General features: G+C 72.1%; 106 protein-coding genes and 1 pseudogene (2 of these 107 cut by a window edge). 56 read left to right on the forward strand and 51 right to left on the reverse strand.

Annotation, left to right across the window (positions count from 1 at the left end):
* The 4 genes from HUT12_RS32565 to HUT12_RS05435 form a co-directional block, all read right to left on the reverse strand.
* Positions 1–156, reverse strand: partial view of a dipeptide/oligopeptide/nickel ABC transporter permease/ATP-binding protein gene (locus HUT12_RS32565; protein WP_217705955.1) — the 5' portion only. The gene continues 1,971 nt to the left of window position 1, outside the view; 156 of the gene's 2,127 nt are visible here — the first part of the coding sequence; the start codon lies at positions 154–156; the stop codon falls past the left edge of the window.
* Positions 153–1,163 carry an ABC transporter permease gene (locus HUT12_RS05425; protein WP_176092690.1) on the reverse strand — a complete coding sequence of 337 codons (1,011 nt, stop codon included), beginning with the start codon at positions 1,161–1,163 and terminating at the stop codon, positions 153–155. The genes HUT12_RS32565 and HUT12_RS05425 overlap by 4 nt, the downstream gene beginning before the upstream one ends.
* Positions 1,160–2,716, reverse strand: a complete 1,557-nt coding sequence (locus HUT12_RS05430; protein ID WP_176092691.1) for an ABC transporter substrate-binding protein — start codon at positions 2,714–2,716, stop codon at positions 1,160–1,162. The genes HUT12_RS05425 and HUT12_RS05430 overlap by 4 nt, the downstream gene beginning before the upstream one ends.
* A gap of 89 nt (positions 2,717–2,805) precedes the next feature.
* A complete protein-coding gene (locus HUT12_RS05435) occupies positions 2,806–4,014 on the reverse strand; it encodes an MFS transporter (protein ID WP_176092692.1) in 1,209 nt (402 codons plus the stop codon).
* Between the two features lie 154 nt (positions 4,015–4,168).
* On the opposite strand from HUT12_RS05435, the gene HUT12_RS05440 reads away from it, so the two are divergent.
* Complete coding sequence (locus HUT12_RS05440; RefSeq protein WP_176092693.1) at positions 4,169–4,987, forward strand: MOSC domain-containing protein; 819 nt, start codon at positions 4,169–4,171, stop codon at positions 4,985–4,987.
* Between the two features lie 65 nt (positions 4,988–5,052).
* Here HUT12_RS05440 and HUT12_RS05445 read toward each other — a convergent pair whose 3' ends face one another.
* The 10 genes from HUT12_RS05445 to HUT12_RS05490 all read right to left on the reverse strand — a co-directional run bounded on the left by HUT12_RS05445 (position 5,053) and on the right by HUT12_RS05490 (position 15,844).
* Entirely contained in the window at positions 5,053–5,388 is a 336-nt protein-coding gene (locus tag HUT12_RS05445; RefSeq protein WP_131051574.1) for a VOC family protein, read from the reverse strand.
* On the reverse strand, positions 5,385–6,368 hold the full coding sequence (locus tag HUT12_RS05450) for an LLM class flavin-dependent oxidoreductase (RefSeq protein ID WP_131051573.1): 984 nt from the start codon (positions 6,366–6,368) through the stop codon (positions 5,385–5,387). The genes HUT12_RS05445 and HUT12_RS05450 overlap by 4 nt, the downstream gene beginning before the upstream one ends.
* A gap of 7 nt (positions 6,369–6,375) precedes the next feature.
* Positions 6,376–7,347, reverse strand: a complete 972-nt coding sequence (locus HUT12_RS05455) for an enoyl-CoA hydratase/isomerase family protein (protein WP_131051572.1) — start codon at positions 7,345–7,347, stop codon at positions 6,376–6,378.
* 9 nt (positions 7,348–7,356) lie between these two features.
* Positions 7,357–8,355 carry an LLM class flavin-dependent oxidoreductase gene (locus tag HUT12_RS05460; protein ID WP_131051571.1) on the reverse strand — a complete coding sequence of 333 codons (999 nt, stop codon included), beginning with the start codon at positions 8,353–8,355 and terminating at the stop codon, positions 7,357–7,359.
* Positions 8,355–9,902, reverse strand: a complete 1,548-nt coding sequence (locus tag HUT12_RS05465; RefSeq protein WP_131051570.1) for a class I adenylate-forming enzyme family protein — start codon at positions 9,900–9,902, stop codon at positions 8,355–8,357. The genes HUT12_RS05460 and HUT12_RS05465 overlap by 1 nt, the downstream gene beginning before the upstream one ends.
* Positions 9,899–10,903, reverse strand: a complete 1,005-nt coding sequence (locus tag HUT12_RS05470) for an LLM class flavin-dependent oxidoreductase (RefSeq protein ID WP_176092694.1) — start codon at positions 10,901–10,903, stop codon at positions 9,899–9,901. Before HUT12_RS05470 ends, HUT12_RS05465 begins: the two co-directional genes overlap by 4 nt.
* Positions 10,900–12,000: an LLM class flavin-dependent oxidoreductase gene (locus HUT12_RS05475; RefSeq protein WP_131051568.1), complete on the reverse strand. Its 1,101-nt coding sequence runs from the start codon at positions 11,998–12,000 to the stop codon at positions 10,900–10,902. The genes HUT12_RS05470 and HUT12_RS05475 overlap by 4 nt, the downstream gene beginning before the upstream one ends.
* Before the next feature lie 81 nt (positions 12,001–12,081).
* Complete coding sequence (locus tag HUT12_RS05480; protein WP_131051567.1) at positions 12,082–13,101, reverse strand: acyl-CoA dehydrogenase family protein; 1,020 nt, start codon at positions 13,099–13,101, stop codon at positions 12,082–12,084.
* A 13-nt stretch (positions 13,102–13,114) separates the two neighbouring features.
* Complete coding sequence (locus HUT12_RS05485) at positions 13,115–14,266, reverse strand: acyl-CoA dehydrogenase family protein (RefSeq protein WP_176092695.1); 1,152 nt, start codon at positions 14,264–14,266, stop codon at positions 13,115–13,117.
* A gap of 30 nt (positions 14,267–14,296) precedes the next feature.
* Positions 14,297–15,844: an AMP-binding protein gene (locus HUT12_RS05490; protein WP_176092696.1), complete on the reverse strand. Its 1,548-nt coding sequence runs from the start codon at positions 15,842–15,844 to the stop codon at positions 14,297–14,299.
* 70 nt (positions 15,845–15,914) lie between these two features.
* Here HUT12_RS05490 and HUT12_RS05495 point away from each other — a divergent pair, with 70 nt between their 5' ends.
* Positions 15,915–16,898 carry an MBL fold metallo-hydrolase gene (locus HUT12_RS05495; protein ID WP_176092697.1) on the forward strand — a complete coding sequence of 328 codons (984 nt, stop codon included), beginning with the start codon at positions 15,915–15,917 and terminating at the stop codon, positions 16,896–16,898.
* A gap of 3 nt (positions 16,899–16,901) precedes the next feature.
* On the opposite strand, the gene HUT12_RS05500 is transcribed toward HUT12_RS05495, so the two are convergent.
* From HUT12_RS05500 to HUT12_RS05550, 11 genes are read right to left on the reverse strand one after another with little or no spacing between them, the layout of a single operon-like run.
* Complete coding sequence (locus tag HUT12_RS05500) at positions 16,902–18,458, reverse strand: AMP-binding protein (RefSeq protein WP_217705956.1); 1,557 nt, start codon at positions 18,456–18,458, stop codon at positions 16,902–16,904.
* A complete protein-coding gene (locus HUT12_RS05505; RefSeq protein WP_176092698.1) occupies positions 18,455–19,978 on the reverse strand; it encodes a class I adenylate-forming enzyme family protein in 1,524 nt (507 codons plus the stop codon). Before HUT12_RS05505 ends, HUT12_RS05500 begins: the two co-directional genes overlap by 4 nt.
* Entirely contained in the window at positions 19,978–20,472 is a 495-nt protein-coding gene (locus HUT12_RS05510; RefSeq protein ID WP_131051562.1) for a VOC family protein, read from the reverse strand. Before HUT12_RS05510 ends, HUT12_RS05505 begins: the two co-directional genes overlap by 1 nt.
* A gap of 1 nt (position 20,473) precedes the next feature.
* Entirely contained in the window at positions 20,474–21,397 is a 924-nt protein-coding gene (locus tag HUT12_RS05515; RefSeq protein WP_131051561.1) for an SDR family NAD(P)-dependent oxidoreductase, read from the reverse strand.
* Positions 21,394–22,578, reverse strand: coding sequence for an acetyl-CoA acetyltransferase (locus HUT12_RS05520; protein WP_131051560.1), 1,185 nt, complete (start codon positions 22,576–22,578; stop codon positions 21,394–21,396). The genes HUT12_RS05515 and HUT12_RS05520 overlap by 4 nt, the downstream gene beginning before the upstream one ends.
* Positions 22,568–23,998 carry a zinc ribbon domain-containing protein gene (locus HUT12_RS05525; RefSeq protein ID WP_176092699.1) on the reverse strand — a complete coding sequence of 477 codons (1,431 nt, stop codon included), beginning with the start codon at positions 23,996–23,998 and terminating at the stop codon, positions 22,568–22,570. Before HUT12_RS05525 ends, HUT12_RS05520 begins: the two co-directional genes overlap by 11 nt.
* Positions 23,989–24,780 carry an ABC transporter ATP-binding protein gene (locus HUT12_RS05530; protein ID WP_131051558.1) on the reverse strand — a complete coding sequence of 264 codons (792 nt, stop codon included), beginning with the start codon at positions 24,778–24,780 and terminating at the stop codon, positions 23,989–23,991. The genes HUT12_RS05525 and HUT12_RS05530 overlap by 10 nt, the downstream gene beginning before the upstream one ends.
* Positions 24,777–25,664 (reverse strand): ABC transporter permease, encoded by an 888-nt coding sequence (locus tag HUT12_RS05535; protein WP_131051557.1) that lies wholly within the window; start codon positions 25,662–25,664, stop codon positions 24,777–24,779. Before HUT12_RS05535 ends, HUT12_RS05530 begins: the two co-directional genes overlap by 4 nt.
* 5 nt (positions 25,665–25,669) lie before the next feature.
* Positions 25,670–26,593 (reverse strand): ABC transporter permease, encoded by a 924-nt coding sequence (locus HUT12_RS05540; protein WP_176092700.1) that lies wholly within the window; start codon positions 26,591–26,593, stop codon positions 25,670–25,672.
* Positions 26,590–27,432, reverse strand: a complete 843-nt coding sequence (locus HUT12_RS05545; RefSeq protein WP_131051555.1) for an ABC transporter ATP-binding protein — start codon at positions 27,430–27,432, stop codon at positions 26,590–26,592. Before HUT12_RS05545 ends, HUT12_RS05540 begins: the two co-directional genes overlap by 4 nt.
* Before the next feature lie 2 nt (positions 27,433–27,434).
* Complete coding sequence (locus tag HUT12_RS05550) at positions 27,435–28,961, reverse strand: ABC transporter substrate-binding protein (RefSeq protein ID WP_131051554.1); 1,527 nt, start codon at positions 28,959–28,961, stop codon at positions 27,435–27,437.
* 190 nt (positions 28,962–29,151) lie between these two features.
* On the opposite strand from HUT12_RS05550, the gene HUT12_RS05555 reads away from it, so the two are divergent.
* Genes HUT12_RS05555 through HUT12_RS05565 form a run of 3 tightly spaced genes read left to right on the forward strand, consistent with a single transcriptional unit; the run spans position 29,152 to position 31,216 of the window.
* Entirely contained in the window at positions 29,152–29,889 is a 738-nt protein-coding gene (locus tag HUT12_RS05555) for an enoyl-CoA hydratase/isomerase family protein (protein WP_161594897.1), read from the forward strand.
* Entirely contained in the window at positions 29,886–30,704 is an 819-nt protein-coding gene (locus HUT12_RS05560; RefSeq protein WP_161594896.1) for a VOC family protein, read from the forward strand. Before HUT12_RS05555 ends, HUT12_RS05560 begins: the two co-directional genes overlap by 4 nt.
* Positions 30,701–31,216 (forward strand): flavin reductase family protein, encoded by a 516-nt coding sequence (locus HUT12_RS05565; RefSeq protein ID WP_161594895.1) that lies wholly within the window; start codon positions 30,701–30,703, stop codon positions 31,214–31,216. Before HUT12_RS05560 ends, HUT12_RS05565 begins: the two co-directional genes overlap by 4 nt.
* A 52-nt stretch (positions 31,217–31,268) precedes the next feature.
* On the opposite strand, the gene HUT12_RS05570 is transcribed toward HUT12_RS05565, so the two are convergent.
* A complete protein-coding gene (locus tag HUT12_RS05570; RefSeq protein ID WP_131051551.1) occupies positions 31,269–31,745 on the reverse strand; it encodes a MaoC family dehydratase in 477 nt (158 codons plus the stop codon).
* 53 nt (positions 31,746–31,798) lie between these two features.
* On the opposite strand from HUT12_RS05570, the pseudogene HUT12_RS05575 reads away from it, so the two are divergent.
* Positions 31,799–32,980, forward strand: a pseudogene (locus tag HUT12_RS05575) (acyl-CoA dehydrogenase family protein); the annotation flags it as partial.
* Between the two features lie 89 nt (positions 32,981–33,069).
* Positions 33,070–33,612 carry an acyl-CoA dehydrogenase family protein gene (locus tag HUT12_RS05580; protein ID WP_217705957.1) on the forward strand — a complete coding sequence of 181 codons (543 nt, stop codon included), beginning with the start codon at positions 33,070–33,072 and terminating at the stop codon, positions 33,610–33,612.
* A 60-nt stretch (positions 33,613–33,672) separates the two neighbouring features.
* Here HUT12_RS05580 and HUT12_RS05585 read toward each other — a convergent pair whose 3' ends face one another.
* Positions 33,673–34,323 (reverse strand): hypothetical protein, encoded by a 651-nt coding sequence (locus tag HUT12_RS05585; protein ID WP_176092701.1) that lies wholly within the window; start codon positions 34,321–34,323, stop codon positions 33,673–33,675.
* Positions 34,324–34,346: 23 nt separating this feature from the next.
* Here HUT12_RS05585 and HUT12_RS05590 point away from each other — a divergent pair, with 23 nt between their 5' ends.
* Positions 34,347–34,871: an acyl-CoA thioesterase gene (locus HUT12_RS05590; RefSeq protein WP_176092702.1), complete on the forward strand. Its 525-nt coding sequence runs from the start codon at positions 34,347–34,349 to the stop codon at positions 34,869–34,871.
* 177 nt (positions 34,872–35,048) lie between these two features.
* On the forward strand, positions 35,049–37,019 hold the full coding sequence (locus tag HUT12_RS05595; protein ID WP_176092703.1) for an acetoacetate--CoA ligase: 1,971 nt from the start codon (positions 35,049–35,051) through the stop codon (positions 37,017–37,019).
* Between the two features lie 418 nt (positions 37,020–37,437).
* Here HUT12_RS05595 and HUT12_RS05600 read toward each other — a convergent pair whose 3' ends face one another.
* The gene (locus HUT12_RS05600) at positions 37,438–38,127 is read right to left on the reverse strand and encodes a TIGR03089 family protein (protein WP_176092704.1); all 690 of its coding nucleotides are present in this window, start codon (positions 38,125–38,127) and stop codon (positions 37,438–37,440) included.
* 151 nt (positions 38,128–38,278) lie between these two features.
* Here HUT12_RS05600 and HUT12_RS05605 point away from each other — a divergent pair, with 151 nt between their 5' ends.
* Positions 38,279–39,424: a glycosyltransferase family 1 protein gene (locus HUT12_RS05605; RefSeq protein WP_131055950.1), complete on the forward strand. Its 1,146-nt coding sequence runs from the start codon at positions 38,279–38,281 to the stop codon at positions 39,422–39,424.
* 48 nt (positions 39,425–39,472) lie between these two features.
* A complete protein-coding gene (locus HUT12_RS05610; RefSeq protein WP_131055952.1) occupies positions 39,473–40,564 on the forward strand; it encodes a mannose-1-phosphate guanylyltransferase in 1,092 nt (363 codons plus the stop codon).
* Here HUT12_RS05610 and HUT12_RS05615 read toward each other — a convergent pair.
* Entirely contained in the window at positions 40,533–41,147 is a 615-nt protein-coding gene (locus tag HUT12_RS05615; protein ID WP_176092705.1) for an NUDIX hydrolase, read from the reverse strand. The genes HUT12_RS05610 and HUT12_RS05615 overlap by 32 nt on opposite strands.
* A gap of 325 nt (positions 41,148–41,472) precedes the next feature.
* Here HUT12_RS05615 and HUT12_RS05620 point away from each other — a divergent pair, with 325 nt between their 5' ends.
* Entirely contained in the window at positions 41,473–42,462 is a 990-nt protein-coding gene (locus HUT12_RS05620) for a helix-turn-helix transcriptional regulator (protein ID WP_176092706.1), read from the forward strand.
* 52 nt (positions 42,463–42,514) lie between these two features.
* Here HUT12_RS05620 and HUT12_RS05625 read toward each other — a convergent pair whose 3' ends face one another.
* Both HUT12_RS05625 and cofD read right to left on the reverse strand, forming a co-directional pair.
* A complete protein-coding gene (locus HUT12_RS05625) occupies positions 42,515–43,603 on the reverse strand; it encodes a coenzyme F420-0:L-glutamate ligase (RefSeq protein ID WP_176092707.1) in 1,089 nt (362 codons plus the stop codon).
* Positions 43,600–44,568: a 2-phospho-L-lactate transferase gene (gene cofD, locus HUT12_RS05630; protein ID WP_176092708.1), complete on the reverse strand. Its 969-nt coding sequence runs from the start codon at positions 44,566–44,568 to the stop codon at positions 43,600–43,602. Before cofD ends, HUT12_RS05625 begins: the two co-directional genes overlap by 4 nt.
* Positions 44,569–44,666: 98 nt before the next feature.
* Here cofD and HUT12_RS05635 point away from each other — a divergent pair, with 98 nt between their 5' ends.
* The 6 genes from HUT12_RS05635 (at position 44,667) to HUT12_RS05660 (ending at position 51,503) form a co-directional block, all read left to right on the forward strand.
* On the forward strand, positions 44,667–45,686 hold the full coding sequence (locus HUT12_RS05635; protein ID WP_176092709.1) for a hypothetical protein: 1,020 nt from the start codon (positions 44,667–44,669) through the stop codon (positions 45,684–45,686).
* A gap of 83 nt (positions 45,687–45,769) precedes the next feature.
* Positions 45,770–48,304, forward strand: a complete 2,535-nt coding sequence (locus tag HUT12_RS05640) for a bifunctional FO biosynthesis protein CofGH (RefSeq protein ID WP_176092710.1) — start codon at positions 45,770–45,772, stop codon at positions 48,302–48,304.
* Between the two features lie 157 nt (positions 48,305–48,461).
* On the forward strand, positions 48,462–48,749 hold the full coding sequence (locus HUT12_RS05645; RefSeq protein WP_131055616.1) for a hypothetical protein: 288 nt from the start codon (positions 48,462–48,464) through the stop codon (positions 48,747–48,749).
* 179 nt (positions 48,750–48,928) lie between these two features.
* Complete coding sequence (locus HUT12_RS05650) at positions 48,929–50,323, forward strand: DUF4331 domain-containing protein (RefSeq protein ID WP_131055614.1); 1,395 nt, start codon at positions 48,929–48,931, stop codon at positions 50,321–50,323.
* A 129-nt stretch (positions 50,324–50,452) separates the two neighbouring features.
* Entirely contained in the window at positions 50,453–50,797 is a 345-nt protein-coding gene (locus tag HUT12_RS05655; RefSeq protein ID WP_131055612.1) for a phospholipase, read from the forward strand.
* 448 nt (positions 50,798–51,245) lie between these two features.
* Entirely contained in the window at positions 51,246–51,503 is a 258-nt protein-coding gene (locus tag HUT12_RS05660; RefSeq protein WP_013731688.1) for a WhiB family transcriptional regulator, read from the forward strand.
* 76 nt (positions 51,504–51,579) lie between these two features.
* On the opposite strand, the gene HUT12_RS05665 is transcribed toward HUT12_RS05660, so the two are convergent.
* On the reverse strand, positions 51,580–52,029 hold the full coding sequence (locus tag HUT12_RS05665) for a metallopeptidase family protein (RefSeq protein ID WP_117229420.1): 450 nt from the start codon (positions 52,027–52,029) through the stop codon (positions 51,580–51,582).
* A 149-nt stretch (positions 52,030–52,178) separates the two neighbouring features.
* Between HUT12_RS05665 and HUT12_RS05670 the strand changes: the two genes are divergently transcribed.
* The gene (locus HUT12_RS05670) at positions 52,179–52,550 is read left to right on the forward strand and encodes a DUF3499 domain-containing protein (protein WP_176092711.1); all 372 of its coding nucleotides are present in this window, start codon (positions 52,179–52,181) and stop codon (positions 52,548–52,550) included.
* Between the two features lie 257 nt (positions 52,551–52,807).
* Here the strand turns inward: HUT12_RS05670 and HUT12_RS05675 are convergent, their stop codons facing one another.
* Positions 52,808–54,187, reverse strand: coding sequence for an FAD-binding oxidoreductase (locus HUT12_RS05675; protein WP_176092712.1), 1,380 nt, complete (start codon positions 54,185–54,187; stop codon positions 52,808–52,810).
* A gap of 6 nt (positions 54,188–54,193) precedes the next feature.
* Positions 54,194–55,540: an aspartate aminotransferase family protein gene (locus tag HUT12_RS05680; RefSeq protein ID WP_131056637.1), complete on the reverse strand. Its 1,347-nt coding sequence runs from the start codon at positions 55,538–55,540 to the stop codon at positions 54,194–54,196.
* Between the two features lie 603 nt (positions 55,541–56,143).
* Here HUT12_RS05680 and HUT12_RS05685 point away from each other — a divergent pair.
* Positions 56,144–56,914: a helix-turn-helix transcriptional regulator gene (locus HUT12_RS05685; protein ID WP_176092713.1), complete on the forward strand. Its 771-nt coding sequence runs from the start codon at positions 56,144–56,146 to the stop codon at positions 56,912–56,914.
* Positions 56,905–57,090: a DUF397 domain-containing protein gene (locus tag HUT12_RS05690; RefSeq protein ID WP_176092714.1), complete on the forward strand. Its 186-nt coding sequence runs from the start codon at positions 56,905–56,907 to the stop codon at positions 57,088–57,090. The genes HUT12_RS05685 and HUT12_RS05690 overlap by 10 nt, the downstream gene beginning before the upstream one ends.
* 327 nt (positions 57,091–57,417) lie before the next feature.
* Here HUT12_RS05690 and HUT12_RS05695 read toward each other — a convergent pair whose 3' ends face one another.
* The gene (locus HUT12_RS05695; RefSeq protein WP_131055490.1) at positions 57,418–57,930 is read right to left on the reverse strand and encodes an Lrp/AsnC family transcriptional regulator; all 513 of its coding nucleotides are present in this window, start codon (positions 57,928–57,930) and stop codon (positions 57,418–57,420) included.
* A 205-nt stretch (positions 57,931–58,135) separates the two neighbouring features.
* Here HUT12_RS05695 and HUT12_RS05700 point away from each other — a divergent pair, with 205 nt between their 5' ends.
* Genes HUT12_RS05700 through speB form a run of 7 tightly spaced genes read left to right on the forward strand, consistent with a single transcriptional unit; the run spans position 58,136 to position 65,871 of the window.
* On the forward strand, positions 58,136–59,320 hold the full coding sequence (locus HUT12_RS05700) for a spermidine/putrescine ABC transporter substrate-binding protein (RefSeq protein WP_176092715.1): 1,185 nt from the start codon (positions 58,136–58,138) through the stop codon (positions 59,318–59,320).
* A gap of 2 nt (positions 59,321–59,322) precedes the next feature.
* Complete coding sequence (locus HUT12_RS05705; protein ID WP_176092716.1) at positions 59,323–60,474, forward strand: ABC transporter ATP-binding protein; 1,152 nt, start codon at positions 59,323–59,325, stop codon at positions 60,472–60,474.
* Positions 60,475–60,496: 22 nt separating this feature from the next.
* Entirely contained in the window at positions 60,497–61,411 is a 915-nt protein-coding gene (locus tag HUT12_RS05710) for an ABC transporter permease (protein WP_131055486.1), read from the forward strand.
* Entirely contained in the window at positions 61,408–62,244 is an 837-nt protein-coding gene (locus HUT12_RS05715) for an ABC transporter permease (RefSeq protein WP_131055484.1), read from the forward strand. The genes HUT12_RS05710 and HUT12_RS05715 overlap by 4 nt, the downstream gene beginning before the upstream one ends.
* Complete coding sequence (locus HUT12_RS05720; RefSeq protein ID WP_131055482.1) at positions 62,241–63,659, forward strand: FAD-binding oxidoreductase; 1,419 nt, start codon at positions 62,241–62,243, stop codon at positions 63,657–63,659. The genes HUT12_RS05715 and HUT12_RS05720 overlap by 4 nt, the downstream gene beginning before the upstream one ends.
* Positions 63,659–64,861 (forward strand): saccharopine dehydrogenase family protein, encoded by a 1,203-nt coding sequence (locus tag HUT12_RS05725; protein WP_176095660.1) that lies wholly within the window; start codon positions 63,659–63,661, stop codon positions 64,859–64,861. Before HUT12_RS05720 ends, HUT12_RS05725 begins: the two co-directional genes overlap by 1 nt.
* A complete protein-coding gene (gene speB, locus HUT12_RS05730) occupies positions 64,858–65,871 on the forward strand; it encodes an agmatinase (RefSeq protein WP_131057183.1) in 1,014 nt (337 codons plus the stop codon). Before HUT12_RS05725 ends, speB begins: the two co-directional genes overlap by 4 nt.
* 207 nt (positions 65,872–66,078) lie before the next feature.
* On the opposite strand, the gene HUT12_RS32675 is transcribed toward speB, so the two are convergent.
* Complete coding sequence (locus tag HUT12_RS32675; protein ID WP_236146019.1) at positions 66,079–66,369, reverse strand: endonuclease domain-containing protein; 291 nt, start codon at positions 66,367–66,369, stop codon at positions 66,079–66,081.
* Between the two features lie 1,000 nt (positions 66,370–67,369).
* On the opposite strand from HUT12_RS32675, the gene HUT12_RS05740 reads away from it, so the two are divergent.
* The 7 genes from HUT12_RS05740 to HUT12_RS05765 all read left to right on the forward strand — a co-directional run bounded on the left by HUT12_RS05740 (position 67,370) and on the right by HUT12_RS05765 (position 73,931).
* Complete coding sequence (locus HUT12_RS05740; RefSeq protein ID WP_176092717.1) at positions 67,370–68,035, forward strand: response regulator transcription factor; 666 nt, start codon at positions 67,370–67,372, stop codon at positions 68,033–68,035.
* Positions 68,032–69,090, forward strand: a complete 1,059-nt coding sequence (locus HUT12_RS05745; RefSeq protein WP_131056883.1) for a HAMP domain-containing sensor histidine kinase — start codon at positions 68,032–68,034, stop codon at positions 69,088–69,090. Before HUT12_RS05740 ends, HUT12_RS05745 begins: the two co-directional genes overlap by 4 nt.
* Before the next feature lie 106 nt (positions 69,091–69,196).
* Positions 69,197–70,345, forward strand: coding sequence for an acyltransferase (locus tag HUT12_RS32680; protein WP_254876725.1), 1,149 nt, complete (start codon positions 69,197–69,199; stop codon positions 70,343–70,345).
* Entirely contained in the window at positions 70,288–71,352 is a 1,065-nt protein-coding gene (locus tag HUT12_RS32685; RefSeq protein WP_254876726.1) for a threonine/serine dehydratase, read from the forward strand. Before HUT12_RS32680 ends, HUT12_RS32685 begins: the two co-directional genes overlap by 58 nt.
* Positions 71,349–72,497 (forward strand): D-alanine--D-alanine ligase family protein, encoded by a 1,149-nt coding sequence (locus HUT12_RS05755; protein ID WP_254876727.1) that lies wholly within the window; start codon positions 71,349–71,351, stop codon positions 72,495–72,497. Before HUT12_RS32685 ends, HUT12_RS05755 begins: the two co-directional genes overlap by 4 nt.
* Positions 72,494–73,129 (forward strand): M15 family metallopeptidase, encoded by a 636-nt coding sequence (locus tag HUT12_RS05760; protein WP_176092718.1) that lies wholly within the window; start codon positions 72,494–72,496, stop codon positions 73,127–73,129. Before HUT12_RS05755 ends, HUT12_RS05760 begins: the two co-directional genes overlap by 4 nt.
* A gap of 121 nt (positions 73,130–73,250) precedes the next feature.
* Positions 73,251–73,931 carry a hypothetical protein gene (locus HUT12_RS05765; protein WP_176092719.1) on the forward strand — a complete coding sequence of 227 codons (681 nt, stop codon included), beginning with the start codon at positions 73,251–73,253 and terminating at the stop codon, positions 73,929–73,931.
* 58 nt (positions 73,932–73,989) lie between these two features.
* On the opposite strand, the gene gabT is transcribed toward HUT12_RS05765, so the two are convergent.
* A complete protein-coding gene (gene gabT, locus HUT12_RS05770; protein WP_236145940.1) occupies positions 73,990–75,291 on the reverse strand; it encodes a 4-aminobutyrate--2-oxoglutarate transaminase in 1,302 nt (433 codons plus the stop codon).
* Positions 75,292–75,295: 4 nt separating this feature from the next.
* Complete coding sequence (locus HUT12_RS05775) at positions 75,296–76,732, reverse strand: gamma-aminobutyraldehyde dehydrogenase (RefSeq protein WP_131055769.1); 1,437 nt, start codon at positions 76,730–76,732, stop codon at positions 75,296–75,298.
* A 140-nt stretch (positions 76,733–76,872) separates the two neighbouring features.
* On the opposite strand from HUT12_RS05775, the gene HUT12_RS05780 reads away from it, so the two are divergent.
* Positions 76,873–78,312, forward strand: a complete 1,440-nt coding sequence (locus HUT12_RS05780; protein WP_176092720.1) for an aldehyde dehydrogenase family protein — start codon at positions 76,873–76,875, stop codon at positions 78,310–78,312.
* Positions 78,313–78,318: 6 nt separating this feature from the next.
* On the opposite strand, the gene HUT12_RS05785 is transcribed toward HUT12_RS05780, so the two are convergent.
* Positions 78,319–79,428 (reverse strand): YwqJ-related putative deaminase, encoded by a 1,110-nt coding sequence (locus tag HUT12_RS05785; protein ID WP_254876728.1) that lies wholly within the window; start codon positions 79,426–79,428, stop codon positions 78,319–78,321.
* 211 nt (positions 79,429–79,639) lie between these two features.
* Here HUT12_RS05785 and HUT12_RS05790 point away from each other — a divergent pair, with 211 nt between their 5' ends.
* The 7 genes from HUT12_RS05790 (at position 79,640) to ahcY (ending at position 87,471) form a co-directional block, all read left to right on the forward strand.
* Entirely contained in the window at positions 79,640–80,593 is a 954-nt protein-coding gene (locus tag HUT12_RS05790) for a hypothetical protein (RefSeq protein WP_176092721.1), read from the forward strand.
* Positions 80,594–80,663: 70 nt separating this feature from the next.
* The gene (locus HUT12_RS05795) at positions 80,664–82,043 is read left to right on the forward strand and encodes a phosphomannomutase/phosphoglucomutase (protein WP_176092722.1); all 1,380 of its coding nucleotides are present in this window, start codon (positions 80,664–80,666) and stop codon (positions 82,041–82,043) included.
* A gap of 62 nt (positions 82,044–82,105) precedes the next feature.
* Complete coding sequence (locus tag HUT12_RS05800; protein ID WP_013731721.1) at positions 82,106–82,288, forward strand: Trm112 family protein; 183 nt, start codon at positions 82,106–82,108, stop codon at positions 82,286–82,288.
* The gene (locus HUT12_RS05805) at positions 82,285–83,481 is read left to right on the forward strand and encodes an SIS domain-containing protein (protein WP_131053897.1); all 1,197 of its coding nucleotides are present in this window, start codon (positions 82,285–82,287) and stop codon (positions 83,479–83,481) included. The genes HUT12_RS05800 and HUT12_RS05805 overlap by 4 nt, the downstream gene beginning before the upstream one ends.
* 79 nt (positions 83,482–83,560) lie before the next feature.
* A complete protein-coding gene (locus tag HUT12_RS05810; protein WP_131053896.1) occupies positions 83,561–84,514 on the forward strand; it encodes a cation diffusion facilitator family transporter in 954 nt (317 codons plus the stop codon).
* A gap of 3 nt (positions 84,515–84,517) precedes the next feature.
* Positions 84,518–85,681, forward strand: coding sequence for a mannose-6-phosphate isomerase, class I (gene manA, locus HUT12_RS05815; protein ID WP_176092723.1), 1,164 nt, complete (start codon positions 84,518–84,520; stop codon positions 85,679–85,681).
* Between the two features lie 290 nt (positions 85,682–85,971).
* Positions 85,972–87,471: an adenosylhomocysteinase gene (gene ahcY / locus HUT12_RS05820; RefSeq protein WP_176092724.1), complete on the forward strand. Its 1,500-nt coding sequence runs from the start codon at positions 85,972–85,974 to the stop codon at positions 87,469–87,471.
* Positions 87,472–87,586: 115 nt separating this feature from the next.
* Here the strand turns inward: ahcY and HUT12_RS05825 are convergent, their stop codons facing one another.
* Positions 87,587–87,745: a hypothetical protein gene (locus HUT12_RS05825; RefSeq protein WP_162854366.1), complete on the reverse strand. Its 159-nt coding sequence runs from the start codon at positions 87,743–87,745 to the stop codon at positions 87,587–87,589.
* Positions 87,745–88,821: an RDD family protein gene (locus tag HUT12_RS05830; protein WP_254876729.1), complete on the reverse strand. Its 1,077-nt coding sequence runs from the start codon at positions 88,819–88,821 to the stop codon at positions 87,745–87,747. The genes HUT12_RS05825 and HUT12_RS05830 overlap by 1 nt, the downstream gene beginning before the upstream one ends.
* A gap of 41 nt (positions 88,822–88,862) precedes the next feature.
* Here HUT12_RS05830 and HUT12_RS05835 point away from each other — a divergent pair, with 41 nt between their 5' ends.
* A complete protein-coding gene (locus HUT12_RS05835; protein ID WP_176092725.1) occupies positions 88,863–89,831 on the forward strand; it encodes a stage II sporulation protein M in 969 nt (322 codons plus the stop codon).
* Positions 89,832–89,848: 17 nt separating this feature from the next.
* Here the strand turns inward: HUT12_RS05835 and HUT12_RS05840 are convergent, their stop codons facing one another.
* Genes HUT12_RS05840 through HUT12_RS05860 form a run of 5 tightly spaced genes read right to left on the reverse strand, consistent with a single transcriptional unit; the run spans position 89,849 to position 94,935 of the window.
* Positions 89,849–91,159, reverse strand: coding sequence for a DUF58 domain-containing protein (locus tag HUT12_RS05840; RefSeq protein WP_176092726.1), 1,311 nt, complete (start codon positions 91,157–91,159; stop codon positions 89,849–89,851).
* Positions 91,156–92,142: a MoxR family ATPase gene (locus tag HUT12_RS05845; protein ID WP_176092727.1), complete on the reverse strand. Its 987-nt coding sequence runs from the start codon at positions 92,140–92,142 to the stop codon at positions 91,156–91,158. The genes HUT12_RS05840 and HUT12_RS05845 overlap by 4 nt, the downstream gene beginning before the upstream one ends.
* Positions 92,139–93,518 carry a DUF4350 domain-containing protein gene (locus tag HUT12_RS05850; RefSeq protein ID WP_176092728.1) on the reverse strand — a complete coding sequence of 460 codons (1,380 nt, stop codon included), beginning with the start codon at positions 93,516–93,518 and terminating at the stop codon, positions 92,139–92,141. Before HUT12_RS05850 ends, HUT12_RS05845 begins: the two co-directional genes overlap by 4 nt.
* Positions 93,512–94,093, reverse strand: a complete 582-nt coding sequence (locus HUT12_RS05855; protein ID WP_176092729.1) for a DUF4129 domain-containing protein — start codon at positions 94,091–94,093, stop codon at positions 93,512–93,514. The genes HUT12_RS05850 and HUT12_RS05855 overlap by 7 nt, the downstream gene beginning before the upstream one ends.
* Entirely contained in the window at positions 94,090–94,935 is an 846-nt protein-coding gene (locus tag HUT12_RS05860) for a hypothetical protein (protein ID WP_131055356.1), read from the reverse strand. The genes HUT12_RS05855 and HUT12_RS05860 overlap by 4 nt, the downstream gene beginning before the upstream one ends.
* A 208-nt stretch (positions 94,936–95,143) precedes the next feature.
* On the opposite strand from HUT12_RS05860, the gene mtrA reads away from it, so the two are divergent.
* From mtrA to raiA, 5 genes are all read left to right on the forward strand, one after another.
* Positions 95,144–95,833: an MtrAB system response regulator MtrA gene (mtrA, locus tag HUT12_RS05865; protein WP_131055354.1), complete on the forward strand. Its 690-nt coding sequence runs from the start codon at positions 95,144–95,146 to the stop codon at positions 95,831–95,833.
* Between the two features lie 12 nt (positions 95,834–95,845).
* Positions 95,846–97,621: an MtrAB system histidine kinase MtrB gene (gene mtrB / locus HUT12_RS05870; RefSeq protein WP_131055352.1), complete on the forward strand. Its 1,776-nt coding sequence runs from the start codon at positions 95,846–95,848 to the stop codon at positions 97,619–97,621.
* A complete protein-coding gene (locus HUT12_RS05875; protein ID WP_176092730.1) occupies positions 97,618–99,414 on the forward strand; it encodes an LpqB family beta-propeller domain-containing protein in 1,797 nt (598 codons plus the stop codon). The genes mtrB and HUT12_RS05875 overlap by 4 nt, the downstream gene beginning before the upstream one ends.
* 10 nt (positions 99,415–99,424) lie before the next feature.
* Positions 99,425–100,123 carry a ComF family protein gene (locus HUT12_RS05880; RefSeq protein WP_176092731.1) on the forward strand — a complete coding sequence of 233 codons (699 nt, stop codon included), beginning with the start codon at positions 99,425–99,427 and terminating at the stop codon, positions 100,121–100,123.
* A 250-nt stretch (positions 100,124–100,373) separates the two neighbouring features.
* Entirely contained in the window at positions 100,374–101,003 is a 630-nt protein-coding gene (gene raiA, locus HUT12_RS05885) for a ribosome-associated translation inhibitor RaiA (RefSeq protein ID WP_131057878.1), read from the forward strand.
* Positions 101,004–101,069: 66 nt separating this feature from the next.
* On the opposite strand, the gene HUT12_RS05890 is transcribed toward raiA, so the two are convergent.
* Positions 101,070–102,179: a GNAT family N-acetyltransferase gene (locus HUT12_RS05890; protein ID WP_176092732.1), complete on the reverse strand. Its 1,110-nt coding sequence runs from the start codon at positions 102,177–102,179 to the stop codon at positions 101,070–101,072.
* Positions 102,176–103,324, reverse strand: a complete 1,149-nt coding sequence (locus HUT12_RS05895) for a GNAT family N-acetyltransferase (protein ID WP_176092733.1) — start codon at positions 103,322–103,324, stop codon at positions 102,176–102,178. The genes HUT12_RS05890 and HUT12_RS05895 overlap by 4 nt, the downstream gene beginning before the upstream one ends.
* A 170-nt stretch (positions 103,325–103,494) precedes the next feature.
* Here HUT12_RS05895 and secA point away from each other — a divergent pair, with 170 nt between their 5' ends.
* Positions 103,495–106,413 carry a preprotein translocase subunit SecA gene (secA, locus tag HUT12_RS05900; protein ID WP_131056918.1) on the forward strand — a complete coding sequence of 973 codons (2,919 nt, stop codon included), beginning with the start codon at positions 103,495–103,497 and terminating at the stop codon, positions 106,411–106,413.
* Positions 106,414–106,549: 136 nt separating this feature from the next.
* Here secA and HUT12_RS05905 read toward each other — a convergent pair whose 3' ends face one another.
* Positions 106,550–107,212, reverse strand: coding sequence for an Rv3235 family protein (locus HUT12_RS05905; RefSeq protein WP_176092734.1), 663 nt, complete (start codon positions 107,210–107,212; stop codon positions 106,550–106,552).
* A 135-nt stretch (positions 107,213–107,347) separates the two neighbouring features.
* Positions 107,348–107,575 (reverse strand): helix-turn-helix domain-containing protein, encoded by a 228-nt coding sequence (locus HUT12_RS05910; protein ID WP_131057891.1) that lies wholly within the window; start codon positions 107,573–107,575, stop codon positions 107,348–107,350.
* Between the two features lie 202 nt (positions 107,576–107,777).
* On the opposite strand from HUT12_RS05910, the gene HUT12_RS05915 reads away from it, so the two are divergent.
* Positions 107,778–108,296, forward strand: a complete 519-nt coding sequence (locus tag HUT12_RS05915) for a hypothetical protein (RefSeq protein ID WP_176092735.1) — start codon at positions 107,778–107,780, stop codon at positions 108,294–108,296.
* Position 108,297: 1 nt separating this feature from the next.
* Here the strand turns inward: HUT12_RS05915 and HUT12_RS05920 are convergent, their stop codons facing one another.
* Complete coding sequence (locus tag HUT12_RS05920; RefSeq protein WP_176092736.1) at positions 108,298–109,344, reverse strand: hypothetical protein; 1,047 nt, start codon at positions 109,342–109,344, stop codon at positions 108,298–108,300.
* 331 nt (positions 109,345–109,675) lie between these two features.
* On the opposite strand from HUT12_RS05920, the gene pruA reads away from it, so the two are divergent.
* The 5 genes from pruA to ftsX form a co-directional block, all read left to right on the forward strand.
* A complete protein-coding gene (gene pruA, locus HUT12_RS05925; protein WP_176092737.1) occupies positions 109,676–111,304 on the forward strand; it encodes an L-glutamate gamma-semialdehyde dehydrogenase in 1,629 nt (542 codons plus the stop codon).
* 248 nt (positions 111,305–111,552) lie between these two features.
* Positions 111,553–112,068: a PadR family transcriptional regulator gene (locus HUT12_RS05930; RefSeq protein WP_131054690.1), complete on the forward strand. Its 516-nt coding sequence runs from the start codon at positions 111,553–111,555 to the stop codon at positions 112,066–112,068.
* A gap of 84 nt (positions 112,069–112,152) precedes the next feature.
* On the forward strand, positions 112,153–113,274 hold the full coding sequence (prfB, locus tag HUT12_RS05935) for a peptide chain release factor 2 (RefSeq protein WP_131054689.1): 1,122 nt from the start codon (positions 112,153–112,155) through the stop codon (positions 113,272–113,274).
* Positions 113,275–113,392: 118 nt separating this feature from the next.
* Positions 113,393–114,073, forward strand: coding sequence for a cell division ATP-binding protein FtsE (gene ftsE / locus HUT12_RS05940; RefSeq protein ID WP_117229384.1), 681 nt, complete (start codon positions 113,393–113,395; stop codon positions 114,071–114,073).
* Positions 114,074–114,141: 68 nt separating this feature from the next.
* A protein-coding gene (ftsX, locus tag HUT12_RS05945; RefSeq protein ID WP_131054688.1) for a permease-like cell division protein FtsX crosses the window boundary here: on the forward strand, positions 114,142–114,761 show its 5' portion. The gene runs 256 nt beyond the window's last position; 620 of the gene's 876 nt are visible here — the first part of the coding sequence; its start codon is at positions 114,142–114,144; its stop codon lies off the right edge, out of view.

The following is a 114,761-nucleotide window of genomic DNA, read 5'->3' on the forward strand; positions in this document are numbered from 1 at the left end:
GGTCGACGGGGGCAGCAGGCTCGCGGCCAGGTCGTTGGCGGTCGGGTCGGCCGGAGCGAGCAGCGGCGCCAGCAGTCCGACGACCGCGAACACCAGCAGCGGCAGCGCCACCATCGCGGTCCGCAGGTGTCCGGTGATCCTCGGGAGGCGGCTCATGTCGGCTCTCCCCGGACGGCCGGGACGCGACGGGTCCCGGGTGGGCCGACGGTGCGGCGCGATCGCGGGTCGACGAGCCCCTGCACCACGTCGGCGAGCCGGTTGGCCAGGATGAACCCGCCGCCGAGCAGGAGCGCGCTGGCCTGGAGTGCCGGTACGTCGCGGGCGGCGGCGGCCCGGACGAAGTAGGCGCCGAGGCCGGGCCAGCCGAAGATCTGTTCCACCACGACCGTGCCCACCAGCAGGGTGCCGATGGTGAAGCCGGCGACCGACAGGATCGGCCCGGCGGCGTTGGGCAGGCCGTCCCGGAACACGATGGACAGCGGTGAGCTTCCCCGGGCCTGTGCGGCCAGCACGTACGGCCGGTCGAGCGCCTCGCGCAGCGTCACGGCCACCACCCGGCTGAGGACACCGGCCGCCGGCAGTCCGAGCACCGCCATCGGCATCACCCAGGTCGCCGGACCCGCCATGCCCGAGGTGGGCACCAGGCCCAGGCGGAGCGCCAGCAGCAGCACGAGCAGGTAGCTGAGCCAGAACGCCGGTACGGAGGTGGCCAGCAGCGCCCCGACGCGCAGAGTGCCGCGCAGTGGGCCGCGACGCAGCACCGCCCCGGCGACACCGACCACCACCCCCACCGTCAGGGCGACCACCGTGGAGCCGGCCACCAGGCCGAGGGTCACGCCGATCCGGTCGGCGATCTCGGGTCCGATCGGTGTGTCGGTGCGCAGCGACACACCGAAGTCCCCGGTGACGGCGTCGCGCAGCCACCGCGCGTACCGCACCGGCGCCGGGGCGTCCATGCCCAGTTCGACGCGGACGGCCTCGACCTGTTCGGGGGTGGCCGGGCGGCCGGCCCGGGTCGCCGCGAGCATCGCCGCCGCGTCGCCCCGGGCCAGCAGGACGAGGGCGAAGGTGCCGGCGGAGAGCGCGAGGAGTACGCCGACGGTGTCGACGGTCCACCGTGCGACCCGACCGCCGACGCGGCGCAGCCACCCGGCCCCGGTCACCCGAGGCTGACCCCGGTCAGTTCGAGGTCCACGTCGCTGGGCGGCACGGCGAAGCCCCGCACCCGGTCGCGGACCGCCCACAGGCGCGGCCGGTACGCCAGCGGCACGAACCCGACGTCGGCGGCGACCGCGTCGTACAGGTTCTGGTGGGCCGCCGCGCGGGACGCGGGGTCGCGGGCGTACAGCGCCTTGTCCACCAGGTCCTCGGTCTGCGGGGTGACCCACAGCGGGGCCCTCGCACCGCTGGTGAACAGCGACACGATCGAGCTGGACGGGTCGTACGGTGCGCCGAGGGTCTCGAAGAACGTCAGGTCGTAGCGGCCCTCGGCCCGCTCGTCGTAGTAGGTGGCGGCGTCGACCGGGGCGATCTCCACGGTGATGCCCACCTCGGTGAGGGCGGCGGCGATCGCCGAGGCCATGGTGCGGGGGTCGAGTTGGCCCTCGGCGGGGGTGGCGGGGACGAGCAGCCGCAGGGCGAGCGGCGTGCCGTTCTTGGCGCGGGTGTCGCCGTCGCGGGCGTATCCGGCGGCGTCCAGGACCCGGTTCGCCGCCGCCTGGTCGAATCCGATCGGCAGGTCGGTGCCGGAGTCCGGCACGTCGGGCGGGAACACCCGCCGGGCCGGCTCGGCGTAGTCCAGCAGCAGTGTCCTCGCCAGGGAGGTGGTGTCGACGGCCCGGCTCACGGCCTCCCGGACGGCCCGGTCGCCGGCCGGACCGTCCGGGTTGAACCCGAGCATGATGGAGACGTCCGGCGCGCCGGTGAGCAGCGTGACGTCGTCGCGTTCACCGAGGGCCCTGGCCTCGATCGGGGTGATCGGCGCGAGGTAGGCGCCGCCGATCAGGTCGATCTCGCCGTTGGTGAGGGCGTCGGCGCGCGCCTGGGAGTCCGGGATGACGCGGAACTCCAGCCGCTCCAACTCGGGTCGGCTGCCCCAGTAGTCGTCGTTGCGGGTCAGCACCGCACCGGTGGCGCTGGTCGAGTCCAGTTTCCACGCGCCGGTGCCGACCGGCTGCCCGAACGTGCCGTCGGCGGCCAGCGACGCCGGGCTGAGCAGCCGGACGGGACGGACGATCGACAGTTCCTGGAGCAGTGGCTCGTACGGTTCGGCGAGGGTGAGACGGACGGTGTCCGGGTCGGGGGCCTCGACCGTGGTGATCACCCGGGACGCGCGGAAGAAGGAGAACCGTTCGTTGCCCACCCAGCGGTCGAAGTTCCACTTGACGGCGGCGGCGTCGACCGGCGTTCCGTCGGTGAAGCGGACGCCGTCGCGCAGGTCGAACGTGACCTGCCGGCCGTCCTCGGCGACGGTCCAGGACTGCGCCAGCCCCGGTTCCAACGCTCCGTCCCGGCCGTAGGTCACCAGCGGCTCGTAGAGGGCGTCGAGCAGCAGGAAGTTGCCGGTGAACGCGTGCGGGTCCAGCGCGCCGGACTCGGCGCTCAGTGCGATGCGCAGGGTGGTCGACGAGGCGGTGTCGTCGGCACCGGCACCGCAGGCGCTGGTCAGCGCCAGCGACACGGCAAGGGCGGCAACGAGCGGACGGGGTCGCGGCACGAGTTCTCCCGGGGTGCGTCAGCCGGCGGCATTGCGGTGGCCGCTCGATAGGTCTAGTCGGCGAGGCGGCGTACCTGGTTCCCGCGACGTCACCGTGGACCGGCGGCTCGGGACCCGGCCGTCGCGTCCCGGCGACGCCGGACCAGCGCGCGTCCGCCCAGCAGGAGCGACGGAAGCAGTACGCACTGGGCCGCCACGGCCAGCCAGAACCCCGGCAGCAGCCCGGCCGCCTCGAAGGCCCCGTACGCGTTGCCGCCGACCACCCCGCTGAGGAAGGAGCCGACGCCGACGGCCAACCGCTGCTGGCCGAAGACCACCGTGGCGGACCGGCGCGACCGGGCCAGCGCCTCCAGGTCGTTCTTGAGGAACAGCACGGCGTTGCCGAGGCTGATCACGGTCACCCCGACCAGGAGGCTCGACCAGTGGCCGGCGGCGAAGGCGACCATCCCGACCGCCAGGCAGCCGAAGCCGACGGCCATCGCCGGCCGGTACGCCATCCGCCCGACCCGCTCGGCCACCAGCGGCTGGGCGAGGGCCAGGCCGAGGGAGTACCCCATCATGGCGGCCCCGAAGACCAGGGTGGCCACCCGTCCCTGCGCATAGCTGGAGAGGTACTGATAGAACTGCATGTAGAGATAAATGGAGAGCGCGGTCACGGCGAACGGCAACACCGCCACACCGGACAGCACCCGCCGGAACGGCTCCACCGGCACGACCGGCGCGCCCGACGGCTCGCGGGGCAGGAACAGGTGCCCGAGCGCCAGACCGGCGTAGAGCGCCGTGACGACGGTGAACATCGCCCCGGGGTACCGGATGAGCAGTGCTCCGACCACCGGTCCGAGGGCGATGCCGAGGTTCCCGGCGGCGTTGCCGGCGGAGACCAGGCGGGGCCGGGCCTCCGGGACGACGCCGTGCACCAGATATCCCCGGTACGCCGGTGAGTAGAGCGCGCCGCCGGCCGAGATCAGCACCAGACCGGCGACGGTGAGCCCCGGCCGCCCCTCCCCCGCCAGGAACCCGCATCCGCCCAGCGTGTACAGCACCGTCGCGCCGCGCAGGCACCGTTGCAGGCCGATCCGCTCGGCCAGTGCGGCGGTGACCGGTGCGCTGGCGAACTGCACCAGGGTCGCCACCCCGAGCAGTACGCCGATCTGCCCCATGCCCAGACCCATCCGCTCGCGCAGCAGCACCGCGAGGTACGGATAGATCGAGAACGAGCCGACGTTGACCAGCAGGCCGCTCGCCAGCACCGCCCACTGAGCGCCGCTGAAGGACCGCGCCGCCCCGCTCCCGGGCATCCCGCTCCCCCGCCTTCGCCGTCCGGCACCGCAACCGCTGTCGATCGCCTCCACGTACCGCGTCGTCCGACGGGCCGGTCGAGTTCCCGGCGTTCCGTCCGGTGACAGTTAAGCTCGGACGGTCCAGGTTGGTGGGATCGCAAGGAAGGCAGCGATGCCGAAGGTCGTCGCGCTGCGGCGCTATCCGCTCAAGAGCGCACGGGCCGAGATCCTGCCGGAGGTCGACGTCGAACCGGCCGGCCTGCGGGGTGACCGGGTGTGGGCGTGCGTCGACGGACAGGACGCGACCATCGGCAGCGCCAAACACCCGCGACGGTGGGGACGCCTGCTCGACGTCGGTGCGACGCTGCGCGACGGCGATCCCGAACCGACGCTGACACTGCACGTCGACGGCCGCGAGGTGCGGGCCGGCACCGCCGAGGCGGAGGCGGCGCTCGGTCATCATCTCGGCCGCCCGGTGCGACTGATCCGGGAGGTGCCGTCCGACCCGACACTGCACCGGACCCTGCCGCAGGACGCGGGCATGGTGCCGCAGTGGATGGACGACGTACCTCCCGGCCAGGACACCGTCACGGCGCTCGCCGGAGCACAGCCGGGTGGACGCTTCGTCGACTTCGGTGCCGTACACCTGGTGACCACCGGCGCGTTGTCCACGTTGGGCGCACGCACCGGCGGAGCCGGCGCGGTCGCGGCACGTTTCCGACCGAACCTGGTGCTCGACGCGCCCGGTGATCCCGAGCCGGGTCAGGAACTTCGCCTCGGTGACGTCCTGCTCCGGGTGGTCGTGCCCACGCCCCGGTGCGTCGTCCCCGGGCTCGCCCAGGCGGACGTACCCGCCGATCGCGGCGTCCTGAGCGCGCTGGCCCGGCACTACCGCGTCCCCGTGGCCGGGTTGGGCCAGGCGGCCTGCTTCGGTGTCTACGCCGAGGTGGTCGAGCCCGGACGGCTACGCACCGGCCAGCACGTGCACTGACCTGCGCATCGCCGCAAGGGTGGTCTGCGGCCGGTCTGTGCCGCGCGGGCTCCGGTGGACGGCGGTCAGGCGAGGCGCTGGTAGACGACGAGCGGGTTGCCGCCCGGGTCGACGACGACCGCCCGTCGCTCGTGCGGGCCCACTACGACGTCGCCCGCCGTGCCGCCTGCGGCCGTCACCTGCGCGAGGCAGGCGTCCAGGTCGTCGACCTGGATACTGAGCAGGGTCCGGCCGGCGACGGGTTGCTGTGACGCGTCGGCCAGTCCGACGGTCACCGTGCCGTCGGTGAGCGCGGCGTACCGGTCGCCGTCCCGGAAGCGGACGGTCAGCCCGAGACGGGTGTAGAAGTCGAGCTGGGCGTCCAGCTCGTCGGCGGGGACGATCACGTGTCCGATCTTCATGTGCGGAACCTCGGCATGACCTCGCGGGCGAAACGTTCGACGATCCGCATCGAGTCCTCGATGGGCTGGCCGAGCCACTGCGCGCGGAAGACGAAGTGGTTGAATCCGGCGTCGGCGAAGTCCTGCACCTTCGCGGCGATGTCGTCGGGGGACCCGAAGAAGAGTGCCCGCTCCTTGATGGCCTCCCACTGGGATTCGAAGAAGTCCATGCCGTACTGCACGTACTCGCCGTAGGAGCGACGGACCGCGTCACCGGCGAGGGCGTACGCGTCGTCGAAGGAGTCGGCGACGCAGAGGTCACGGTGGATCGGGAAGACCGCGCCCTCCTCGCTGAAGCCGGCCGCCCGGCGCTGTTCGCGGTAGTCGGCGAGGTTGCCGACGGCCCAGTTGCGCCGGACGTTGGACGGGGCCAGCCAGGGCAGTCCCTGACGGGCGATCCGGGCGATGCCGGTGGGGCCGTTGGCACCGACCCAGACCGGCGGGTGCGGCTGCTGGACGGGCAGCACGCTGCACCGTACGCCGTCGAGGGTGAAGTGCCGGCCCTCGTGGTGGACGGTCTCGCCGGTCCAGAGCCGCTGCATCACCGCGAGCGCCTCGTTCATCCGGGAGACCCGGGTGCGCCGGTCGATGCCGAACGAGTCGAACTCCACCTCGCGGTAACCGGCGCCGATGCCGAGGACGAAGCGGCCGCCGGACATCTGGTCGATGGTGGCGATCTCCTCGGCCCAGTGCACCGGGTGCCCCAACGGCAGGATGAGGATCCCGGTGCCCAGCTCCATCGTGCCGGAGTGGTCGATCAACCGGCTCAGCAGCGGCAACGGCTGGGGGGTCCGCAGCGACGACAGGTAGTGGTGGATGCCGTAGACCGAGTCGTAGCCGAGGTCACGGATGTGCTGCACGTACTCGACGGTCTCGCCGAGGCGTCGACCCAGGTCGTCGTCGTACGCGTACTGGTGGTCGAGCAGGACGCCGAACTTCATCGTGCGCCTACTTCTCGCGGGCCCGGGAGTCGCTGAGCCGGAAGTACGGCGCGACGAGCCGGTCCCGGTCGGCCAACGCCTGCGCGATGCCCTTCTCCCGCCGTTCCTTGAGGAAGTTCCAGTCGCCGTCGGCGAAGCTGACGTTGGTGGCCCAGCCGTGGCCGACCCACCCGGTCATCGCGCCCAGGCCCTTGCCCCGGGCCTCCATCACCACCTGCATCATCGACTTGCCCATCATCAGCGAGTCCAGCGGCATGACGGCGATCGCGTCGGCGTAGTCGTCCACCCACCGCGACAGTTCCTCGCGCTCGACGACCTTGGTGACCAGGCCCTTGCGTTCGCCCTCCTCGGCGCCGATGGCCCGCATGGTCAGCATGACGTCCTTCATCGTCGTCAGGCCGACCTTCTCGATCCAGTGGTACATGTCCTGCGGGGCCGGGCCGAGGTAGCGGAACGCCGGGTGGGTGAAGCGGGCGTCGGGGCTGGCGATGACGATGTCGGCGGAGAGCGCGATCTGGAAGTGCCCGCCGTAGCAGTAGCCCTGCACCTGGCAGATGGTGGCCTTCAACGACTCGATGATGGGCCGGGTGAAGCCGGAGCTGAGCACGTTGCGGTCGGGCAGGATGCGCTGCCGCTGCGCCGGGCGGCGGCGGGACGCCTTGTCGGTGCCGGTCTTGTAGCCGATGTAGTGGCCGAGTTCGGCGGCGTCGGCGCCGGTGCCGAAGTGGTCGCCCTCCCCCTTGAACACGATGACCTTCACACGGTCGTCGGTCTCCGCCTCGCGGACCAGGTCACCGACGCGTTCGAAGGCGGCGACGGGGATGGCGTTGAGCCGGTCGGGGCGGTCGAAGGTGATCGTCGCGACGGACCGCTCCTCGTCCACGTCGTACCGGACGTACGTCGCGAGGACCTCGGGGTCGACCTCCATGTTCTCGACGTCCCACTGGTCTGCCAGCAGCTCGGCTTCGGTCTTCTTCACGGCGGTTCCTTAGGGTCGGCTGGTGCGGAAGGCGGGGAACACCTCGGTGGCGAACAGTCGCAGCGAGGCGCGCAGTCGCTCGGTCGGCATGCCGAGCCATCCGGGACGGAAGATGAGATGGTCGAAGCCGAGGTCCCGCAGGGCGGAGATGCGTTCGATCAGGAACTCCGGCGAGCCCAGCAGGAGGGTGTTGCGGACCAGGTCGTCGAAGCGGTCGCGCTGCCAGCGCAGCGCCGGGTACTCGGCGTAGGTGGAGTACTCCCGCCGGGCGTGCGGCAGGGCCTCCTCGACTGCCTGTTCGGTGGTGGGCGCGCAGTACAGTTCGACGCCGACCGGGCGCTGCACGGTGGCGGGGTCGCGGCCGTACTCGGCCAGCGCCTCGTTGTAGACGGCGAGGTGCTCGGGCAGGAACCGGCGGCTCGGTGAGTTGCCCGGCGCGTACCAGGCGTCGCCGAGGCGGGCGGCGCGGCGGACGGCCTTGCGACCGCCCGCGCCGATCCAGATCGGCGGGCCGCCCGGGGTCAGCGGTCGGATGCCGATGGTGGCGTCGACCTGCGGATAGAACTCGCCGTCGTGGGTGACCGGCGTGCCGCCCCAGAGGGCCCGGATCAGCCGCAGGCTCTCGTCGAAGCGGCGGAACCGGGCCTGCGGGTCCAGGCCGAATGCGGCGAACTCGTTCTCCCGGTAGCCGGCGCCGACACCGAGGACCACCCGTCCACCGGAGAGGTGGTCCAGGGTCGCGAACTCCTCGGCGACGTGCACCGGATGGAACATCGGCAGCAGCAGGATGCCGGTGCCGAGGGTCATCTCACCGGAGCGCGGGATCAGGCTGGCCAGCATCGAGATGGGCTGCGGGGTGGCCAGGTTGGACTGGAAGTGGTTGATCGTCCAGACCGAGTCGTAGCCGAGTTCGGCGGCGAGTTCCACGGTGCCGAACAGGTCGCTCAGGTGCCGGCCGAGGTCGTCGCCGTGCGGATACTGGTGCGACGCCATGATGCCGAACTTCATCAGCTCCGACCTCCCTCGGCGGCGGGTGCCGCGACCCGACTGGTCTTCCCGGTGGTGCTGCGTTCCAGGGCGGGTACGAACTCGACGCGTCGGGGTGCCTTGAAGTGCGCCAGCCGGTCGCGGGCGAACGCGACGATGCCGTCGGCGAGGACCGCGTCGGGGATCGAGTCGTCGGTCCGGCGGACCACGAGGGCCACCGGGATCTCGCCCAGCCGGTCGTCGGGGCGGCCGAGCACCCGGACGTCGTCGACCAGCGGGTGTTCGCGGAGTTCGTCCTCGATCTCCTCGGGCCACACCTGGAAGCCGCCGCACTTGATCATGTCTCGCTTCCGGCCGACCAGGAACAGCACGCCGTCGTCGTCGACGTAGCCGATGTCGCCGGTGTGCACCCAGCCGTCGCGGACCAGTTCGAGGGAGGCGGCCGGGTCGTCGACGTACCCCTTGGTCAACGCGGAGCGGACCACCACCTCGCCCTCCGCGCCGACCGGCAGCGCGGTGCCGGTCTCGTCGCGGATCTCCAGCTCCACCCCGGGATAGACCCGGCCGGCCGAGCCGGGCTTCCACCGACCGGCCTTCATGTCCCGGCCGTTCCACCCGGCGATGTGCCCGGCCTCGGTGGACCCGTAGTTGACCAGGATGGGTACGTGGTAGCGCTGCTCGAAGGCCCGCCGGACCGGCCAGGAGATGGCCTGTCCGGCGACCAGGACCGACTTCACGCCCTCGAACGGCAGGTCCCGTTCGGTGTGCACGATGTCGAAGACCATGGTGGGCAGGAAGAAGAAGTTGTCGAAGGCGAATCGTCGCATCAGTCCGTCGAGCCGGTCGACGCCGAAGCGTTCCCAGACCACCGCGGCCCGGCCGACGAAGTACGCGAAGAGCAGCGAGTGCTGGCCTCCGCTGTGGAACAGCGGCAGGGCGATCAGGTTGGGCTTCGCGTCGGTCGCGGCGCTGCCCTCGGCGTCGGTGCCGGTGGCCACCCGCGCCATCCGCATCAGCGACTCCCGTGAGCCGCCGTGGGTCACGCTGACCGCCTTGGGCCGGCCGGTGGTGCCGCCGGTGAACAGGATGCACGCCTCCGCGTCCGGTGCGACGTCGACGGCGGGTACCCGCGTCGGGCGTCGCCACGGCAGCGCCGGCGCCCCGGCGACCGGTTCGCTGACCGAGCGCACCGGCAGGTCGGTGCCGGCCAGGAACTCGGCGACGACCTCGGGCCGGCGGTCGTCGACGAGCAGCAGGCGCGGGGTGGTCTTGGCGACCGACTCGGCGAGTTCGGCGGCGTTGTAGAGGCTGCTGACCGTCACCGGCACCGCGCCGATCTTCCAGGCGCCGAAGAGGAAGAACACGACCTCGGGGCCGTTGGTCAGATAGCAGGCGACCCGGTCACCGGCGCCGACGCCCTCGGCGCGCAGTGCGGCGGCGACGCCCCCGGCCAGCAGGTCGATCTCGTCGAAGGTCCACGAACGGCCGTCCTCGCCGTGCAGGCCCGGCACGTCGCCCCGGTCGGTGCCGCGCCCGTGCAGGATCAGGGCGAGATTCGCGCCGCTCATCGCGTCGACTCCTCGGTGCTCGGGGTGGCGACCCGGCTGACGACCTCGGCGCCGAATCGGGCGAGCTGGTCCATCGCCTCCTCCTGACTGGCGCCGACGAACTGGTGCCGCAGGGACACCTCGGTGATGCCGAGGTCGTTCTCCCAGCGGCGGAGCTTGTCGACGATCTCGTCGGCCGACCCGACCAGACAGTCCTGGGCCAGGTAGCGGTCCAGGTCCAGCGACTGGGCCTCGTCCCACGACTTGTAGCCCGCGTACTGGCGTTGCAGGTGCGGGCGGACCGCCGCGACGGCGCTGCGGTAGCTGTCGCCGATGAACGCCTCGCGGCTCATCGGGTACTCGCGGACCGGGTCGAGGCCCCGTTCGGCGAGTTCGGCGCGGTAGATGCCGAGGAGTCGGGCGAGTTCGGCGTCGTCGCCCTTGGGGCCGATGAGCCAGGGGGCGTCGAGCCGGGCCGCGCGTCGGATGGCGGGTTCGGCGAACGCGCCGATCCAGATCGGCGGGCCGCCGGGCTGCACCGGGCGCAGCGGCAGGCTGGCCTGCGGCACCTCGCCCCAACTGCCGGCGGCGTCGATCGTCTCGCCGCGCCACAGGGCGCGCAGGAGCGGGACGTACTCGCGCAGGCGGCGCAGCCGGTCCTCCCACGCCACGCCGAAGGCGGTGGTCTCCCGGCGTCGGTAGCCGGCGCCGATGCCGACGGTCAGCCGACCACGGGTCAGCACGTCGAGGGAGGCCAGGTCCTCGGCGAGGGCGATCGGGTTCAGCAGGGGCGCCAGCAGGACGCCGAAGCCGATACGGATGCGGTTGGTGGCGTGTCCCAGGTGACCGGCGAGCGGGATCGGCTGCACGAACGCCGACCGGGCCAGGTAGTGGTGTCCGAGGTAGACGCCGTGGAAGCCGGCAGCTTCGGCGGCGGCGGCCTGGGCGAGGACGCCGTCGATGCCCTCGGTGGGCGACGCCGCCGGGTCGAACTGGGCGCTGAGGAAGCAGCTGATCCTCACCCGACGACCGCCTCGGCGGCGGCCGGCGCGCTCACCGTGTCGTCCTTCGCGGCGGTGGCGCGGAAGTGCGGGATGACCTTCGCGGCGAACTCCTCCATCGACTTGAGCGCGGCCCTGCGGTCCAGCGACGGGATCCGCAGCCAGCCGATGTAGTGGTTGATGCCGAGCTGTTCGCGCAGCATCTCGATGGTCTCGATGACGCGGTCGGCGGAGCCGAAGTTGCCGCCGTGGGTCAGGGTCTGCTCCAGCGTCAGCAGCTCGATGTTCTTGGCGACCGCCGCGTAGTAGGCGCGCTCCTTGTCGATGGCCTCCTCCGAGCCGGGGATGACCTTGCCGACGGACTTGTAGTAGTTGAGGGCGGCCTGTGCGGCCGCGCGCAGTCCCTCGCTGCTGTCACCGCACCAGACCTGCTGCATGAAGGGCAGGTCGTAGGTGCTGATGTCGAATCCGTTCTCCCGCATGCTCTGCCGGTAGAGGTCGAAGTTGCGTTGCATCACGCCCAACGGGGTGAAGTTCGGCGAGGTGATGATCGACTCGCCGAGGGCGCCGCGTTCGCGGAAGCTGTCCGGGGAGACGGTGCCCTGGAGGATGGGCGGACCACCGGGGGTGTACGGCCGGGGGTAGGTCGTGACGTTGTCGTACTGGAAGATCTTGCCGTGGTAGGAGAAGTTCTCCTGCGACAACGCGAGCCGCAGCACCTCCAGCGTCTCCTGGTAGCGCTGCTTCGACTCCTCCAGCGGGATGCCGAAGCCGGCGAACTCGGCGGGCTGGTAGCCACGGCCGACGCCGATGGAGACCCGGCCTCCACTGAGTACGTCGAGGGCGGCGATGTCCTCGGCCAGCCGCAGCGGGTGGTGCAGCGGCAGCACGAGGACTGCGGTGCCGATGGTGATCTGTCGGGTCCGCTCGGCGACGGCCATGCCGAAGTTCACCGGGCTGCCGAGGATGCCGTACTTCGAGAAGTGGTGCTCGGCCAGCCAGATCGAGTCGAACCCGAGCTCGTCGGCCAGCTGGATCTCGTCGAGGGTCTCTCGCAGCACCTGGTGATCGGATGTGCCGTCACTCACCGGGAACAGGTTCATGATTCCGAACTTCACGGCTTCTCCTCGTTTATTCCGACCAGCCGGTATGTTACCGCTGTGGTCGTCGACCTGCAAGGGTTTCGCAGGTCAGCGGGGTTACGACGAACGTCGAGAGGCGATGCGCAACTCGCCGGCACGGCGGCGGTGCCAGGAGCCGCGACCGAATCGGGCGTCGAGCACCAGGGCTCGGCGCAGGAACAGGTGCGGCACCGCCTCCATCGTGATGCCCATGCCGCCGTGCACCTGGATGCACCGCTCGGCGGCGAAGACCGCCGCCGCCCCGGCCGCCGCCTTGGCCGCGTGCACCTGGATCTCCGCGTCCGGGCGTCCGTTGTCGACCGCCCAGGCGGCGTAGAGGGTCAGGTCCCAGGCGGCCTTGCGGGCCGTGGCGGCCTCGGCGAGCTGGAAGGCGACGCCCTGGAACGAGCCGATCACCCGACCGAACTGCTGACGGGTACGCGCCTGCTCGGCGGCCAGCTCGATCGCGCCCTGCGCGACACCGCAGAGTTCGGCGGCGACCACCAACGTGGCGCGGGCCGCCCCGGTGCCGGCCGGCACGATCTCCTGCGGATCGGGCAGCGTGACGTCCGACAGCGGCACCGACGGGTCGACCGACTCGCGCGCGGTCACCTCGACCGGCACGCTGGTCCACACGCCCTCGGCGGCGCCCAGGGCGACCACCGCGTCCGCCTGTGCCGCGTACGGCACCAGGGTGCGGACCGCCGAGCGGGGCGACACCTGGTCCGCCCGCGCGGTGGCCCCCGGCACGTCCACCGCCGGGGTCAGCACCCGGCTGCCGTCGAGCACCTCGTCCGGCAGCGGCGTACCGTGCCCGCTGCCGCAGAGCAGTTGCACCGCCGCCGCGTGCGCCGGGAACCGGCTCGCGACGAGCCGTTCGCCGAGCGCCTCGACGGCGACGAGCAGGTCGATCAGGCTCGACCCGATGCCGCCGACCTGCTCCGGCACACCGAGGAGCCCGAAGTCGCGCAACAGCGTCGCGTCACCGGCGGGGGCCTGCCAGTGCGTCGGCAGCCCGCCCGTGGCGCGTTCCGCGTCGGCCAGCGCGCCGACGGTCTTGGCGATGTCCTGCTGTTCCTGGGTGAATGTTGCCCGCACGCGATGACTCCGCTCAGCGTGAGCGGGGCAGGTTCAGCACCCGCTCCGCCAGGATCGATTTCTGGACCTCCTCCGTGCCGCCCTCGATGGTGTGGGCGCGGGCACGCAGGTAGCGGCGCATCCGGGCGGCGGCGCCGTCGCCGTCGAGCAACACCCCGCCCCCGTCGTCGAGGTGCACGGCGAGCCGGTTGGCGCGCTGCACCACCCCGGCCCAGAGGCTCTTGAGGGCCGAGGTCTCCGGTCCGGGCACTCCCCCGGCGCGGCTCTCGCCGAGCATCCGCATCGACCCGATCCGCACCGCCTCGGCGTCGCACTGCAACGCGCCGACCGCGTCGACGAAGGCACTGTCGTCGGCCACCCCGCGCGCGATGCCGAGGTCGACGACCCGGTCCACCGCCTGGCGGGCCCACACCCAGAGGTTCAGCGCCATGCTGCCGCGCTCGAAGGCGAGCGTGGTCAGGGCCACCCGCCAGCCGTTGCCGACCCCGCCGAGCACGTCGGCGTCGGGGACGAAGACGTCGTCGAGGAACATCTCGTTGAACTCGGTGTCCCCGTTGATCATCGTCAGCGGCCGGACGGTGAACCCGTCCATCGGGGCGAGGAAGTAGGTGATCCCCTGGTGCTTGGGCGCGTCGGCGTCGGTGCGGGCGAGCAGCAGGCACCGGGAGGCGTTGTGCGCGTTCGACGTCCAGATCTTGGCGCCGTTGATCAGCCAGCCGCCGTCCACCTTCGTGGCGGCGGTCCGCAGACCGGCCAGGTCGGATCCGGCGCCGGGCTCGCTGAAGCCCTGACACCAGTACTCCTCGCCGCGCAGGATGCCGGGCAGGTGCCGGGCCTGCTGCTCGTCGGTGCCGTGCGCGATGACGGTCGGTCCGGCGAGCATCATGCCGACCCCGTTGAGCGGGTACGGCGCCCCGCGTACCGCGGCCTCCTCGTTGAAGATGGCCTGTGCCAGCGAGTCCAGACCCCGGCCACCGTGCGCGACCGGCCACGACAGCCCGGCCCAGTTGCCGGCGCAGAGCCGGTCCTGCCAGACCCGCGACCAGTTCTCGCGCTCGTCCTGCGACAACTCCTCCTGGTCGGGGACGTCGCTCAGCGCCTCGTCCAACCAGGCGCCGACCTCACGCCGGAACGCCAGGTCGGACGCGCTGTCATCGAAGTCCATCCGCCCCTCCCCTCGTGTCGTACCGTCCGGTCACGCCGTCACCTCGCGGGTACGCCGCAGCCGGGCCTTGTAGAGCTTGCCGTTCGGATCGCGCGGCAGCGCGTCGCGCACCAGGTAGGACACCGGGCGCTTCGGCTTGGCCAGCCGGTCGGCGAGGTAGCGGCGCAGCCCGTCGACGGCGGCGTCGCCCTCGGGCGCGTCGTCGCGCAGGACGACGTGCGCCTGCGGCACCTCGCCGAACTCCGGGTCGGGTACGCCGATCACCCCGGCGTCGGCGACCCACTCGTGGGCCAGCAGCGCCGCCTCGATCTCGGCCGGGTAGACGTTCACGCCGCCGACCAGGATCAGCTCCGACGCCCGGCCGGTGATGTAGAGGAACCCGTCGGCGTCGACGTGGCCGACGTCCCAGACGGTCATCAGGCCGTCGCGGCGGGAGCCCTCGGTCTTGCCGGGATCGTTGTGGTACTCGACCCGGTCGTTGCCCTGCCGCATGTACACGATGCCGGTCTGCCCCACCGGCACCTCCTCGCCCTGCTCGTCGAGGATCCGCAGGGTGGAGATGGACGCCGGGCGGCCGACCGTGCCGGGGTGCGCGAGCCACTCGTGCGGGCGGGCGATCGTGGTGCCGACCTCGGTGGAGCCGTAGTACTCGTAGACCACCGGGCCGAACCAGTCCAGGATCCGCTGCTTCACCTCCAGCGGGCAGGGTGCCGCGCCGTGCAGCACGTAGCGCAGCGAGGAGACGTCGTAGTCGGCGCGTACCGACTCGGGCAGTTGCAGCAGCCGGTAGAAGTGCGTCGGCACCATGCTGGTGCCGGTGACCCGCTGCTCCTGGACGCGCCGCAGGAAGCCCTCCGGCGTCCAGCCGTCCATCAGCACCATCGTGCCGCCGGCGTGCAGCGCGCCCATCGCCGGGGTGATGTTGGCGGAGTGGTACATCGGCGCGGAGACCAGCCAGGACGCGAAGGCCGGGCGTTCCATGCCGAACTCGGCGAACAGCCACCGGTAGGTCAGCGCCCCGGCGTCGGCGTCGATGCCGCTCAGCGGGCGCTTGACGCCCTTGGGGCGGCCGGTGGTGCCCGAGGTGTACATCATCAGCGAACCCGCCGGGACCTGTTCCGGACTCACCGCCGGCATGTCGGCGGTGAGCGCCGACAGCGGCTGCGCCCGGTCGGTCTGCGGGGTGCCGTCGACGAAGACCTGGATGCCGGGTGCGGCCTCGGCGGCGGAGACGACGACCTGCTCGACGCGCGCCGAACCGACCACCACCTTGGCGCCGCTGTCGGCCAGGACGTACGCGATCTCCGGCTCGGTGAGGTGGTAGTTGAGCGTGACCAGGTACAGGCCGGACTGCATCGCCGCGAGGTACAACGCGATCATGCCGGCGCTGTTGGTCATGACCGCGGCCACCGTGTCGCCGACCTGGAGCCCGGCCCGGGTACGCAGACCGTGCGATATCCGGTTCACCTCGGCGAACAGTTCCCCGTAGGAGATCCGGCGGTCGTCGGGGGTGACCACCGCGCACAGGTCGGGTGCTGCGGTCGCCCACAGCCGAAAGCCGGTCCGCTCCTCGCTCATCGGACTCCTTGAGTTAGATTCCGACCATCCGGTATGTTGTGTTGTCCCACCGTAAGGGAGCCGAGCGACGATGTCCATACCCGCGATCGACGCCCACGCCGCCAGCTACCGCGCCCGTGAGGTGCCCGCACCCGCCCAGGTCGTGGACGGTGTCTGGGCCGTGCCCGTCCCCCTGCCCGGCAGCGCCCTGCGCTACGTCACCGTCTATCTCCTGGACACCGCCGACGGGCTCGTCCTCGTCGACGCCGGCTACGACCACCCGGCCTGCTGGCGCGCGTTCACGCAGTCCGTGGAGTCCCTCGGGCACCGGGTCGAGGCGATCGGCACCGTCCTGCTCACCCACAACCACCCCGACCACGTCGGCTTCGCCGCCCGGCTCCAGACGACCACCGGAGCCCGCATCGTGATCGGCCGCCCCGACGACTTCGCCACCATGCACCAAACCCGGGGCACGTTCCTCGCCCAACTGCGCGCCGCCCTCGACCTCACCGGAGCCCCCGCCGACGTGGTCGAGTCGATGTACGCCGACGCCGTCGACGTCGCCGTGCACCACGAGAGCCTGCGGCCGGACGTGACCGTCACCGACGAGACCGAGTTCCGCTTCGGCGACGTGACCGTCCGCGCCGTCCCCACCCCGGGGCACACGTACGGCCACACCGTCTATCTCGACACCCGGGGTCTGGTCTTCACCGGCGACACCATGATGGCCGAGGGCCCCACCCAGCTCGCCATCGTCAGCCGCCCCGAGGACGACCCGGCCGCCGACCTGTTCCGCAGCCTGGCCCGCATCCGCGCCCTCGACGCCGCGGTGGCCTGCCCGGCCCACCAGTTCCCGTACCGGGACGTCGCCGCCCGGGTCGACGAGCTGACCGCGTACCACCGCGACGAGGTCGACGCGGTGCGGGACCTGACCGTGGTCGACGACGACGCGTGGACGCTGGCCCGGCGGATGACCTGGCAGAAGCCGTGGGACGAGCTGGGTCGGGGCACCCGCCGCTTCCACCTCGTGCACGCCCTCGCCCTGCTGCGGACGGCGACCGGCACCGACCGGTGACGCTCAGCCGGGCTGCTGGTCGCCGTACGTCCAGTCCGGCCGTAGTGTCGGCCGCAGGTCCCGCAGGCTGCGCTTGAGCACCTTGCCGGACGGGTTGGTGGGCAGCTCGGCCACCAGGTAGACCTCCTTGGGCACCTTGAAACCGCCGAGCCGCTCCCGGGCGTACGCGATCAGCTCCTCGGCGGCCAGCCCCGGGCGGCCCACCACGAACGCCACCGGCACCTCCACCCACACCGGGTGCGGCGCCGCCACCACCGAGACGGCCAGGACCAGCGGATGGCCGGCCAGGACGTTCTCGATCTCGGCGCTGGACATGTTCTCCCCGCCGCTGCGGATCATGTCCTTGAGGCGGTCCCGGATGTAGAGGTAGCCGTCGGCGTCGAAACAGCCCACGTCACCGGTGTGGAACCAGCCGTCGCGGAAGGCGGCACGGGTCGCCTCCGGGTCGTCGAGATAGCCGGGGCTCACCTTCGGCCCGCGCGCGATCACCTCGCCGTTCTCCCCCACCGGCACGTCGTCGCCGTTCGCGTCGACCACCCGCACCTGGACCCACGGCGCGGGGATGCCGACCGAGCCCTGCTTGCTCTGCGCGTGGGCGGCGTCCAGATAGGTCAACCCGCTGCACGTCTCGGTGAGACCGTAGCCCTCGATCAGCCGCGCGTTCGGGAACAGTGTGCGCGCCACCGCGTACAGGGCCGCGCTCACCTGGGAGTAGATCACCCAGCGCACCGAGGAGGGGTCGGCGTCCACCGTGTTCTCGCTCTCGCGCCGGAGCATGTCGAGCATCGTCGCGGCCATCACCATCCCGGTGATCCGCTCGGTGCCGATCGCCTCCAGCACGGCCGCCGGGGCGAAGCGTCGCTGGAGCACCATGCAGCCGCCGACGTGCCAGATGCCGTACCCGGGCAGGTCGGTGCCGCCGACGTGGTAGAGCGGCGCGAAGTTGAGGATCCGGTCGCCCGCCCGCAGCCCGAGTTCGACGATCTGGGCGTGCATGTTCATGTTCACGTTGCCGTGGGTGAGCAGCACGCCCTTGGGCAGGCTGGTGGTGCCGGAGGTGTAGACGATCCGTTGCAGCGCGTCCGGATCGAGGTCGGCGTCGGGCACCCGGGCGCCACGGTGGGCCTCGATCAGCGCCCGCAGGTCGGTCCAGCCGTCGCCGATCGGTTCCAGCGCGTACCGGCGTACCTGCGGCAGGCGGGCGGTGGCCAGGTCGGTCAGGTCGGCGAACTCGGGGACGGTCGCGACCGCGCACACGTCGGCGTGTGCGAGCAGCCGCGCGATCTCGCCGGACGTCAGCCGGTAGTTCAGCGGCACGAAGACCGCGCCGAGCTTCGCCGCCGCCAGCGACAGGATGAGGAACTCGGGCACGTTGTTCGCCACGATCGCGATCCGGTCGTCCCGGCCCAGCCCCTCGGCGGCGAGACCGGCCGCGAGCGCGTTGACGTCCTGGTCGAGCTGTCGGTGGGTCCACCGCCGGCCCTCGAACACCAGCGCGTCGTCGTCGCCGAAGCGCCGCGCGTTGCGGGCCAGCATGGCGGCCAGGTTGGCGGTGCTCACCGGGCCGCCTCGATCTCGCGCAGCCCCTTCTTGAGCACCTTGCCGGAGTCGTTGCGCGGCAGCGTGGTGACCACCTCCACGTACTTCGGGACCTTGTACCGGGCCAGTTCGGCCCGGCAGTGCTCGCGCAGGTCCTCGCCGGTGACGGTGGCGCCGTCGCGCAGGATGACGAACGCCTTCGGCACCTCGTCCCAGGTCGGGTCCGGTACGCCGATGACGGCGACCTCGGCGACGTCCGGATGCTGCGCGAGAACCCTTTCGATCTCGGCGCTGGCGATGTTCTCCCCACCCGACTTGATCAGGTCGGCGCGCCGGTCGACGAACCACAGGTAGCCGTCGGCGTCGATCCGGCCCACGTCGCCGGTGAGGAACCAGCCGTCGCGGCGGGTCCGCCGGTTGGCCTCGTCGTCGTTCCAGTAGCCGGGCGACACCTTCTCGCCACGGACCACGATCTCCCCCTCCACCCCCGGTGGCACCGGCTGGAACCGCTCGTCGACGATCTCGATCCGGACGCCCGGGAACGGTGCGCCGAGCGCGCCGAGCTTGCTCTGCTCGTGGGCGGCGTCGAGGTAGCAGGCGCCGTTGCACAGCTCGGTCATGCCGAACGTGTCGACCAGCCGGACGTGCGGCAGCCGCCGTTTCACCTCCTGCCGCACGCGCGGCGCGACCCCGGCGAACAGCAGGTAGCGCAGCGACCGCAGGTCCGGCGGCTCGGCGAGGTCGAGCAGTCCGAAGAGGATCTGGGCGGCGAGGACCATGCCGGTGACGTGTTCCTCGGCGGCGACGCGGGCGATGTCGGCCGCCTTGAACGTCGGCGTCAACACCATCGTCGCGCCCGCGACGAAGGTGGCCAGGCCGGGTGCCTCCAGACCGCTGACGTGGAACAGCGGCGCGGAGACCAGGATCCGGTCCTGCGGGGTGAGTTCCAGTTCGAGCAGTTGGGCGAGGTGGTTGGCGGTCAGGTTGCCGTAGGTGTGGATCACACCCTTGGGGCGGGCCGTGGTGCCCGAGGTGTAGAGCAGGCGGTGCACGTCGCCGGGCTCCTTGGCCGCGTCCGGGACCCGGACGCCCGCCGGTTGGCCGGCCAGCAGGGCTGCCAGCCGCCGGGCGTCGCCGACCACCCGGTCGCCGTTGGCGACGGCGGTCCGCAGGCCGGTACCGGCCAGCAGCCGGCCCGCGTCGCCGGCGAAGTCGTCGTCGTAGAGCAGCGCGGTGATGCCGGCCTGGTCGATGACGTACGCCTGCTCGTTCGGGTGCAGCCGCCAGTTCAACGGCACCGAGATCGCGCCGATCCGGCTCAGGGCGAGCAGTTCGAGGACGTACGTGGCGGTGTTGCGCCCCAGTACGCCGACCAGTTCACCAGGGCCCAGCCCGGCCGCGAGCAGCGCCGCCGCGTGCCGGTCGACGTCGGCGTCCAGCTCGGCGTACGTCCACCGGGCCGCGCCGTCGACCAGGGCCTCCCGGTCGGCGCGGCGCAGGGCCTGCCGGCGCAGCGTCAGCGAGAAGTTGCTGCCCGCCATCAGCCGTCCGCCTCCCGCCGCCGGGCGAGGATCTCCTCCCGCGACGGCAGCGACACGAACTCCAACAGGTTGCCGTCGAGGTCGCGGGCCGCGAACGCGGTGATGTACCCGTAGTTCTCCAGCAGCACCCGGTTCGGCGGGGTGAGGCACTCGGCGCCGAGCGACACCAGTCGGGCGTGCAGCTCGTCCATCTCGTCCACCGGCACCGCGAAGCTGAGCAGGAAGGGGCCCAGTTCCAGGTGCCCACCGGTGGCGGTCCGGGTCGGGGTGCCGTTCCACTCGATGAGTTCGAGCTGGCCGATCTGGCTAGGCCCCTGGAGGTACTGCACCCGGCCGGTGGTGCCGGCGGGCAGCCCCAGCGACACCTCGATGCCCGGCCCGCCGACGTCGGTACGCAGCGTGCGGCGGTAGCCCAGCGCCTGCTCGTAGAAGTCGGCGGCCCGGTCGACGTCGGAGACGGTCACCGCCACGTGGTGCACTTCGCTGACCGGCATGTCATTCGCCTTCCGTACGGTCCGACGGGCCGGACAGGGCCTGCTGGATCAGGGCGACCTCGTCGGCACCGCTCTCCGGCACGATGAAGTCGTCCAGCCGGCAGATGTCGTCGATCGAGTCGAGGATGTCGTCGGGCGAGGCCGGTGCGACGCCGCCGTACCAACCGGGCGTGACGCCCAGGAAGATCCGCCCGACCCGGCCGCCGCCGACGGTGAGGATGTGCCGGTTGAGCTGGCACTGTTCGGAGGCGAGGAAGGTGGCCACCGACGCGACGTGCTGCGGGTCGAACCGCTCGGTCAGGTCGCCGAGGAGGTTCTCGGTCATCCGGGTCGCGGCGGTGGGGGCGATCGCGTTGACCAGGATGCCCCGGCGGGCGCCCTCCAGCGCGAGCACGTTCATCAGGCCGACCAGGCCGGCCTTGGCCGCGCCGTAGTTGGCCTGCCCGAAGTTGCCGAACAGCCCGGACGACGAGCTGGTCAGCACGATCCGGCCGTAGCCCTGCCCGACGAGGTGCGGCCAGGCGGGCCGCAGCACGTGGAACGCGCCGGCCAGGTGCACGTCGAGGACGGCGGTGACGTCCTCCTCGGCCATCTTCGCCAGCGTCCGGTCGCGCAGGATGCCGGCGTTGTGGATGATCCCGTCCACCCGCCCGTAGGCGTCGATGGCGCGGCCGACCAGGTCCGCGCCGCCGGCTGCGGTGGCCACCGAGTCGGTGGACGCGACGGCGGTGCCGCCGGCCGCGCGGATCTCGTCGACCACGGTCTGCGCGGCACCGGAGGAGCCCGAGCCGTCGACCGCGCCGCCGAGGTCGTTGACGACCACCTTGGCGCCGCGCGCGGCGAGCGTGTGGGCGTGCGCCCGGCCGATGCCGTTGCCCGCGCCGGTGACGATGACGACCCGGCCGTCCAGGCTGACCCGGCTCATCGCTCGCTCCCCAGGACCGCGACGAACGCGACGCAGGAACCCGGCTGGCCGCCCAGGTTCTGGGCCACCGCCACCCGGGCGTCGGGCACCTGCCGGGCGCCGGCCTCACCCCGCAGTTGGGTGAAGCACTCGAAGACCATCCGCAGCCCGGTGGCCCCGATCGGGTGGCCGAACGACTTCAGCCCGCCGTCGGTGTTGACCGGCAGCGCGCCACCGAGGTCGTACCGGCCGTCGAGGATGTCGCGCCATGCCTTTCCGCGCGCCGAGAATCCCAGGTCCTCCATCAACACCACCTCCGTCGGCGTGAAACAGTCGTGCACCTCGGCCAGCGAGATCTCGGTGGCCGGGTCGGTGATCCCCGCCTGCTCGTACGCCTGCCGCGCCGCCTCCACCACCTCGGGGAAGGTGGTGAAGTCGTAGCCGTCGGCGGCCAGCCCGGCACCGGACCCGGCGACGAAGCCCATCCCGCGCAGGAAGATCGGCTTGTCGGTGTACCGGTAGGCGTCCTCGGCGCGGACCAGCACAGCCGCCGCCGCGCCGTCGGAGACACCGGAACAGTCCAGCACGCCGAGGTCCCCGGCGATCCGGGGCGAGCGCTCCACGGCCTCGGCGGAGACCGCCTTACGGAACTGGGCGCGCTCGTTCAACGCGCCGTTCGCGTGGTTCTTCGTCGCGACCTTCGTCAGGGCGCTCCGCATGTCCCGGGCGTCGACCCCGTACGCGCGCTGGTAGGCGGGGGCGAGCAGGGAGAACCCGGCCGGCGCGGTCCAGTCCACGTCGGTGCCGTCGGCCGGTGGGAAGACCGCCGACAGGCCGGAGTACGACGAGTCCTTCAGCTTCTCCACGCCGGTCGCCATCACCATGTCGTACGCGCCGGAGGCCACCGCGAACGCGGCGTTGCGCAACGCCTCCGAGCCGGTGGCGCAGTAGTTCTCCACCCGCGTGACGGGCTTGCCGACCAGCCGCAACGGGCGGGCCAGCGTCTGCCCGGACATGCCGGAGCCCTGGGTGCCGACCCAGAACGCGTCGACGTCGTCGAGGGTCAGGCGGGGTTGGGACGCCACGCACTCGCGGACCGCGTCGACCAGCAGGTCGTCGGCGGAGGAGTGCCAGTGGTCCCGGAACGGGGTGCAGCCCATCGCGACGATCGCGACGTCGTGGGCCAATCGCCTACTGGCCATCGAGGGTGTCCTTCCTCGGGCGGAGTTTCCAGAAGTAGTTGTGGATCGCGTCGGTGGTCCACAACCGTCGGAAGGTGGGTGTCATCGACATCCCGACGACCACGTCGGCGGGGTCGACGTCGGTCGCGTACGCGCTGAGCCGACCACCGCCGTCCACGTCGGCGACGACGATCGCCACCTCCGGTTCGGGCATGGTCGTCAGGTGGTCACGGGTCGACGAGACGACCTGGGCGGTGCGGTCGCGCAGCGAGACGGTGGTGGTGGGCTCCGCCGAGGCGGCGACGACGCCGCAGCGGGCGCAGACCCGGCTGGGCGGGGTGGTGACCGTGTCGCAGGCGGTGCAGCGGCTGCCCTCCAGCCGGTACTTCCAACCGGCGCGTCGGTGCATCGGCGGGGCGGCCGGTGCCGGTGCCGCCGGGCGGGCCGGGCCCTGCACGTCCAGCAGACCCCGCCAGCGCAGGTAGCGGCCGTAGCCGAGGCGGTGCCGCGGGTCGAGCTGGGCCCGGACGGACGGTCCGCCGCGCGCCGCGCGGACCTGGTCGCCCACCCGCAGGACGAACGCGTCGGCGCCCTCGGTGACCGACAGCAGCAGGATGTGCTGGCCGGGTTCGGCCTCGTCGAGCGTGGCGGCGAGCAGCAGGCCCGGGTGGGCGGCACCGGTGAAGCCGGTGAGCCGTTCGACCGCCGCGTCCTGACCCGTACCGCCGAGCGCGCGCCGCAGGGCCGCCGCGCACCGGGCGTTGGACGACGACACGACCACGTGGTCGACGCCGTCCCGGCCGGCCTCGGTCAGAGCCCGCCGGGCCACGTCGAGCCCCGCCTCGGCGAGGACCTCCGCGGTGAACCGCTCGTCCCAGACCCGGTCGTGCCGCTCCCCCGGCAACCGCCAGCGTTCCAGCAGCTCCACGGTCCGGCCGGTGCGGGCGAGCAGGACGGCGGCGCGGGTGCCGCCACCCACGTACGCGGCGGCGGCATCGCCCTGGGCCAGTTCGTCGGGCGCGCCCGGTCGGGTGGTCCGTACGTCGGCCAGGGCGGCCATCGCGCCGGTCCGCAGGACCGTGTCGAGCGCGACCGCGCCGGACCGGTGGCCGTGCAGGTCGACCGCGCTGATCCCGGGGTCCAGGCCGACGGCCTCGTGCACCACCGTGGCGGAGGTCTTCCCCTGGTAGGGGGCGCTCGTGGTGGCCAGCAGCAGGTGCCGGTCCGTCAAGGTGCCGGCGGCGATGTGCCGCAGCGCCTCGACGGCCATGGTGATGCTGTCCTCGTCGAAGGCGGCGACGCCGCGTACCGGTCCACCGGCGCGGGGCGGTCCGGTCGCGTCGATCCTGTTGTCGTCGAGCGCGTACGCCGGAAGGTACGCCGCGTACGCGTCGATGCCGTGCTGCTCGTGCATGGGTGCCGGGTTCTCCTTCAGCTCCACGAGGGAATGGCGGCGAGCAGTCGCCGCGTGTAGTCCTGCTCCGGCCGGTCCAGTACGCGTTCGGCGTCCCCCTCCTCGACGACGCGTCCCCCGCTCATCACCGCGATGCGGTCGCACAGGTCGCTGGCGAGCATCAGGTCGTGGGTGACGAAGAGCAGGCCGATGCCGAGTTCGTCGACCAGGGTGCGGAACAGCTCGACGACCTTGGTCTGGGTGGTCACGTCGAGGGCGGTGGTGCACTCGTCGGCGATCACCAGCGAGGGGCGGGTGACGACGGCGAGGCCGATGGCGACCCGCTGCTTCAACCCGCCGGAGAGCTGGTGGGGGTAGCTGTCCAGCACCCGGGTCGGGTCGGTGATGCGCATCTGCTCCAGCACCTGCACCGAGCGACGTTCGATCTCGGCCCGGGTGATGCCGGGAACGTGTCGTCGCAGCACCTCGGCGAGGTGGACACGGACCTTCATCAGCGGGTTCAGCGAGCGCGACGCGTCCTGGAACACCATGCCCACGGCGCTGCCACGGACCCGTCCGGTGCGGTCCACCCCGGGGGCCACCACCACGTCACCGGCGAGCGTGACCGAACCCTGCTCCACCCGGACGTTGCGTTCCAGCAGCCCGACGACGCAGCGGGCCAGGGTGGTCTTGCCGCTGCCGGACTCGCCGACCACCCCGACGATCTGGCCGCCCCGCACCTCGAGGTCGACGGTGTCGAGCAGCCGCAGGTCGTCGGTGGCGAGCCGGGCGGTGACGGAGAGACCGCTGATGGTCAGCAGGTCGGTCATCGGCGCCTCTTCCGTGGGTCGTGGTGGGTGAGCAGCGCGTCGCCGAGCAGGTTGACCAGCAGCACCAGCAGGGTGATGGCGAGGCCGGGGAAGAACGCGAGCCACCAGGCCTGGCTCAACTCGTCCTGACCGGAGGCGAGCATCGAGCCCCAGCTCGCCCGCGCGGGTCCGACCCCCAGGCCGAGGAAGCTCAACGCGCTCTCGATCAGGATCGCGGTGCCGACCTGGAGCGTGCCGAGCGCGACGATGGTCCCGGCGAGGTTGGGCAGGACGTGCCGGAAGACGATCCGGGCCTCGGAGGCGCCGGCGGCGCGCAGCCCGATCACGAACTGGCGTTCGCGTACGGCCAGGGTGGCCGCGCGGGTGACCCGGGCGCAGACCGCCCAGCCGGTGAGCGCCAGCACCAGGAACAGCACCGGCAGCGAGCTGCCCCGGTTCGAGATGATCGCGAGGGCGACCAGGATGAACGGCAGGGCGAGCTGGGCGTCGATGAGGATCGAGATGACCCGGTCGACCCAGCCCCGGAAATAGCCGGCCAGCACGCCCAGCAGCGTGCCGGGGCCGATGGCGACCAGCGCGCCGACCAGGCCGATCATGATGGTGAGCTGGCCGGCGGAGACGAACTGGGTCAGCAGGTCCTGGCCGAGCTTGTCGGTGCCGAGCGGGTGTGCCCAGCTCCCGCCGTCGAGGAAGCCGGGCGGCTGGCGGGTCGCGTCCAGGTTCTGCCCGCGCTCGGGCAGCAGCCCGGTGAACGGCAGGACGAACACCAGGACGGCGACCACGGCCAGCGGCAGGGACAGCCAGAACACCGAGGTACGCGCGCGTCGGGCGGTGCGTGCCGGCGGCACCGGCGCGGTGACCGGGTCAAGTTCGAGTTGGCTCACGGCACTCACCTCACCCTCGGGTCGACGATCGAGTGGATGACGTCCACGAGCAGGTTGAGCAGGACGAAGACCAGGGCGCCGAACACCACGATCGCCTGCACCAGCGGGAAGTCACGGAACTGGATGGCCTGCAACGCGAGCTGCCCGAGGCCGGGCCAGGAGTAGACGTACTCGACGGCGACGGCACCGGAGAGCAGGATGCCGGTCTGTAGGACGACGATGGTCAGGATCGGCATCATGGCGTTCTTGAACGCGTGCCGCCACACCACCCGGCGACCGGCGATGCCCCGGGCCCGCGCCGCGTCGACGTACGGCTCGGCCAGTGCCTCGCTCATCGAGGCCCGGGTCAGCCGGGCGATGTGCGCCATCGGATAGACCGACATGGTGAGGGCGGGCAGGATCAGGTGCCGGAGACTGCCGGACTGCCCGGCGGGTAGCCAGCCGAGGTTCACCGCGAAGAGCACCACCAGCATCATCCCGAACCAGAAGACCGGCACGGACTGGCCGAGCAGGGCCAGCGTGGAGGCGGCCCGGTCCCACCAGGTGCCTTCCCGGGTGGCCGCGAGCACGCCCAGCGGGACGCCGACGAGCAGGGCGAGGAGCATGCCGGCAGCGACCAGTTGCAGGGTGTACGGCAGCCGATCGGCGATCATGCTGGTGTTCGCCTGGTAGAACTGCAGCGACTGCCCGAGGTCGCCGGTGAGGACGCCCTTGAGGTAGTTCAGGTACTGCACCACGAGCGGCTGGTCGAGCCCGAGTTCGGTGCGCAGCGCCTCGCGTTGTTCGGGCGGCGCCATGGGCCCCAGGATCATCGTGGTCGGGTCGCCGGAGAGTCGGCCGAGGGCGAACGCCAGGCTGAGCGCGATGAGCAGCGACGCGAACAGCGACGCGAGGCGAACGCCGATCCGGCGTACGGTGCTGGCCTTCATCGGCGGTTCCTCCATCGCGCGCCGGGCATCGCGGCCAGCAGTTCGCGCGTGTAGTCGTGGCGCGGCGTCACGAAGACCGTCTCGCAGGGGCCCGCCTCGACCACCTGTCCGCGGTACATGACGTGCACGGTGTCGCAGACGGCGCGGACCACGGCCAGGTCGTGGCTGATCATCAACAGCGCGGCACCGGTGGTCGTCCGGATCTCCCGGAGCAGGTCCAGCACGTCGGCCTGGACGGAGACGTCGAGACCGGAGGTCGGCTCGTCGGCGACGATGAGTCGGGGACGCATGAGCAGCGCGCGGGCGACGCAGACCCGCTGCGCCTGGCCGCCGGAGAGCTGGTGCGGGAACCGGTCGAGGATCTCCGGCGCGAGCCGGACCCGACCGAGCAGGTCGGCGTCGGTGATCCAGGAGGTGCGCCGGGGTTGCAGGGTACGCAGTTCCCGCAGCCCGGAGCGGACGGACTGGCGGGGGTCGAGGGAGCCGTGCGGGTCCTGGAAGACCACCTGCACCTCGGGGCGCAGTCGGCGCAGTTGCCCGCGCCCGATCGAGGAGAGGGAGTGGCCGAGCAGCCGGATGTCGCCCGTGCCGCGTGGCCCGAGCCCGGTCGCGGCCATCGCCAGCGTCGTCTTGCCGGAGCCGGACTCGCCGACGACGGCGACGCTCTCTCCGGCCGCGATGCGCAGCGACACCTGGTCCACCGCACGGAACACCTCCCCCGTGCTGCGGTTGCGGTGCTCGACGACGAGGTCGTCGACCGCCAGTACGGGCACGTCCGCCTCCGGGGTGCGGGGATGCCGGGTGTCGCCCGGCATCCCCGTCTCCACTGCCTCGGACATCGTCAGCGGGTCGTCTTCGTGAAGTCCACGGTGTTCAGGGGACCGAACTCGACGCCGGTGACACCGGGTGCGGTCGCGTAGTTGAACACCTGCCGGTACAGCGGCACGTAGCAGTGCTTCTCCACCACGCCCATCGTGTTGAGCTGCTCGTAGATCGGAGCGGCCTGATCGGCGTCGTCCTGCTCCAGCGCCTCCTGGGCCATCTCGTCGAAGCGCGGGTCGGGGCAGTTGCCGGTGATGGACTGGGTCTTCATGAAGCCACTGGCGAAGAAGTCCGGCACGGCGACGTTCGGCACCCCGGCGAAGATCGCGATGCCGGGCACCTGGCGGCCGATGACGCGCTTGACGAGCGTGCCGTAGTCGAGCGGCTCGTAGTTGACCTTGAAACCGGCCTGCTCCAGGCTGCCGCCCACGGCCTGCGCGACCTCCTCGATGTTGGTGTACTGCGCGGCCGGATAGGTGATCTGGACCGTCGGGCCACCGGAACCGACCAGTTGCTTGGCCCGGTCCAGGTTCGGGGTCACGCTCTGCGCCGGCTGCTCACCGGGCCGGACGTTGAGCAGTCCGGCGTCGGCGACCGCCTGGCCGTCGAAGATGCCGCGCACGATCGCGTCGCGGTCGATGGACAGGGCCGCCGCCTCGCGCAGTTCGGGCTTGTCGAACGGGGCCTTGGTCGAGTCCAGGAAGGCGATGATCTTCATGGCGGTCTCGGTGCTGACCACCTCGACGTTGGCCGCCTTGGCCGCGGAGGCCTGGGCCGGCGGGAGGTCGAAGGCGACGTCGACGCTCTTGCTCTGGATCAGGGCGAGCCGCTGGGCGGCCTCGTTGGCCCAGGTGAAGGTGATGCCCTGGTTGCTGGGCGCCGTTCCCCAGTACTCGGGGTTGGGCTTCACCGACATGTCGCGCCCGGCGTTGCCGCCCGCCCACACGTACGGGCCGGTGCCGACGGGGGCGGCGGCGAAGCCGTCCGAGCCCTTCTCCTCGTAGTACTTCGGGGGCACGAGGTAGACCGTGGTGAGCAGGTCCGGAATGTTGTACTGCGGGGCCTTGGTCTTGAGCACGACCGTGCCGGCGTCCGGGGCCTCGATCGAGGTGACGTTGCCGAAGTATGACTTCAGCTGCGACGCCTCGCTGTCCCGGGTGAGGGTGATGGTGTTCGCGACCGCCGCCGCGTCGGCCTTCTCGCCGTTGCTGAAGCTGACGTCGGGCCGGACGGTGAAGGTCCAGGTGGTCGCGTCGGTGCGGGTCCAGCTGGTGAGCAGGCTGGTGTCGGCCGGGCCGAGGTTGTCGTCGGTGCCGATCAGCGTTTCGAGCATGGTGGCCCAGACGATCTGGCCGGACCGTGCGCCGACGATGGGGTCGAGGGTCGCGGGCTGGGCCGCGAGCAGCGCCCGGATGGGCGTGGAGTCCGACGCGCCGGAATCCGACGAGTCGGAGTCGCCGCAGGCGGTGAGGCCGATGCCGGCGAGCGTCAGTGCCGTAGCGAGCGCCAGTGTGCGCCGTGAGTGCGAGGATTTCATGATCATCATGGCTGTCCTTCACAGGGGATGGACCCGTCGTACCCCCGCGTGACGCGGCGGTGACGTTCGCCACAAAGTACCGACCAGCCGGTATCAAGTCAACGGGTCGAGCCGGTATCTCGTCCATGACAATCAGATCACATGAGCAGGTCAGGCCCGGACATTGCCTTCATACCGACCGGTACGTATTATGCCGAGGGTGACTCCCACACTCACCCACGAACGCGACGGCCACGTCGCCCGGGTGCGATTCGACAACAGCGCCCGTGGCAACTGTCTCGACGACACGACGCTTCGCGAACTCGTGGACACCCTGGAGACCGCGGCGGCCGACGAGGCGTGCGCCGTCATCCACCTCGACATGGCCGGCCGGCACTTCTGCGGCGGCTGGGACACCTCGGCGTTCGGCCGACTGCGCGGTGCGACCGCCGCGACGGTCGCCGCCGGACTACGGGACAGCGACGCCGCCCTGCACCGCGTCCGGCACCTCCCGGTACCCGTGGTCGCCGCCGTCCGGGGTCAGGTCGTCGGCTTCGGCGCCGGCCTGCTCGGCGCGATCCACCTGCCGGTCGCCGGCGAGGGCGTCCGGCTCTCCCTCCCGGAGGCCCGGTTCGGCTTCGCCCCCGCCGGGGTCGGCCACACCATCGCCCGGTCCGTGCCCCGCCCACACGCCTACCACCTGCTGACCGGTGCCGCGACGGCGACCGCCCGGGACCTGCTCGCCTGGGGCTTGGTCGCCCAGGTGGTACCCGACGACGACGTCGACCGCGCGGTGGACGCCCTCGTCGACACGCTGCTCGCCGTGCCGTCCCGGACGCTGCGCGCGGTGGTCCAGGTCGTCGAGTCGAGCCTGGAGTCCGGCACCGCCGACCGGGCCTACGAGATCTCCGCCGGCACCATCGTGGCGGGGCTGAGCACCCGGGAGGTCTCCGGATGAGTCAACCGTTCCGGCCCGGTGAGGCCGTCTGGGTGGAGTTGTGCACCCCACGGCCGGAGCAGGCCGAGGAGTTCTATCGCACGCTGTTCGGCTGGACCGTACGCACCGAGCGGCTCGGCACCACCACGTACCGGATGTGCAGCCTGGACGGCCGCGACGTGGCCGGCATCTCCGACGCCACCGCGCTGCACGGCGGCCGGCCCCGGGGCTGGATCGCCTACTTCGCGGTCCACGACATCCACCGCTCCGCCGCGCAGGCGGTCGCACTCGGCGGCGAGTTGGTGACCCCGCCGCGTTACCTGCCCGCCGCCGGGACCGGTGCCGCCGTCATCGACCCGTTCGGCGCCGCGTTCGGCCTCTATCAGGGCGAGTCACGAGCCGGTGTCCAGATGCTCAACTCGGTCGGCGCGCTCTGCTGGAACGAGCTGGACACCGGGGAGCCGGACCGCGCGGTGGCCTACTACCGGTCGCTGTTCGGATACACCACCCGGCAACACGGGGACTCCCCCACCGCCCGTCCCTACAGCCTGCTGATGCTCGGCGACGTCCCGGTCGCCGGCGTGCTGGCCCTGGACAACGACTGGCCGAACCTGATCCCGTCGAAATGGATCACCTACTTCGCGGTCGCCTCGCTGGACGACGCGCTGCGCCGGGTCGTCGCGCTGGGCGGGACGCCCACCGTCGGTCCGGTCGACAGCCCGCACGGGCGGCTTCACCTGGTGAAGGATCCCGGCGGGCACACCCTCTGCCTGATCCAGCTGGAAGACGGACTACGCCCGCACCATCCCTCCTCCGACCCGGCGGTGACCCGATGACGGCCGAGCCCCTGTTCGACTCCGCCGAGTTCCGTCAGGTGTGCGGACACTTCCCCACCGGTGTCACGGCGGTGACCGCGGTGACCGGTGACGGCACCGTCGCCGCGCTGACGGTGAACTCCTTCACCTCGGTGTCGCTGCGCCCCCCGAAGGTGCTGTTCTGCGTCACCAGCTCCTCGTCGAGCTTCCCGGTGCTGATGGACTCGGCCCGGATCGCCGTGCACATCCTCAGCCAGGACCAGGAGGACGTGGCGCGCCGGTTCGCCACCTCCGGGCTGTCCGGGGCGGACAAGCTCGACGGCGTCTCCTGGGTGCCCGGGCCGGACGGCGTCCCGCTGCTGCCCGGCACGCCCGCGGTCCTGGCCGGGCGCCGCGACACGGCGATCACCAGCGGCGACCACGTGATCATCCTGATCGACGTGGACCACGTGCACCTGAAGCCGACGAGCGTCCCGGCCCTGTCGTTCTATCGGGGGCGGTTCGTCGCGCCGTCGAGCACGCCGGGAGAGTGACCCGCCGAGACGGCGGGGAGGTGACCGCCGGTATGCCCGGCGGCCACCGCCGTCACGGCAGGTAGCGGAAGAGGATCTCCGCCACGCAGCAGGTGGTGGAGTCCTCGGCGAACTCCACCACCACCGACGCCTTGGCCTGCACGCCGCCCGGCACCCCGGCGATCGGCTCGGCGGCGAGCAGCGTCGCGGTGCCCTGGATCGGCACGCCCGGCGGCAGCGGCTTGACGAACCGGACCCGGTCCAGCCCGTAGTTGACGCCCATCGAGAACGTCGTGACCTCCAGGATGTCCGCGAGCAGACGCGGCACCAGAGCCAGGGTGAGGAACCCGTGCACGATCGTCGTGCCGAACGGGCCGGATCGGGCCCGTTCCACGTCGACGTGGATCCACTGGTGGTCCTTGGTCACGTCGGCGAAGCGGTCGACCTCGTCCTGGGTGACCACCTGCGGCTCACTGGCACCCAGCTCCCGGCCGACGAGGTCGAGCAGGTCGGCCGGGGTGGGCGCGATGGTGCGGGAGGCGGTACGCATCGGGCGACTCCATTCGTGGGATCAGGGAGGATGAAGCATACCGACCGGATGGTATGCTCCCGCCAGGGTTCAGGACGAGGAGGTTCTCCGTGGCGTTTTCCGCGTACCAACTGCCCGAGGAGCATGAGGCCGTTCGCGAGGCCGTTCGGGCGGTCTGCGACCACCGGGTCGCCCCGCACGCCGCCGCCGCCGACGAGAACGCCGAGTTCCCGCAGGCCTCCTACGACGCCCTGCGCGCGGCCGACTTCCACGCCCCGCACATCCCCGAGGAGTACGGCGGCGCCGGTGCCGACGCGCTGGCCACCGCGATCGTCATCGAAGAGGTCGCCCGGGCCTGCGCCACGTCGTCGCTGATCCCGGCCGGCAACAAGCTCGGCACCATGCCGTTGCTGCTCGCCGCCGACGACCGGCTCAAGCAGCGGTACCTGCCACCGGTCGCCCGGGGCGAGGCGATGTTCTCGTACTGCCTCTCCGAGCCGGAGGCCGGCAGCGACGCTGCCGGTATGCGGACCCGCGCCGAGCGCGACGGCGACACCTGGGTGCTCAACGGCGTGAAGCGGTGGATCACCAACGCCGGGCTGAGCGAGTACTACACGGTTTTCGCGGTGACCGACCCGACCGCGCGGTCGCGGGGCATCTCCGCCTTCGTGGTCGAGAAGTCCGATCCGGGGGTCAGTTTCGGTGCTCCGGAGAAGAAGTTGGGCATCAAGGGCTCGCCGACCCGCGAGGTCTACCTGGACAACGTCCGGATCCCGGCCGACCGGATCATCGGCGCCGAGGGCACCGGGTTCGGCACCGCGATGAAGACCCTGGACCACACCCGGGTCACCATCGCCGCGCAGGCGCTCGGCATCGCGCAGGGTGCGCTGGACTACGCCAAGGGGTACGTGGCCGAGCGTAAGCAGTTCGGCAAGGCGATCGCCGAGTTCCAGGGTGTGCAGTTCATGCTCGCCGACATGGGCATGAAGCTGGAGGCGGCGCGGCAGCTCACGTACGCGGCGGCCGGCAAGTCGGAGCGGGGTGACGCCGACCTGACGTACTTCGGTGCGGCGGCGAAGTGCTTCGCCTCGGACGCCGCGATGGAGATCACCACCGACGCGGTGCAGTTGCTCGGCGGCTACGGCTACACCCGGGACTACCCGGTCGAGCGGATGATGCGGGACGCCAAGATCACGCAGATCTACGAGGGCACCAACCAGGTGCAGCGCATCGTGATGGCCCGCCAGCTGCTCAAACCGACCCGACCGCGCGGTCGCGGGGCATCTCCGCCTTCGTGGTCGAGAAGTCCGATCCGGGGGTCAGTTTCGGTGCTCCGGAGAAGAAGTTGGGCATCAAGGGCTCGCCGACCCGCGAGGTCTACCTGGACAACGTCCGGATCCCGGCCGACCGGATCATCGGCGCCGAGGGCACCGGGTTCGGCACCGCGATGAAGACCCTGGACCACACCCGGGTCACCATCGCCGCGCAGGCGCTCGGCATCGCGCAGGGTGCGCTGGACTACGCCAAGGGGTACGTGGCCGAGCGTAAGCAGTTCGGCAAGGCGATCGCCGAGTTCCAGGGTGTGCAGTTCATGCTCGCCGACATGGGCATGAAGCTGGAGGCGGCGCGGCAGCTCACGTACGCGGCGGCCGGCAAGTCGGAGCGGGGTGACGCCGACCTGACGTACTTCGGTGCGGCGGCGAAGTGCTTCGCCTCGGACGCCGCGATGGAGATCACCACCGACGCGGTGCAGTTGCTCGGCGGCTACGGCTACACCCGGGACTACCCGGTCGAGCGGATGATGCGGGACGCCAAGATCACGCAGATCTACGAGGGCACCAACCAGGTGCAGCGCATCGTGATGGCCCGCCAGCTGCTCAAGGACTGACGACGGAGGGCTCCGCCCGGTGGCACACGACCACCGGGCGGAGCCCTCCTCTCCGTTCGATCAGTTGCGCGCGTCGTCCTGTCGCGGCAGGCCGCCGGGCGGTGCCGACCAGGGCGACGTCCCACTGGTACGCCGGGGCAGCGGCTCGGTCGGCGTGTCGTCCGGGTCCGGGTAGCCGAGGCTCAGCGGCTCGGTGTCCCGTTCCGCCGACTGCGGCGGCGGCCACTCGGTCACCGGCAGGTCCTGGGTCGTCGCCTCGGCCGGCGGCGGCACCACCGGTGCGGGCCTCGGCCAGCGCCGCCACCGCTGCCCGCTGAACGTCGCCATCAGCAGCAGCAGGCCGATCAGGAACAGGGTGCCGTTCTGCACCGGCAGCCGCAGCGGCAGCGGGTCGCCGAGGAACTCCCAGTCGGCCGGGATGCGCTCGCGGACCCGGAAGGGCGCGACGAACAGCCCGACGTACGGGGTGATCAGCAGCAGCCCGGCCACCAGCGGGCCGAGCGGTGAGATGCGCAGTGTGCCGAGCAGGCCCAACACGATGCCGCCGACGGCGAGATAGACGGCCGGTTCGATCAGGTTGGCCGTGTTCGAGGTGCCGATCTCCACCCACCGGTCGACTGTGCCGGCCGACCCGTCCTGCCCCAGGGTGACCAGCACCCAGGTGACCGGTGCCACCACCAGCCCGGCGAGGAAGCTCCACAGATGTCGCATCCGCGCACCGTACCGTTTCCGCCATGACCGAGCACCCCTCCGCCGCGCCACCGGGCAAGCCGACGTCGTACTCCCGCGTGACCCTCAGCCGAATCATGACGGCGGTGGACGTGAACCTCTACGGCACCGTGCACGGCGGGGTGCTGATGAAGTTCGTGGACGACGTCGCCGGTGCCGCCGCGGCCCGGCACAGCGGGGGTACGGCGGTCACCGCCGCGATCGACGAGATCGTCTTCTCCGAGCCGGTCCGGGTCGGTGACCTGATCCACGCGTACGCCCAGATCAACTGGACCGGGTCGACGTCGATGGAGGTCGGCGTACGGGTGATGGCCGAGCGCTGGGACTCGGCCGAGGCGGAGCCGGTGCGGGTGGCCACCGCGTACCTCGTCTTCGTCGGCGTGGAGGTGGGCGGCGCGCCACGGGCGGTGCGGCCGGTGCTGCCGGAGACGGCGGAGGACAGCCGTCGCTGGCGTGAGGCGGAGATCCGCCGGGCGCACCGGCTCGCCCGCCGCCGCGCCATCCAGCACGCGCGGCGCGAGTCCGGCTGAGCGGTTGTCGTGGCCTGCTGCGTTAGCAGGGGACCCTGGTACTACCGCAGGCGTTAACAAGGTGCCCTTCCTTACATCCGGGCGCACCGGTGACGGCAACGGATGCGCGACGGTAGGGCAGGATGACGCCACGGCCCACCGCACAGCGTCGTGCCGGGCCAGGGGAGGAGTGGACCAGTGACGGACGTGCTGTGGACGCCGCCGGCGGACGTGCTCCAGCGCTCACGCATCGGGACGTACCTGCGGTGGCTCGCCGAGAACCGGGGGCTCGATTTCGCCGACTACGACGCGCTGTGGCGGTGGTCGGTCACCGACCTGGACGCCTTCTGGCGCTCGATCTGGGACCACTTCGAGGTCGTCGCGCACACCCCGCCGACCGCCACCCTGGGCGCCCGCGACATGCCGGGGGCCCGGTGGTTCCCCGACGCCACGCTCAACTACGCCGAGAACGTGCTGCGCATGCCCGGCCGCGCCGACGACGACCCGGTGGTGATCGCGCACTCGCAGACCCGTGCCCCGGTCACCCTGACCGCCGCCGAACTGCGCGACCAGGTCCGCCGGGTGGCCGCCGGGCTGCGCCGGCTCGGCGTGGGCACCGGCGACCGGGTGGCCGCGTACGCACCGAACATCCCCGAGACGTACGTGCTGCTGCTGGCGACGGCCAGCCTCGGGGCGATCTTCTCCTCGTGCGCGCCGGAGTTCGGCACCCGCAGTGTCACCGACCGCTGGCAGCAGATCGAGCCGACCGTACTGGTCGCGGTGGACGGCTACCGCTACGGCGACAAGCCGGTGGACCGGCGTACCGAGGTGGCCGCGATCCGCGCCGCACTGCCGTCGCTGCGGCACACGGTGAGCATCGCCTACCTCGACCCGGCGGCCCCGGCCCCGGCCGGCGCGCTCTCCTGGGCCGAGCTGGCGGCGGAGACCGACGAACCGGCGACGTTCACCCCGGTCCCGTTCGACCATCCGCTGTACGTGCTCTACTCCTCGGGCACCACCGGGTTGCCCAAGCCGATCGTGCACGGGCACGGCGGCATCCTGCTGGAACACCTCAAGATGCTCGCCCTGCACCACGACCTCGGTCCCGCCGACCGGTTCTTCTGGTTCACCACCACCGGCTGGATGATGTGGAACTTCCTGGTCTCCGGCCCGGCGGTGGGCACGACGATCGTGCTGTTCGACGGCAACCCGGGCCACCCGGACCTGGGCGGGCTGTGGCGGCTCGCCGAGGAGACCGGCACCACCTACTTCGGCACCTCGGCGCCGTACCTGCTGGCCTGTCGCAAGGCGGGCCTGGCCCCGCGTGAGATCGCCGACCTGTCCGCGCTGCGCGGGCTGGGTTCGACCGGTGCGCCGCTGCCCGCCGAGGGCTTCACCTGGGTGTACGAGACGGTCGGCACCGACCTGCAACTCCAGTCGCTGTCCGGTGGCACCGACGTGTGCACCGGCTTCGTCGGCGGCGTGCCGCTGCTGCCGGTGCACGCCGGTGAGATCACCTGCCGGGCGCTCGGCGCCAGGGTGGAGGCCCGCTCGGCCGACGGCACCCCGGTCATCGGCGAACTGGGCGAACTGGTCATCACCGCGCCGATGCCGAGCATGCCGGTGGGCTTCTGGAACGACCCCGACGGGACCCGCTACCGGGAGGCGTACTTCGACGTCTACCCCGGAGTCTGGCGGCACGGCGACTGGATCACCATCAACGCGCGCGGTGGTTGCGTGATCACCGGTCGATCCGACGCCACCCTGAACCGGGGCGGCGTACGCCTGGGCACCGCCGAGTTCTACTCCGTGGTGGAGGGGCTGGACGAGGTCGTCGACTCGGTGGTCGTACACCTGGAGGACGACGAGGGCGGCGCCGGTGAGCTGCTGCTCTTCGTGGTCCTCGCCGACGGCCTCACCCTCGACGACGATCTGCGCGCGACGATCTGCCGCGAGCTGCGCACCGCCCTCTCACCCCGGCACGTCCCCGACGAGATCCACCAGGTGCGCGCGGTGCCCCGGACCCTGTCGGCGAAGAAGCTGGAGGTACCGGTCAAGAAGATCCTCACCGGTACCCCGGTCGACCAGGCCGCCGCCAAGGGCGCCCTGGCCAACCCCGACTCCCTGACCGCCTTCGCCACCCTCGCCCAATCCCGCCCCACCCCCTAACCACCCCACCCCACCCCAGCCGCCGCCCTCCCCGCCCTCCCCGCCGCCCCGCCCTCCCCGCCGCCCCGCCCCGCCCCGCCGCCCGCCCCTCCCCGCCGCGTTGATCAAGAGGTTTGCGTCCAAAATCCCGCCCGTCCCCGATGCAAACCTCTTGATCAACGCGCCCCCCACACCTGCCGCGCGCCGCTCGCCCCGCCTCGCCCTGACTGCCCCATCGATCATGGACTTGGGGTGAGGGCGAAAGGGGTGAATGTGGGCGGAACGTCAGCCACAGCTCCATGATCGACGGAGGAGGGGAAGACGTGCGGAGTGCCGGGACGGTCTCCGGCGCGGCGCGGCACGGCGCGGCACGGTGGGCGGGGGCAGGGCGGCGGGGGCGGGTGCGGGGCGGGGAAGGCGGGGAGCGGGGGGAAGGGGCTCAGGGGAGGGTTCGGGTGGCTTTTTCGGTGGTGGCTCGGGTGGGTAGTCGGGTGTGGTCGGGGTGGGCGCAGAGGACGGTCGACGCGCGGGCGGTGAGCGGGGCGAGCAGCCAGTCGACCGGGTCGGGCAGGGCGTCCACGTCGATCAGGACCCGCTCGCCCGGGGAGATGCCCAACTCGGTCGCGCGGGCGGTCGCCCGCTCACGCAGCGTGACGTGGCCCGGTCCGCCGGGCGGGTACGCGCCGAAGTGGTCGCCGTGGGCGCGTACCTCGGTCACGTAGTCGGCGAAGCCGGACGGCACCTCCCGCAGCGGCAGCGCGAACGGGTGCAGGGCGAGCGCGTACCGGTCGGCGGCCGACCAGGCGTCCGCCTCGGCGGCCCGGTCGGCGGTGGCGAACAGGACGTCCACGGCACCCGGTCGATCGGCCACGGTCAGGCCGGCCGACCAGCAGCCGAGCAGCACGGCGGCGGTCTGCCAGTGTGGTGGCAGCAGCACCGCCGCAGTGTCACCGGGCCCGAGCGACAGTTCGTCGACGAGCAGGTTGGCGGTCTTGGCCACCCAGTTCGTCAACGTGGCGCCGGAGAGTTCGGTGCGTTCACCGGTCGCGTCGTCGTACCAGGTGAGCAGCGGTCGGGTCGGGTCGGTCGCGATCGCGTCGGGCAGGACGCGGGCAATGTTGTCGGCCATCGGCGCGAACGATACGCCGCCGCCGCGCGTACTCGATGACAGTCACAAGTCGGCGAACCGTCGGGTCGGAGTCAGCGTCCGTACTCGGCACCGGCGTAGGCTTGCCCGAAGTGTTGTTCCCCACAGTCCCGCCACCACAAGGAGTCGCCCCGTGACCGCCGGTCGCCCGCCCCGCGTGCTCATCGACGCCACGAGTGTCCCCGCCGACCGCGGGGGCGTCGGTAGATACGTCGACGGTCTGCTCGGCGCCCTCGGCAAGGTGTGCGGGTCGGCGGTGGAACTGGTCGTGGTCAGTCTCCGCACCGACCTGGACCGCTATCGCCGGATGCTGCCCGGAGCCGAGATCGTCCCCGCTCCCGCCGCCGTCGCGCACCGTCCCGCCCGGCTCGCCTGGGAGCAGACCGGCCTGCCCCTGCTCGCGCAGCAGGTCGGTGCCGAGGTGCTGCACTCGCCCTTCTACACCTGCCCGTTGCGGGCCGGCTGCCCGGTCACGGTGACCCTGCACGACGCGACCTTCTTCACCGAGCCGGAGCACTACGACAAGTCCCGCCGGACGTTCTTCCGCAGCGCGATCAAGACCTCGCTGCGCCGCGCCAACCGGGTGATCGTGCCGAGCAAGGCCACCCGGGACGAGCTGATCCGGCTGCTGGACGCCGATCCGACCCGGATCGACGTGGCCTACCACGGTGTCGACCAGGACGCCTTCCACGCCCCCGGCGACGAGGAGAAGGCCCGGGTACGCGCCCGGCTGGGCCTGGGCGGCAGCAGCTACGTGGCCTTCCACGGCGCGAAGGAGCCGCGTAAGAACGTGCCGAACCTGATCCGTGGGTGGGCCCGGGCGGTCACCGACCGGGAGGACCCGCCGGCCCTGGTGATCGCCGGTGGTCAGGGGCACGACGACGACATCGACCGGGCCGCCGCCGAGGTGCCGTCGCACCTGCGGCTGCTGCGCCCCGGTTATCTGCGGTACGCCGACCTGCCCGGCTTCCTCGGCGGTGCCCTGGTGGCCGCGTATCCGTCCTACGGGGAGGGTTTCGGTCTGCCGGTGCTGGAGGCGATGGCGTGCGCCGCACCGGTGCTCACCACGCCCCGGCTCTCCCTGCCCGAGGTGGGCGGTGAGGCGGTGGCGTATACCAGTGAGGACCCGGACCAGATCGCCACCGACCTGGTCGCGCTGCTCGACGACGAGCCGCGTCGGTTGTCGCTGGCCAAGGCCGGACTCGACCGGGCCAAGGAGTTCACCTGGGAGTCGAGCGCCGAGGTGCACATCGCCGCCTGGTCACGAGTACGCGCCTGACGGTGGCAACCCGGCACCCGGAGCGGGCGGTTCGGGCATGATGTCCTGGTGATCTATGTCGTCATTCCGGCGGGTGGCAGTGGCACAAGGTTGTGGCCGTTGTCCCGCTCCGGCCATCCCAAGTTCCTCCACCCGTTCACCGGCACCCCGGCCTCGTTGCTCCAGGCGACGGTGGAGCGGGCGGCGCCGCTGACCACTCCGGAGCGGACCATGGTGGTCACCGGAGCCGCGCACGCGGCGGCGGTGGCCCGCCAGTTGACCGGGCTCCCCGAGGAGAACATCCTCATCGAACCGTCGCCGCGGGACTCCTGCGCGGCCATCGCGCTGGCCGCGGCGGTGATCGCGGTGCGGGACCCGGACGCGGTGATGGGGTCGTTCGCGGCGGACCACCTCATCGGTCAGCCCGAGCGGTGGGTGGAGACGGTCGAGGCAGCGGTCCGGGGCGCGGACCAGGGTCTGCTGATGACCGTCGGGATCACCCCGACCCGGGCGGAGACCGGCTACGGGTACCTCCAGACCGGTGATCCGGTGGGTGACGGTCCGATGCGTCCGGTCGTCGAGTTCAAGGAGAAGCCGAACGCCGAGGTCGCCGAGGCGTACGTCCGGTCCGGTCGGTATCTGTGGAACGCCGGCATGTTCGTCTGGCGGGTGTCGGCGTTCCTCGCCGAGCTGGCCCGCCAGCAGCCCGCCCTGCACACCGGCGTGACCGCGATCGCGGCGGTGTGGGGCACCCCCGAGCAGGACGACGTGCTCGGCGCGGTCTGGCCGACGCTGCCGAAGATCTCGGTCGACTACGCGGTGATGGAGGGCGCGGCGAGCGCCGGTCGGGTCGCCACGGTGCCGGGCGACTTCCGCTGGAACGACGTGGGCGACTTCCACACCCTCGGTGAGGTGTTGCCGACCGACGACGCCGGCAACGTGGTGATCGGTGGCGACGTCAAGGCCGAGGTGCTGTTGCGCGACAGCAGCGGGTGTGTGGTGGTGCCGCAGTCCGGGCGGATGGTGGCCGGCGTCGGCGTGCGCGACCTGATCGTGGTCGACACGCCGGACGCGTTGCTGGTCTGCCCGCGCGATCGCGCCCAGGACGTCAAGGCGATCGTGGACGAACTCAAGGCGCGAGGTGAGGACCGGCTCGTCTGAACGCGGCCAGTCCGGGTGGCATGAGCCGTGCGGTCCCGCCGGCCAGCGGTTGCGGCAGTTGGTCCGGCGGGAACCAGCCGAGCGCCTCGGACTCCGCGCTGACCGTCTCGACCGCGCCGGGCGGGGCGATGACGGCGAAGCGTACGTCGTGGTGCAGGGAACCGCCCTGGCAGCCGACCTCGTGCACGTCCACGTCGATCGGCACCGGGTCCACCCGCAGGCCGGTGATGCCGGACTCCTCGGTCGCCTCGCGGAGCGCGGCCCCGGCCAGTGTCCGGTCGCCCGACTCGCAGTGCCCGCCGAGCTGCACCCAGCGGTGGAACTTGCGGTGCAGGCAGAGCAGCACGCGGGTGCCGGTCGAGTCGAACAGCAGGGCGCTGGCGGTGACGTGTCCGGCCCGGTGCTCGCGGCTCATCGCGACCGGTCCGGCGGTCAGCAGGTCGAGGGTGCGGTCCCGGGCGGTCGCGGCGTCCGGGCTGGTCGGCGTCCATCCGGTGAGGACCGCCGACGCGTCGGTGTGCAGTGCGGCCCAACCGTGCTCCGGGGCCTGCGGGTGCTCCTCGGTCGCGTGAGGCGTCGACACGGCCCCTCCTTCCGTCCCGCACAGCGTACGGGCGGGTGGGAGGGGAGTTGCGGGGCGGGACGGTGCACGACCGGGCGGCACCCCTGCGGAAGCGTGAGCCGCAGACCCTCGTGCGGTGCCACCCGGTCGAGCCGTCCTGCGGCCCCCGGACTCCGCAGTGGCGGCACGCGATGCGTGCTGTCCCTGCGGCACGCAGAGCATGGCGGACCCGGGCGGCGCGAGTCGAGGTCTTTTAGCCCACGCTTAACAGACCAAGGCGATGTGTCCCAGGTAAAGTGCCTAGCGTCGCCGGGCGTCCCTCGGTCGGGTGACGGGGAGCCGTTCCATGCTGAAGATCCACTTCTCCGGCGAGGACATCCTCCGGACCAGAGTCGCTCCGGCTGCGGACCCGATCTGGGAAGTGGTGCTGAGCCTGCACCTGCTGCCCGGACGCAGCCGGGACCCACTGCTCGCCGGTTGGCGACGTGAGGTCATGCGCGGCCTGCGCCGGCAGGATGACGCCGACGGGCTGCGGCTGCTGCTGGCGTTGAACCCGCCGCGTGGCTACTTCCCGGACTTCCTCACCCCGCACGAGAGCGTGGGCGGGTTCGAGGCCGGGATGGAGGCGCTGCGGCGTACCCCTGCCACCCTGCTGCACCGCGACCTGAGCCGGCTGGCCAGCGGTCGGAGCCTGCCCACCGGGGCCGACGCCGTGGCCCGGGGCGAGCCGCGGGCGCTGGAAGACCTGACCGATGCCATGAGCCGGTACCGCGACCTGGCGCTCGGTCCCTACTGGGAGCGGGTGCAGGCGGCGGTGGACGCCGACCGGAACCGGCGGGCGCGGGCCATGCTCGACGGCGGGATCGAGGGTCTGCTGACCTCCCTGCGGCCCGGTGTGCGCTGGGAGTCCGGCGTGCTGCACATCCCCGACTATCCGAACAGCCGTGAACTGCACCTGCTGGGGCGGGGGCTGCTGCTGGTGCCGTCGTTCTTCTGCGCGAAGACACCGGTGGCGCTGGTCGACCCGGAGCTGCCGCCGGTGCTGGTCTATCCGGTGGACCGGCTGGGTGGACTCGTCGTCGACGGGGCCGACGGCGCCGGCACCGGCCGTACGGCGCTGGCGGCGCTGCTCGGCCGGACCCGGGCGGCGGTCCTGGCCGCCACCGACGGCGGGTGCAGCACGGGCGAGCTGGCCCGCCGGTTGCGGATCTCGGCGGCGGCGGCCAGCCAGCACACCACCGTGCTGCGCAACGCCGGCCTGCTGGTGAGCCACCGCGACCGCAACACCGTCCTGCACACCCCCACCCCGCTGGGCCGCGCCCTGCTCAACCCCTGATCGACCGGCACCGGCGGTCGGCTCTCGACCGGGCGGGCCCGATGGCGGGTCCTCAGAGGGCCAGGGAGGCGGCGGCGGTGGTGGCCGGCGGTGGGGGGAGGAGTTGGGAGGGGACGTGGTGGGCCGCGAGGGCGGTCCGCAGCTTCTGCACGTCGGTGCCGAACCGGACCAGCTGCACCGGGCCGACCGGGGTGGGCGGGGAGCACAGCACCAGTCCGGTGGCGCGGCCCGGCCAGCCGGGCACGGTGTTGACCAGTCCGGCGCGTACGTCGTCGTCGACGACCTGGGTGAACACGGTGCCGGGGGCGACGACGTCGATGACCGAGGCGATCGCCGCGGCGACCACCGCCGGATCGGGGCGGGACTCGCCGGGGCGGTCCGGCAGGTGTGCGGCGTCGGCCAGCCCGGCCGCCCGGGCCTCGGCGGTGCCGAGCGAGAAGAGGTCCATCGAGGCGTCCCGCACCAGCACCCGGGCGCCGTCGCCGTCGTCGTCCTGCCCCGCGGTGAGGTAGCCCCGGACCACCGCGACCGGCATCTGGTCGCACTTGCCCTTGATCAGTTCGCCCGCGCCGGCCAACTCGTCGACCACGGCCATCTGGGTCAGCACCAGCTCGTTGCCGTACGGGTCGACCTCGCCCCGGTGGTCCCGGATCGCGTCCATCCCGGCCACGCCGAGGGCCACGTCGGTGAGCCCGTTGCGCCACGGCCGACCCATGGTGTCGCTGATGATCACGGCGACGTTCACGCCGCTGTGGGCCCGCAGGCCGGCGCGGAGTGCGCGGGCCGAGGCGTCCGGGTCCTCCGGGAGCAGCACCAGCCGGGTCTTGTCGACGTTCGAGGCGTCGATGCCGGCCGCCGCCATCACGAAGCCGTGCCGGGTCTGCACGATCCGGGTCGGGCCGCGTGACGCCACCACCCGGACCGTCTCCGAGGCCAGCACCTCGTCGCGGGCGGCCTGCCGGTCCGGGCCGTCGGCGGGTACGTCCACCAGCCGCCCCTCCGCCTTCGAGACGATCTTGCTGGTCACCACCAGCACGTCGCCGTCGCGCAGCCAGGGTGCCGCGCCTCCGATCAGTGCCGCCAGGTCGTCGCCCTCGGTCACGTGGCCGATGCCCGGCACCGGCAGGATCTCCAGTCTCACGTCAACTCCACCGCGGCGCGGACCATCGCCGCCGTCGCCGCCTCGTCGGTCATCCGTAGCGGCACCGCGCGTACCGTCACGTCCGGCACCACCGTGTCCGCATCCTCCTCGGCGACCAGCCATCCGTCGAGCAGGCCGCCGTAGGCCCGGCTCCCGTACAGCCCGCCGACCCCGGCGGCGGTGCACGGCACACCGACCACCGAGAGGCACCGGTCCGCCATGCCGCGTACCGGCGCGCCACCGATGATCGGCGACACCCCGACCACCGGGGCCGGACCGCCGGTCAGCGCCGCCCGCACGCCCGGTACGGCGAGGATCGGCGCGATGCTGACCACCGGGTTGCTCGGTGCCACCAGCACCACGTCGGCGTCGGCGATCGCCTCCGTCACGCCGGGCGCCGGCTTCGCGGCCTCCGCACCGACGAAGACGAACCGGTGCGTCGGCACCTGGGCGCGGTACCGGATCCACCACTCCTGGAAGTGGATCGCCCGCTGCCCGTCGGTGCCGTCGCCGGCCTCGTCGGGCGGGGTCACCACGACGTGCGTCTCCAGGCGGTCGTCGGTCGCCGGCAGCAGGCGTACGCCGGGCTGCCAGCGGGTCGCCAACGCGTCGGTCACCTGGTGCAGCGGGTACCCGGCGTCGAGCATGGTGGTGCGTACCAGATGGGTGGCCAGGTCCTTGTCGCCGAGCCCGAACCAGCTCGGCTCGGCACCGTACGCGGCCAACTCGGTCTTGACCGTCCAGCTCTCGCCGGTACGACCCCAGCCGCGCTCGGGGTCCGCCCCGCCGCCGAGGGTGTACATGACGCTGTCCAGGTCCGGGCAGACCCGGAGCCCGTGCAGGCGAAGATCGTCGCCGACGTTGACCACGGCGGTCACCTCGGCACCCACCTCACGGGCGTACGCACGCACCCCGAGCAGGAACCGGGCACCCCCGATTCCGCCGGTCAGAACCACGACACGCATCAGCCCATCCTCGCCTACGTGACGCCTCCGTCGGCCAGTCGTCCGGGGAGACTAGGCTCACGTCGGCACCTGTCCGCTTTCGCCCCCAGGGAGAGTCCGTGACCAGCCCCGTGGAGCAACCGCCCACCGAACCGACCCCGGCCCGTCAGGTGACCGGGCCGCTTCGGGAACTCGTCGCCCTCGTGCTCCTGGGCGCGAACGCCGTCTTCCTCTTCGTCGCGCTGATCCGGTTGGTCACCCCGCAGGGTGCCTACAGCACGGTGACCGGCCGGGCGGGCAGCGCGTTCTTCGCCTTCGTCGGGCTGGAGGCGATCGTCCTGCCGCTGCTGGCGGTGCTGCTCGCAACCCACCTCGCCCCGGTGGTCGGCAAGGCGAAGCTGATCACGCAGGTGGCCCTGGTCGAGTACGCGGTCAGCGTCGTGCTCGGCGGCCTGACGCTGCTGATCTGGACGGTCGGCCGGCTGGCCGAGGCACAGATCTTCGACGCCCTGACCGGCGTCCTCGTCCGGGCGGCCTGGGTGGCGTTGTTCGGTGCGGCGGCGTACGTGGTCTGGACCGTCTGGCGGCGGCTCTACCACGTGCCCAAGCCCAAGCAGGAGCCCGGACTGTACGGCAGCCCGCAGCAGGGCTGGGCCCCGCAGGGCAACCCGGGGCAGCCCGGTGGCTACCCGGGTGGGTGGCAGCAGCAGCCCGGTCCGGGTGGCGGTTGGTCCGGTGGCGAGCAGTCCGGCGGATACCCCGGCCAGGTCGGCTACCCGGGCGCGGGTCAGCCCGGCGGTTACCCCGGCCAGCCGGGGGGTTACCCCGGTTCTCAGCCGGGCGGATTCCCCGGTGGTCAGCCGGGCGGGGACCAGCCGCAGCCGGGTTGGCCGGTGGCGGGCCAGGCGCCTGGCGGGCCGCCGTCCGCCCCGCACACCTGGCCGCCGCACGGCCAGCCGGTCGTGCCGCCGCAGCCGCCGGCGCCGACCTCTCCGGCGGCACCGCCCTTCGGGCAGCCCCCGTCGGCCGACCCGACCCAGACCATCCCCCGGCAGAGCACCGAGCCGGGCCAGGCGACGCCGCCTCCGGGTGAGGGCGACCGCACCCAGCGGATCGACCCGGGCGACAAGTCGGCCTGACCGGCGTGACACCCGGCCGGGCGGCCGGGTGCGGTTGCCCACGTGGGGGGTGTGCCGCCGGTGCCAGCGCCTAGGCTGGGCGGATGGTTGATCGCAGCGAGCCTGGGCCTGCGGAGGCGGCCGTCCGCCGGGCCCTGCGTCGGGCCGCCGCCGGCCGGGCGCTCGACGTCGACGAGGCGTCCGCACTGCTGAGTGCGCGCGGCACCGCCCTCACCGAACTGCTCGACGTCGCCGGCGCGATCCGCGACGCCGGCCTGCGGGACGCCGGGCGGCCGGGTGTGGTCACGTACTCGAAGAAGGTCTTCGTGCCGTTGACCCGGCTCTGCCGGGACCGCTGCCACTACTGCACCTTCGCCACGGTGCCGCACCGGCTGCCGGCGGCGTTCCTCGACCGCGACGAGGTGCTCGCCATCGCCCGCGCCGGTGCGGCCCAGGGCTGCAAGGAGGCGCTGTTCACCCTCGGCGACCGGCCGGAGGAGCGCTGGCCGGCGGCCCGGCAGTGGCTGGACGAGCGGGGTTACGAATCCACGCTGGACTACGTGCGGGCCTGCGCGGTGGCGGTGCTGGAGGAGACCGGCCTGCTGCCGCACCTGAATCCGGGCGTGCTCTCCTGGTCGGAGTTGCAACGGCTCAAGCCGGTCGCGCCCAGCATGGGGATGATGCTGGAGACCACCGCGACGCGGCTCTGGTCGGAGCCGGGCGGCCCGCACTACGGCTCGCCCGACAAGGAACCGGCGGTCCGGTTGCGGGTGCTCGACGACGCCGGTCGGGTCGGCGTCCCCTTCACCACCGGCATCCTGATCGGCATCGGCGAGACGCCCGCCGAACGGGTGGACGCGATCTTCGCCATCCGGCGGGCGCACCGGGAGTACGGCCACCTCCAGGAGGTGATCGTGCAGAACTTCCGCGCCAAGCCGGACACCGCGATGCGCGGCATGCCGGACGCGGAACTGCACGACCTGGCGGCCACCGTCGCGGTGGCCCGGCTGTTGCTCGGCCCGAAGGCCCGCATCCAGGCGCCGCCGAACCTCATCGCCGGCGAGTACGACCTGTTGCTGCGGGCCGGCATCGACGACTGGGGCGGCGTCTCGCCGGTGACCCCGGACCACGTCAACCCGGAACGCCCGTGGCCGCAGCTCGACGAGTTGGCGGCGCGTACCGCCGCCGCCGGGTTCACGCTGCGCGAGCGGCTGACCGTCTACCCGGAGTACGTCCGGGCCGGTGAGCCGTGGCTGGATCCGCGCCTGCTGCCGCACGTCACCGCGTTGGCCGAGCCGGCGACCGGGCTCGCCGTGGAGTCGGCCCGGCCGGTCGGCCGTCCCTGGCAGGAGCCGGACGAGACCTTCGGCGGGCGGACCGACCTGCACGTCGACATCGACCGCACGGGACGGACCGAGGACCGGCGGGGCGACTTCGACCACGTCTACGGGGACTGGTCGGAGGTGGCGGCCAAGGTCGCCGTACCGCCCGCCGGTCCGGCCGGTCGGTCGGTCGCCGCCGGTGCCGGTGACGCCGACCTGCGGGCGGGGCTGCGGCTGGCCGCCGACAACCCTGCGGCGCTCCTCGAACCCCGGCACGCCGACGCCGCGATGGCGCTGTTCGGCGCGGACGGCCCGGCCCTGGACGAACTCTGCCGCCGCGCCGACGACCTGCGCCGGGACACGGTCGGCGACGACGTCACGTACGTCGTCAACCGCAACATCAACTTCAGCAACGTCTGCTACGTGGGTTGCCGGTTCTGTGCCTTCGCGCAGCGGGAGCGGGACGCCGACGCGTACCGCCTGTCGGTGGAGCAGGTCGCCGACCGGGCGCAGGAGGCCTGGGACGCCGGTGCCGGCGAGGTCTGCATCCAGGGCGGTATCGACCCGAAGTTGCCGGTCACCGTCTATGCCGACCTGGTCCGCGCGATCAAGGCGCGGGTGCCCCGGATGCACGTGCACGCCTTCTCCCCGATGGAGATCGCCACCGCCGCCGCGAAGGCCGGGGTGTCGGTGAAGGAGTGGCTGACCGGGTTGCGCGAGGCGGGCCTGGACACCATCCCCGGGACGGCGGCGGAGATCCTCGACGACGAGGTGCGCTGGGTGCTGACCAAGGGCAAACTGCCGACCGCCGCCTGGGTCGAGGTGGTCAGCACCGCCCACGAGCTGGGCCTCCGGTCCAGCTCCACGATGATGTACGGCCACGTGGACCATCCCGGGCAGTGGCTGGCGCACTTCCGGGTGCTGGCCGGTGTGCAGGACCGCACCGGCGGGTTCACCGAGTTCGTGGCGCTGCCCTTCGTGCACACCAACGCCCCGATCTACCTGGCCGGCATCGCCCGGCCGGGGCCGACCTGGCGGGAGAACCGGGTGGTGCACGCGATGGCCCGGGTGCTCCTGCACGGTCGGATCGACAACATCCAGTGCTCCTGGGTGAAGCTGGGCGACGAGGGCACGGTCGAGATGCTCCGCAGCGGCTGCAACGACCTGGGCGGCACGTTGATGGAGGAGACCATCTCGCGGATGGCCGGTTCGGGCAACGGTTCCGCGCGGACCGAGGAGCAGCTACGGGCGATCGCGACGGCGGCCGGTCGTCCGGCGCGTAGGCGTACGACTTCGTACGGTCACCTCAGCGCCTAGCGTCGAACCTTCGCGCGTCCCCGGCCGTACCTGTCGATGCCGGCGGCGGGATCGGCGAGGACCGCCGCCGGCACCCGAGATTCGGGGGCCTTCGCGGTCCGTGCGGCGACCCCCGTCCGTCCTTGCGGGCGCCTGCGCGCCGCCGGAAAGGTTGGCCATGATCACTGAGAGAAGGCGGACGCGGCAGTGGCCGCGACTGACCCGCCGGCAGACGTTGACGGCTGCGGCCAGCGCCACGCTCGGCGCCGCCGCCCTGGCGGTGCCGGGCCTCTCGGCCGCCGGGGACGACGACAAGGGGGTCGCGGCCGGCGCGGACGAGACGATCGTGGTGCACCTGCGCGACGCCCGCTCCGGCACGATGGACGTCTTCGTGGGCCAGTCCCGCATCGAGGTGCGGGACCGTGGTCTGGCGGACCGGCTGCGCAAGGCTGCCGCCCGGCGCTGACCGTGCCCACCCGACCTCCGCCCGCCACGCCGGGCGTTGCCGACCGCGGCGCCCGTCACCGGCGCTGAGCGGTCACCCGCCGCCGCCGTACGGGCGGCCGCGTACTCCGGTCCGGCGCGGGCTCTCGGCGCCCGGCCGTCCGTCCAATGCACACTTTTGCCCCGTGAGGTGGGTTCGTCATGTCGTCACACCGCGAAGCGCCGGAGATCGCCAAGGATCCGGTCGCCGATTCGTCGGACCTGTACGCCTTCGTCACGCCGGACCGTCCGGACACGGTGACGCTGATCGCCAACTACGTACCGTTGCAACTGCCCTCGGGCGGCCCGAACTTCTTCGAGTTCGGCGACGACGTGCGCTACGAGATCCACATCGACAACAACGGTGACGGGCAGCCGGACGTCACCTACCGTTTCGAATTCACCACCGAAATCACGAACCCGAATAGTTTTCTCTACAACACCGGGCCGATCGATTCGCTGGACAGCGAGAACTGGAACCGACGGCAGTTCTACAGCCTGACCCGGATCGCCGGTGGACGGGAAGAGCGGCTGGCGCGCAAGCTGCCCTGCCCGCCGTGCAACGTCGGCCCGCTTTCCACCCCGAAGTACGGCGAGTTGGTCCGCCAGGCCACCTTCTCGCTCTCCACCGGCGAGAAGGTCTTCGCCGGGCAGCGCGCCGACGGCTTCTTCGTCGACCTCGGGGCGATCTTCGACCTCGGTACGCTGCGCCCGTTCCAGCAGTTGCACGTGGCCGGCAAGAAGATCTTCCGGGAGCCCGGCACGCCGGTGAACACCACCGACCGGCTCAACGTGCACAGCATCGCCCTCCAGGTGCCGCTGGACCGGGCGCGCCGCAAGGCGAACCGGTATCACTGGCAGGAACCCGCCTCGGTGATCGGCGTCTGGACCTCGGCGTCCCGCCGCCAGGTGCGGGTGCTCGGCGACAGGGTGGCCGCCGACACGAGCACCGGGCCGTTCACCCAGGTGTCCAGGTTGGGCAACCCACTGTTCAACGAGGTCATCGTGCCGATGGCACAGAAGGACCTGTGGAACACCCTGCCGCCGTCGGAGGACAAGCGGTTCGCGAAGTTCGTCGAGCGACCCGAGTTGGCCGCCCTGCTGCCGGTGCTCTACCCGGGCGTCTTCCCCAACCTGGAGAAGCTGAACAAGTCCGAGAAGGCGCGGGCGGACCTGGTCGCGATCCTGCTCACCGGTGTCCCGGAGGGACTGATCGACGGCTTCACCAACGCTACCGGCGACGTGCAGGCCGACATGCTGCGCCTGAACACCGCGATCCCGCCGGCCCGCCGCCCGAACGCCATCGGCGTACTCGCCGGTGACCTGGCCGGTTTCCCGAACGGTCGGCGGGTCACCGACGACGTGGTGACGATCGCGCTGCGGGCCATCGCGGGTCTGACGGTGCCGCTGGTGGACCGGAAGTTCCAGCCGGACGAGGCGGCCGCCGCGGTCACCCCGGGGTTGAGCGCCGCCGACGTGACCGCGCCGTTCCTGCGCAACTTCCCCTTCCTCGGTACGCCCTACGACGGCTTCAACAACCCGGGAGCGGCGGCATGAGCGAGCGGAGCGAGCGAGTCATCGATTCAGGGGTGTGCCGGCGCGGAGCGCAGCGGAGGACGGCATGAGCGAGCGAATCATCGGTGCGGTCGGCCCTCGTGCCGGCGCGGAGCGTAGCGGAGGGTCGGCATGAGCGGGCATGTGCACACATACGGTCCGACGGGGAGCGCGACTGTTGTGCTTGACCTGGGCGGGGAGACCGGTGCCCTGATCGTGCACACCGGACGTCACCTGCTCGGTCGGGAAATCGAGGTCAGCCGCCCGGACCACGACGACGAGCCGCGGACCCACTCCGCCGTACGCGAGCGGCAGGTCCTGGACGGTACCTTCCACAGTGCGGTCTACCCGGACCTACCGGCAGGTACCTATACCGTCTGGTGGGACGACGATACGCCTGCCGGGACGGTCCGGGTGGCCGGTGGTGTGGTCTCCGAATTCACGTGGCCCACCAGCCTTTCCGCGACTTCCGACTGACCGCGCCGACTGTCTCACGACCGCGCCCCGTCCACGATGTGGACGGGGCGCGATCGTCGTATGCCCGGTGGACGGGCGGTCCCGACGAAGTCGGGCTAATCTTGCGGGTCAAGATCAACCGATCTTGTCGGGTGGCCTTCCGGAGGCCGGCGCGGGGTGTGATCACCGCTGTCCCGGGCCGTGCGCCACGGGAGAAAACTCGGGCAACTCGCCGGAGAGGGCGTTACTCGGCCGGGGTCTGAATCGATAGGGCAGGGCGAGACCGGGTGCGTGTCGGGAGGGCGACTCCATTATCAAGTTTGGCTTGACGCCGCACGCATTACACGCGTGTAATTTGAATGGGGTTGTTCGCACGAACCGCATCATAACGGGACCGGACGGACAAGCACGCCTTTCGCGTGGGGGGTTGCAGCGGCGATGGCGCCGGTGCGCGACAAGGAGGCAATTGATGGACGGCCAGCTCGAGGCGGCCGACCTGCTCGGAAACGCGCCGGAGTGGCAGGAGCGAGCGCTGTGCTCGCAGACCGACCCGGAGGCGTTCTTTCCCGAGAAGGGCGGCTCGACCCGCGAAGCGAAGCGCATCTGCTCGCGGTGCGAGGTCAAGACCGAATGCCTCGAATACGCTCTCGGCCACGACGAGCGGTTCGGGATCTGGGGTGGGCTCTCCGAGCGTGAGCGGCGCAAGCTCAAGCGGCGAGCAGCCTGAGTCGTCGGGAAGGGACGGTCGGGGGACGTCCCGCCCCGGGGGTGACGATGTGCCGTGGGGGGTCACGGCGGCCGGGTCAGGCCAACTCGTCCGGGTCGACGCCGAGCAGGTTCGCCACCTGCTCGATGATCACGTCGTGCACCAGGTCGGCGAGATCCTCGCGGTCCATGGCCCGGAACTCCAGCGGGCGGCGGTACAGCACGATGCGAGGTGGCACCTCCTGACGTCCCGGCCGACCCGGCAGCAGTCGGGCCAACGGCACCTCGCCGTCCTCCAGCACGTCGGTGTCATAGACGTTGAGATCCGGCGGGACGTCCTCGACGGCGAACTCCACCCCGGCGAGTTCCTTGGCGAAGCGACGCTCCAGCGTCTCGACGGTGTCCAGCACCAGGTCGTCGAAGATCTCCGCCTTGGTGCGCGCCAACGGCACAGTCGCCGGCACCAGCCGCCCACGCAGACCGCGCCCGTGCCGGTCGCGGTGCGCCCGCCGGCCGGGGCCGGGGCGGCGGTTCTCCGGACTCGTCATGAGCCAAAGGGTAGCCGCCACCGCGCCCCCGCCCGCATCAGCGCCGCCACCTGGCGCGCCGCGCCCCGGGCCGAAATGTGATCACCAAGACGGGCGTGTCGTAACGCGAACCGGTGCGCCGGACCCGGTAATGGGGATACCCTGCGCCCGTGAGGTCACCACGGCGCTGCTCCCGTAACGGCTGCCCCCGGCAAGCGGTCGCCACGCTGACCTATGTCTACAACGAGTCGACGGCCGTGGTGGGTCCGCTCGCCGCCTTCGCCGAGCCGCACACGTACGACCTGTGCGAGCCGCACGCCCGGAGCCTGACCGCACCGCGCGGCTGGGAGGTGGTCCGGCACGAGGGCGAGTTCGAGCCCCCGCCGCCCACCACCGACGACCTGGTCGCGCTCGCCGAGGCGGTCCGCGAAGCCGCCCGCCCGGCGCCCCGCCCTCCGCAGGACGACCAGACCCAGCAGGCCGCACCCCCCACCACCTCCTCGCGGCGCGGCCACCTCCGCGTAATCCCCCCCACGCACTGACCCCCGCACCCACCCTCACGCGCTCTCCACGCTGCGCTCTCCGCCCGCGCCCGGTGGCGCCCGCCCGCGCCTGGTGGCGCCCGCCCGCGCCTGGTGGCGCCCGCCCGCGCCTGGTGGCGCCCGCCCGCGCCCGGCGGCGCCCGGTGGCGTTGATCAAGAAGTTTGCGCTGATTTTTGGGCGCCTGGGCCGACCAAACTTCTTGATCAACGCGTCAAGGCGGGGCGGGAGGCGGGGAGGGAGGGGGCGGGGGAGGGGGTCAGTGGCCTAGGAGGCGGGAGAAGGTGGCGGCGCGGCGGGATGCCCGGCCGGTACGGGACTCGCGTTCGTCGGCGGAGAGCATCAGGCGGAGGCCGGCGTTGACCGCGAGCCAACGTAGGGGCTCCGGCTCCCAGCGGGGCGAGCGGTGGTTGACCCAGGGCAGGCGCGTCAGCTCGGTCGGTTCGTTCCGGATCAGGTCGGCCAGCGTACGACCGGCGAGGTTGCTGGTGCCCACCCCGTCGCCGACGTACCCGCCGGCCCAGCCCAGCCCGTCGGCCCGGTGGTAGCCGACCGAGGCCGCCCAGTCCCGGGCCACCCCGAGCGGACCGCCCCAGGTGTGCGTGACCGGCACGTCGGGACCGAGCGTCGGGAAGAGGTCGCCGAGCGTACGGCGGAGGGCGGCGAAGACCCGTGGCTCCCGGTCGTAGTCGGACCGGACCCGCGAGCCGAAGTGGTACGGGGCACCCCGCCCGCCGAAGGCGAGTCGGCCGTCGACCGTGCGTTGGCCGTAGATGATGACGTGCCGGTGGTCGGAGAACGTCTCCCGCTCGGCCAGCCCGATCTCGGCCCAGGTCTCGTCGGGCAGCGGCTCGGTGGCGATCATCAGTGAGTAGACCGGGGCGAGGGCCCGCCGGTGCCCGGTCAGCGCCGGCGTGTAGCCCTCGGTCGCCCGGATCACCACCGGGGCGCGTACGGTGCCGGCCGGGGTGACCGCCGCGCGGGGCCGGATCTCGGTGACCGGGGTGCGCTCGTGGATCGTGACGCCCCGGCGTTCGACGGCACGTGCCAGGCCACGGACCAGCCGCGCCGGGTGCACGGCCGCGCAGTGCGGCGTGTAGGTGGCGGCGCGTACCCCGGTGGCACCGCACCGGGCGACGGCCTCCGCCGGACCGAGCAGGTCCAGGTCCTCCCGGCCGAAACCGAACTGCCGCGCCTCGGCCACCGCCGCCCGGGCGCGCTGTACCTGCGGCGCGCTCCGGGCCAACACCACGGTGCCGCCGTACGACCAGTGGCAGTCGATGCCCTCGGCGGCGACCACCCGGCCGACCTCGCGGACCGTGTCGTGCATGGCGTGCTGCATGGCGATCGCGGCGTCCCGGCCGTGCCGCCGGGCCAACGCGGTCAGCGAGGTGGGCAGCAGCGCGGAGCACCAGCCGCCGTTACGCCCGGACGCGCCGAAGCCGGCCACCTGGCGTTCCAGGACCACGATCCGCAGGGCGGGCTCGGCCTCGGCGAGGTAGTACGCCGTCCACAGTCCGGTGTAGCCCGCGCCCACGATGACCACGTCGGCGACGGTGTCACCGGCCAGCGGCGGGCGTGGCGTCAACGGCTCGTCCACGGTGGACAGCCAGTACGACAGGTCCTGGTAGGCCACCACCGCCTCCTAGAGTCTGGTCCAGGCCTCGGTGAGTACGCCGCGCAGGATCTGTTCGATCTCGTCGAACTGCTGCTGCCCGGCGATCAGCGGTGGGGCGAGCTGCACCACCGGGTCCCCCCGGTCGTCGGCCCGGCAGTACAGCCCGGCGGAGAACAACGCGCTGGACAGGAAGCCGCGCAGCAGCCGTTCCGACTCGGCCTCGTCGAAGGTCTCCCGGGTGGTCTTGTCCTTGACCAGCTCGATGCCGTAGAAGTAGCCGTCGCCTCGGACGTCGCCGACGATCGGTAGGTCGTGCAGCTTCTCCAGGGTCGACCGGAAGGCCGCCTCGTTGGCGCGTACGTGCCCGACGAGGTCCTCACGGGCGAAGACCTCCAGGTTGGCCAGGGCCACCGCGCAGGAGACCGGGTGCCCGCCGAAGGTCACCCCGTGGGCGAACATGCCGGTCTCGGTGAGGAACGGCTCCATCAGGCGGTCGCTGGCGATCATCGCGCCGAGCGGGGCGTACCCCGAGGTGATGCCCTTGGCGGTGGTGATGATGTCCGGCTGGTATCCGTAACGGGTCGCGCCGAAGTACTCGCCGAGCCGACCCCACGAGCAGATCACCTCGTCGCTGACCAGCAGCACGTCGTACGCGTCGCAGATCTCGCGGACCCGCTCGAAGTAGCCGGGCGGCGGTGGGAAGCAGCCGCCCGAGTTCTGCACCGGCTCCAGGAAGACCGCCGCGACGGTGTCCGGCCCCTCCCGCTCGATGGCCCGTCCGATCTCCTCGGCGGCCCAGCGACCGAACGCCACCGGGTCGTCACCGTGCTCCGGAGCCCGGTAGAAGTTCGTGTTCGGCACCTTGATCCCGCCCGGCACCAGCGGCTCGAAGTCCGTCTTGATGCCCGGCAGCCCGGTGATCGACAGGGCGCCCATGGAGGTGCCGTGATAGGCGATGTACCGGCTGACCACCTTGTGCTTGGTGGGCTTGCCGACCCGCTTGAAGTACGCCCGGGCCAGTTTCCAGGCCGCCTCGACCGCCTCCGACCCGCCGGTGGTGAAGAAGACCCGGTTGAGGTCGCCCGGGGCCAGCTCCGAGATCCGCTCGGCCAGCTCCACGGCGGTCGGGTGGGCGTACGACCAGAGCGGGAAGTACGCCAACTCCCCGGCCTGCTTGGCGCCGGCCTCGGCCAGCTCGGTGCGACCGTGGCCCGCGTTGACCACGAAGAGCCCGGCGAGGCCGTCCAGGTAGCGGCGACCCTGCGAGTCCCAGACGTACGCGCCCTCGCCGCGCACGATCGTCGGTACCTCGCCTGCGGAGTAGCTCGCCATCCGGGTGAAGTGCATCCAGAGGTGGTCGGTGGCGTTCGCCATGTCAGCCCCATCGGGTCTCGGGCCGGTCAGGGGTTCACCGGCCGCTCTGCTCACGGTTATCCCACAGCCCGCCGCCGCGAGGCAAGTGCAATCGGTTGAACTTACGCCTCGATGCAACGGATTTAGCGAGCTTATCCGACTAAGTGCAACGGATTCCGCATCGCCACTGCCCTGCGGCGTCCTCCTGCGGGTCCGGCGCGTCAGCTCGTCGGGTCCCACTGATCTTCGCGCGGCTGGTGGGAGGTCAGGTGCCTCACTGTCGATCAGTCGAGATCTTGGACAGTTTCCGTTATCTACTAACGGAAACTTTCCAAGGTCCATGTTCGCGATGTGATGGCCGAACCGGCGCCGGCCGGCGACCTCCGCGTCGGCGGGCCTGCCCCGCCCGCTCCCGCCACCGGACCCGCCTCGCCCGCAGGTGGGTGGTGGAGGTGAATGGCGGGCGTCGGGTAGTGCGTCCTGTCCAGGGCATTCGAGGGGCATCTCGGTCGCACCTCAGATGCGCGAAACAGTCCCGCCCGCAACACGCCGAGACCGGGCGGACAGCGCCACCCAGAGTGTCTAGCGTGCGGCGCAACGTGACGCGTGGACGGAGGTCGGCAGATGAACGAGACACTGCGGTTGGCGATGGCGGACAAGGGTGAGACGGCTCAGTCGTTGGCCGGGAAGGTCGGCGTCGACCCGAAGACGGCGGGCCGTTGGGTGGCCGACGGGCGTACCCCGCATCCCGGCACCCGGGCCGCCGTCGCCGCCGTCCTCGGATGCCAGTCGAAGGAACTTTGGCCGGAGCCCCACCGTCGCCGGGACATGCCCTGGTTCCAGGAGTGGGCCCAACTGGAGCAGATCGCCAGCTCGCTGCGGTCGTACCAGCCGCTGCTCGTGCCGGGCCTGCTCCAGACCGAGGCGTACGCCCGAGCGGTGCTGGCGACCGGCGGCCTGGTGGCGCCGACGCAGGTGGAGGAGATCGTGGCGGCGCGACTGGCCCGGCAGCGGGTGCTGGAGCGCGAGGTGCCGCTGCAACTGGTGGCGGTGATCGACGAGGTGGTGCTGCGTCGGCGGGTGGGCGGCGACCGGGCGGTGATGGCCGGGCAACTGCTCCACCTGGCCGAGTGGGGCGAGCGGGAGCACGTGCAGGTCCGGGTGATCCCGGCGGAGAATCCGTGGCACACCGGCCTGGCCGGGCCGTTCGTGCTGGCCCGGACGCCGGACGGCGGTGAGCCGGCCTATCTGGACAATCAGTTGCGCGGTCAGGTGGTGACCGAGCGTGCCGACCTTGCTAGCCTGGGCGCGAGATGGGAGAGCGTCACCGGTGAGGCGCTGCCCCGCCGCCGGTCCATCGAGCTGATCAGGGAAGTGGCGACGACATGGACATGACCGACGCCCGCTGGCGCACCGCCACCCGCAGCAGCAACAACGGCGGCGACTGCGTCGAGGTGGCCGACAACCTGCCCGGCCGGGTCCTGGTGCGCGACAGCAAGGATCGAGCCGGCGGCACCCTGACCTTCGCTCCCGACGCCTGGCGCGCGTTCCTCACCACACCCCCGCGCTGACCTCCCGCACGGCCCTCGCCGCGCGGCACCGCGCTTCACGCGCGGCCCTCCCCGCACGGCACCGCGCCTCACGCGCGGCCCTCCCCGCACGGTGATCATGGAGTTGTGGCAGCGACAAACCAGGGCGATCGGCGCGTTTCCGCGACCACAACTCCATGATCGCCGCGAGGGCGCGAGGGCGCGAGGGCGCGAGGGCGCGAGGGCGCGAGGGCGCGAGGGCGAGTGGGTGGGGGCGCGCGGTGGGGCGGGGGCGCGCGGGGCCGGGGCGGGTGGGGCGCGGGCGGGTGGGGCGAGGGCGCACGGGGCGGAGGCGCGCGCGGCGCATGATCAGGCGGTGCCCCAGCTGTAGGTCTGCTTGCGGAGTTTGAGGTAGACGAACGCCTCGGTGGAGAGCACGCCGGAGACCGCGCGCAGGCGTTGCAGGATCTCCAGCAGGTGCTCGTCGTTGCGGCAGACCACCTCGGCCAGCAGGTCGAAGGAGCCGGCGGTGATCACCACGTAGTCGACCTCGTCGAGTTCGGCGATTCGGTCCGCGACGCTCTCCAGGTCGCCGTCGGTACGCAGGCCGATCATGGCCTGGCGGGGGAAGCCGAGTTGGAGCGGATCGGTCACCGCGACGATCTGCATCACCCCGGCGTCGAGCAGCCGTTGTACGCGTTGACGTACCGCAGCCTCGGAGAGCCCGACCGCCTTGCCGATGGTCGCGTACGGGCGACGGCCGTCCTGCTGGAGCTGTTCGATGATCTGCTTGGCCACGTCGTCGAGCAGCACGTGGCTGGCGCCCTCCCGCACGCTGACCCGGCGTCCGCCGGTGCCGTTGTCCTGCTGCCGGTTCGTCATCGAGCGCTCCCCATGTCCATCACGGCGCTGAGCCTAACGCCACCGCGCAGTCTGGCGTAATTCGTCGTCCACGGCTATTGCGGCTACGGAATCCCTTGTGAGCGAGGTTTCCTCATGTCAGGATCAGTCGTCCATCGCCATTGACCCTCCCGTCGGCGCGCCCACCCCCGTCCCGCCGCCGACGATGACCTGTAGGAGTCGTCACATGCGAAACGCTTACCGGCCCCTCACTCGGCGTGGTCTGCTCACCGGCACCCTCGGCTCGGCCGCGCTGCTCGCGGCGGGTGGCACTCTCGCCGGTTGCGGCACCCCCGGCGCGCAGCAGACCGAGGCCGGTTGTGTCAGCGAGGACCTGTCCGGCACGGAGAAGACTGTCGCCTTCTCCAACTGGCCGCAATACATGGACGTCGATGACGACGACGCGTCGAAGCGTCCCAGCCTCGACAAGTTCGTCACCGACACCGGCATCCAGGTGACCTATTCCGAGGACGTCAACGACAACAACGAGTTCTTCGGCAAGGTGCAGAACCAGCTCGCCGCCTGTCAGGGCACCGGGCGGGACGTCATGGTGCTCACCGACTGGATGGCCGCCCGGATGATCCGGCTCGGCTGGATCCAGCGGCTCGAGAAGTCGAATCTGCCCAACGTCGAGGCGAACCTGCTGCCGTCGCTGCGGAACCGTCCCTTCGACGTGGACAACCACCTCGCCGTCCCGTGGCAGTCCGGCCTGGCCGGATTGGCGTACAACGGGCGGGTCACCCGGGAGATCCGGACCGTCGACGAGCTGCTCACCCGCGCCGACCTCAAGGGCAAGGTGACCGCGCTGACCGAGATGCGCGACACCATGGGCCTGCTGCTGATGTCGAACGGCCACAACCCGGCCGACTTCACCGCCAGCCAGTTCGACGACGCCCTGAACAAGCTCAAGAAGGCGGTCGACTCCGGGCAGATCCGCCGCTTCACCGGCAACGACTACGCCCCCGACCTGGCCAAGGGCGACATCGCGGCGTGCATCGGCTGGTCCGGCGACATCATCCAGCTCGGCTTCGACGACGAGCAGATCAAGTTCGTGGTGCCCGACTCCGGTGTGACGCTCTGGTCGGACAACATGCTCGTGCCGAACAAGGCCACCCACAAGGGCAACGCCGAGGCCCTGATCAACCACTACTACGAGCCGGCCATCGCCGCGCAGCTCGCCGCGTACGTCAACTACATCTGTCCGGTGCAGGGCGCGCAGGAGGAGATGGAGAAGATCGACCCGGAGTTGGCCGCCAACCCGCTGATCTTCCCGGACGAGGCGATCCTCTCCAAGGCCCGCGTCTTCATGGCCCTGGACGAGCAGCAGGAACGCGAGTACGAGACCAAGTTCCAGCAGGTTATCGGAGCGTGACGATGGCGCGGGACACTCCGGCCGGTGACCTGAGGCTGGCCGACCTCACCAAGACGTTCGGCCCGTTCACCGCCGTCGACGACCTGAGCCTGACCATTCCGCAGGGCTCGTTCTTCGCCCTGCTGGGTGCGTCCGGCTGCGGCAAGACCACCACGCTGCGGATGATCGCCGGGCTGGAGGAGCCGACCAGCGGGCAGGTGCTGCTCGGTGACCGGGACATCGCCCGGCTGCGTCCGTACAAGCGGCCGGTCAACACCGTGTTCCAGAGCTACGCCCTCTTCCCGCACCTGGACATCTTCGAGAACGTGGCCTTCGGCCTGCGGCGGCGCGGCATCCGCTCGGTCGACGGGCAGGTCCGCGAGATGCTGTCGCTGGTGCAGCTCGACGGGTACGAACGGCGTCGCCCGGCCCAGCTCTCCGGCGGGCAGCAGCAGCGGGTCGCGCTGGCCCGCGCGCTGATCAACCACCCGCAGGTGCTGCTGCTGGACGAGCCGCTCGGCGCGCTCGACCTCAAGCTGCGTCGGCAGATGCAGATCGAGCTCAAGCGCATCCAGACCGAGGTCGGCATCACCTTCGTACACGTCACCCACGACCAGGAGGAGGCCATGACGATGGCCGACACGGTCGCGGTGATGAACGCCGGGCGGATCGAGCAGCTCGGCCCACCCGCCGAGATCTACGAGTTCCCGGCCACCGCGTTCGTGGCCAACTTCCTCGGCCAGTCCAACCTGATCGCGGGCGAGGTCTCCGGCACCGACGGCGGCGACCTCCTGGTCACCGCGCACGGCGCGCGGTTCTCCGTGCCGTCGGCGCGGGCCCGCACCGACCAGGGTCCGGTCTTCCTGGGCGTACGCCCCGAGAAGCTGCACCTGGTCGGCGCCGCCGTGCAGGTGCCGGCCGGTAACCAGCACCTCGAAGGCACCGTCACCGACGCCTCCTACGTCGGGGTGAGCACGCAGTACCTGCTGCGCACCGGATGGGGCACCGAGCTGAGCGTCTTCGTCGCCAACAGCGGGGCGCAGCAGCGCTTCGCCGTCGGCGAGCGGGCCGTGGCGTACTGGGATCCGCAGCACGCCTTCCTGCTCGGGCGCCGCGCCGACGAGGAGGACCGGACCACTCCGGTCCTGGACGAGCCGGTCGGTGCGTCCTCATGAGCCAGCGACGCGAGGGCACGGCGTGAGCGCGCTGGCTCACGTACCCACCGGCTCCGGGCAGCCGGCGTCGCCGCCGCCGGCTGCCCGATCAGGGCGGTACCGCCTCCTGCCGTACCTGTTGCTGCTGCCGGGTGCGGCCTGGCTGTTCCTCTTCTTCGCCCTGCCGTTGCTGCAACTCGCGGCGGCCAGCCTCTACGACCCGAACGGCACGCTCTCCACCGGGTACGCGATGACCTGGGCCTTCGGGAACTACCCGGCGGCGTTGCAGGCGTACTGGCCCCAGTTCAGCCGCTCGTTCCTGTACGCGGGCATCGCGTTGGTGCTGGCGCTGCTGATGGGCTACCCGTTGGCGTACGCGATCGCGCAGAAGGCCGGCCGGTGGAAGAACCTGCTGCTGGTCTGCGTGATCGCGCCGATGTTCACCAGTTTCCTGGTGCGCACGCTGGCCTGGAAGACCATCCTGTCGGACAACGGCTGGTTGGTCGGGCTGCTGCGGGACGTCCACCTGCTCGGTCCGGACGGACGGCTGCTGGCCACCCCGATCGCGGTGGTGCTCGGCCTGACGTACAACTTCCTGCCGTTCCTGGTGCTGCCGCTGTACGCGAGCCTGGAGCGGCTCGACCACCGGCTGCTGGAGGCGTCCAGCGACCTGTACGCGAGCCCGCTGAAGACGTTCCGTCGGGTCACCCTGCCGTTGTCGATGCCGGGCCTGATCGCCGGGACGCTGCTCTTCTTCATCCCGGCCACCGGCGACTACATCAACGCCGAACTGCTCGGTACGCCCAACCAGTACATGATCGGCAACGTCATCGACTCGGCGTTCCTGGTCCGGCTGGACTATCCGCAGGGCGCGGCGCTGTCGTTCCTGCTGATGTCGGCGATCCTCGCGGTGGTCTTCGTCTATCTGCGTCGGGCCGGCACGGAGGAGGTCCTATGACCAGGTTCTCCCGGTGGTGGGCGCAGCACTGGGTGATGGGCGTGGCCCTGCTGGTGCTCGGCTACCTGTTCCTGCCGATCGCCGTGGTGGGCGCGTTGTCGTTCAACCGCCCCTCCAACCGGCTCTCGTACGACTTCCACGCGTTCACGCTCGACAACTGGCGTAACCCGTGCGCCACCTCCGACATGTGCGACGCGGTGGTCCGCAGCGTGCAGATCGGCTTCATCGCCACCGTCGCCGCCACCGCGCTCGGCACGCTGATGGCGTTCGCGCTGGTCCGGCACCGGTTCCGGGGACGCTCCGGGCTCAACGTGCTGATCTTCCTGCCGATGGCCACGCCGGAACTGGTGATGGGCACCTCGCTGCTGGCCCTCTTCGTCGCCGGCGGGGTGCCGCTGGGGTTCTGGACCATCGTCATCGCGCACGTGATGTTCTGCATGTCGTTCGTGGTGGTGACGGTCAAGGCGCGGCTGGCCGGGATGGACCGGCGGCTGGAGGAGGCCGCGATGGACCTCTACGCCAGCGAGTGGCAGACGTTCCGCCGCATCACGTTGCCGTTGGTGCTGCCCGGCATCGTGGCCGCCGCACTGCTGGCGTTCTCGCTCAGCTTCGACGACTTCATCATCACCAACTTCAACTCCGGCACCACCGTCACGTTCCCGATGTACGTCTGGGGTGCCGCCCAGCGGGGCATCCCGCCGCAGGTCAACGTCATCGGTACGGCCATGTTCGCGATCGCGTTGCTGCTGGTGCTGGCCAGCATGCTGCGGGGCCGACGGGCCCGCCGGGCGGCGTTCGCGGTGCCGGCTCCCCGGGCGACAAGCCGGTCATGACCGGGCCATCCGCCGGCCGGGCGCTCGCCGACGCGGTCCGCGCACCGTACTGGCTCGACCGGCCGGAGCGGCCCGACCCGCTGCCGCCGCTGCCCGGCCCGACCACCGCCGACCTGGTGGTGATCGGGGGCGGCTACAGCGGGCTGTGGGCGGCGCTGCTGGCCAAGCAGGCCGACCCGGCGCGGGACGTGCTGCTGGTGGAGGCGGGGACCTGCGGCTGGGCGGCCTCCGGACGCAACGGCGGGTTCTGTGCCGCCTCGCTGACGCACGGGCTGGCCAACGGGGTGCAGCGGTTCCCGGACGAGATCCAGACGCTGGAACGGCTCGGCCGGGAGAACCTCGACGCCATCGCCGACACCGTTGCGGAGCACCGGATCGACTGCGACTTCGCGCGGACCGGCGAACTGTCGGTGGCGGTCGAGCCGTACCAGCTCGACGGGTTGGCCGCCGACGCCGCGCTGGCCGGACGGTACGGGCACGACGTGCGCCTGCTCGACGCCGACGAGGTGCGCGCCGAGGTCGACTCGCCGACGTACCTCGGCGGACTGTGGGACCGTGACCGGGTGGCGATGCTCGACCCGGCGCGGTTGGCCTGGGGACTGCGCCGGGCCTGCGTGGACCTCGGCGTACGGGTGCACGAGCACACCCGCGTCACCGGCCTGCACCGGGACACCAACGCGTTGCTGGCCCGCACCGTCGCCGCCGACGGCAGCCCCGGGGCGGTCCGCGCCGCCAAGGTGGTGCTGGCCACCAACGCGTTCCCGCCGCTGCTGCGCCGCCTGCGCACCTGGATCGTGCCGGTGTACGACTACGCGCTGACGACCGAGCCGTTGACGCCCGCGCAGCGGGACGCCGTCGGCTGGCGTAACCGGCAGGGACTGGCCGACACCGGCAACCAGTTCCACTACTACCGGCTCACCGACGACGGGCGGATCCTGTTCGGCGGCTACGACGCGATCTACCACTACGGCAACCGGATGACGCCGGCACTGGACCAGCGCGACGCCACCTTCACCGCCCTCGCCCGCCACTTCTTCACCACCTTCCCGCAGCTCGCCGACGTCCGGTTCAGCCACCGCTGGGGCGGGGTGATCGACACCAGCACCCGGTTCTGCGCCTTCTTCGGCACGGCGTACTCCGGTCGGCTCGCGTACGCGGCCGGGTACACCGGGCTCGGCGTCGGGGCTACCCGGTTCGGTGCCCGGGTGATGCTCGACCTGCTCGACGGCGTGGACAGCCCGCTGACCCGGCTCGACCTGGTCCGCAGCCGGCCGCTGCCGTTCCCGCCCGAACCGGCCCGCGCGGTCGGCATCGGGCTCACCCGCTGGTCCATGGCCCGGGCCGACGCTCGACAGGGGCGGCGCAACCTGTGGCTCCGTACGCTCGATCGCTTCGGTCTGGGGTTCGACTCGTGATGCGTGTGCTGCTGATCGGGGCCGGAGGCGTCGGTTCCGCCGTCGTCGCCATCGCGGCCCGACGTGCCTTCTTCGACACGATGGTGGTCGCCGACCACGACGGGACCCGCGCCGCGCGGGCCGTCGCCGGCCGGGACGACCGCTTCGTCGCCGCCGGGGTCGACGCCGCCTCGGCGGAGGCGGTCGCGGCACTCTGCCGTGAACACCGGATCACCCACGTGCTCAACGCGGTCGACCCACGCTTCGTCATGCCGATCTTCGACGGGGCGTACGCGGCCGGCGCCGACTACCTCGACATGGCGATGTCGTTGTCCCGCCCGCATCCGACCCGGCCCTACCAGGAGACCGGCGTGATGCTCGGCGACGCGCAGTTCGCGGCGGCCGACCGCTGGACGGAGGCCGGGCGGCTGGCGCTCTGCGGCATCGGTGTCGAGCCCGGCCTCTCCGACGTCTTCGCCCGGTACGCCGCCGACGAGTTGTTCCGCGAGATCGACGAGATCGGGGTACGCGACGGCGCGAACCTGACCGTCGACGGCTACGACTTCGCCCCGTCGTTCTCCATCTGGACCACCATCGAGGAGTGCCTGAACCCGCCGGTGATCTGGGAGGCCGACCGGGGCTGGTTCACCACCGAGCCGTTCAGTGAGCCGGAGGTCTTCGAGTTCCCCGACGGGATCGGGTCGGTCGAGTGCGTCAACGTGGAGCACGAGGAGGTGCTGCTGATCCCGCGCTGGGTGCCGGCCAGGCGGGTCACCTTCAAGTACGGCCTCGGCGCGGAGTTCATCGAGGTGCTCAGGACGCTGCACAAACTCGGTCTCTCCTCGACCGCGCCGGTGCGGGTGGGCCCGGTCTCCGTGTCGCCGCGCGACGTGGTGGCCGCCTGCCTGCCCGACCCGGCCACCCTCGGCGACCGGATGCGCGGCAAGACCTGCGCCGGCACGTACGTCACCGGTATCGGCACCGACGGCGAGCCGCGCCGGGTCTACCTCTACCACGTGGTCGACAACGAGTGGTCGATGCGCGAGTACGGCCACCAGGCGGTGGTCTGGCAGACCGCGGTGAACCCGGTGGTCGCCCTGGAACTGCTGGCCGACGGCGTGTGGTCGGGCAGCGGGGTGCTCGGACCGGAGGCGTTGCCGCCCAAGCCCTTCCTCGACCTACTCACCGCCTACGGCTCGCCGTGGGGAATGGCGGAACGATGACCCGGTACGGCCCGATGTACGGCCCCGACGTGACGTTCCTCGGCGTACCGCCCTGCACGATCGAGGAGCCCGTCACGTACGCCGACGCCGACGTCGTGATCATCGGCGCGCCCTTCGACGGCGGCACCTCGCACCGCCCCGGCACCCGGTTCGGCCCGTCCGCCATCCGGCAGGCGTGCTATCTGCCGCACGACGGCTCCCGCCCCTCCCTGGCGCTGCGCGTCGACGCGCTGCGCGACCTGTGCGTCTACGACGCCGGTGACGTCGAGATGTTCTCCGGCGACATCGAACGGTCGCTGTCCGCGCTGGAAACCGCCGTGTACGCGGTCGCCTCGGCCGGTGCGATCCCGGTGGTCCTCGGCGGCGACCACTCCATCGCCCAGCCCGACGCCACCGGGGTGGCCCGCCACCACGGTCTCGGCCGGGTGTCGCTGGTGCACTTCGACGCGCACGCCGACACCGGCGACATCGAGTTCGGCTCGCTGCACGGTCACGGCCAGCCGATGCGTCGACTCATCGAGTCCGGCGCGGTACGCGGCGACCGGTTCCTCCAGATCGGCCTGCGCGGCTACTGGCCGGGCCCGTCGACCCTGTCCTGGATGGCCGAGCAGCGCATGCGCTCCTACGAGATGACCGAGATCGTGGCCCGTGGCCTGGACGACTGCCTCACCGAGGCGTTCGACATCGCGACCGACGAGTGCGAGGGCGTCTTCCTCTCCGTCGACGTGGACGTGGTCGACCCGGGCATGGCCCCCGGCACCGGCACCCCCGAACCGGGCGGCTTCACCAGTCGGCAGTTGCTCGACGCGGTCCGCCGGGTCTGCTACGAACTCCCCGTGGTCGGGGTGGACGTGGTGGAGGTCGCCCCGCCGTACGACCACGCCGACATCACCGCCTACCTCGGCAACCGGGTCGTGCTGGAAGCGTTGTCGGCCATCGCCCGCCGCCGTCGCGACGCCGCCGGTGGCCCACCCTGGAACCCCACCCAACCCCTCCTGGACAGCCGCTGACCCTCCCACCCGTCTCCCTGCCCGTCGATCCCGCCCTCTCCTGCCCGTCGATCATGGAGTTGAGGCTGCGATCCTGGGGTATTCGCCCCTTTTCGGAGTGCCGCAATTCCATGATCGCGGCTGCCGGTGCGGCTGCGTGCGGGGCCGTTGCGGAGTGGGGAGGGTGGGGGAAGGCGTTGGGGTGCCCAGGGCAGGGGGTTCGGGAGTTCAGGGGGCGAGGAGGTGGTGGATGGTGGTGACGATGTGGGTGGGGCGGCGGTAGAGGTCGTCGGCGGTGAAGTAGCGCATCCGCCAACCCTGACCGGCCAGCCAGTTCGACCGGGAACGGTCGTAGTGCAGGAGCTCCGGGGTCAGGTGGGACTGTCCGTCGTACTCGATGCCGATCCGACGCTTGCGGTAGGCCAGGTCGATCCGGTGCAGCGGTATGCCGTACCGGTCGTGCACCCAGAGCTGAGGCTCCGGGGCCGGTAGTCCAGCGTCCACGAGAATCAGTCTCAACTGACTCTCCTGCCGGCATTCCGACCGGGGATCCGCCAGGCCGATCAGGTCCCGTGCCTGGCGGGCGTTACGCAGTCCCCGATGGCGCCCGAGCTCGTCATGGAGATCGTCGCGCCGGCAGGCTGTCGCCCGCAGACAGAGGTCCAGCACCGGAAGGGCTTCTGTCCGCCGGAGTGATCTCGCCAGATCGACGGCACATCGCGCGGCCGGAGCGCAGGGCAGTCCGCGGATCCGGACGGGATCGCGGACCGGCACGACGGACTCATGCGCCACGACCCCACGGATCTGCGGCACGACCGAACCCGCCGGCACGATGACGTGGCACCTGGTCGACCGGGCATCCCCGAAGCCGTGCAGCATCGCACCGGTGTGGAACCCCGCCACCGCGCCGTCGGGCAGACGTTCGAAGATCGCCCTGAGGTGGTCGTCGGCGGCGGCGGGAGGCCCGTAGACACCTCGGGTCAGCCGAAGCAGTGCCCCCTGTGCGATCTGCCCCCGCACCTGACCTCGACTCCACCCGGTCGCCAACAACTCGGAGTAACGAATCAGTCGCTCTGTCATCTCGCCACTGTCCCGGCCCACCCCGGCTGCCGTCCGCCCCTGTGGACGACGTACCGGGCCGCTGTGGATAACTCGCGGCCCCACGGCTGTCCGCGTCGATCATGGAATCGTGGCGATCGCAAATAAGGATAAAAGCTTCCATAAGTGCAGCCCCAACTCCATGATCGACGCGGCGACGACGACGGCGACCGACGGCGACGACGACGGCGACGCGACGACGGGGGCGGGTGGGGGAGGGTGGTGTGGCTCACTCTCTGTTACGGGGGTGGGGGGAGAGTGGGACGTACGTGCTGTTCAGGCGCGTGGTGACCGGCTGTGCCCGTGCTGATTTGTGGTGACGTCGTGGACGTGGAGTATTGCTGCGGCGGGCGCTTACGAAACCCTTATCTTCCGCCTGCGAACGTATGCCCGGCAACGACGGATCACGGGGGCGAAGAGCGTGCGGGTGTTGGTGGCGGACGACGAGCGGCTGCTGGCGGACATGGTCGCCGAGGGCCTCAGGCGGCTCTCGATGGCGGTGGACGTCTGCTACGACGGTGACGGCGCGTTGGAGCGGATCGGGGTGAACCGCTACGACGTGGCGGTGCTGGACCGGGACATGCCGGGGCACACCGGTGACGAGGTGTGCCGCAGTCTCGCCGGGTCCGGTTCGGGTACGCGGGTGCTGCTGCTCACCGCCGCCGCCGGCATCCGCGACCGGGTGGAGGGTCTCGGACTCGGGGCCGACGACTATCTCACCAAGCCGTTCGCCTTCGCCGAACTCGTCGCCCGGGTGCACGCGCTCGGTCGGCGGTCGGCGGCGGCGGTGCCGCCGGTGCTGGAGCAGCACGGGGTGGCGCTGGACGTGGCCCGGCACTCGGTCACCCGGGACGGCCGGGCGGTCGGCCTGAGCCCGAAGGAGTTCGCCGTACTGCACGTGTTGATGCGTGCGGACGGGCGGGTGGTCAGCTCGGAGGAGCTGCTGGAGCAGGCGTGGGACGAGTTCGCCGACCCGTTCACCAACACCGTGCGGGTGACCGTGATGACCTTGCGGAAGAAGCTCGGTACGCCTCAGGTGATCCACACCGTGCCTCGGGCCGGTTACCGGATCGGTCCGGCGTCGTGACCCCGCGTCGCAGGATCGTGCTGGTCGGCGTGGTCGCCCTGATCGCCGGGTACGCCCTGCCGGGACTGACCGTGTCCGTCACGAGCGAGTTGTGGTGGCGGGTCCGGGGTCTCTGCGACAGCGGGCTGTCCGGCAGCGGGCTGGTGTGCGAGCCGGCGCGGGGCCTCGGCGGGGTCGCGCTGTCGCTGCTGGGGCTGGTGGTGTTCCTGCTCGCGGTGGCGGCGGTCTGGGTCGCTGCGGGCTGGTGTCTGCGACCGGTCCGGGACCTCGCCGGCCCGATCTCGCACGCCGGGCCGCAGAACCTCGGTCACCGGATCCGGATGCGCGGCAACGACGAGGTGGCCCGGCTGGCCCGGTCGATCGACGAGATGATGGAGCGCATCGCCGCCGGGTACGAGGGGCAACGGCGGTTCGCCGCGAACGCCTCGCACGAGTTGCGGACGCCGTTGGCCGTGCAGCGCACGCTGATCGAGGTCGGCCTGTCCCGGTCACTCAGCGGCGAGCAGATGGAGCTGGTGGCCGACCAGCTCTTGGAGACCAACGAGCGCAACGAACGGTTGATCGAGGGGTTGCTCGCGCTCAGCGAGAGCGACCAGGGGCTCCGTTCCCGCCTGCCGCAGCGCCTCGACGAGATCGTCACGGAGGTGCTGGCCGCGTACCAGGACCGGATCACCGAGGCCGGGGTGACCGTCAGCACCCACCTGGAGCCCCGGACCGTGATGGGTGAGCGCGTGCTGCTGGAGCGCCTGGTGACCAACCTGCTGGAGAACGCGATCAAGTACAACCGCCAGGGTGGCGCGATCAGCGTCACCGTCGGCCGCAACCCGGCGCTGACCGTGGTCAACACCGGTCAGGTGGTGCCGGCCGAGGCGGTGGCCGGGCTCTTCGAGCCGTTCCGCCGGCTGGCGCGGGACCGCACCAACCAGAGCGGTGGTGCCGGTCTCGGTCTGGCCATCGCCCGCTCGATCACCCAGGCGCACGACGGACTGATCGCCGCCCGCCCCGCCGAGTACGGCGGACTGCGGGTCGACGTCCAGCTTCCGCACGTGCCCTGAGCCCTTCCGGTCACCACGACCCGATCCACGGGGTCGCACATTCCGCGACGTCCCGTCCCTCGGCATGCCCGAAAACGTCACCACCGCGTGGGAGAGGAGCACCCCGGTGCGTACCCGTGACCACCTCGCGCCCGTCACCGGCGCCCGCCCGGCCGGCGAACGGTGGGACTGGGCGGACGTCGCCAAGGGCGGCTGCATCCTGCTGGTCCTGCTCTGGCACGTGATCATGAAGGACTACCTCCAGATCGACTGGCGGCTGGACGTGCCGGTGGCGGGGGCCTGGGGGACGTTCGGCGAACTGCTGCTGCCGATGCGGATGCCGCTGTTCTTCACCATCTCCGGGATGTTCGCGGCCACCGCGGTGCAACGGCCGTGGCGGGCCGTCGGCCGTCCGCGCATCGCCAGGTTCCTCTACCTGTACGCGGTCTGGCTGCTGATCCACACCGCCCTGCTGGCCCTCGCGCCGGACTTCCCGACCGACCGGGCGACCGGCCCGGGGGAACTGCTGGCACAGCTGACGGTCAGCCCGTCCAACCTCTGGTACCTGTACGCGCTGGCGCTCTACTTCGTACTCGCCAAGGCGTTGCGCCGGGTCCACCCGGCGCTGCTGCTGGCCGCGGCGGGCGCGCTGAGCGCGGTCGCCGCGGTGGGGCTGCTCGACACCCCCGGCAACCGGGGCGGGCTCTACCAGAACCTGGTGTTCTTCCTCGCCGGCCTGCACCTGCGTCGCCATGTGCGGCGGTGGTCGGCGGCGGTGACCGGTCGACGTCTGCTGCTGGCGGTCGGCGGATACCTCGCCGTGCTGGCCGCCGTGCGGGTGACCGGTGCCGGGCGGCTGCCGGGGGTGACGCCGCTGGTCTCGGTCGTCGCGGTGCTGGCCGGCATCGCCCTGGCGGTGCAACTGGCCCGGTGGCCGCTGGTCCGCGAGCCGCTGGCCGCGCTGGGCCGGCAGACGCTGCCGATCTATGTGATCCACATGCCGGTGCTGGCCCTCCTGCACCGAATGATCGCCGAGCCCATCGCCGACCTGGGTGACTCCGCCCGGCTCGCGTTGGCCTTCGGCTACCCGTTCTCGCTCACCGTCCTGGTGCTGGCGCTCAGCCTCGGCCTGCACCGGGCGCTGCTGGCGGCACGTGCGACCTGGCTGTTCGACCTGCCGGCTCGCCGATCGCCGATCGAATCGACAAGGGAGACGACATGTTCCACACCGATCCGCCCGAACCCGCCGATCCCGGTCGGCCCTCGGTCGACGTGACGGCGGCGGCGCGGTGGCTCGACGGCCAGGTGCTGCGTACCCCGCTGCTGCGGTCCCCGGTGATCGACCGCCTGGTCGGGGCGCGGGTGCTGCTCAAGGCGGAGAACCTGCAGACCGGTGGCTCGTACAAGATGCGGGGCGGGTTGTACGCGGTGGGGCGGCTCGCCGCCGCCGGGCACACCGGTGTGGTCGCGCAGAGCACCGGCAACCACGCGGTCGCGGTCGCGCTGGCGGCGCGCCGGCACGACATGGCCGCCACGGTGGTGTTGCCGGTCGACGCGACGCCGTCGAAGGTGGCGCGGGCCCGGGGGGCCGGTGCCCGGGTGGTCCTGGTCGGCTCCACCGTGGAGGAACGGCTGGCGGTCGCGCGCCGGATCAGCGACGAGACCGGTCATCCGATCGTCGACGCGTACGACCACCCGGACGTGATCTCCGGGCAGGGCAGCGCAAGTCTCGAAATGATCGAGGACGCCGAGCGGGCGGGCACACCGCTGGACACCCTGATCGTGCCGGTCGGTGGGGGCGGCGGCGTCGCCGGTGCCTGCCTGGCCGCGTCCGACCGGCCCATCGACGTGTACGGCGTGGAGCCGGTCGGCTGCGACTCCCTGGCGCACAGCCTGGTCGCCGGTCGACCGACGCCGGTCCGGCCGGCGCCGACGATCGCCGACGGGCTGCGGCCGTCCTGCGTCGGCGAACTGCCCTTCGACATCCTGCGCACCCGCCTGCGCGGGGTGGTCCGGGTGGACGACGAGGAGATCGCGGCAGCGTTCCGGCTGCTCCTGATGGAGCTGAAGGTGCTGGCCGAGCCCTCCGGAGCGGCCGGTCTGGCCGGTGCCCTCTGTCTCGCCGCCGACGGCGCGACGCGGGTGGTCGCCGGCACCGCCGCACCGGGCAGCGGCTCTCGACCGCGCACGGTCGGCGTGGTGCTGACCGGCGGAAACGTGGAAGCGGACCTGGTCGCCCGGCTGGCGACCCCGGTCCTGCCCAGACAAGGAGTGGCGGCATGAGCGAGCGGGGCGGCGGTATGAGCGCGGAAGTACGGATCGGGGTCCTGTTCGGTGGGCCGTCGGCGGAGCACGACGTCTCCTGCGCCTCGGCGCTCGGGGTGGCGCGGGCGCTGTCCGGTGGCGGGTACCGGGTCGTCGCCATCGGGGTGACCCGCAGCGGTCGGTTCCGGCTGATGCCGGACGACGTGCTGCGTCAGTTCCTGGACGGCACCGGCGGGGAACGGGCCATCGACGACCGGTTCACGGTGACCGGCCCGGCCGTGGAGTTGCGGGCGGGGTGGCGGCGTGGCACGGCACTGGTCACCGCGGCGGACCCGCCGGGTGCGGTGCAGGCCGAACTGGACGTGGTCTTCCCGGTGCTGCACGGCCCGTTCGGCGAGGACGGTGTGGTGCAGGGGCTGCTCGAATCGCTCGGTGTGCCGTACGCGGGCTGCGGCATCCTCGCCTCGGCGGTCGGCATGGACAAGGTGGCCATGAAGCGGGCGCTGCGTGCCGAGGGGGTGCCGGTCACGCCGTACGTCTCCTTCGACGCGTCGACCTACCGGGCCGCCGAGGACCCGGAGAAGCTGGTGGTCGAGCTGCGCCGGCCGCTGTTCGTCAAGCCGGCCCGGATGGGTTCCTCGATCGGGATCTCCCGGGTGGGTGACGGCGACGACCTGGCGGCGGCGGTGGAGGAGGCGCTGCGGCACGACAACCTGGTCATCGTGGAGCAGGGGGTCACCGCGCGGGAACTGGAGTGCGGCGTACTCGGTGGGAGCCACCCGGAGGCGTCGGCGGTCGGTGAGGTCACGGTCAGCGGCGGCTGGTTCGACTACCGGCAGAAGTACTTCGGCGACAGCGACCCGATGGTGGTCCCCGCCTCGCTGCCGGACGAGGTGACCGAGCGGATCCGGGAGTTGTCGCTGCGCGCGTTCGCCGCGATCGGCGGCTGGGGGTTGGCCCGGGTCGACTTCCTCTATGACGAGGAAGCCGGCGAGCTGTACGTGAACGAGCTGAACACCATGCCCGGCTTCACCGCGCACTCGATGTATCCGAAGGTGTGGGCGGAGAGCGGCGTCGGCTACCGGGAGATCGTGGACCGGCTGGTCGCGTTGGCGGTCAGCCGGCACGCGGAGCGTCCCGGCGGCACGGGGGAGGCGCCGTGATCCTGCTCTGCGATCCGCGCGTCGCGGCGGTGCCCGGTGCCGACGACGGCGAGCCTCTCGTCGACCTGCGCGGGATCCCGGAACTGCGGTTGGACGGGCGGGCGGCCGACCCCGACGGTGCGTACGCGCGACTGCGCAAGGGGGTAATGGAGCGGTTGCTGGCCGCGCAGGACGCCCTGCCAGACGGGCTCCGCCTGCTGGTGATCGAGGGGTACCGGCCGTACCGGTCGCAGTGGGAGATCTTCACCGGCTACCACGACGAGCTGCGGCGGGCGCATCCTGACTGGTCGCCGGAGCGGGTGTACGAGGAGACCACGAAGTTCGTCTCACCGGTCGAGGTGGCGCCGCACAGCACCGGTGGTGCGGTGGACCTGACGCTCTGCACCGCCGACGGGGTGGAGGTCGACATGGGTACGGCGGTCGACGCCACCCCGGAGGCGAGCGGGAACGCCTGCTTCACCGCCGCGCCGACGATCGGTGCTCTGGCCCGCCGGAACCGTCGCATCCTGGTCGACGCGTTGACCGGCGTGGGCCTGGTCAACTACCCGACCGAGTGGTGGCACTGGTCGTACGGCGACCGCTACTGGGCACTGCTGACCGGAGCGCCGCACACCTGCTACGGACCGGTGTGACCGGTCTGCCGCAGGGTTCACCCGAAACTTTGTTTTCGATACGCGTCACGCCGGTGAACTGGGTAGCGCTCCCAGCCCGTACCGACCCCTGAACGCAGGCGGGGAGTAACGGGAGGCGACAGTGAGGCTGCAACGGAAGCACGTGTTGGCGGCGGGGGTGGCGGTGGTCGCCGCGGCGACCGTGGCGGTGGGCACCGGGCTCGGGTTCGCCGACAGCGGCCCGGCCGGGCAGAGCGCCTGCTCCGGCTCGATCACATTCTCGGCGGAGGGCGGCGAACCGGGCGCCACCAGCGACCGGTTCCCGGTCGGCACCCGGTTGCGGGTGACCAACCTGGACAACGACAGGTCGGCGGAGGTGACCGTGGTCGGCCCCTCCGGCAGCTGTGTGCTGCTCAACTCCGCCGCGATGGAACTGGTCCGCGAGCCGGGTCGGAACGTCATCCGGCGCAACCTCGTCGAGCGGCTGGACGGCCCGGCGGCACGGCCGGACACCGTAGCGCCGAGCGGGCCCGCCGACCGGCCCGGCTCGTTCTCCCCGCCGGCCGCCCGACCCGGTACGGCGTCGGCCTGCCCGGGCCCGATCACCTTCTTCGAGGAGGCGGCCGGACCGGGCGCCACCAGCGACCGGTTCCCGGTCGGCACCCGGTTGCGGGTCACCAACCTGGACAACGACCGGGCGACCACGGTGACGGTGACCGGCCCGTCGGCGAGCTGCGTGCTGCTCAACTCCGCCGCGATGGAGCAGATCCGCGAGCCGGGCAAGAACCTCGTCCGCAACAACGTCGTCGAGGTGTTGCGCTGAGCTGAGATGTAAGGAGGGGTCCCCTGCTATACACGAGGCGTTAGCAGGGGACCCTTCCTTACACGAAGGCGGCGTCGAGGATGTCGAGCCCACGGGTGAGGTCGGCGTCGGAGATCACCAGCGGGGGCAGGAAACGCAGCACGTTGCCGTAGGTGCCGCAGGTCAGGGTGAGCAGACCGGCGGCGTGGCAGGCGGCCGAGATCGCCGACGCGGCGGCCGGGTCCGGGGTCAGGGTGCCCGGCTGCACCAGTTCGACGGCGAGCATCGCGCCCCGACCGCGTACCTCGGCGATCCGGGGATCGCGTGCGGCGATGCTCCGCAGCCGGTCCGTCATGGTCGCGCCGATCCGCCGGGCGGCGGCGGCCAGGTCCAGCTCGTGCAGGGTCTCGATGGTGGCCAGCGCGGCGGCGCAGGCGATCGGGTTGCCGCCGTACGTGCCGCCGAGGCCGCCCACGTGCACCGCGTCCATCAGCTCCGCCCGCCCGGTCACGGCGGCCAGCGGCAGCCCACCGGCGATGCCCTTGGCGAGCGTGATCAGGTCCGGTTCGACGCCCTCGTGCTGGCAGGCGAACCAGTCGCCGGTGCGGCAGAAGCCGGTCTGGATCTCGTCGGCCACGAAGACCACCCCGGCCGCCGTCGCCCAGGTGCGCAGCGCGGGCAGAAACCCGTCCGCGGGTACGACGAATCCGCCCTCGCCCTGGATCGGCTCGATCAGCAGCGCGGCGACGTTCTCGCCGCCGACCTGTTTCTCCACCATCTCGATCGCCCGGGCGGCGGCGGTGGCGCCGTCGAGCCCGCCGTCGCGCAGCGGGTACGACATCGGCACCCGGTACACCTCACCGGCGAACGGCCCGAACCGGTGCTTGTAGGGCATGTTCTTCGCGGTCAACGCCATGGTCAGGTTGGTCCGGCCGTGGTAGGCGTGGTCGAAGACCACCACCGCCGGCCGCCCGGTGGCGTGCCGGGCGATCTTCACGGCGTTCTCCACCGCCTCGGCACCGGAGTTGAACAGTGCCGACCGCTTCTCGAAGGCACCCGGGGTCACTGCGTTGAGGCGCTCGCAGACCGCCACGTACGACTCGTACGGGGCGACCATGAAACAGGTGTGGGTGAAGCGTTCGACCTGGGCGCGTACCGCCTCGACCACCCGGGGCGCGGAGTTGCCGACGTTGGTGACGGCGATGCCGGCGGCGAAGTCGATCCACTCCCGACCGTCGACGTCGGTGAGCAGGCCACCCGAGGCACTGTCGACGTAGGAGGAGATCACGCTGCCCACACCCCGGGCCACGGCGGCGCCCCGCCGCACGTGCAGTGCGTGCGAGGCCGGTGCCGGCGGCACCGGCCCACTTCCGACGCTCACCGGCTCAGCCCTCGATGTTGTGCATGACGTGCTTGAGCCGGGTGTAGTCCTCCAGGCTGTAGACCGAGAGGTCCTTGCCGTGCCCGGAGTGCTTGAACCCGCCGTGCGGCATCTCGGAGACGAACGGGATGTGGGTGTTCACCCAGACGCAGCCGAAGTCCAGCCGTCGGGTCATCCGCATGGCCCGGCCGTGGTCCCGGGTCCAGACCGAGGCGGACAGGCCGTAGTCGACGCCGTTGGCCCAGCGCACCGCCTCGTCCTCGTCGGAGAAGCGCTGCACGGTGATGACCGGCCCGAACACCTCGTCCTGGATGATCTCGTCCTGCTGGCGCAGGCCGGAGACGACGGTGGGCGCATAGAAGTAGCCGCGCTCACCCACCTGCGTACCACCGGTCTGGACGGCGGCGTGGTCGGGCAGGCGGTCGACGAAACCGCGTACCCGGGCGAGCTGGTTGGCGTTGTTCAGCGGGCCGTAGAGCACGTCCTCGTCGTCCGGCGCGCCGGTGCGGGTGTTGCGGGCCTGCTCGGTCAGGGCGGCGACGAAGTCGTCGTGCACGCCGGGGCCGGTGAGCACCCGGGTCGCGGCGGTGCAGTCCTGGCCGGCGTTGAAGTAGCCGCCGGTCGCGATGGCCTCGGCCGCCGCCGCGACGTCCGCGTCGTCGAAGACCACCACCGGTGCCTTGCCGCCCAGTTCCAGGTGGGTGCGCTTGAGGTCGGGGGCGGCGGCTGCGGCCACCTCCATGCCGGCCCGGGTGGAGCCGGTGATCGACACCAGTTGCGGGGTGGGGTGCGCGACGAGGGCCCGCCCGGTGTCGCGGTCGCCGCAGACCACGTTGAACACACCCGGCGGCAGGTACTCGGCGGCGATCTCCGCCAGCAGCAGCGTCGACACCGGCGTGGTGTCCGACGGCTTGAGCACCACCGTGTTGCCGGCGGCGAGCGCCGGGGCGATCTTCCAGACCGCCATCATCAGCGGGTAGTTCCAGGGCGTGACCTGGGCGCAGACTCCGATCGGCTCGCGCCGCACGTACGAGGTGTGCCCGGCCATGTACTCGCCGGCCGACCGTCCCTCCAACAGCCGGGCCGCCCCGGCGAAGAAGCGGAACTCGTCCACGGCCGGCGGCAGTTCCTCGTCGGCGGTGAGCTGCCGGGGCTTGCCGGTGTTGCGGACCTCGGCGTCGACCAGGTCGGCGGCCCGCGCCTCGACCGCGTCGGCGAGCTTGAGCAGGGCCTTCTGTCGCTCGGCCGGAGTGCTGTCCCGCCAGCTCTCGAAGGCGGTCGCGGCGGCCTTCATGGCCGCGTCGACGTCGGCGGCGCCGGAGACCGGGGCCTGGGCGAACGCCTCCCCGGTGCAGGGGTCGATCAGGTCGGCGTAGCCGCCGTCGGCCGGCTCGACGTACTCGCCGTCGACGAAGTTGCGCAGCTTCTGCTTGTCACTCATGGCTGGATCACTCCGAGGGGTCCGGGGTCGCGCTGCGGCGGTTATCGCAATCTTCGTGCCATCTTCGCTACTGAATTCGCGGCAGACAAGGTCTAGCGCGACCGTTTCCGTGGGCGGCTGCCGGAGTTACGCTGCGATACGTGGAACCCACCCCGTTCTTCGTCGCCGGCCGTCCCGCCCACGGTGCCGGCGAACTGACCGTGCACCACCCGTACGACGGCCGGACGGTGGGGCGTACCACCCTCGCCACCGCCGAGCAGGTCGAGGCTGCGGTGGCGGCGGCGGCCGAGGTGGCCGCGACCGCCGCCGAACTGCCCGCGCACGCCCGCGCCACGGCGCTGGACCACGTCTCACGTCGGCTCGCCGAGCGGGCCGAGGAGGTAGCCGCGCTGATCACCGCCGAGAACGGCAAGCCGGTCAAGTGGGCCCGGGCCGAGGTGGGCCGGGCGGTCTCCACCTTCCGGTGGGCGGCCGAGGAGGCCCGGCGCTTCTCCGGCGAGCTGCAACGGCTCGACACCGACCCGGCCGCCACCGGCCGCATCGCCCTGGTGCGACGGGTGCCGAAGGGCCCGGTGCTGGGCATCACCCCGTTCAACTTCCCGCTGAACCTGGTGGCGCACAAGGTCGCCCCGGCCGTCGCGGTCGGCGCGCCGGTGCTCGTCAAACCGGCCCCGGCCACGCCGCTGACCGCCCTGCTGCTCGGCGAGATCCTGGCCGAGACCGACCTGCCGGCCGGGATGTTCTCGGTGCTGCCGCTGCCCAACGACCGGGCCGCCGAGCTGGTCACCGACCCCCGGCTGCCGGTCGTCTCGTTCACCGGCTCGGGTCCGGTCGGCGCGGCGATCCGCCGGGCGGTGCCCGACAAGCACGTCACGCTGGAACTGGGCGGCAACGCGGCGGTGCTGATCTGCGCGGACTGGGCCGAGGACGCCGACCTCACCGTCGCCGCGCAGCGGATCGCCACCTTCTCCAACTACCAGGCCGGGCAGTCCTGCATCGCGGTGCAGCGGGTCTTCGTCCACGAGTGGCTCTACGACGGCTTCCTGCCCCGCCTGGTCGCGGCCGTGCGGGAACTGCGGACCGGTGACCCCGCCGACCCGGCCACCGACGTGGGCCCGCTGGTCTCCGAGGAGGCGGCCCGCCGGGTGGAGGCGTGGGTGGACGAGGCGGTGACCGCCGGGGCCGCCGTCGAGACCGGGGGCCGCCGGTCCGGGGCGACGTACCCGCCGACGGTGCTGAGCGGGGTGCCCCACACGGCGAGGGTCCGCGCCGAGGAGGTGTTCGGGCCGGTGCTCGTGGTGGACCGGGTCACCGACGACGAGGCCGGCTTCGCGGCGGTCAACGACTCGGCGTACGGGCTCCAGGCCGGTGTCTTCACCCGACGGCTGGACGTCGCCTTCGCGGCGGCGCGGACGCTGGAGGTGGGCGGGGTGATCGTCGGTGACGTGCCGTCGTACCGGGCCGACCAGATGCCGTACGGCGGAGTGAAGGGGAGCGGGGTGGGACGGGAGGGGCTGCGCAGCGCCATGGACGACTACACCGACCCCCGGGTCACCGTCCTCACCGGTCTCCGGCTGTAGCGCGCCTCACCAGGAGCCGTCGTCGCGTACCCGCGCCGGGGCGCGACCGGACAGCAGGGTGACCAGGGCGGCGTCCAGGTCCGCGCCGAGGAACCACTCGCCGGCCTGGTCCAGCGCGAAGACCCGGCCCCGCTCGTCCACCGCGAGGATGCTGTGCTGCTCCTCGGTGCCGATCGGAAGCAGCCGTGCCCCGATCACCGCCCCGAAGTCGGCGAGCGAGTCGGCGGAGTGCGCGACCTGACGCGCCCGCAGCTCGAACGGGGAGATCCAGACCTGCTGACCCGGTCCGCGTCGGGTGCTGGACAGGTGAGGCGAGTCGGTGAGGTCGGTGTCGACGACCTCCGGCGGAGACCGGCCCGGGACGGGATCCGGTGCCTCGGCGGGCGGCCGGGGCGCGAGCTGGTCCCGGGCGGTGCCCGGCAGGACGCCGAAGTCCACCAGCAGGGCCAGACACGAGTCGCAGGGCCTCCCGGCCGGACCGGCGTGCGGATCCGTCGGCTCACGGACCCGGAACACCTCGACGCGGGCCGACGCCAGCAGGCCCTTGGCGTCGCCCAGGCACATCGGGGCGATGCCCTCGGCGGCACGGAGGTGGTCGTGGTGGTGCAGCACGTCGGAGACGACCACGACCTCCGCGTGCCGTTCGGCACCACGGACCAGGTGCCCGGCCGGCAGCCCGTCCAGGTACTCGTCGAGCAGCGGATGGAGGTGCAGCGGCAGGTCGCCCTTCGCGCCCCGGGCGGTGAAGATCCGTCCCTCGACGGTGAGGTGCGCGGTGACGGTCGGCGTGGGCGACCGGTGCACCTCCCGCATGAGCTGACCGGCCGGGTCCACCGTGCGTGGCACCGGCGGCCCGCTCGGGCGGCTGCGTCGGTAGAGCCGCTGGACCACCTCGGTCGCCACCCGGGGCCAGGTGCTCACCTCGCCGGTGTGCTTGTCGACCACGGTCGCCGGCAGGTCGCCGGGGAGCGCTCCGGCCGGTGTCGGGACGGTGGAGGTGATCACGTAGCCGAGGTCGAACTCGGTGACCGATGGACGACACTCGTGCCCGAGTCGTACCGAGTCGCGACGGGCCCACACCGCAGCGATCTGCTCGGCCTGCTCGCGGTCGATCACACGGGGAATTTACCGGAGAAGCACACTTTCGTGGCACTCCGTACGGTTGTTGTGACCCAGAGTGAGTCGCGTCGTGCCCTCGGTGACGGCTCGGCGTACCGGCGTCGGCGTGATGCGCCCCACCTGCGGGGTGCTCGCCGACCGGCCGGGGTCGTGCCCCGGTAGTAGCCTGACCGCGGTCCCCCGTCAGGGGGAAGAACGGTGGGTGATCATGTCGGTACGTCGCCTCGCGACGCTCTGCGTGCCCCTGGGTGGCCTGGTGGTGCTCGGTGGCGCGCCGGCTCGCGCCGACGCGGACGGGGTGCGCTCCGTCCAGGCCGTCGAGCAGTCCTCCGGCGGATCGCCGGTGATGTACTTCGGCGTCGGCATGGTCGTCCTCGGCGTCCTGCTCATCGCGCTCTTGATCGTCCGGTCCCGGAAGGACCGGCGGCAGCGTCAGGACCGGGTCGAGATCCCGCTGCCGCGCAACCCGGGCGGCACCACCTACCGCTCCGGCGCGAGTCACGGCGCCGCGTCCGTGCCGCCAGGTCCGGGTGCCGCGCCGCCGATGCCGCCGGGCACGGTCGTCGCGCCGCCGATGCCGCCGGGTGGGGTCGTGCCACCGCCGGTGCCGCCGGGCCGGGGTGTTCCGCCGGTGCCGCCCGGCCCGGTGCCGCAGGCGTCTCCCGGGCACGTGTACGGCACCGCACGGCCCGCCGCGCCCCGGGTCTACGGCGCCCCGGCGTCGCCGCGCCCGTCCGGCGGTCTGTACGGCGCCCGGCCGGAGCCTGGTGACCAGCCCCACGCGTCACCACCGGCCGCCACCGGCTCCGCGATTCCGCCGGTCTCGGCTCCGCCCGTGTCGGGCTACCCGGTGGTCTCGCCGGTGTCGGCCCCGCCCGTGGTCCCGCCCGTCTCGGCCCCGCCCGTGTCCGGCTACCCGCCGGTGTCGGCTCCGCCCGTGTCGGCTCCGCCCGTGTCGGGATACCCGCCGGTGTCGGGCTACCCGGTGGTCTCGCCGGTATCGGCCCCGCCGGTGATCCCCCCGGTGTCGGCGCCGCCGACGGCCCCGCCGGTCTCGGCGCCCCCGGTGGCGTCGACCTCGGGCCAGACCGGGTCTGCGGCGGTGCCGGGACGGCCGGAGGGCGGGGACGAAGACGAACCGGGGCGCGGGCTCTCCGGCTGAGCCGGGACGGGGCCCGGCGCTCCGTTACGCTCAGGTGCGTTGACCGACCTGCGGCCGAGGAGTGGAACCGGTGTCTGATCTGTCCCAGATCGTGAAGGCTTACGACGTCCGTGGGACGGTGCCGGACCAGTGGGACGAGCGGGTGGCAGGTGCTCTGGGCACCGCCTTCGCGCAGATGCTCGACGAGGCCGGCCCGCCCGGCGAGGCCGTCCTGATCGGGCACGACATGCGGGCCTCCGGGCCGAAGCTGGCCGAGGCCTTCGCCACCGGCGTACGCGCCGAGGGGCGCCCGGTCATCGAGATCGGACTCGCCTCGACGGACATGGTCTACTACGCCTCCGGCGCGCTCGGGCTGCCCGGCGCGATGTTCACCGCCAGTCACAACCCGGCGCAGTACAACGGCATCAAGATGTGCCACGCGGGTGCCCGTCCAGTCGGACAGGACAGCGGGCTGGCCGAGGTCCGGGACCGGGCACAGGCCCTGCTCGACAAGGACGAGCCGCTCGGTGAGCCGAGCGCCCCGGTCGAGCGCCGGGATCTGCTCGCCGCGTACGCCGCACACCTGCGCACGCTGGTGGACCTCTCCGGCATCCGGCCGCTGACCGTGGTGGTCGACGCGGGCAACGGCATGGGCGGGCACACCGTGCCGAGCGTGCTCGGTGACGCCGCGTTGTCGGCGCTGCCGCTGCGGATCGTGCCGCTCTATTTCGAACTCGACGGCACCTTCCCGAACCACGAGGCCAACCCGCTCGACCCGGCCAACCTGGTCGACCTGCAACGCGCCGTGGTGGCGCACGGCGCCGACATCGGGCTGGCGTTCGACGGTGACGCGGACCGCTGCTTCGTCGTCGACGAGCGCGGCGAGCCGGTCTCGCCCTCGGCGATCACCGCGCTGGTCGCGGCCCGGGAACTGGCCCGGCACCCCGGCTCCACGGTGATCCACAATCTGATCACCTCGCGCGCCGTACCGGAGATCATCCGGGAGCACGGCGGCGAACCGGTGGTGGCCCGGGTCGGGCACTCGTTCATCAAGGCCGAGATGGCCCGCACCAACGCCGTTTTCGGTGGCGAGCACTCGGCGCACTACTACTTCCGGGACTTCTGGTTCGCCGACACCGGGATGCTGGCCGCGATGCACACCCTGGCGGCGCTCGGCGAGCAGCCGCTGCCGCTGTCCACGCTGGCCGCCGAGTACGAGCGGTACGTTGCCTCGGGGGAGATCAACTCCACCGTACGGGACCAGGCCGCGAAGGTGGACGAGGTGCGGGCCGCGTACCCGGACGCCGAGGTCGACGAGTTGGACGGCCTCACGCTGCGCTTCCCCGACGGGGCGTGGCTCAACCTGCGTGCCTCCAACACCGAGCCGTTGCTGCGGCTCAACGTGGAGGCACCGACCGCCGAGCGGATGACCGCCCTGCGCGACGACGTGCTGGCCGTGGTTCGCCGATAGGATCGCTCGCGCCGGTCGGCACCGTCGATCGGTGAAGCCGCATACGTGGAAGGAGCCGCGCAGTGGCCCTCGACCCGCAGTTGCTGGAAATCCTCGCCTGCCCGGACACACACCATGCACCGCTCGACTACGACGCGCAGGCCCAGACGCTGACCTGCACGGAGTGCGGCCGGATCTTCGAGGTCCGTGACGACGTGCCGGTGCTGCTGCTGGACGAGGCGCGCGGCCCTGCGGAGCGGTCGTGATCGACGGAACGGCCGGCGTCAGCGGCCACCGCCATGCCGACGACCGGCTCCTCGACGACCCGCAGGCGCTGGCCGAGCGGGATCCGGGCGGGATGCTGCGGCACACCGCCTCGGCCGGCGCACAGGTCCGCGAGTCGGCGGCCCTGGCCGCCGAGGCCAACCTCGGCGTCCTCGGCGACGACGGACGACCCCGGGCGGTCGTCATCGCCGGCATCGGCACGGCCGGGCGGACCGGTGACGTGCTGGCCACCGTGGCCGGGCCACGGTGTCCGGTGCCGGTCATCGCGCACCGCAGCGCGGGCGTACCCGGCTGGGTCGGCGCGGCCGACGTGGTGATCGCGATCAGCGCCTCCGGGCGCAGCCCCGAGGCGCTCGGCGCGGCCGAGGCCGCCCACCGTCGCGGGGCCCGACTGGTCGCGGTGGCCCCACCGGACTCGCCGCTGCACTCGGTGGCCGAGCGGGCCCGTTCCCCGTTCATCCCGGTGCCGAGGCGGGCCCCGGCCCGGGCCAGCCTCTGGGGGCTCACCGTGCCGGTCCTGATGGCCGCGCGGGCCCTCGGCCTGGTCAAGGTGAACGAGGCGGACCTGGCCGAGACGGCGGCCCGGCTGGACGCCGACGCCGACCGATGCCGGCCGACCGCCGAGTCCTTCGTCAACCCGGCGAAGTCGCTGGCGCTCGGCCTGGCCGGGTCGATCCCGATCGTCTGGGGATCGTCGCCGCTGGCGTCGGTCGCCGCCCGCCGTTTCGGCGACACGCTCTCCGCCAACGCCCGGTACCCGGTGGTCACCGGCGCGCTCGGCGAGGCGGGCCGGGGACGCGTCGGTCTGCTCGACGGCGTGTTCGGCGGCCTCGCGGAGGGGGACCGGGACATCTTCGCCGACCCGGACGACGCCGAGGACGGGGACACCCGGCTGCGGTTGGTCCTGCTGCGCGACGGGGGTCTGAACGCCGAGGACGACACCGACGAGCCGCACGCGGTCGAGGAACGACGCGCGGAGGCGGTGCAGACCCTCGCCGAGCGACGTGGCGTACGGTGCGACGTGGTCACCGCCGAGGGCGGCTCGGCGCTGGAACGACTGGCCTCCCTGGTGGCGGTGCCCGACTTCGCGTCGATCTATCTGGCGCTGGCGCACGGCCTGGACCCGATGGCGGTGCCGGCGATCACCGAGATGAAGGAGCTGTCCAACCAGTGAGCGAGCGCAGCGAGCGAGCCGGCCGGCCCGGTGACCCGGCTCCTCGCACCGGCTGCTCACGTCGCGGGAGATCCGGGGCGTGAGCAGCCAGGGTGGCACACGGGCGATCGTCGCGGCGCTGCTGGCCAACCTCGGCATCGCGGTGACGAAGTTCGTCGCGTACCTGCTGACCAGTTCGTCGTCGATGCTGGCCGAGTCGATCCACTCGGTCGCCGACACCGGCAACCAGGCGCTGCTCCTGCTCGGCGGCAAGCGGGCCCGCCGGGCGGCCACGCCGCAGCACCCCTTCGGCTACGGCCGGGAGCGCTACGTCTACGCCTTCCTGGTCTCGATCGTGCTGTTCAGCCTCGGTGGTCTCTTCGCGCTCTACGAGGCCTGGCACAAGTGGTCCGACCCACACGGCATCACCAGTTGGCAGTGGGTGCCGGTGACGGTGCTGCTGGTCGCCATCGTGCTGGAGTCCTTCTCCTTCCGCACCGCCATCGTCGAGTCGAACCTGGTCCGGGGACGGGAGTCGTGGACCAGGTTCATCCGCCGCTCCAAGGCGCCCGAGCTGCCGGTGGTGCTGCTGGAGGACTTCGGCGCGCTGGTCGGTCTGGTCTTCGCCCTGTTCGGGGTGGGTATGACGCTGGCGACCGGGGACGGCCGGTGGGACGCGGCCGGCACCGCGATGATCGGGTTGCTGCTGGTGACCATCGCGGTGGTGCTGGCGATCGAGACCAAGAGCCTGCTGCTCGGCGAGGGAGCGGAACCGAGCGAGGTGGCCGCCATCGAGCAGGCGGTCACCGCCGGTCCGGAGGTGGAGCGGATCATCCACATGAAGACCCTCTACCTCGGTCCCGAGGAGTTGTTGGTGGCCGCGAAGGTCGCGGTGGCGCGCTGCGAGACCGCCGAGGAGGTGGCTCGGAACATCGACGCGGTGGAGGCCCGGATCCGGGCCGCCGTGCCGGTGGCCCGGGTGATCTATCTGGAGCCGGACGTGTATCACGCGGATGCGGGGCCGGCGGAGGCGTCCGGTCGACGGGAGAGCTGACCGGTGGAACTGCTGCACGGACCGATCAAGGACTACGCCTGGGGCTCCCGCTCGGCGATCGCCGCACTCCAGGGGCGGCCGGTGCCCAGCGACGGGCCGGAGGCAGAGCTGTGGCTGGGCGCGCATCCGGGCGCGCCGGCCACCGTGTCGCGGGCGGACGGTCCGGCGACGTTGATCGACGTGCTCACCGTCGACCCGGGCCGGTGGCTCGGCCAGCCGGCGATCGACCGGTTCGGCGTACGCCTGCCGTTCCTGCTCAAGGTGCTGGCGGCGGAGGCACCGCTCAGCCTTCAGGCGCACCCGGACGCGGAGCAGGCCCGGGCCGGTTATGCCGCCGAGTACGCCCAGGCCGATGGGGTGCGCAACTACGTCGACCCGTTCCACAAGCCGGAGTTGCTGGTGGCGCTCGGGCCGATGGAGGCGTTGTGCGGGTTCCGGGACCCGGCGGTCTCGGCGAAGGTGCTGGCCGGGTTGGGCGTACCGGAGCTGCGGCCGGTGCTGGACGCGTTGAGTGCCGGGCCGGCGGGCCTGGCCGAGGCGGTCCGCACGCTGTTGACCTGGCCGGAGGCGGAGCGGGAGGCGCTGGTGACGGCGGCCCGGACGGCGGCGGTGACCGGCCCCGACGCCGACCTGGTGGCGATGCTGGCGCAGACCTATCCGGCCGACCCGGGGGTGCTGGTCGCGCTGCTGCTGAACCGGGTACGCCTGGCCGAGGGCGAGGCGATCTGGATGCCGGCCGGCAATCTGCACGCCTACCTGCGGGGCACCGGCGTGGAGGTGATGGCGGCCAGTGACAACGTGCTGCGTGGTGGCCTCACCCGCAAGCACGTCGACGTGGCCGAACTGCTGCGGGTGCTCCGGTTCGAGGTGCTGGACGAGCCGGTGGTGCCGTCACGACCGGTCTCCGACGGGGTGGTGACCTGGCCGGTGCCGGTGCCGGACTTCGCGTTGCACCGGGTGACCGTGCGGGGCGACCGGCCCGGGGTGACGCTCACCGTGCCGGGGCCGCGCGTCCTGCTCTGCACCATCGGGGAGGTCACCGTGGCCGACGCCGTCGCGCCGGTGACGCTGGGTCGTGGGCGGGCCGCGGTGGGGCCGGCCGACGGTGGTGCGCTGACGGTGCGCGGCGCGGGCGAGGTCTTCGTCGCCTCGACCGGCTCACTCTGATCCCGGCAGTCCAGGATCCGCGCATCCCGCTGAACCGGCAAGTCCGACTTTCCCGAAATCGCTTGACTCGCGTCTAGCGCAGTGTGACTCTATGGGTGCGCAGCGTTATCGCGACGAAGGTCCGAGAACGCGCGGGGAACCAAACCGGGGGGATGCACGGGGCGGGCGGGACTGGGCGGCACACGTCCACGACCGACCGCCCCGTGTGCTGTCCGCAACCAGGCCGTCCCGCAGCGGACAGCGCGCGTAAGGTTGGTGGTTGCGCAGCACATCGTCCGACAGGAGCATTCATGACCAGCACCCTCCCGGCGTCCGGCAGCGGAACGTCGTCCGAGGCCCGCCCGCGTACCCTCGCCGAGGGCGACTACAAGGTGGCAGACCTGTCGCTCGCCGAGTTCGGGCGCAAGGAGATCCGTCTCGCGGAGCACGAGATGCCCGGCCTGATGGCGATCCGTCGTGAGTTCGCCGAGGCGCAGCCGCTCGCGGGCGCCCGGATCACCGGCTCGCTGCACATGACGATCCAGACCGCCGTCCTCATCGAGACCCTGGTCGCGCTCGGCGCGCAGGTCCGCTGGGCGTCCTGCAACATCTTCTCCACCCAGGACCACGCCGCCGCCGCGATCGTGGTCGGCCCGGACGGCACCCCCGACGCACCCTCCGGTGTCCCGGTCTACGCCTGGAAGGGCGAGACGCTGGAGGAGTACTGGTGGTGCACCGAGCAGGTGCTGGCCTGGCCGGACGGGCACGGGCCCAACATGATCCTCGACGACGGCGGCGACGCCACCCTGCTGGTGCACAAGGGTGCCGAGTTCTCCAAGGCCGGCGCGGTGCCGCCGGTCGAGTCCGCCGACTCCGAGGAGTACGCGGTCATCCTCGGCCTGCTGCACCGGACGATCGCCGAGGACGGCGGACGCTGGACCCGGATCGCGGCCGACATCAAGGGCGTGACCGAGGAGACCACCACCGGTGTGCACCGGCTCTACGAGATGCACCGCAACGGCACGCTGCTCTTCCCGGCCATCAACGTCAACGACTCGGTGACCAAGAGCAAGTTCGACAACAAGTACGGCTGCCGCCACTCGCTCATCGACGGCATCAACCGCGCCACCGACGTGCTGATCGGCGGCAAGATGGCGGTCGTGCTCGGCTACGGCGACGTGGGCAAGGGCTGCGCCGAGTCGCTGCGCGGCCAGGGCGCCCGGGTCGTGGTGACCGAGGTCGACCCGATCTGCGCGCTCCAGGCGGCGATGGACGGCTACCAGGTCGCCACCCTGGAGGACGTCGTCGAGCAGGCGGACATCTTCATCACCGCCACCGGTTGCTTCGACGTGATCACCAACGAGCACATGGCCCGGATGAAGCACCAGGCCATCGTCGGCAACATCGGTCACTTCGACAACGAGATCGACATGGCCGGTCTGGCCAAGCGCTCGGACGTCACCCGGGAGAACATCAAGCCGCAGGTCGACCTCTGGACGTTCGACGACGGGCACTCGATCATCGTGCTCTCCGAGGGTCGTCTGCTGAACCTGGGCAACGCCACCGGTCACCCGAGCTTCGTGATGTCGAACTCGTTCGCCAACCAGACGATCGCCCAGATCGAGCTGTTCACCAAGACCGACGAGTACCCGATCGGCGTGTACGTGCTGCCCAAGCACCTGGACGAGAAGGTCGCGCGGCTGCACCTGGGCGCGCTCGGCGCCAAGCTGACCACGCTCACCAAGGTGCAGGCCGAGTACCTCGGCATCAGCCAGGAGGGCCCGTTCAAGCCGGACCACTACCGCTACTGACCGACGCGTACCGGGCCGGGTCGACCTCAGGTCGGCCCGGCCCGGTCGTTCGTCTTTGGGCCGGGTCAACGGGGCCGGCGGCCCCACGGCCAGCCGAGTCAGCGCGGCACGTGGGTCAGCGGGGCGGGTTCTGGCGGCGGGTGGGCCGGACCCAGGTCCAGACGCACCAGGCCAACCAGGTCAGCGAGACCACCGCTGCCAGGCTGCGCAGACGCAGCGCGCTGAGCAGCAGCACCAGCCCGAGCACGGCCAGCCACGGCAACAGACCCCTCATCAGGTCCTCCCGGGTGTGCCCTGGACACCGGGCACCGGCGTCTGGTCGGACTCGACGAGCGTGGACGGTCGTACCGCCGGCCGGTTCTGGGTCGGCACCGGCGCTCGCGGCGGTTCCGGCGGGACGGCGCCCGGATGCCCGGGGACGGCGGGCCGTGGCCACGGTACGCCGAGCGGCGCGCTTGCCGGACCGTCCGGCCGGTCGGCGTGCGGCAGCAGGCCGAGCCGGGGCCAGAGTGCGGCGGTGAGCACCCGTTCCTCGGCCAGCCGGTGCCGGGCCCGCCGGTGCCGTTCACCGAGCACGGCGGCCAGGTAGACCGCCGCCGGCAGTCCGCCCGGTGGCGGCGGGGTGATCACCGTGGCGACCTCCCGCCACAGCCGCGACGCCAGGTCGTCGGAGGCCGCACCGGTGAACAGGTGGGCCCGGGCCAGGTACTGCCGGGTGGCCAGCGCCAGCTTCGGATCGAGCCGGCTCAGGTCCAGGGTGTACGTCCACTCCCGCAACGCCGGCACGGTGGCCGGGACCGGACGCCAGGACGTCGCGGTGCGGGTGTGCACGACCAGGGTGCCCGCCACCAGGTCACCGAGACGCCGCCCCCGGGTGTCGCTGAGCATCACCGTGACCCCGGCCACCCAGGACAGCAGCGGCAGCACCAGACCGGGCCACTCGACGGCCACCCCGACCAGCGCCCGGGCCAACGACTGGCGCAGCCCGACCGGGGCGCCGTCGACGCTCACCACCCGCAACCCCACCGCCGCCTTGCCGGGGGTCCGGCCGTGGTGGAGCTGCTCGAACAGCACCGGGTAGCCCACCAGCAGCAGCACCACCCCGATGGTGAGCAGCGCCCGTTCGGTGGCCGCGTCGATCGCGCCGTGCGGCAGGGCGGCCAGACCCAACCCGACGAGCGCGGCCAGCAGCAGGCCGAACAGCAGTTGGATCAGCACGTCGAGCAGCAGCGCGAGCACCCGCGAGCCGATCCGGGCGGCCCGTACGTCCAGCTCCACCGCCTCACCGCTGACCAGCTCGGCGTCGCCCCAGGCCGGGGCGTTCCACGGTCGCGATGCTGCTGTGCTCACCCGCACAGTGAACACTATGATCGCGCGGACGGGGGTGGACGGTGGATCTCGACGCGTACGTCGCCGAGCACGGCGGGGAGTGGCGCCGGCTGGACCAGCTCTCCGGCCGCCGACGACTGACCGTCGACGAGGTCGACGAACTGGTCGCGCTCTACCAGCGGGCCACCACCCAGCTCTCCATGCTGCGCAGTCGCTCGCCCGATCCGGCGCTGGTCGGTCAGCTCTCCCAGGTGGTGCTCCGGGCGCGGGCGCGCCTCACCGACCGGCCGCGTCCCTCGTGGGCGATCGTCCGGCGGTTCGTGCTGGTGGACTTCCCCGGTGCGGTCTGGCGCGCGGCACCCTGGTGGTGCGCGGTGGCGACCGCCTTCACGCTGCTCACCTTCACCCTGATCGGGTTCGTGGCGGACAATCCGGAGACGGCGGCGGCGTTCGTCGGCGAGGCGGAGGCCGCCCACCTGGTCGAGTCCGGCTTCGCCGGCTACTACACCGAGTTCTCCGCGCCGACCTTCGCCTTCCACCTCTGGACGCACAACGCCTGGCTGGCCGCCAAGTGCCTGGCGGCGGGTGTGCTGGTCGTCCCGGTGGTGTATCTGCTGTGGCAGAACGTGGTGAACATCGGCGTGGTCGGCGGCGTCATGGTCGGGTACGGCCGGGGGGACGTCTTCTTCGGCCTGATCACCCCGCACGGGCTGCTGGAACTGACCGGGGTGTTCGTGGCCGCCGGAGTCGGGTTGCGTCTCGGGTGGGCGTGGATCGCGCCGCCGGAGCAGCTCACCCGGGGACAGGCGGTGGCCCGGGCGGGTCGCGACGGCGTCGTGGTCGCCCTCGGCCTGGTGGTGGTCTTCGCGATCTCGGCGCTGATCGAAGCCTTCGTCACCCCCGCCCCGGTGCCGACGGCTCTGCGTATCGCCGTCGGCGCCACCGCCTGGCTCGCCTTCCTCACGTACGTCTTCGTGCTCGGCTCCCGGACCAGGGGCGCCGCTGGCGATTCTCCTGCCGTGCAGCACTGAGGCGGGTGCCGGGCGGATCAGAGTTGGCCGGTGAACTTGAGCCGCAGGTAGGCGTCGGTCAGCGCGGCGGCGAGCTGTGGCGCGGGAGCGTCGATGACGGTGACGTCGTGGCCGGTCAGGGCGGCCGTGAGTCGGTCACGTTCGGCGAGCGTGCGCCAGGCGGCGGCGGCCGTGTAGGCGTCCTCGACCTGCCGGGGCGGCCCGGTGGTGAGCGTGGCGAGCACCGGGTCCTGGGCTGCTGCCACCACCACCCGGTGCCGGGCGGCCAGCCGGGGCAGCACCGGCAGCAGACCCTCGCCGAGGGCGCCGGGCTCCAGCGCGGTGAGCAGGACTACCAGGCTGCGTGGACGGTGCCGGCGCAGCAGCTCGCCCGCGATCAGACGGAAGTCGGTCTCCACCAGGGCGGGTTGCAGCGGCGCCAGCGCGTGCGCCAGTCGGCTCCACTGCGCCGGTCGTTCGGCGCCGCTGACCGACGCCCGGGGCACGGCGTCGGCGGCGAACACGTCGACCCGGTCACCGGCCCGGGTGGCCAGTGCGGTGAGCAGCAGCGCCGCCTCGATCGAGGTGTCCAGCCGAGGCTCGTCCCCGAGGCGCACCGCCGACGTCCGTCCGGTGTCCAGCACGCAGACCACCCGTCGGTCCCGCTCGGGGCGCCAGGTCCGGACCAGCACCTCGCCCCGGCGGGCGGTGGCCCGCCAGTCGACGGACCGCACGTCGTCGCCGGGCACGTACTCGCGCAGCGTGTCGAACTCGGTGCCCGCGCCGCGTCCCCGGCCGACCTGGCGGCCGTCGATGACCCGCAGCCGGGCCAGCTTCTCGGGCAGGTGCCGCCGCGAGTCGAAGCGGGGCAGCACCCGCAGGGTCCACGGCGGTGTCACCGGTCGACCGCTCCACTGCCGGAACGCCAGCCCGAGCGGCCCGAGCGAGCGGACCGTGAGCGTCACGGCGGGCCGGTCACCCCGGCGGGTCGGGGTCAGCCGGCTGGGCAGCGCCACCACCGTGCCGGGGGCGACCTGCACCACCCGGTTCGACGGCACGTCGGGCCGGGCCCCGGCCGACGGCACCCAGGCGTCGCGGACCTGGGCGCGCAGCGGCCGACCGGAGGGATTGCCCAGGTGCAGGACGACGGTGGCGGTCCCGCCGAGTCGGACGGACCGTTCGCCCTCCCGCGAGGCGGTGAGCGACCGTAGCGGCGCGGCGAGCGCGAGATCCACGACGAGCAGCAGCAGGACCGCACCGACCATCACCGCCACCCCGACGAAGGGAGCCGGCCACAGCGGCAGGGTCAGCGCGCCCACCGCGAGCAGCGCCGCCGCCCGCCAGGTCATCGCGGGGTCGGCACGGTGGCCAGCACCGTGTCCAGTACGGCGTCGACCGCGACACCCTCCAGTTCCGCCTCGGGGCGCAGCCGGAGCCGGTGCCGCAGGGTGGGCCGGGCCATCGCCTTGACGTCGTCGGGCACCACGTGGTCGCGGCCGCTGAGCCAGGCCCACGCCTTGGCGGCGCCGAGCAGACCGGTGGCGCCACGGGGCGAGGCGCCCAGTTCCAGCGCGGGTACGGCCCGGGTGGCCCGGCACAGGTCGACGATGTACCCGAGCAGCGGCTCGGCGACGTGCACCCGGCTCACCGCCGCGCGGGCCGTGGCGAGGTCGGCGGCACCGGCCACCGGGCCCACACCGACGCCGGCCAGGTCGCCCGGGTCGAAGCCGGCGTGGTGGGCGCGGAGCACCCCCAACTCCTCGTCCCGGTTGGGCAGCGGCACGGTCAGCTTGAGCAGGAAACGGTCCAGCTGGGCTTCCGGCAGCGGATAGGTGCCCTCGTACTCCACCGGGTTCTGGGTGGCGACGACGATGAACGGGTCGGGTAGGCCACGGCGCTCGCCCTCGACGGTGACCTGCCGTTCCTCCATCACTTCGAGCAGCGCGGACTGGGTCTTCGGCGGGGTCCGGTTGATCTCGTCGGCGAGCAGCAGGTTGGTGAAGACCGGTCCTTCGCGGAAGGTGAACGCCGCGGTCCGCGAGTCGAAGACCATCGAGCCGGTGACGTCTCCGGGCATCAGGTCCGGGGTGAACTGCACCCGCCGGGCCGTGAGGTCCAACGCGGCGGCCAGCGTACGCACCAGCAGCGTCTTGGCCACCCCCGGTACGCCCTCCAGCAGGACGTGGCCCCGGCAGAGCAGCGCGACGACGAGGCCGGCGACGACGGCGTCCTGCCCGACGACCGCCTTGGCCACCTCGGCGCGCAACCGGTGCAGCGCGGCCCGGGCGGGGTCGGCGGCGAGCGGGTCGGCGGTGGTGGCGGGTCGGGTCACCGGGGGTCTCCTTCGGATCGGGGCTGCGGTACGGGGGGTGACGGTCGAGGCCGGGCCGGATCGGCGTCGTCGGTGCGGGCCGCCCGGTCCAGGCCGGTGGCCAGGTCCAGCAGGTCCTGGTCGGTGGTGGGCGGCGGACCGTGCAGCAGGCGGTCGACGATCTCCCGGGGAGCGCCGGTACGGGCCGACACGGCGGCGGCCACGCCCTCGTGCCCGGTGTCGGCGGGCAGGTGCAGCCGGCGGGCCAACCGGGTCCGGGCGGCGGCCCGCAGCGTCTCGGCGGCGCTCTCGTGAGCCTGCGCCCGCTGATAGAGGCGGGCTCGTCCGCGCACCGTCTCGGCGGCGGGGACGGTCACCGGCAACGGCTCCGGCGTCGGCGGTCCGAGTCGCCGGGCTCGCCAGACACCGACGAGCAGGGCGGCCAGGAGCAGTTGCAGCAGCAGCGCCCAGAACCAGGGCGGGAAGGCGGACCAGAGCGGGTTGGTCGAGTCGTCCTGGCCGGAGCGGCCCGGTCCGGAGGAGTCCCGCCCGGACCGGTCACCGGAGGCGTTCCCCTCGCCGTCGGCGGTGCCCACGTCCGCGTCGCCCTCGGGCCCGCCGTACCCGGAGTCGGTCGGGTCCGGTGGCGGGGAGGCCGGGCCCGGCGGCGGCTCGGGCGGTGGTGGCGCGGGACCGTCCAGGTCGAGCCAGACCACCCGGCCGGTGCCGGCGAGCAGGCCGGTGGCGAAGGCGTGGTTGTCCCACTCGTCGATGCGGCTGTTGCGGAACGGGTCGCTGGCACCCACCACCAGGCTCTCGCTGGGGCCCGGCAACCGGGCCAGGCCGGCGGAGAAGCAGAGCTCGACGGGTTCCACGGCCCCGGTGGGCGCGTACCGCGCCCGGGTGACGGCGGCGGTGCCGACGCCGGCCATCGCGGCCAGCGGGCAGGGCCGCCCGTCGTGGTGCGGGGCGACCGCCCGCGCCGCCCACCGCCGGGCGGCGGGCCGGATCGGCAGCCCGGCGGCGTCCAGCACCCGCCGGGGCGGGTCGACCAGCACCAGGCGGGTGCCGGCGGGCAGCAGGCCGAGGTCGTCGACGGTACGCGGGTGCAGCAGTTCGGGTGCCGGGACGAACAGGGTGGCCGGCGTGCCCCGGGTGGCCCGTAGTGCCTGCACGGTCTCGGTCTCCCGCTGCACCACCACGCCGTTGCGGGCCAGGCTGGCCGCGAGCCGGCTGCCGCCGTCGTCCGCGGTGGACACCGGCGAGAGGAAGCCCGGGTCGGTCTGGTCGGGCTGGTCGAACTCGCGACTGACCAGGGTGACGGTGAACAGCAGCGCGGCGAGGACGACCGGGATCACCACCCGGTGCCGGCGACGGGTGGCCCGGGGCGTCACCACGTGACCTCCGCCGACTCGTCGGTGGCGAGTACGTGGCGCAGCCGGTCGGCGTGCTCGCGCATCCGGTGGTCGTGGTCGACGGTGGCGCCGCGTTGGGCGTACCAGAGTTCGGAGAAGATGTCCGCCGCGGCGGCGAGCGGCGGGCCGACGGGCGGGCGGTTGGCGCCGGCGGCGGTGACGACCTCGCCGACGGTCATGCCCGGCCGGATCCAGACCACGCGCCGGTCGGTGAGGTCGTGGAGCATGGCCCGCAGTCGTTCCCGGACGGCCTCGGCGTAGCGGCCGTCGGCGGAGAGCCGGTCGGCCAGGTCGGAGGCGGCCACCGGCGACACGGCCGAGGGCGGCACGTCGACGACGGCGGGCGCGGGTGCCGCACTCACGGTCTCGACGCGCTCCGGCCGGTTGCGGGTACGGCGACGCAGTCGGGGAATCCGCCGGGGCACCCAGCGCGGGAAGGTGTACCAGCCGGCCGCGACCAGGGCCGTGACCAGCGCCAGCGCCAGTGCGGCCAGCGGCAGCGGGACAAGGTCGCCGAGTGCCGCCGTGGTCTCGGTCCACCATCGGCTCGGGTTCATCCGCGCACCGCCAGGGCTGCCGGTGCCGCGTCGGCCGGTACCCGGGACAGGTGGATGTCCAGCCCCTCGGTGCGGATCCGGGTCTCCAGGTGGAGGACGGCGTCCAGACACGCCAGTGCGGCGTACGCGACGGTGTTGACCGCGGCCCAGAGCAGGGTCGCGGCGACGACCAGGGCGCCCTCACCCTCGATCAGGCCGAGGGAGGAGAGCCCGAGGAACATGCCCCAGCCGAGACCGACCCGGAGGATCCACCAGACCAGGTAGCCGAGGGTCCGCAGGGCGGCGGCGCGACCCTCGATCCGCAGGGCGAGCGAGGCGGAGCGGGTGAGGGCACGCGGTGGCGTGACCCGGTCGAGCACGAGGGCGGGGGCCACCGCGCCGAGCAGGGCCCATCCGACGAACCACGCCGGGCCGAGCAGGGCCAGGAACAGCATCGCGGCGCCCACCAGCAGGGCGAGCAGCAGGGTCGCGCCCCACCGGCCACCGGTCGGGCGTACCAGGTGCCGGGCGGTGCGGCGGTGACCGAGCAGCGCGCCGCCGGCGGCCCGGGCGGCCGGGTTGCCGAGCAGCACGACGATCATCGCCTCGGTCGCCGCGCCGAGCGCGAGCAGCAGCCAGAACCCGCCGAGATTGTTGAGGTTCGGCAGCCACCACAGTGGTGGGCCGACACCGAGGGCGGTACGCAGGGGCAGCAGGAGGAACTGCTCGCCGACGGCGAGTACGGCGGCGAGGGGGAGCAGCGTCGGGGCGTGGTGGCGTAGCAGGAGCACGGCGGAGTCGAGGAGTTCACCGACGGTGAGCGGGCGGCCGGGGAGCACGGCGATGGGGCCTGCTTCGGGCACGCGTACTCCTGGGAGGCGTGGATGGTGGCGCGCGGCGGCGCACCCGGGGATCATGTTGACACGCGCGGTCCGCCCGGGTGCAGGCCCGGCCCGGGGTGGCTCGCGCGAGCGGTGCAACCGGCCGGTGCTGGGCACTGCGTGTACTCCGGCAGTAGCGTGCCGGGTGACGCCGAGTCCACCGAACTGACGGGATGGAAACATTAACCCCATGAGAGCCCGGGTACTGGTGGTCGACGACGATCCTGCGCTCGCCGAGATGCTCGGCATCGTGCTGCGCAGTGAAGGCTTCATGCCGTCCTTCGTGGCGGACGGGGAACGGGCATTGGCCGCGTTCCGCGACAACCGGCCCGATATCGTCCTGCTCGACCTCATGTTGCCCGGAATGAGCGGAATCGACGTGGCGCGGGCCATCCGGGCCGAATCCGGCGTACCGATCGTCATGCTCACCGCCAAGAGCGACACGGTCGACGTCGTGCTCGGCCTGGAGTCCGGGGCGGACGACTACGTGGTGAAGCCGTTCAAGCCCAAGGAGCTTGTCGCCCGGATGCGGGCGCGGCTGCGGCGGGGCGAGGACGCGGCGCCGGAGATGCTCACCATCGGTCCGCCCGGCAACCAGATCTCCATCGACGTGCCGGCGCACACCGTCAGCCGCAACGACGAGGAGGTGAAGCTGACGCCGCTGGAGTTCGACCTGCTGGTCGCGCTCGCCCGCAAGCCGCGCCAGGTCTTCACCCGCGAGGTGCTGCTGGAGCAGGTGTGGGGATACCGGCACGCGGCGGACACCAGGTTGGTGAACGTGCACGTGCAGCGGCTGCGTGCCAAGATCGAACCGGATCCGGAGCGCCCGGAAATCATCCTCACCGTGCGCGGCGTGGGTTACAAGGCGGGTACCGGATAGCCTGGTCGCACTGTGACCAACTCCCCGCTACCGGATCTTGACACGACGTCCCACCGGCGAGGTGCCGCGTGGGAGTTGTGGCGTGGGCTCAGCGGCCGGGCGGCCCGGCTCGTCGCCGGGCTGCACCAGACCTGGCGGCGCTCGTTGCAGGTCCGGGTGGTGACCATCACCCTGGTGGTCTCCAGCCTGCTGGTGGGCGGGTTCGCGTTCCTCATCGCCGACAAGATCACCAACATCCTGCTGGACAACGCCAAGACCGACGTCCAGCTCCGGCTGACGAACGGCGCCGAGTACGCGGCCAAGCAGTTCAGTCTCTACGGTCAGCCGCAGGAGGCCCAGCTCCAGGAGACCATCGACGGCACGGTCAACTACCTGGCCGGCGGTGACCCCCAGCAGAACAGCGGCGTCGTGGTGGCCCTCACCGCGGACAGCTACCCCGGGGTGATCGAGCCCCGCACGTCGCCGTCGGTGAACGTCCGGCCGCTGATCAGCCCCGAGCTGCGGGCCGCGGTCACCGATGGCAACGTGGCCAACCAGATCGTCACCGGGCGGCTCACCAGCGACGACAACACGAAGTACCTGGTCTACGGCACGCCGGTGCCGACCCAGTTCGGCCAGGTGGAGCTCTACTACTTCGTGCCGCTGACGGTGCAGGACGTGACGTCCGGTCAGGCCCGGGCCACCGTGGTCGCCACCGGGGTCGCCCTGGTGCTGCTGCTCGGCGTGCTCGCCGCGCTGGTGACCCGGCTCGTGGTGCTGCCGGTGCGGGTCGCCGCCCGGACCGCCCAGCGGCTCTCCGCCGGCCTGCTCGACCAGCGGATGGCGGTCAACGGCGAGGACGACCTGGCCCTGCTCGCCGCCTCGTTCAACCAGATGGCCACCAACCTGCAACGACAGATCCTGCGGCTGGAGGAGATGTCCCGGCTGCAACGCCGGTTCACCTCGGACGTCTCGCACGAGCTGCGGACGCCGCTGACCACGGTCCGGATGGCCGCCGACCTGATCTTCGCCGAGCGCGACGAGTTCGATCCGGCGGTGGCCCGCAGCGCCGAGCTGCTCCAGGCCGAGCTGGACCGGTTCGAGGAGCTGCTGACCGACCTGCTGGAGATCAGCCGGTTCGACGCCGGTTTCGCGGTGCTCGACTCCGAGCCGACCGACCTGGTGCCGGTGGTGCACCGGGTGGTGGACCGGCTCTCCGGGCTGGCCGAGCGGGTCGGGGTGACGATCGAGTTGGACGTGCCGTCCGCCCCGGTGATCGCCGAGATCGACCCGCGCCGGGTCGAGCGGGTGCTGCGCAACCTGGTCGGCAACGCCGTGGAGCACGGTGAGGGCCGGCCGGTGCGGATCACGCTGGGGATGGACGAGACCGCCGTGGCGCTCACCGTCCGGGACCACGGCGTCGGGCTCAAGCCCGGCGAGGAGAAGCTGGTGTTCAACCGGTTCTGGCGGGCCGACCCGTCGCGGGCCCGGCAGACCGGTGGCACCGGGCTGGGGCTGTCGATCAGCCTGGAGGACGCCCGGCTGCACGGCGGCTGGCTGGAGGCGTGGGGCGCACCCGGGCAGGGTGCCCAGTTCCGGCTCACCCTGCCGGCGCGGGCCGGTGACCGGTTGACCACCTCGCCGCTGCGCCTGGTGCCGGCCGACGCGACGCTGCCGTTCGGCGGTGCCCCCGCCGGAAGCCTGCTGGCCATCGGCCCGGGGCCGGCCGGTGGGCTCACCGTCACACCGGCGGCCGGTGGCGGCGCCACCCCGACCGTGCCCGAGCAGCGCGCGGAGGTGGGGTCGTGAGGCGTCGGGTCACCGGTGCCGTGTTCGGCGTCGTCCTGGCGCTGGCCCTCACCGCGGGTTGCGGCATCCCGGATCACTCCGAGGTGCAGGTCGAGCAGCGTGGGCCGGCGGCCGAGGCGAGCTGGTCGCTGGGACGGGGCAGCGAGCCGCCGACCCGGACGGCCAGCGGGAGCGACGCCGAGGCGTTCGTCCGCAACTTCCTGGCCGCCGCCGCGGGCGAGCCGGACCGGGCGTACGAGCGGGTCAAGCAGTTCATCGCGGCGGCCGACAAGCCCAGCCTGCAGGAGCGGCAGGGCAGCGAGGTGGCGCTGTCGGTGGTCCGCCTGACCGACGATCCGGTGATCGAGCCGGACGTCGATAGCATGAAGGTCACCATCACCGTCCAGCAGGTCGGCCTGCTGCGGGCCAACGGCATGCTGGTGCCACCGTTGGCCACCGAGTCGACCTACGAGTTCCGGCTGATCAGCGCCGGTCCGGCAGGCCAGGACGACGCCGGCTTCTATGTCAGCGACCCGCCCAACGTGCTGCTGCTCAGCGACGAGGCCCTGCGCCGCTACTACCAGGCCCAGTCCATCTACTTCTGGAACTCCGACCGCACCCGGCTCGTGCCCGACCAGCGGTACCTCTCCTCGGTGGTGCCCGCCGAACGCCGGGTCAGCGAGGTGGTCCGCTGGTTGACCGCAGGGCCTTCGGAGTGGCTGCGGGCCGGCGCCTCCGGCCTGCCCGACCGCACCGAGATGATCAACAATGCCACCGGCGCGGACGGCCGGTGGGAGGTCAACCTGGACATGCCCGGTGCCGACGAGGGGCGTCTGGAGCAGCTCGCCACCCAACTGGCCTGGTCCCTGCCGGAGCTGGACGGCACCGTCGAGATCAAGATCCTGAACCAGTCCCGCAAGGTCGTCGACCTGGGTGGACAGCGGTCGTCGAACCCGCTCTACACGCTCGACGGCACCGCCCGGTACTGCGTCTACGACGGAGCGATCCACGGGCTGGCCGTCACCAGCGAGTCGAACCGGCCGGTCCCGGTGGCCGCCGAGTCGAACCGCGACATCGTCTCCGCCGGGCTGCGGCGGGCCGGCCCCGACGTGCTGGCCGCCCTGGTGGTGACCGGCGCGGACGGCCGACAGCGACTCAGCGTCGGGCGGGGCCGGGACGTGGTAGAGAACTTCGTGACCGAACCGGCCCGTGGCCACGCCGCGATCAGCCGTCCGGTGTGGCTCCGCAGCGACCACGGCCGCCCGTACGGGCTGGTGGTCGCCGACAACCGGCTGTACCGCTTCGACGACCAGGCGGCGCTGCGGCCGGTGCAACTGGGCCTGCCGGGTCAGGTCGGCGGGGTCGCGGCGGCGCTGGACGGGCACCGGGTCGCCCTGATCGTCGACGGTGCGCTGCACGTGGCGGCGATCAGCTGGGAGGGCGGCGTGCCCACGGTCGGCCCGACGCGGCGTCTGGTCACCTCGTTGACCCGGCCGACGGCGGTCGACTGGGGCGCGGAGAACCGGCTGCTGGTGGCCGGTTCGGCGGGGCGACCGGCGATCTACGAGGTCAGCGTGGACGGCGCCCTGGAGACCCCGCTGCGGGAGGACGCCGGAGCCGAGGTGAGTCACGTGGCCGCGTACCCGACGATGCCGCTCTCCCCGTACGCGGGCTCGTTCATGTACGAGGCCAACGGCGTCGCGTACCGCAGCAACCCGTTCGAGCGGATCGTGCGGGACCAGGTCCAGGACGTCACCCCGCCGCCCGCCGGGGTGCGCCCGGGCAACCCCACCGCTCCCTTCTTCCTCTACTAGGGTCTCACCCGTGCTGGCCGGGCTCTGGGCGGACCTGACCGATCTGGTGCTGCCCGCCGACTGCGCCGGATGTCGGGAACGCCGGTCGGGACTGCGGCACGGCGTGTGTCCCGACTGCGTCGCCACGCTCGGCGCGCTGCGTCCCGGGCCGGTGCGGCCGGTCCCCGCCCCACCCGGACTGCCGCCCTGTCACGCCCTGGGCCCGTACGGCGGGCCGCTGCGGGAGATCCTGCTGGCGTACAAGGACCACGGCCGCCACGGCCTGGCCCGCCCGCTCGGCGCCCTGCTCGCCGAGGTCGTGGCCGCGGCGGTCGGCCCGGTCGGCCCGGTGCTGCTGGTGCCGGTGCCGGACACCCCGGCGGCGGCCCGGGCCCGGTACGGCGACCACCTCGGCCGGTTGACCCGCCACTGTGCCCACCGGCTCCGCGCGGCGGGCTGGCCGGTGCGGGTCGGTCGGGCGCTGCGCGCCATGCCGCGTCCGGACTCGGTCACGCTGGACAGCGCCGGTCGGGCCGAGGCCGCGGCGGCGGCGTTCCGGATGCGCCCCGGCCTCGGGGCGGTGCCGGACGGGACGCGGGTGGTGCTGCTCGACGACATCGTCACCACCGGGGCCACCCTGGCGGCGATCAGCCGGGTGCTGACCGCGCACGGATGGTCGCCCTCGGTGGCGACAGTGCTCGCGGCGACCGCGCGAAGGCGCCAACCGTAACCGATTGTGTTTCCGTTTCACCCCTTCGTGTATGAGCTGTGGAAATCACCCGGTGGTCTTGGCGACGGGGGGTGACGGCCGGGCGAACAGGAGTTAGCGTTTGCCTGTCGGGGGTAGGAAGGCGATTCCACCCACCCCCGGCGGTGAGAGGAGGCGTAGCCGTATTGACCGGTCGACGCCGACTGGGGTCGTCCCCGCCACGCGCGACCGGGTTTCTCGGATCGAAGACCATCCGATCGAGGGAGGTCACGTGGACATCGTGGTCAAGGGCCGTAACGTCGAAGTGCCGGATCACTACCGGGTACATGTCGCAGACAAACTCGCGAAGATCGAACGCTACGACCACAAACTTATTCGTGTCGATGTGGAGCTGTTCCACGAGCGCAATCCGCGCCAGGCCGATCACTGCCAGCGGGTGGAGATCACCTGCTACTCCCGGGGCCCGGTAATCCGGGCGGAGGCCTGCACCGACGACTTCTACAGTGCGCTCGACGCGGCCATCGCCAAGCTCGACGCCCGGCTGCGTCGTGCGGCCGACCGGCGTCGCGTACACCGTGGGCGGCACACACCGATCTCGGTCGCCGCCGCCACCGCCGGCCTGCCGGTGACCGACCTGCCCGCGCTCGCCGCGCCTGCGGAGTCCGGCACCGCCACCGCCGTGGCCGAGCGGCCGGAGGAGGAACACGAGGCGGAACAGCCCTGGCACATCGCCCGGGAGAAGGTCCACCCCGCCGAGCCGATGACCGTCGACGACGCCCTCTTCCAGATGGAACTGGTCGGCCACGACTTCTACCTGTTCCAGGACAAGGAGTCCGGCCGGCCGAGTGTGGTCTACCGACGGCACGCCTACGACTACGGCATCATCTCGCTGGACATCTGAGCGGCCCGCCGCCCCCGGATCGGGAGCGCCCGATCCGGGGGCGGCGCGACCGGCCCTCCCGAGCGGTCAGTCCGCCGGGTCGGTGCGGAGCAGCCCGTACACCGTGGAGTCGGCCCGGGTGCCCTCCGAGGCGGGCAGCCGCCCGCGCAGCAGCCCCTCGCGCCGGAAGCCGGCCTTCTGCAGGACCCGCTGCGAGGCGAGGTTCTCCGAAAGCGTGCCCGCCCAGAGCCGGGCCAGCCCGACGCGGTCGAACCCCCACCGGGTGAGCAGCCGGACGGCCCGGGTGGCGTACCCGCGCCCGTACCACTCCGGCAGCAGGCTGTAACCGATCATGGCCTGGCTCGCGGGTGCCTCGTGGATCAGCGAGCAGCCGCCGACGAACGCGTCGCTGGCGGCGTCCCGCAGGACCACGGCGGCGGACCGGCCGACCAGCCACTGACTCTGTGCCCCGGCGCACCGGCGGTCGACGTCGTCCCGCGTGGGCCGCTCGGGCGGCACCATGCTGGCCACCACCTCCGGCGCGGAGTGCAGACGGAACATGTCGTCCGCGTCGTCGGGACCGAGCGGGCGCAGCACGACCACCCCGTCGGTGAGCCGGCCGTCGGGCAGGTCCGGCAGCGGACGCGGGGACGGTCCGGGCGGGTCGTCGGCGAGGCGTACCCAGACGGTCAGGTCCCGGCGGCCACCGCCGCGCACCGGACCGCCGCTGCGGCGTACCCCCTCGGGTTGGAAGCCGGCGGCCAGCGCGACCCGCTGGCTGGCCGTGTTCTCGACGTGGGTGACCAGCTCCAGCCGGGCGGTTCCGGTGGCGAAGGCCCGTTGCGCCAGGGCCCGGGTGGCGGCGGTGGCGACACCCCGGCCGCGCGCCCACGGCGCCACCCAGTAGCCGATCTCGGCCTGGGCGCGCTGCGGCACCGCATGACTCAGCCCGACCGTGCCGAGCAGCCGGTCGTCGCCGGGGTCCGCGACGGCGTACGCGGCGCCTCCGGCGGCGAAGGCGGCCGGGGCGCCCTCGGCCACCCACCAGCGGCCGTCGGCCTCGGTGTACGGACGGGGCAGCCCGTCGAGGTAGCGCTGGACCAGCGGGTCGGCGCACCCCGCGACGATGTCGGGGACGTCGTCCGGTCGGAACGGGCGCAGCCGGACGTCCGCCGTCTCGATGCTTGCCGGCGTCATGCCAGGTCCTCCGCGATCAGGCCGCCGACCCAGGCGTCGACCCGGGTGCCGCGATGGGCGAGGGCCCGCCGGGCGGTGCCCTCGACGGCGAAACCGACCTTCTCGGCGACCCGTCGCGAGGCGACGTTGCCGACGGTGGCCCGCCACTCCACGCGGGCCAGGCCGAGCACGGCGAAGCCCCAGGCGCAGAGCGCGGCCAGCGCCGCGGTCTGGTGACCCCGGCCACGGGCGTGCGGCGCGGTCATGAAGCCGACGTCGGCCAGCAGCGGATCGGTGGGGGAGAGCCGCAGGTCGATCGTGCCGACGTAGCGGTCCTGCCGGTCGGCGATCGCGTAGCCGGCGGCGGTGCCCCCGGCCCACGCCTGACGGCAGTACTCCAGGAACGACTCGGCGTCCCGCCGCCGGTAGTCCGTCGGGAGACTGGTCCAGCGCCGGGTCTCCGGATCGCGGCAGGTGGCCTCGATCGCGTCGAGGTCGTCCTCCTCCATGGCCCGCAGCCGCAGCTCGTGGTCGCCGCTGGTGGCGAAGAGGACGGGCGGTGGCCGGCCGAAGACCGCCGCCCGTCGGGCCGGCAGGGTGCCCGGCCCGGCCGGACCCACCTCACCCGGCGCCGGGATCTCGTCGGGCGAGAGCGAGCCGATCCAGCCCTCCGGTCGGCCCCCGGGTGCCGGATCGGCCAGCCGCAGCCGACCGTCGATGCGGAAACCGGCCCGTAGCGCGACCAACCGGGAGGCGTGGTTGCCCAGTTCCGCCTGCCAGATCAGGCGGCGCAGGGGCACCGCGTCGAAGGCCCAGCGGGCCACCGCCCGGGTGGCACGTACCGCCACGCCGCGTCGGCGGGCCCAGGGGGCGGTCCAGTAGCCGACCTCGCCCGTACCACGGTCGATCGAGACGAGCCCGCAGGAGCCGAGCAGTGTGCCGGTGATGGCGTCGCAGACCGCGAAGGGTGCTCCGGTGCCGGCCGTCCAGGCCGCCGGGGCGATCTCGGCGACGAACCGCTGGGCGTCCACCGGTCGGTACGGGCGGGGTACGGTGGTCCAGCGCTGAATGTCCGGATCCTGGCAGGCGCGGTGGACGTCGGCGGCGTCCTCGGGTTGCCACGGGCGCAGCAGTACTCCGTCCTCGGCGATCTCCACGGGCTCCATCCGAGACATCGTGCCGGATCGTTCGCCCACGGCGTAACCGGATGACCGAGGGTCGGGCGGTCCGTCGGTGCGTTATGTCGGTTTCACGGCGGCCGACCACCGCCACCAGTGACCATCGGCCCGTGGGAACGCCTACGATGGTTCGAGACTGTCTAGGGGAGCGTTGATCCGTGTCGATTCTGGAAAAGGTCCTCCGCGCGGGCGAGGGGCGCATGGTGCGTCGCCTCAAGGCGATCGCCGCCGCCGTCAACTCGATCGAGGACGACTACGTCAACCTCACCGACGAAGAGCTGAGCGGCATGACCGAGCAGTTCAGGGAGCGCCTCGCGGAGGGGCAGACCCTGGACGACCTGCTGCCCGAGGCCTTCGCGGTCTGCCGGGAGGCGGCGGCGCGCGTGCTCGGCCAGCGGCCGTACGACGTGCAGGTGATGGGTGGTGCCGCGCTGCACTTCGGCAACATCGCCGAGATGAAGACCGGTGAGGGCAAGACCCTGACCTCGGTGATGCCGGTCTATCTCAACGCGCTGTCCGGCGAGGGCGTGCACGTGGTCACGGTGAACGACTACCTGGCCCAGCGTGACGCCGCCTGGATGGGCCGGGTGCACGAGTTCCTCGGCCTCAGCGTCGGCGTGGTGCTGCCGAACCGTCCGGCCGCCGAGCACCGTGCGGCCTACGAGTGCGACATCACCTACGGCACGAACAACGAGTTCGGCTTCGACTACCTGCGCGACAACATGGCGTGGTCGAGGGACGAGCTGGTCCAGCGCGGCCACAACTTCGCCGTGGTCGACGAGGTCGACTCGATCCTCATCGACGAGGCCCGGACCCCGCTGATCATCTCCGGCCCGGCCGAGCACTCCGCCCGCTGGTACGGCGAGTTCGCCGCCGTGGTGGCCCGCCTGCAGGCCGGCAAGGACGGCGAGGGCGACTACGAGGTCGACTTCTCCAAGCGCACCATCGCGGTCACCGAGCGCGGTGTGGCCAAGGTCGAAGACCGGCTCGGCATCGACAACCTCTACGAGTCGGTGAACACCCCGCTGGTCGGCTACCTGAACAACGCCATCAAGGCAAAGGAGCTCTACAAGCGCGACAAGGACTACATCGTCAGCGACGGCGAGGTCCTGATCGTCGACGAGTTCACCGGCCGCATCCTGCACGGTCGTCGTTACAACGAGGGCATGCACCAGGCGATCGAGGCCAAGGAGGGGGTGGAGATCAAGCAGGAGAACCAGACCCTGGCCACCATCACCCTCCAGAACTACTTCCGCCTCTACGACAAGCTCTCCGGCATGACCGGTACGGCCCAGACCGAGGCGGGCGAGTTCAACAAGGTCTACAAGGTCGGCGTGGTGACCATCCCGACGCACCGGCCGATGGTCCGGGACGACCGCGCGGACGTCATCTACAAGACCGAGCAGGCCAAGTTCAACGCGGTCATCGAGGACATCGCGGAGCGGCACCAGGCCGGTCAGCCGGTGCTGGTCGGCACCGTCTCGGTGGAGAACTCCGAGATCCTGTCCCAGCTGCTGCGCCGCCGGGGCATTCCGCACTCGGTGCTGAACGCGAAGTTCCACGCCCGCGAGGCGGAGATCGTCGCCCAGGCCGGTCGCAAGGGCGCGGTCACGGTCGCCACCAACATGGCCGGTCGAGGCACCGACATCCTGCTCGGCGGCAACCCCGAGTTCCTCGCCGCGAGCGAGCTGCGTCAGCGCGGCCTCGACCCGCAGGAGAACGCCGAGGAGTACGACAAGGCGCTCGAAGAGGTCATGCCGAAGTGGAAGCAGGCCTGTGACGCCGAGGCCGAGGAGGTCGCCACGGCCGGCGGGCTCTACGTGCTCGGCACCGAGCGACACGAGTCCCGGCGGATCGACAACCAGTTGCGTGGTCGCTCCGGCCGGCAGGGCGACCCGGGTGAGTCGCGGTTCTACCTGTCCCTCCAGGACGACCTGATGAAGCGGTTCCGCTCCGGTGCGGTCGAGGCGGTGATGGAGCGCTTCAACATCCCGGAGGACGTGCCCATCGAGTCGAAGATGGTCACCCGCCAGATCAAGGGCGCGCAGGCGCAGATCGAGGGCCAGAACGCCGAGATCCGTAAGAACGTCCTCAAGTACGACGAGGTCATGAACAAGCAGCGCCAGGTGATCTACGCCGAGCGGCTGCGCGTGCTCAACGGTGAGGACCTCTCCGACCAGGTCCGCAACATGATCAACAACGTGGTCGAGGAGTACGTGCGGGGGGCCACCTCCGACGGGTACGCCGAGGACTGGGACCTGGAGCAGCTCTGGACCAACCTCAAGCAGCTCTACCCGGTCGGCATCACCATCGAGGACGTCGAGGAGGAGGCCGGCGGCTCGCGCGCCAGCATCGACGCCGACTTCCTGGTCGCGCAGTTCAAGGACGACGCGAACGCCGCCTACGACCGGCGTGAGGAGCAGCTCGGCGCCGAGGGCACCCGGCAGCTCGAACGGATGGTGCTGCTCCAGGTCATCGACCGCAAGTGGCGTGAGCACCTCTACGAGATGGACTACCTCCAGGAGGGCATCTCGCTGCGCGCCTACGCCCAGCGCGACCCGGTGGTGGAGTACCAGCGCGAGGGCTTCGCGATGTTCACCACCATGATGGAAGGCATCAAGGAGGAGACGGTCGGCTTCCTCTACAACCTGGACGTCCAGGTCAACGAGCCGGAGCCGGAGGCCGAGGAGGTCCAGCTGCTGGACAAGCCGGTGGAGGTGCGGGCCAAGGGCCTGGGTCGGGCACCGCAGCAGCAGGGCCTGCAGTATTCCGCGCCGACCATCGACGGGGAAGCCGGGTCCGGTGCGGTCGCCGTGCAACGCGACGACCAGCGTGCCCCCGCCCTCGGCATCGGTGGCTCGGAACCGGCGGCACCGGGTCGGACGGCTCCCTCGGCACCACAGCGCGTGTCCACCGGTCGCGGCGCGGGCGTGGCCGGCAGCACGGCCCGCCAGTCGGCGCCCACCGGGCAGGTGAGTGCCAGCAACGGGCCGTCCCGTAACGCGCCGTGCCCCTGCGGCTCGGGTCGCAAGTACAAGCGCTGCCACGGCGCCCCCGGTGGCGGCTCGGCGGACTGACGCCGCACCCGGCGGGCCTACCGGCCCCGCCGCGACGGGTTCTCGACGGAGCCGTGGTCCTGGTGACCACGGCTCCGTCGCGTCCGCGCCGGGGACCCTGCGCGCCGGGGACGGCCTCGGGCGGCCCCGGGGGCGCTCAGAGGACGCGGAGGTCGGTGCAGAGCCAGGTGCCGCGTCGGTGTTCCAGGCGGAGCGCCATCGCCCAGGTGCGGCCGGCGGCCCCGGTGAGCACCACGGCGACCTCGATGGCGGCCGGACGCGGCTCGCAGACACGCAGTCGACGCAGCCGGAGACCGGGGCGGGTGGACCGGCGGCGGGGCGTGGCCGGGGCGCCTCGGGCGGCGGCCCTGGCCAACTCGGGCAGCAGGTGGGCGGTGCGGGCCGGGTCGAGGTGGCGCCGCAACTGCACCGGCGGCCGGAAGCCGTTGAACACCTCCAGGCAGGTCGCCACGAAACGGTGCGCCACCCGGGTGGCCGCCGGAGTGGCCGTGACCAGGGCGTCGGGCGGCAGTCGTCGGGACCGGTCAGCCCCCGGCCCGGACGGTGCCGGGCGGGTGTGCGGCCCGGCTTCGTCGACCAGGGGAATCGCGCCGAGGACCGGACGTCGGGTGGGCGGCCGGTCGGGCTCACGCCGGACGGGCCACGGCCCGGCCCCGGCGAAGAGGTCGAGGGCGAGCTGGCCGTGCACCGGGACGGGCCAGCCGGTGGCGTCCTCGTCCAGGAACGGCGGGTCGAACGCGGGGGCGGGTCGCAGCCGCACGGGAGGGCGGGGCGGCCCGGGTCGCCGGAGGTCGGTCATCGCACTGCGCCTCGCCTCGGGATGTCAGCGGTGGATGTCAGCGGTCGTTGGTTGCGTTTGCCTTCGTTTGCCTTCGACAGCTTCCATCTTCGGCCATGGATCAGGGTCGGTCAATGGCGCGGCGGGATCGGGTGGCTACTCCGGGTCGCGATCGGCGAGCGGATTGCCTCGGACCCACTCGGCGGTCTCCGCGTACTTGTGCTGGATGTACTCCTCCAGCCGGGCACGCTCCACCCGCCACTGGCCCCGACCGCCGATCTTGATCGCGGGTAGCTCGCCGCTGCGTACCATGTGGTAGACCTGCGAGTCCGACACGTTCAGCTCGGTGGCCACGTCGGACAGGAGCAGGAACCTCGGCTCCACGGAGACTCCCCGGGTTGGCGTCGTTTGCCTCAGTTTGCCATTGTCTACCTGGTCCAGCCCAGCCACTGCGCCGCGCGTCGGCCGACGACCCGGACACGCCCGACCGGCGCGGAACTTCCACCAGAGCGGGTACGGGTGTATGACGGTCTGGGCGTACGGCGAGACCGGCGGAGGCCGGTTCACGAGAGCGGGGAGACCACCGGTGACCGACGAGCTAGTGCGGGTCTACGTGCCGGCGACCGTACCGATGCTGGCCAGGCTCTCCGAGGACGGCCTCGGGGCGGCGCAGGCGCATGCGGTGACGCCGATGTTGCGCGAGTGGTACGCCGAGGGCGACGAGGAGGAGTTGGAGTACGTCGCCTTCACCCGGGCCGCCCAGGACGCCCTGCAACTGATCCGGCACGACCCCGCCGCTCCGCGTCGCCGGGTCGTGGTCTCGGTGGATCTGCCCGCGCGGGCGGTCGGGCGGGGCGACGGCGAGCTCGGGTCGAGCGTGGTCGAGCTGGGTGGCGCGGTGCCGGCCGCCGCGGTGGCGGCCATCCACGTGGACGGCGCGGACGCCGCCACGGACGTGGCCGCCGCCGCGCAGGTGGTGGCGGAGGCGTTGGCCGGCGACCCGGACGCGCAGTTCACCGTCGACAGCGCCGAGGACCACGAACTTGAGTGGTACGACCCGAGCGAGTTGGAAGTGCTCTTGCGCGCGGCCTCCGAGAAGAGCTGAGTCAGCGGGGATCTCGGCGACCGGCGGTGCTCGCACCATCGGCGGCGGTGGCCTCGGTGCCGCTCTCCGGCTCGTCGTCGGGGGCCGGGCCGAGCGTGCGGCCGAACGCGACCAGCGCGGTCAGCGCGCCGACGAACAGCACCCAGATGCCGTTGTCCACCCGGGAGGTGCCCAGCGAGGTCTGCGCCACCGCGTCCGCCTCGCTGAGCGCGGCGGCCAGGTCGATCAGCGAGCGGCCGCCGATGCGGATGATCACCTCGGCGAGCAGTAGCAGAAGCCCCGGACCGGCCCCGGCGACGAGGTACGCCGGCCAGCGCGGCCCGGTGACCGCCCGGTCGAGCCGAGTGGCCCGCCGCCGGGCCCAGGCGAGATAGCCGAAGGCCAGGGCGCCGGCGATCAGCCCGGCCAGCAGCGATTCCGTACGGGACACCCAGGCGGCGGCGTCGATCAGCGACTGCTGGCTGTCGCCCGCGCCGAAGAGGTTGAACAGCGGGTCCCGGGCCGGGCTGAAGGCCACCACGAACAGCAGCGTGCCCAGCGTGGCGGAGGCCACCGCGCCGACGACGGCACCGTTGCGCGCACCCGCCAGCGCGCCGCCGATGACCGCTGCGGCGGCCGTGGTGCTCGCGATCGTGCGGGTGGTGCTGTTGCCGACGTAGGTCAGGTCGATCACGAGAGCGGCGGCGAGCCCGACCAGCAGGCCGGCGCCGACCGCCACCGCGAACCGCAGGGTCGCCCGGTCCCGGTGGCGGGTCACCGGCTCGCCGGCCGCCAGCCCGACCGCGGCACCGGCGACCAGGGCGGCCGAGATCACCCCGGGCAGCGCGAACGCCGACAGGCTGACCGCGGTGACCCCGGCGGTGGCCGAACTGATCGCCTCCCGGGTGGACCAGAGCATCGCGGCCAGCCAGCCCATCGCCAGCAGCGCCAGCACCGGGGCACCCGGCGCGCGCAGCGGCCGTCCGGCGGGAGTGCCGGTGGCCGCCGGGTCGCCGGTCTCGGCCCGATCGGGCTGCGCAGCGGTCGAACCGCCGGGCTGGTCGCTCATCGTCTTCCCTTCACCGCCGGGCCCGACGACCTGGCCCGGGTACGTCACCGGCAACCCAGCGTACGCGTCCCGCCCGATGACCGGCCCGAAGCCCGAGCGCCGCCCACGCCGCCTGTCTTTCTTCGGCCGTACGCCCCATTGGGGCACGAATCCATGCCGGAGAAGGAGAAGTGCCTCCTGATCGACGGTCGTCGGGCGGTCGGGGTGTGATCGACAGAGGCTGGACGTGGGAGTATTGGCCCAGGTCCCGCCACCGTGGGACGGTTTCGTCACCGCGTCCCGCCATCGCGGGACGGGTTCGCCATCGCCGTCGAGATCGCCAGGAGCCCTGATGGACGCCGTGTTCTCCGTACCCGAGCCACACAACGAGCCGGTACGCGCCTACGAGCCGGGCAGCACCGACCGGGAACGGCTCCAACGGCGGCTGACCGAACTCGCCGCCGAGCGTATCGACCTGCCGATGACCATCGCCGGCACCCAGCGGATGGCCGGCGGCGACCCGATCGACGTGGTCCAGCCGCACCGGCACGCGCACGTGCTCGGGGTGACCGGGCACGCCACCCGGGACGACGCGCGGGCCGCCGTCGCGGCGGCCAAGGAGGCCGCCCCCGGCTGGCGGGCCCTGCCCTTCGAGGAGCGCGCGGCGATCTTCCTGCGCGCCGCCGAACTGCTCGCCGGTCCGTGGCGCGACACCCTCAACGCGGCCACCATGCTCGGCCAGTCGAAGACCGCCGTGCAGGCCGAGATCGACGCCGCCTGCGAGTTCATCGACTTCCTGCGGTTCAACGTGCACTTCGCCCGCAAGCTCCTCGCCGAGCAGCCGATGTCCTCGCCCGGGGTGTGGAACCGGTTCGACCACCGGCCGCTGGAGGGCTTCGTCTACGCGGTCACCCCGTTCAACTTCACCGCGATCGCCGGCAACCTGCCCTCGGCACCGGCCCTGCTCGGCAACACCGTGGTCTGGAAGCCAGGCCCGACGCAGCAGTTCGCGGCGCACTTCACCATGCGGCTGTTCGAGGCGGCCGGGCTACCGCCCGGCGTGATCAACATGGTCACCGGTCGGGGCGAGGAGGTCTCCGACGTGGTGCTGGCCGACCCCGACCTGGCCGGCATCCACTTCACCGGCTCCACGAAGGTGTTCCAGCACCTGTGGCGCACGGTCGGGGAGAACATCGCCGGCTACCGTGGCTACCCGAGGCTGGTCGGCGAGACCGGCGGCAAGGACTTCGTCGTGGCGCACCCCAGCGCCGACGTCGACGCCCTGCACACCGCGCTGATCCGGGGCGCCTTCGAGTACCAGGGCCAGAAGTGCTCGGCCGCCTCCCGGGCGTACGTGCCGCGGTCGATCTGGGACGGCGGCCTGCGCGACCGGCTGGCCGCGACCGCGGACGGGCTCGCCTACGGCGACGTCACCGACTTCCGCAACTTCGGCGGCGCGGTCATCGACGACAAGGCGTTCGCCCGGCACACCGCCGCGCTGGACCTGATCTCCGGCGACGACAGTTGTCGGGTCATCGCGGGCGGCACCGCCGACGACTCGGTCGGCTGGTTCGTCCGCCCGACGATCTTCGAGTGCGGCGATCCCGCCCACGAGACCTTCACCACCGAGTACTTCGGCCCGATCCTCGGCGTGCACGTCTTCGACGACACCCGCTTCGACGACGTGGTCACCCAGGCCGAGTCGATCGCCCCGTACGCCCTGACCGGGTCGATCTTCGCCACCGACCGCCGGGTGGTCGAGGCGGTGGCCGAGCGGATGCGGTACGCGGCCGGCAACTTCTATGTCAACGACAAGCCGACCGGCGCGGTGGTCGGGCAGCAGCCCTTCGGCGGCGCCCGGGCCAGCGGCACCAACGACAAGGCCGGCTCCTGGCACAACCTGGTCCGCTGGACGTCGCCCCGGACGATCAAGGAGACCTTCGTGCCGCCCACCGACCACACCTACCCCCACATGGGCTGAGAGGTAGCGCGACGTAACCGGATGTAAGGAGGGGTCCCCTGCTAACGCCTCGTGTATAGGAAGGGACCCCTCCTTACATCCGGGCCTCGGCGTCGGGGTGGGTGCCGGGGGTGTGGGTGGCCGGAACGGTGCAGGTGGGGCGGCTGCGGGGCACCGTCGTGCGCCGACAGTGCACATAGGAAACCCCAATGGGTGGCGAAACGGTGAAATCCTGGACGCCGGCTCAGCAAAGTGGCAGCGTAAGCGGCATGGCGGAATCCGGAGTCAACCCCACGGCGGCGGCCCTACTCGGGCTGCTCCACGAGGGACCCATGACAGGTGGCCAGTTGATGGCCGCCGCCGAGCGCCGACTGGCGCCGTACTGGTCGATGACCCGCAGCCAGGTCTACCGGGAGTTGCCGGTGCTGGCCGAGCGGGGCTTCGTCCGGCTGGGCAAACCCGGGCCGCGGATGAGTCAACCGTACGCGATCACGGCCGCCGGCAAGCGGACATTCTCCCGCTGGCTCGCGGAGGACCCCGGGCGGGACACCATCCGCAACCCGATCGCCCTGCGTATCGCCTTCGGCCAGTTGCACTCGTCGAGCCAGCTCAAGAACCTCCAGGTGGCGGCCAACGAGTACCACACCGAGGCCCTGGCCCGGGTCCGTGAGCAGGTCAAGAGCGCCAAGAAGGAAGGCGACAACTTCGACGCCAGCGCGTTGGAGTTCGCCGTGGCCTACCACAAGGCCGCCCTGACCTGGCTCAAGAGCGCCCCCGTCGGCTGACGACCCGCCCGGGCAGGGGGGATTTGGCCCGGGACTGCGGGGCTCGCAAGCTCACTCCTCGCCCGAGCAGTAGTCTTGTCTGTCGTGACCGCTGCCGACTACGCCGAACAGCTCAAGGACCTCGACGCCACCCTGCGCAACATCGAGGCGGTGCTCGACCTCGATCGCCTGCGCGCGGACAAGGCCCGCCTGGAGCAGGAGGCGTCCGCCCCGGACCTGTGGGACGACCAGGCCCGGGCGCAGCAGGTGACCTCCCAGCTCTCCTACGTCAACGGGGAGATCGACAAGCTCGGCAGCCTGCGCGCGCGGATCGACGACGCGAACGTGCTGTTGGAGCTCGCCGAAGCCGAGGCCGACTCCGGTGTGCTCACCGAGGTCGAGACGGAGATCGCCGGACTGGGCAAGGCCGTCCAGGAGATGGAGGTCCGCACCCTGCTCTCCGGCGAGTACGACTCCCGGGAGGCGCTGGTGGCCATCCGGGCCGGCGCCGGTGGCGTGGACGCGGCGGACTTCGCCGAGATGCTGCTGCGGATGTACCTGCGCTGGGCGGAACGGCACGGCTACCCGACGGAGGTCTACGAGACCTCCTACGCCGAGGAGGCGGGCCTGAAGTCGGCCACCTTCACGGTGAAGGTGCCGTACGCGTACGGCACGCTCAGCGTGGAGTCGGGCACCCACCGGCTGGTGCGGATCAGTCCGTTCGACAACCAGGGCCGGCGGCAGACCAGCTTCGCCGGGGTCGAGGTGCTGCCGGTGGTGGAGCAGACCGACCACATCGACATCCCCGAGAACGAGATGCGGATCGACGTCTACCGGTCGTCCGGACCGGGTGGACAGAGCGTCAACACCACCGACTCCGCCGTGCGGATCACGCACATTCCGACCGGCATCGTGGTGACCTGCCAGAACGAGAAGTCCCAGCTCCAGAACAAGGCGTCGGCGTTGCGGGTGCTCCAGGCCCGGCTGTTGGAGCGCAAGCGCCAGGAGGAGCAGGCCAAGCTCCAGGGCCTGAAGACCGACGCGGCGGGCTCCTGGGGCGACCAGATGCGGTCGTACGTTCTGCACCCTTATCAGATGGTGAAGGATCTGCGGACCGAGCAGGAGACCGGCAACCCGAGTTCCGTCTTCGACGGTGAGCTGGACTCCTTCATCGAGGCGGGCATCCGCTGGCGCAAGCAGCAGCAACTGGCCGGCGACAGTGCGTGATCGATCGTGGGCGGATTGCAGCATCGATCTCCACCTGACGTGCTGATTAGATGACATGGCCCGCAACGGCGGGGCGTGGGACTTGGCACGACAGTTACACCGCGTAGACTCACCACCCGTGATTCAGCTTGAGCAAGTGACGAAGACGTACCCGAAGGCGTCGCGGCCTTCGCTCGACAACGTGTCCGTGTCGATCGACAAGGGCGAGTTCGTCTTCTTCATCGGCCCATCCGGCTCCGGCAAGTCCACGATCATCAAGATGCTGCTCCACGAGGTGGCCCCCAACAAGGGTCGCGTCGTGGTGAACGGCAAGGACGTGACGTCGATGCGCTCCTGGAAGCGCCCGCACTTCCGTCGCTCGATCGGCTGCGTCTTCCAGGACTTCCGGCTGCTGCCGAACCGCACGGCGTACGAGAACGTGGCCTTTGCGCTCGAGGTGATCGGCAAGACCAAGGCGGTGGCCCGCCGGGTCGTGCCGGAGGTCCTGGAGCTGGTCGGTCTCGGCGGCAAGGAGCACCGTTACCCGCACGAGCTCTCCGGTGGTGAGCAGCAGCGTGTGGCGGTGGCCCGGGCGTTCGTGAACCGCCCGCTGATCCTGCTGGCGGACGAGCCGACCGGAAACCTGGACCCGGACACCTCCATCGAGATCATGCGCCTGCTGGACCGGATCAACCGCACCGGCACGACCGTCGTGATGGTCACGCACGACTCCAACATCGTGAACCAGATGCGGCGCCGCGTCATCGAGATCGAGAGTGGGCGCATCGTTCGCGACCAGGCCCGCGGCGTCTACGGGTGACGAGCGCAACCCACCGCACCCCGATCTGACGACGAACACCTCACGCCGGAGAGCCGGAGGAAATCCCGATGCGGATGAAATACGTCCTGTCCGAGGTACTGGTCGGACTGTGGCGCAACGTGACCATGACCATCGCGATGATCATCACGATGGGGGTCTCGCTGACCATGCTCGGCGCCAGCGGCCTGATCTACACCAAGGTCGCCGACATGAAGCAGCTCTACTTCGAGAACATCGAGGTCTCGATCTTCCTTGAGGCCGATGTCTCCGAGGAGCAGCGGACCGCGATCGCCGGCCAACTGGAGGCCGACCCGCTGATCTCGCAGGTCACCTATGTCAACAAGGACGAGGCGTTCCAGCGCTTCCAGGAGATGTTCCGCGACTCGCCGGACCTGCTGAGCGCGGTCAAGGCCGACCAGTTGCCGGAGTCGTACCGGCTCAGGCTGGTGGACCCGGAGCAGTACCGGACCATCGCCGACCAGTACACCGGGACGGCCGGCGTCGACCAGGTCGTCGACCAGAGTCAGGTGCTCGACAAGATCTTCAACCTCTTCACCGCCGGGCAGAACATCGCACTCGTCGCGGCCGTCGCGATGGCTGTCGCGGCGCTGCTGCTGGTGGCCAACACGATCCAGGTGGCGGCGTACAGCAAGCGGCGTGAGGTCGCGGTCATGAAACTGGTCGGTGC

Origin of the sequence: Verrucosispora sp. NA02020 (genome assembly GCF_013364215.1) — a bacterium.
Lineage (GTDB): Bacteria > Actinomycetota > Actinomycetes > Mycobacteriales > Micromonosporaceae > Micromonospora.

What these genes read in the sequence shown, in the direction of transcription:
- HUT12_RS05550 (WP_131051554.1), bottom strand. Translation starts at nt 28,961, where the DNA reads ATGATGATCATGAAATCCTCGCACTCACGGCGCACACTGGCGCTCGCT.
- HUT12_RS05505 (WP_176092698.1), bottom strand. Translation starts at nt 19,978, where the DNA reads ATGGCGGGCAGCAACTTCTCGCTGACGCTGCGCCGGCAGGCCCTGCGC.
- HUT12_RS05920 (WP_176092736.1), bottom strand. Translation starts at nt 109,344, where the DNA reads ATGAGCGACCAGCCCGGCGGTTCGACCGCTGCGCAGCCCGATCGGGCC.
- HUT12_RS05570 (WP_131051551.1), bottom strand. Translation starts at nt 31,745, where the DNA reads ATGCGTACCGCCTCCCGCACCATCGCGCCCACCCCGGCCGACCTGCTC.
- HUT12_RS05620 (WP_176092706.1), top strand. Translation starts at nt 41,473, where the DNA reads ATGCTGAAGATCCACTTCTCCGGCGAGGACATCCTCCGGACCAGAGTC.
- HUT12_RS05695 (WP_131055490.1), bottom strand. Translation starts at nt 57,930, where the DNA reads ATGACGAACCGGCAGCAGGACAACGGCACCGGCGGACGCCGGGTCAGC.
- HUT12_RS05540 (WP_176092700.1), bottom strand. Translation starts at nt 26,593, where the DNA reads ATGAAGGCCAGCACCGTACGCCGGATCGGCGTTCGCCTCGCGTCGCTG.
- HUT12_RS05450 (WP_131051573.1), bottom strand. Translation starts at nt 6,368, where the DNA reads ATGAAGTTCGGCGTCCTGCTCGACCACCAGTACGCGTACGACGACGAC.
- HUT12_RS05590 (WP_176092702.1), top strand. Translation starts at nt 34,347, where the DNA reads ATGACCGAGCACCCCTCCGCCGCGCCACCGGGCAAGCCGACGTCGTAC.
- HUT12_RS05720 (WP_131055482.1), top strand. Translation starts at nt 62,241, where the DNA reads ATGACCGGGCCATCCGCCGGCCGGGCGCTCGCCGACGCGGTCCGCGCA.
- HUT12_RS05755 (WP_254876727.1), top strand. Translation starts at nt 71,349, where the DNA reads ATGAGCGAGCGGGGCGGCGGTATGAGCGCGGAAGTACGGATCGGGGTC.
- HUT12_RS05685 (WP_176092713.1), top strand. Translation starts at nt 56,144, where the DNA reads ATGAACGAGACACTGCGGTTGGCGATGGCGGACAAGGGTGAGACGGCT.
- HUT12_RS05905 (WP_176092734.1), bottom strand. Translation starts at nt 107,212, where the DNA reads ATGACCGACCTCCGGCGACCCGGGCCGCCCCGCCCTCCCGTGCGGCTG.
- mtrA (WP_131055354.1), top strand. Translation starts at nt 95,144, where the DNA reads ATGAGAGCCCGGGTACTGGTGGTCGACGACGATCCTGCGCTCGCCGAG.
- HUT12_RS05585 (WP_176092701.1), bottom strand. Translation starts at nt 34,323, where the DNA reads ATGCGACATCTGTGGAGCTTCCTCGCCGGGCTGGTGGTGGCACCGGTC.
- HUT12_RS05510 (WP_131051562.1), bottom strand. Translation starts at nt 20,472, where the DNA reads ATGCCGGTCAGCGAAGTGCACCACGTGGCGGTGACCGTCTCCGACGTC.
- HUT12_RS05725 (WP_176095660.1), top strand. Translation starts at nt 63,659, where the DNA reads ATGCGTGTGCTGCTGATCGGGGCCGGAGGCGTCGGTTCCGCCGTCGTC.
- HUT12_RS32685 (WP_254876726.1), top strand. Translation starts at nt 70,288, where the DNA reads ATGTTCCACACCGATCCGCCCGAACCCGCCGATCCCGGTCGGCCCTCG.
- HUT12_RS05840 (WP_176092726.1), bottom strand. Translation starts at nt 91,159, where the DNA reads ATGACCTGGCGGGCGGCGGCGCTGCTCGCGGTGGGCGCGCTGACCCTG.
- HUT12_RS05645 (WP_131055616.1), top strand. Translation starts at nt 48,462, where the DNA reads ATGATCACTGAGAGAAGGCGGACGCGGCAGTGGCCGCGACTGACCCGC.
- HUT12_RS05530 (WP_131051558.1), bottom strand. Translation starts at nt 24,780, where the DNA reads ATGACCGACCTGCTGACCATCAGCGGTCTCTCCGTCACCGCCCGGCTC.
- HUT12_RS05490 (WP_176092696.1), bottom strand. Translation starts at nt 15,844, where the DNA reads ATGAGCGAGGAGCGGACCGGCTTTCGGCTGTGGGCGACCGCAGCACCC.
- HUT12_RS05440 (WP_176092693.1), top strand. Translation starts at nt 4,169, where the DNA reads ATGCCGAAGGTCGTCGCGCTGCGGCGCTATCCGCTCAAGAGCGCACGG.
- HUT12_RS05930 (WP_131054690.1), top strand. Translation starts at nt 111,553, where the DNA reads ATGGCGGAATCCGGAGTCAACCCCACGGCGGCGGCCCTACTCGGGCTG.
- HUT12_RS05560 (WP_161594896.1), top strand. Translation starts at nt 29,886, where the DNA reads ATGAGTCAACCGTTCCGGCCCGGTGAGGCCGTCTGGGTGGAGTTGTGC.
- HUT12_RS05565 (WP_161594895.1), top strand. Translation starts at nt 30,701, where the DNA reads ATGACGGCCGAGCCCCTGTTCGACTCCGCCGAGTTCCGTCAGGTGTGC.
- HUT12_RS05640 (WP_176092710.1), top strand. Translation starts at nt 45,770, where the DNA reads ATGGTTGATCGCAGCGAGCCTGGGCCTGCGGAGGCGGCCGTCCGCCGG.
- HUT12_RS05435 (WP_176092692.1), bottom strand. Translation starts at nt 4,014, where the DNA reads ATGCCCGGGAGCGGGGCGGCGCGGTCCTTCAGCGGCGCTCAGTGGGCG.
- HUT12_RS05515 (WP_131051561.1), bottom strand. Translation starts at nt 21,397, where the DNA reads ATGAGCCGGGTCAGCCTGGACGGCCGGGTCGTCATCGTCACCGGCGCG.
- HUT12_RS05790 (WP_176092721.1), top strand. Translation starts at nt 79,640, where the DNA reads ATGTCGGTACGTCGCCTCGCGACGCTCTGCGTGCCCCTGGGTGGCCTG.
- HUT12_RS05460 (WP_131051571.1), bottom strand. Translation starts at nt 8,355, where the DNA reads ATGAAGTTCGGCATCATGGCGTCGCACCAGTATCCGCACGGCGACGAC.
- HUT12_RS05465 (WP_131051570.1), bottom strand. Translation starts at nt 9,902, where the DNA reads ATGAGCGGCGCGAATCTCGCCCTGATCCTGCACGGGCGCGGCACCGAC.
- pruA (WP_176092737.1), top strand. Translation starts at nt 109,676, where the DNA reads ATGGACGCCGTGTTCTCCGTACCCGAGCCACACAACGAGCCGGTACGC.
- ahcY (WP_176092724.1), top strand. Translation starts at nt 85,972, where the DNA reads ATGACCAGCACCCTCCCGGCGTCCGGCAGCGGAACGTCGTCCGAGGCC.
- HUT12_RS05445 (WP_131051574.1), bottom strand. Translation starts at nt 5,388, where the DNA reads ATGAAGATCGGACACGTGATCGTCCCCGCCGACGAGCTGGACGCCCAG.
- HUT12_RS05655 (WP_131055612.1), top strand. Translation starts at nt 50,453, where the DNA reads ATGAGCGGGCATGTGCACACATACGGTCCGACGGGGAGCGCGACTGTT.
- HUT12_RS05855 (WP_176092729.1), bottom strand. Translation starts at nt 94,093, where the DNA reads ATGAACCCGAGCCGATGGTGGACCGAGACCACGGCGGCACTCGGCGAC.
- HUT12_RS05680 (WP_131056637.1), bottom strand. Translation starts at nt 55,540, where the DNA reads ATGGCGAACGCCACCGACCACCTCTGGATGCACTTCACCCGGATGGCG.
- HUT12_RS05775 (WP_131055769.1), bottom strand. Translation starts at nt 76,732, where the DNA reads ATGAGTGACAAGCAGAAGCTGCGCAACTTCGTCGACGGCGAGTACGTC.
- HUT12_RS05700 (WP_176092715.1), top strand. Translation starts at nt 58,136, where the DNA reads ATGCGAAACGCTTACCGGCCCCTCACTCGGCGTGGTCTGCTCACCGGC.
- HUT12_RS05660 (WP_013731688.1), top strand. Translation starts at nt 51,246, where the DNA reads ATGGACGGCCAGCTCGAGGCGGCCGACCTGCTCGGAAACGCGCCGGAG.
- HUT12_RS05690 (WP_176092714.1), top strand. Translation starts at nt 56,905, where the DNA reads ATGGACATGACCGACGCCCGCTGGCGCACCGCCACCCGCAGCAGCAAC.
- cofD (WP_176092708.1), bottom strand. Translation starts at nt 44,568, where the DNA reads ATGCGTGTCGTGGTTCTGACCGGCGGAATCGGGGGTGCCCGGTTCCTG.
- HUT12_RS05895 (WP_176092733.1), bottom strand. Translation starts at nt 103,324, where the DNA reads ATGGAGCCCGTGGAGATCGCCGAGGACGGAGTACTGCTGCGCCCGTGG.
- HUT12_RS05715 (WP_131055484.1), top strand. Translation starts at nt 61,408, where the DNA reads ATGACCAGGTTCTCCCGGTGGTGGGCGCAGCACTGGGTGATGGGCGTG.
- HUT12_RS05665 (WP_117229420.1), bottom strand. Translation starts at nt 52,029, where the DNA reads ATGACGAGTCCGGAGAACCGCCGCCCCGGCCCCGGCCGGCGGGCGCAC.
- HUT12_RS05520 (WP_131051560.1), bottom strand. Translation starts at nt 22,578, where the DNA reads ATGGCCAGTAGGCGATTGGCCCACGACGTCGCGATCGTCGCGATGGGC.
- HUT12_RS05705 (WP_176092716.1), top strand. Translation starts at nt 59,323, where the DNA reads ATGGCGCGGGACACTCCGGCCGGTGACCTGAGGCTGGCCGACCTCACC.
- HUT12_RS05890 (WP_176092732.1), bottom strand. Translation starts at nt 102,179, where the DNA reads ATGACGCCGGCAAGCATCGAGACGGCGGACGTCCGGCTGCGCCCGTTC.
- HUT12_RS05600 (WP_176092704.1), bottom strand. Translation starts at nt 38,127, where the DNA reads ATGGCCGACAACATTGCCCGCGTCCTGCCCGACGCGATCGCGACCGAC.
- speB (WP_131057183.1), top strand. Translation starts at nt 64,858, where the DNA reads ATGACCCGGTACGGCCCGATGTACGGCCCCGACGTGACGTTCCTCGGC.
- HUT12_RS05485 (WP_176092695.1), bottom strand. Translation starts at nt 14,266, where the DNA reads ATGGACTTCGATGACAGCGCGTCCGACCTGGCGTTCCGGCGTGAGGTC.
- HUT12_RS05825 (WP_162854366.1), bottom strand. Translation starts at nt 87,745, where the DNA reads ATGAGGGGTCTGTTGCCGTGGCTGGCCGTGCTCGGGCTGGTGCTGCTG.
- HUT12_RS05650 (WP_131055614.1), top strand. Translation starts at nt 48,929, where the DNA reads ATGTCGTCACACCGCGAAGCGCCGGAGATCGCCAAGGATCCGGTCGCC.
- HUT12_RS05495 (WP_176092697.1), top strand. Translation starts at nt 15,915, where the DNA reads ATGTCCATACCCGCGATCGACGCCCACGCCGCCAGCTACCGCGCCCGT.
- HUT12_RS05545 (WP_131051555.1), bottom strand. Translation starts at nt 27,432, where the DNA reads ATGTCCGAGGCAGTGGAGACGGGGATGCCGGGCGACACCCGGCATCCC.